This is a genomic window from Burkholderia sp. 9775_39 (assembly GCF_015712225.1).
Lineage (GTDB): Bacteria > Pseudomonadota > Gammaproteobacteria > Burkholderiales > Burkholderiaceae > Burkholderia > Burkholderia cenocepacia.
Window position 1 is genome coordinate 55,891 of sequence record NZ_JACCQC010000012.1, and the last position, 113,295, is coordinate 169,185.

Below are 113,295 nucleotides of genomic sequence, written 5' to 3' on the forward strand. Positions count from 1 at the left end.
GCGTGCCGTTCGACATCTTCGCGTTCTATCGCGGCCAGCACACGTTCGTGGGCATCGATTCGCTGCAGCTCGGCGCGGCCGCGGTCGCGCAGATCCTCGATACGCTCGCGCCCGGCTTCGGCAACGGCACGCTGCGCCCGTTCCCGATCGGTGACGACTACGTGTACCCGCTCGAGCGTGCGCACGACGCGTATCGCGCGGTGCTGGCCGGCGCGCGCGAGCGCGTCATCCTCAAGCCCTGACACCGGCCCCACGGGAGACCGCCATGATGGATTACGTGACCTCGCTCGCGGTGGGCGTCGGTGTCGGCGTGTTGTACGCGCTGCTGCACGTGCGCTCGCCGGCCCCGCCGCTCGTTGCGCTCGTCGGCCTGCTCGGGATGGTGATCGGCGAACGCGCGATCGCGCTGCTGCGTTGATGCGTCGATGCAACGCCCGATGCCGCGCTAACGATCGTCGCGGCGCCGGAACGCCCACCACGCGGCCAGCGCGGTGAAGCCGGCAACGAGCAGCACCATCAGCCAGAAGCCGTGCTTGTTCTCCGAGAACGGCACGCCGCCGACGTTCATCCCGAAGAAGCCGGCGACGATGTTGATCGGCAGCGCGATCACGGTGACGAGCGTCAGCGTGAACAGCGTCCGGTTGTTCTGCTCGTCGAGGCGCGAACCGATCTCTTCCTGCAGCAGCTTGATCCGCTCGTTGAGCCCCGCCAGATCGGCGAGCACCAGCGAGAATTCCTCGGTCGACTCGCGCAGCTCCTGAACGTCTTCCGTGTGCAGCCACGCGGGCGGCTTCGCGAGCAGCCGGAAGATCGACCCGGGCTCCGGCGCGAGCATGCGCTGCAGGCGCGTCAGCGTGCGGCGCATCGCACCGAGTTCGATGCGGCTCGACGTGAGCCGCTGCGACAGGAAGCGATCCTCGATGCGGTCGACGTCGATGCTCGTGCGCCGCATGATCTGGATCAGCAGGTCGGCCTGGTCGCGCAGCAGGTGCACGAGCAGTTCCGCGGGCGAGCGGAACTGCTCGCCGTCGCGCACGCACGCAGCGTGTCGACCGAGCGCAGCGGCTTGAGCCGCGCGGTCACCATGATGCGCCGCTCGACATGGACGAACAGCGTCGCGATCTCCGACGGCGTCAGTTCGAGGTTGAACATCACGTCGTTGACGATCGCGCGCAACGCGCCGTCTTCCTGCTCGATGCGCGTCGAGCGCGAGCCTTCGTGCAGGAATTCGAAGAAGCTGTCGGGCAACCCGAGATGCGTGCGCATCCAGCGCTCGCTCGCGCCGTGCGCGAGATTGAAATGCAGCCAGACGAAATCGCCCGATGCGGCCGCGCCGTGCTCGCGGCACGTGCGCAGCCATGCGGCGGCCGCGTCGGCATCGAGCAGCGCGCCGGCGCCGCCCGGATCGAAGCGGAATCCGCACACCATGCCGGAGGTATCGGCGCCGTAAGTCTGTACGATCAGGTCCATCGTGTCGAAGGGGGTGCGGCACGCGGCGCGCCGCACATCGCGGGTCGCGGGCCCGCGCCGGGTAAGGAAAGGAGACGTATGCCCGACGGGCGTGACGCGCGCGTGACAGTGTCACGCGACATCATACCGGCAGCTTCTCCTGCCCCAAAAACAACGCGCCGCCCGATGGGCGGCGCTGACCGGAAAGACCTAGTGACGGGCGCGGCACGCGTTACTGCCGCGTCTCCGACTGCGCGGCGCTCGGGCACGCGGGGTCCTTGCCCCAGTGGCCGTCGCACACGCGCCAGCGGCACAGCTGATCCTCGAAGAAACCGCGCTCCGAACACTCCTTCACGCGCGACGCCAGCGAGCCGCCGGTGGTTGCCGCCGTCTTGGTCGGCACGGCCTGCCCCTTCTGCGCGGCGAGTTTCTTGTCGGCCGGCTTCGTGCGCGCGACGAGCGCCGCGAGCAGATCGGCATCCGGATCGTCCTTCCCGGCCGCCTTCGCGGTTCGGGTGGGCGTCGCTTCGCGGCGCTTCTTCGCCTGCGCGAGCTCGGCCTGCTGTTCCTTGCGATGCTTGCGGGCTTCGGCCTTCGTGTCGGCCTTCGCCTCGGTTTTCGTGTCGGTCTTGCCGTGCGCGGCGACCTTCGTGCTCTTCGACGCGTCGGCCTTCGCGGTCTTGGACGTCGCCGCTGCGGCGGCCGCAGTGGCGGCGACGCCGGCCGCGGCCGCCCCGCCCGAGCCCTCTTCGGCGCCGTTGGCGAGCGCGCGCGACAGCCGGCTGTTGTCCGCCGCGGAGGCGGCGGAAGCCGATGCGGATGCAACGGCCTGGGACGCCGAATCGTCGTTGACGATCGTGGCCGGTTGCACGGCCGACGCAGCGGACGCGCCGTTCTGCGCGACCTGCGCGGCGGCGCCGCTGGCTGGCGCGGCCTTGTCCGGCGCAGCCGCCGCGGGTGCCGTCGCGGCCGCGACGACCGCGGGCTGCTCGCCCGACGACTGCTGCATGCGCCACGCGCCCCAGCCGCCGACGGCCACGACCAACGCCACGACCGCGGCGATCGGCGCCTTCAGCGAACGGCGCGGCGGCTCGGCGGGCGGCGTGACACGCCCTTCCAGATCCGCGAGAATGCGCGACTGCCGTGGCCCTCCCTCGCCCGCCGGTTTAGTATCGGACAGCAGGCTGGGCGGAGTTTTCGAATTTGAATTTTCCGGCGCACTCATTCAGCGTCTCATTGAATCCTGGTTTAATTCACCGCGATAATATAGCCCGGCCTCTCGAAGCAGCCTGATTCTAAGAGCAAGCATTGCAAAACACAATCAATTCCAATTTCCGGGGATATCGTTGATTGCCGTCGCACTCGTCGCCTATTTCGCCCTTGCCGTCGCCGTTGCGGCACTGTTGCTTTTACCGGGTATCCGCGCGACCGTTTTCGAATCCGTTGCCCAGTTTCACGGCCGTCTTACCCGCCGTGCGAACGATCGCGCCGCGCGCACGCGGAGTCAGATTGTTAAATCGGCAAGCGTTACGCGCGGCGCATTAAACGATGTGCAAAATTTACTGGTTCGGCGGCGCTTGATGATTATGGTATCGGCAGGTATTCTTGCGACGCCGCCATTGGTCGCCATTGCGTTACGCGGCCGGCAATTGTTCCAGTACGACGACACGGCGCGCGTGCCCGACGAGAAGATCGCCGCGCTGCTGCAGGGCGAGCAACTCGTGCCGCCCCCGCCGCTGCCGCCGGAAGTCTTCGCCACCAAGGAAGTCGAACAGGTCCGCCCGGCGCTGAAGGATGCGAGCCGCGACTGGAACCTGCTGGATCCGGATTTCCGTACGCGTTTGCTGCTGGTCTACAAGATCATGCACGAACAGCATGGTTATGAAATGGCGTTGCTGGAAGGTTACCGGAGCCCGGAACGGCAGAACCGGCTGGCGCAGATGGGCAGCAACGTGACCAACGCGGCAGCCTTCCAGAGTTATCACCAATTCGGGCTGGCGGCCGATAACGCATTCCTGCGCGACGGCAAGCTGGTCATTTCCGAGAAAGATCCGTGGGCGATGCGCGGCTACCAGTTGTACGGCCAGGTCGCCGAACAAGTCGGCCTGACCTGGGGCGGCCGATGGAAAATGATGGATCTCGGGCACGTGGAATACCATAAACCCGGTTTTAAACTGGGACGCGGCAGCTAGCCAGGGCTGCCGGACAGGAAATAATGAGGGCGGCATGGGGCTTTTTAATATCCCGGCAGGAAACGATATGGGCGACGCAGAAAATCGGGCATTCCGGTGCGCGATTTTTTCCGGCCGCCGCTTCCGTTTTAAATCTCACAGCGTCCTTTCGTTAATGCGCGCGCCTTCTCCGATGCCGCGGGCGCATTGATGCCAGCCCCCTTCATCCCGTTTGACAGCATGGCGACACATCGCGGCGCCACCCTTGCCGCTCGACGCGCCTGCGTCGCCTCACCGAATCGCACCGGAACCTGAACGTCCTATGCAACGCATCCTCAACGTGCTGACTCATCCGCGTACGCTCTCGATCGTCGGGATCGTCGCGCTAGCGGCCATTCTGTTCATCGTCGCCGACATGTTGCAGCTGCCGCTCCTGTGGGCGGCGACCGCGTTCGCGGCGATCCTCGCGCTGTGGCTCGTGGTCGCGCTGTGGCGCCGCTGGCGCGTGAAGCGTGCGAACCAGCAGCTCGGCCAGGTGCTGGAAGAGCAGGCGGAAACCGGCAAGATCGCCGCGCCGGCCGCTGCCGCGCTCGCACCGGACGCGAAGACCGCCGACCTCGACGTGCTGCGCACGCGCCTGTCGGATGCGGTGAAGACGATCAAGACGTCGAAGATCGGCCAGGTGTCGGGCGGCTCCGCGCTGTACGAACTGCCGTGGTACATCGTGATCGGCAACCCGGCCGCGGGCAAGAGCAGCGCCGTGCTCAATTCCGGCCTGCAGTTCCCGTTCGCGGACAAGAACAGCGCCGTGATCCACGGCATCGGCGGCACGCGCAACTGCGACTGGTTCTTCACGACCGAAGGGATCCTGCTCGACACGGCCGGCCGCTATTCGGTGCACGAGGAAGACCGCAGCGAGTGGCTCGGCTTCCTCGGGCTGCTCAAGCGCTACCGTCCGAAGGCGCCGATCAACGGCATCATCGTCACGGCCAGCATCGCCGAACTCACCGGCAACCGCCCCGAATTCGCGATCAACCTCGCGAAAAACCTCCGTCAGCGCGTTCAGGAGCTCACGGAAAAGCTGGAAGTGTTCGCGCCGGTCTACGTGATGTTCACGAAGGCCGACCTGATCACCGGCTTCACCGAATTCTTCAGCAGCAGCGACAAGCACGAGTACGACCGCGTGTGGGGCGCCACCCTGCCCTACGAGCCCGACGACAAGCGCGACGTCGTCGCGCTGTTCGACACGCACTTCGAGGAACTCTACGAAGGGCTGAAGGAAATCAGCGTCGCGCAGCTGTCGCTGTCGCGCGGCAACCAGCTGTCGCCGGGCCAGTTGAGCTTCCCGCTCGAATTCTCGACGATCAAGCCGTCGCTGCGCGCGTTCCTCGCGACGCTGTTCGAGAACAACCCGTTCCAGTACAAGCCGATCTTCCGCGGCTTCTACTTCACCAGCGCGCTGCAGGAAGGCGAAACCAACAGCGCGGCCGCGCAGCGCATCGCGCACCGCTTCGGCCTCGACGGGAATGCGCTGCCGAAACCGCACAGCGCGTTCTCGAAGAACGGCTTCTTCCTGCGCGACCTGTTCTCGAAGGTGATCTTCGCGGACCGCCAGACGGTGCGCCAGTTCGCGAGCCCGACCAAGACGCGGCTGCGCTACGCGACCTTCTTCGGCTTCGTCGCGGCGCTCGCGCTCGCGCTGGGCGGCTGGACCTGGTCGACGATCGGCAACCAGCAGCTGGTCGCGAACGTGCAGGCCGACCTCGACAACGTCACGCGCCTGCAGCAGGGCCGCAACGACCTGCAGTCGCGCCTGCAGGCGATGGACATCCTCGAGGACCGGATCGAGCAGCTCGAACAGTTCCGCCGCGACAAGCCGATGTCGGTGTCGCTCGGCCTGTACCAGGGCGACCGGCTCGAGCAGCATCTGCTGACCGAGTACTACAACGGCGTGCGCCAGATCCTGCTCGCGCCGGTCTCGCAAAACCTCGCGTCGTTCATGAAGGACGTGAACGCGCACCCCGAGCAGCTCGTGCCGATGACGCGCCCGCCCGAATCGGGCGCCGTGCAGGGCGGCACGATACCGGTCTCGACGAACGCGGCAGGCGCCGCCCCGCAGGCGGGCGCCGCGCCGGCCGCGTCCGGCACCGCGCCGGCCACCGCACCGCAACAGGCGGCCGCCCCGCAAGGCGGCCTCTACAGCGACGCGTCGCCAACCAACGTGCAGGATGCGTACAACGCGCTCAAGACGTACCTGATGCTGTCCGACAAGCGTCACGTCGAACAGGCGCACCTGACCGACCAGCTCGCCCGCTTCTGGCGCGGCTGGCTCGAGACGAATCGCGGCAACATGCCGCGCGACGAGATGATCCGGAGCGCCGAGCGGATGATCTCGTTCTACCTGTCCCGCGTGAACGACAACGACTGGCCGATGATCGACGCGAACCTCGCGCTCGTCGACCAGACGCGCGAGAACCTGCGCCGCGTGGTGCGCGGCATGCCGGCCCGCCAGCGCGTCTACGAGGAAATCAAGGCCCGCGCGTCGACCCGCTTCGCGCCGATGACCATCGCGCGCATCGTCGGCGACGGCAACCAGGGGCTCGTGGCAGGCAGCTACGCGATTCCGGGCACGTTCACGCGTGAAGCGTGGTTCGACTACGTGCAGCCGGCGATCCGCGATGCGGCGACCAAGGAGCTGCAGGCGAAGGACTGGGTGCTCAACACGTCGACGCAGGACGACCTGACGCTCGAGGGCAGCCCCGAGCAGATCCAGAAGACGCTCGTCGGCATGTACAAGACCGAGTACGCGCAGCACTGGCAGAAGTTCATGCAGGGCATCGCGGTACAGGGCTTCACCAGCTTCGGCCAGGCCGTCGACGGGATGAACCGCCTCGGCGACCCGCAGGATTCGCCGATCCGCAAGATCCTCGAGACCGCGTACGACCAGACGTCGTGGGATAACCCGTCGCTCGCGAACGTGACGATCAAGAAGGCTCAGACGGGCGTCGTGAACTGGGTCAAGCAGCTGTTCTCGCGCTCGCAGGCCGGCCAGGTGGCGGCAGCCAACATCGACATCAACGGCAATCCGGCCGAGGTGCCGATGGGTCCGATCGGCCAGGAGTTCGTCGGGCTCGCGCGGATCGTCGCGACGCACGACGGCACGTCGATGCTGAAGGGCTACATGGAGTCGCTGTCGAAGGTCCGCACGCGCTTCAACGTGATCAAGAATCAGGGCGACCCGGGGCCGGGCGCGCGCCAGCTGATGCAGCAGACGCTCGACGGCAGCGGTTCGGAACTCGCCGATTCGCTGAAGCTCGTCGACGAGCAGATGCTGACGGGCCTGACCGATTCGCAACGCAAGTCGCTGCGTCCGCTGCTGGTGCGGCCGCTGATGCAGGCGTTCGCGGTCGTGATCCAGCCGGCCAGCGCCGAAGTCAACAAGGTGTGGAACGCGCAGGTCTACCAGCCGTTCCAGAGCTCGCTCGCGACGAAGTACCCGTTCGCCGCGAACGCGAAGGTCGAGGCCGGCGCCGGCGAGATCGCGCAGGTGTTCGGTCCGGACGGCTCGATCGCGAAGTTCGTCGGGACGACGCTCGGGCCGCTCGCGGTGCGCCGCGGCGACACGCTCGCCGCCCGCACGTGGGGCGACATGGGCATCGGACTCACGCCGGACTTCACCAACGGCTTCGCCCGCTGGGTCGCGCCGCTCGCCGGCGGCGCGGCCGGCAGCGCGGCCGCGTCGGCCGAGCCGCAGACCGTGTTCCAGATCCTGCCGCAACCGAGCACGGGCACGACGGAATACACGATCGCGATCGACGGCCAGCAGCTGCGCTACCGCAACACGCCGCCGCAGTGGACCAACTTCGTGTGGCCGAACCCGCAGGGTTCGCCGGGCGCGACGCTGTCCGCGACGACCTTCGACGGCCGCACGGTGCAGCTCGTCAACGAGCCGGGCCGCTACGGTCTCGAGAAGCTGATCAACTCGGCGCAGCGCAAGCGCCGTCCGGATGGCACCTTCGACCTGACGTGGGCACAGGGCAGCGTGAACGTGTCGGTGACGATGCGCATCATCAGCACGTCGCAACCGTCGGCCGGTGGCGGCGACCAGCCGCAGCAGCAAAGCCTGCGCGGCCTGCAGCTGCCGTCGTCGGTCGCCGACGCGAGCGCGGGCGCCGCGCAGAACGCGACGCAAGCCGGCACCGGCACGCCGGGCGCCGCGCCGGCGGTCGCGGCCGCCAACGCAACGAATGCACAGAGGGCGCAATGACGCAAACCGTACAGGCGCAAATCGCCTACTTCGGCAAGATTCCGTCGCGCGGCGACTTCGTGAAGAGCGCGCACAATCCGCAACTGCTGCAGACGCTCGATCGCTGGATCGCGCAGGCGCTGGAGCTGCTCGCGGAAGATCCGCGCTGGAAGATCGTCTACGAGGATGCGAAGCCGATGCATTTCGCATTTCTCGGCTCGCGCAGCAAGCTCGCGATCGCGGGCCACATGGTCGCGAGTCACGACGTGTCGATGCGCCGCTTCCCGTTCCTCGGCGCCACCGCGCTGGAGGTCGACCGGCCGGTCGCGTTCCTCGCGCGCAGCCCGCTCGCGTTCGCGCGGCTGTGGTCGCGCGTCGCCGCGCAGATCCCGCCGCTGCTCGGCAAGGACGAGCCGCCCGGCGCGCTGCAGGCGCTCGGCGACACGCAGGTGCCGATCGACATCGGCGGCCCCGGCACGTCACATGACGGCACCTTCAACGATTTCGTCGAACACCAGACGCTGCACGGCCTGCAGGAGATGCTGCTCGAAAGCGGTCATCCGGTGCGGCTGCGCGGCGCGATGCTCGCGCTCGGCTCGCTGCTGCGGCCGGTGATGCAGAGCGGTTCGTCGCACATCGAACGCGGCCTCACGCTGCCGCTGCCGGTCGATCCGTTCTACCGCAGCCTCGTCGCCGCGTTCTGGCTCGAGCTGATCGCGCCGTTCGTCGCGCAGGCCGACTTCGAGCTCGCGATCTTCATCGGCACGATCGCCGAACGCGAACGGCTCGTCATCGGCTTCAACGGCGCGTCGGCGAAGACGCTGCTGAGCGTCGTCGACCCGCAGACCTACGCCGCCCACAACATCGACATCGACGATCCCGAGTGGATCGACGCCCATGCGCAAAACGATCACCAGATCAGCAAGCTCGTCAGCTACCTCGACCAACCGCAACTCTCGCTGCGCGTCGCCATCGACGCGTTCCGCGAAGCGTTCATCGGAGGCTGACCGCATGCATCGCACGATTCAGGTCCGGCGCGCACGCTTGTCGGCCGCCGTCTCGCCCGCCCTCGCCGCGCTGTTCGCGGCCGGCCTCGTCGCGAGCGGCGCGGCCTTCGCGCAGAACACCGGTGCGACCGTCACGCCGGTCGGCAACGGCACGGTCGCGACGACCGCGCTGCCGCAGGCCACCCCCAACGCCGGCGGCGCGTCCGGCACGGTGGTGCACGGCACCGCCGGCACGCTCACGCCGCCGCCCGCGAACGCGGCGCCCGGCCAGGTGGTGGTCGGCGGCAAGGTGCCCGACGAGGCGACCAAGGCCGCCGTGCTGCAGAAGCTGCGCGATACCTACGGCGCGACGAACGTCGTCGACCAGATCGAGGTGGGCGACGTCGCGACGCCGCCGAACTGGAGCGCGAACGTGCAGAAACTGCTCGGCGCGCAGCTCAAGCAGATCAGCAAGGGCCAGTTGAAGATCAACGGCACGCAGATCGAGATGAAGGGCGAGGTGCACAACGAGGCGCAGCGCCAGCAGCTCGCGAGCGACATGGCGAACACGCTGAACCCGACGTACACGATCAAGAACGGGCTGCGCGTGTCGGCGTCCGAGCAGGGCGTGCTCGACCAGACGCTCGCGAACCGGACGATCGAGTTCGAGACCGGCAGCGCGACGCTGACGCCGCAGGGCAAGTTGATCCTCGACCAGATGGCGGCCGCGCTCGCGAAGATGCAGAACCGCACGGTCGACATCATCGGCCACACCGACAACTCGGGGAACCGGACGTCGAACATCGCGCTGAGCCAGGCGCGCGCGGATGCGGTGAAGGGCTACCTGATCACGAAAAGCATTCCGCCGCAGCAGATGACGACGACGGGCGTCGGGCCGGATCAGCCGATCGCGCCGAACGATACGGCCGACGGGCGGGCGCGGAACCGGCGGATCGAATTCCGCGTCGGGCAGTAACGGGACCTCGACCGGCCGCCGTCTCCATGACGGAGCGCGGCGGCGGCACGGCATACGACGGGCGGCGGCAGCGATGCACCGCCCGTCTTGCGTTTACGACTGCTCGTCGGGCCGCACGCCCAGCAGTTCGCGAATATGCGACAGCGAGCCGTCGTCCTTCACGACGCTCTCGAGCCACTTGTGCAGCGGCATGTCGGCCCATTCGGCCGCCTTGTCGGCGAGATACGCGACCGGGCTGTGCGGCTCGGTCTGACGGAAATAGCGCGCCACCGCACGCAACTGGTCGACGGCCTGCGCACGGTTCTGGATGCCGGCGATCGTCTGCGTCACCGGAGGACGCGAAGCGGTCTGCTGCTGCACGTGAGTCTCCTCGGTCTGGATCGGTTGGCCGAACACCGGCTCGATGCGCTCGGGCTGGGCCTGCTGCGCCGCCTGCGTGTGCGGCGCGCTGCCGGTATAGCCCTGTTCGCGCGCGAAGCGCTCGGCGAGCCGGTACACGGTCTCGAACGCGTCGCGCGCCTGCCGGAAGCTCGGCGCCGAATCGCCCGCGCGCTCGACGAGCCGCTCCTCGAACGCATCGAGCGCGAATTCGAACGCCTTCAGGTTCGCCAGCAGCGCCGTGTAGAACGCGATCGACGTCACGCGCCGCGACGCGTCGATCTGCTCGATCGACGGCTTGCCGCGCGCGATGTCGTCCGCATGCTCGGGGTCGCGCTTGATCGACTGCGCGACGTGCTGCGCGACTTCCCAGTCGAGCGTGCTGAACGCATTCGATGCACCGTCGGTCAGCGGCACCGCGCGCAGCAGCTCGGCCGTGCGACCGGACAGCCATGCGACGTTGCCGAGCCGGTGCTCGATGTCGTCGTCCTCGGGCAGCGGGTGGAAGGTGTCCCAGAACTCGCGGCACAGGCCCTCGAGCAGCGCATAGCCTTCGGTGAGGCCGGTGATGCCGTCCTCGAGCGCGAGCGCCTCGGTCAGCCACACGGCGAGCCGCAGGTCCTTCGTGCGGGTGCGCAGCAGCTCGCCCGCATGGTCGACGACGAAGCCCCAGTCGGCCTCCTTGATCTCGGTTACCCATTCGCCCTGGTCGAGCGTCGGGTCGTCGTAGCGCCGCGCGTCCTGAATCGCGTCGAATTCGTTCGAGAACAGCAGGTCGTCGCCGCTGGGCGACGCCTCGCTGATCGGCGTCAGCAGCTCGGGGAGATTGATCGGCATGGTTCAGTGAATCCGTTGATGCATGAGATGTCGCGTGCGGGGACTCATTCGACGGTGTACGCGAATTCGCCGGCCTCGTCCGCGCGCACCGCGATGCGCGCGATGGCCGCGCCGTCGGCGATCCGGCCCAGCACGTGGCCCGCGATCTCCGGCAGCAGCGTGCCGTTCAGGATGTGGTCGACGTTGCGGGCGCCCGAGTCGACCTCGGTGCAGCGCGCGAGCACCGCGTCGACGAGCGACTCGTCCCACTCGAACGCGGCCTTGTGGTTCGCTTCGATCCGGCGGCGGATACGTTCGAGCTTCAGCTCGATGATCTCGGCCAGCACGTCGTCGGAAATCGGGTAGTACGGCACGACCTTCATCCGGCCGAGGAACGCCGGCTTGAAGGTCTTGTACAACTGCGGACGCAGCGTCTCGGCGAGCGTGTCCGGGTCGGGCAGTTCCTCGGCCGGCTTGTTCAGGCACGCCTGCATCACCGCGGCCGAGCCGACGTTCGAGGTCAGGATGATCAGCGTGTTGCGAAAGTCGATCTCGCGCCCTTCCGCATCGTCCATCGTGCCCTTGTCGAACACCTGGAAGAACATTTCGAGCACGTCGGGGTGCGCCTTCTCGACTTCGTCGAGCAGCACGACGGAATACGGGTTGCGGCGCACGGCCTCGGTCAGCACGCCGCCTTCGCCGTAACCGACGTAGCCCGGCGGCGAGCCCTTCAGGCCCGACACGCTGTGCGCTTCCTGGTACTCGCTCATGTTGATCGTGACCATCTTGCGCTCGCCGCCGTACAGGATGTCGGCCAGCGCCAGCGCCGTCTCGGTCTTGCCGACGCCCGACGGCCCGACGAACATGAACACGCCGCGCGGCTTGTTCGGATCCTCGAGGTTCGCGGTCGCGGTGCGCACGCGCTGCGCGATCGCCTCCAGCGCATGGTCCTGGCCGATCACGCGCGCGGTCAGCAGCGGCTGCAGGTTCAGCACGGTGTCGATCTCGTCCTTCACCATCCGGCCGAGCGGAATGCCGGTCCACGCGGCGACGATCTCGGCGACCACGTGGCCGTCGACCTGCAGCGGCACCATCGGCTCGCCCCCTTGCAGCGCGTGCAGCGCCGCGACGCGCTCCGCGAGCTTGTCGCGGGTGGCCTGCACGTCGACCGGCTGGCCGTCTTCCGACGGGCCGCGTGCGCGGTCGAGCGCATCGCGCAGCTCGGTGATCTCGGCGACGATCACGCGCTCGGCTTCGTAGCGTTCCTCGTCCTTTGCCAGTTGTTCGAGCGCCGTGTCGCGCGCGCCGCGCAGCTCGCCAAGCCGCTCGTCGTGCGCCGCGCCGCCCGCCGCCTCGCGCTCGAGCGACGCGATTTCCGCATCGATGCGCTCGATGCGCTTCTTGGTGTCGTCGATCGCCGCCGGTGTCGCGCTGTGCGCGAGCGCGACCTTCGCGCATGCGGTGTCGAGCACGCTGATCGCCTTGTCCGGCAGCTGACGGCCGCTGATGTAGCGGTGCGACAGGCGCACGGCCTCGGTGATCGCATCGTCGAGGATCCGCACGTTGAAGTGCTTCTCCATCAGGCCCGACATCCCGCGCAGCATCGCGGCCGCGAGCGGCTCGCTCGGCTCCTCGACCTTCACGACCTGGAAGCGCCGCGCGAGCGCCGCATCCTTCTCGAAATACTTCTTGTATTCGCTCCACGTCGTCGCGGCGATCGTGCGCAGCTCGCCGCGCGCGAGCGCCGGCTTCAGCAGGTTCGCCGCGTCGTTCTGGCCGGCCTGGCCGCCCGCGCCGATGATCGTGTGCGCCTCGTCGATGAACAGGATGATCGGATGCGCGCTCTTCTTCACCTCGTCGATCACGCTCTTCAGCCGGTTCTCGAACTCGCCCTTCACGCTCGCGCCGGCCTGCAGCAGCCCCATGTCGAGCACGTGCAGCGCGACGCCGCGCAACGGCGGCGGCACGTCGTCGGCCGCGATCCGCAGCGCGAGCCCTTCGACGACCGCCGTTTTGCCGACGCCGGCCTCGCCGGTCATGATCGGGTTGTTCTGGCGACGGCGCATCAGGATGTCGATCGCCTGGCGGATCTCCGCTTCGCGGCCGATCACCGGATCGATCTTGCCGTCGCGGGCGCGCTGCGTGAGGTTGGTCGTGTACGTGTCGAGCGCGGGCGTCTTCGACGGGCCGGCCGCGGGTGCCATGCCGTCGGCGGCGGGCGCGACGTCGCTGCCCTCGTCGTCCGTCTGGCGCGGCTCGGCTTCGCTCGAACCGGCCATGATTTCGTCGAACTTGTGCTTCAGGTCCGTCACGTTCATTTCCGCGAAGCGCGACGACATCCGTTGCGCGAACTGCGCGAGATCGGGCGCGGTCAGCAGCGCGAGCAGCAGGTGCCCCGACCGGATGCGGCCGAGCTGCGAATCGAGCGACGCGATCAGCCATGCTTGCTCGAACAGCGCGATCAGGTGCACGGAGAACACCGGCGTGCGCGTGTTGCCGGTCTTCAGGCGCGTGAGCTCGCGTTCGAGATCGGCGTGCAGCGCATGCGGATCGACGCGGCTCGCGCGCAACGCGAGCGGCAGGTCGCCCGTCGCCTCGTCGAGCAACGCGAGGAACAGGTGTTCCAGATCGACCTCGTAGTGGCCGCGCGCCAGGCACGCGCTCGCCGCCCGCTCGGTCGCGTGGCGGCACAGCGGGTTCAGTTTCGTGATCAGGGTCTTCAGAGGCGTGCTCATGGCGTCGATCTCAGGTTCGATTGCGTGTTGTTGTTAGGGTCTCAGTGAATCACGTGCAGCTCGTAGCGGGCGTCCGAACGGTCCTCGGCCGCGTCGCGCGTGCACAGGAACGCATCCCAGCCGAGCCGCGAGCCCGCGCCGAGCACGCTCGCGCCGACCTCGGTGCGCTTCAGGACGAGCTTCACCTCGTATTCGAGCGTGACGCCGGCGAGCAGCGTCAGCATCCGCTCGAGCGCGACGGCCTGCGCGCCGCCGGGCAGGAACGCCTCGTAGTCGCGCTTGGACAGCGGGCCGACGACGATTCGCGCGCGCATGTCGCGCTGCCACACGCGCTCGCCGACGAGCGCCGTCGCGCCGAGCACCGCGTTAACTTCGCCGAGCACGCTCAGCTGATCGGGCGGCACGTCGTACCACTTGCCGACGAACTGGTCGATCTTCACCGGCACGCGGAAGTAATCGGACAGCGTGCGCTGCAGGTAGGCGGCCGACATCGGCCGGTGCCGCGCGGCGAGCGCGTAGCCGGCCACGGCCTCGTCGAGCACACCGCCCGCGCCGGCCGCGAGGCTGTCGCGCACCTCGTCGCTCGGCACGCCCGCGATCGCGAGCAACAGCGGCAGGTAGCGCTCGTCGCGGTCGAGCTCGTAGTGGAACGGCAGCCGGTATTTCTTCCACGCCGCGTAGAACAGCGCGGTCGCGCGGTTCGAGAACACGTCGAAGAACGCGCGCGCCGCATGGTCGCGCCGCAGATGCTCGCGCGCGACGATCTGCTCGGTGTAGTGCAGCGGCAGCGCGCCCTGCCCGCCGAGCAGCCCGAAGAACGCGGGCGTCAGCTCGACGCGGCCGAGTTCGCCGGCGGCCAGCGCGGCGCCGCGCTGCTCGCCCGAACTCAGCGACGCGCCGTCGTCGTCGAACGAGCGCGCGCCTTCGATCTCGCTCGGCGGAAAGCCGAGCGACAGCGTGTTGCGGAATGCGATGCGCTGCGCGACCACGTCGCCCTGCCGCCACGCGCCGGGCGCATCCGACGCCTGCCGCGCGAACAGCCCTTCGAGCACGCGCACCGCCTGGAAGAACTCGAAGCGGTGCGGCTCGTCGAGCAGCGCGTCGACTACGCCAGGATCGATTCGCCGGTTCGGGGCTTGCATCGAATGATCTCCTCGCCGGTGCGCTTCGACACGACGACCAATTGAACGAAACTGTTGAGGTGGACGTACAGCCCGAAGAAGCTGTCGAGCACGCGCACGAAGGACGCGAGGCTCGCGCCGACGAAGTGTTCCTCGTCGATCGTCAGCCGGATCTCGATGCCGCGCACGAAGGTCGCGAACGGCTTGCCGGGCAGCCACTGCACGGCGCCGCGCTGCTCGACGCCGACCAGGCCGTCGATCTGGCGCATCGACACTGCCGTGCGTCGCAGGTCGTACAGCGTCAGCATTTCCTTCAGCGGTGCGAGGCCGTGCGCGACGAGCGATACGTGGTTGAGCGCGAGGTGCGACACGAGCCGCCAGTGCGCGGCGCGGCCGCGCTCGAAGCGCACGCTCTGCGTCGGGCGACGCAGCAGCGAAATGCCGCTCGTCTGCGCGCCACCTTCCTGGAACAGGTCGCCGCCTTCGAGGCCGAACGCCAGCATCGCCGGCAGGTCGCGGTTCGTGCAGGTGAGGTCGAGGCTCAGCGTGTCGGTCTGCGGCGACGTCGGCTCGAAGTCGATGTCGACGATCGAGATCTCGGTTTCGTAGCCGGGGCTCTTCTGCGCGACCCAGTCGTTGCGCCGCGCGAACCAGTAGTGGCCGATCCGCGCCGCTTCGCCGTGATGCAGCGAATAGAACGGCCGGAACTCGATCACCGATTCCTCGTGCGCCTGCTGCCGGACGAGCTTCACCGAGTCGATCGAGTACACCTCGTACGCGAACGCGCGCCGCGCCTCGGCGATCACCGGATACGACACCGCGCGGTGCGTGATGCGGATCGGCTCGCCGTGCTGGCGGAACAGGTTCACGATCGGCGTGCAGAACAGCCGGAAATGGCTCGCCGTCAGCAATTCGAGCAGGCGCGCGACGTGCGAATCGCTGCGCACGTCCTGCAGCACCAGATGCAGCGTCGCGCGCTGGCAGCGGCCCGACGCGCGCGCGATCGCCGCGAGGTCGAAGTCGACGAAATCGAACTTGTCGGGAAACGCGAAGTATTCGGTGAGCAGCCGGTATGCGGGATGCGATTTCGCCGGATAGTCGATCAGCGCGTCGTCCTCGGCGAAGCCGGCCTGCGCGATCGGCAGCTTGCGCAGCGCGGTCCAGCGGCCGTTGCGTTCGGGCTCGACGTACGCGCCGAGCACGTTGACGAACAGGCAGTCGGTGAGCGCGGCGACGAACGACTGCTCGCCGTGCAGGTGCGCGCGCAGCGTCGACAGCTTCAGCGCGCCGAGATCGAGCTGCGCGGCGAGCGATTCGAACGTGATCGAGATCACGCCCGTCGCGTTCGACGGCAGCACCGTCGCGCTCGGCGCGAGCGCGACCGGCGTATAGCGTGCTTCCGAGATGCGGATCGGCGCGAGCGTCACGTCGTAGGCGGTACGGAACCGGCATTGCACGCCGCGGATCGGACGGCTCTTCAGCTCGGTGCCGCGCTCGATCACGACCGGTTCGGTCTGCTGGCCGGGCGAAGCCGGCGTGAACTGCGCGATCGAACACGACGGGAACGGCCGCAGGTAGTGCGGATACAGCACTTCCAGCAGCGCTTCGGTGAATTCGGGGTAGTCGTCGTCGAGCTTCTTGTTGATGCGCGCGCCGAGCAGCGCGAACGACTCGATCATCCGCTCGACGTGCGGATCCTCGCAATGCTCGCCGGACAGCGCGAGGCGCGCGGCGATCTTCGGATAGCGTTCGGCGAAATCTCGCGAATAGCGCCGCAAAAACGATAATTCGCGTTCGTAATACGGCAGCAATTCTTCCATCGACGACCCCGAACCTCAATATTTCCTGCCGGACCTGATTCACCACCGGGCGGTCCGGCCCGCTCGGCGGCTTGATTTACTGCATGCGTGCCGCGCGTGCGCGCGTGACCGAATACTGCAGCGTCGACGGTTGCAGCATCGCGTCGAAACTCACCGGCTCCTCGGCCGGGTGCACGACGAGCAGCGCCTGGATCGCGAAGTACAGCGCGTTGGTGGCCTGCTCGTTCAGCTCGAACGTCACCTGCACCTGCTGCAGGCGCGGCTCGTGGCGCGCGATGGCCTGCTGGATCGACTTGCAGATGAATGCGCGGTCGTAGTGGCTCGCGAGGCTCAGCCCCGCGAAATCGTTCAGCCCGTAGGTCAGCACCGATTTCTGGCATTCCGGCAGCGCGGCCAGCTCGTTCTCGGTATGCGCGATACGGGTGTTGAGGATCGCCTCGACGTCGCGGGCGACCGTGTTCTTGAGCTCGTCCAGCGACAATTGCCGCATCGCGGCCGAGGCCGGCAGATGCGGTTCGTCGTCGAACAGCTTGTCGAGAAAACTGGGTTCGAATCGTTTCATCGGCCGGTGTTGACAGCGAAAACGGCAACGGGACGCCGAGCGCCCCGTTGCCGCAACCGACCTTAGACCGCGTAGGTCTTGTCGTTCTTCGTCAGGCTCCAGGCGCCTTGCGTGTTGCCGCCCTGGTTGCCGCCGATCTTCTGCTGGGTTTGCTTCCACTGCACGGCTGCGTACTTCAGCGAGAACGTCTCGAGGGGCAGACCTTCCTCGCGGACGCTCGGGGCGATGCTCGAGATGATCACGTACTTGAGCTTGACTTCCAGATACTGCACGCGCTTGCCTTCACCGTCCGCGCGCGAGAAATGGACCGTCACTTCGTCGAACGTGGTACCGCCCGAAGCGTGCTGGTACAGCAGCGGGCTCGACGAATCGATTTCCTTCGTGAAGATCATGTCGCCGTGCTCGCAACGCGTCATCGTGTGACCGCCAGCGGTCGATGCGGTTGCCGAACGCGGCTGAACGATCGAGTGATCCCACGATTTCAGTTCGATCCAGCCCTGATGGTCCTTGTCCGCGGATTCGCCCTTCACCGCGGGACTACCAAACTGCAAGTGCATATGTAACATGGCCCTTCGACTCCCCAAAGAGGTGGTTTTAACGTCCTACCCAGGCGGCCCGCCCGGGCGATTTACTCGCTTATGAATTTGCCGGTTTGGGCAGATCAGCGACAAGTCGCAGAGAAATCGAGAGTTCGTCGAGCTGAAAGTGCGGGCGCAGGAACGCGACCGAACGATACGAGCCCGGCTTGCCCGGAATCTCCGACACTTGTATGGATGCCTCGCGCAGCGGGAATTGCGCTTTCTGTTCCTGCGAGGCGTTGTCGTCGAGCAGGACGTACTGCGAAATCCACCGGTTGAGGAAAGTCTCCACGTTCTGCGCCGATGCGAAGCTGCCGATCTTGTCCCGCATCATCGCCTTCAGGTAGTGCGCGACGCGCGATACCGAGAAGATGTACTGAAGCTGGGCGGACAGGACGGCGTTCGCATTCGCGCTGTCGGTGCTGTACTTTTTCGGCTTCTGCACCGACTGCGCAGCGAAGAACGCGGCGTAATCTGAGTTCTTGCAATGGACGAGCGGGATGAAGCCGAGGTCGCTCAGCTCCTTCTCGCGGCGATCGGTGATCGCGATTTCGGTCGGGCACTTCAGCGCGACTTCACCGTCGTCGGTCTTGAACGTGTGGGTCGGCAGATCCTCGACGAGGCCGCCGCCTTCGACGCCGCGGATCGCCGCGCACCAGCCGAAGTCGTCGAACGCGGCCGTCAGGCGTGCCGCGAAGGCCCATGCCGCGTTGCACCACAGGTACTTGTCGTGGTCGGTGCCGTCGACGTCCTCGACGAAGTTGAAGTTCTCCGCGGTCTGGCCGTCCTTCGGATTGAACGGCAGGCGGCCGAGGAAGCGCGGCAGCGTCAGGCCGACGTAGCGGGAATCCTCGGCGTCGCGGAACGATTTCCACTTCGCGTATTCGACGGTGTCGAACACCTTGCCGAGGTCGCGCGGCTTGCCGAGGTCGGAGAACGACTCGAGGCCGAGCAGCTCCGGCGACGCCGACGCGATGAACGGCGCATGCGCGGCCGCCGCGACGTGCGACATCTGCTCGATGAAATACATGTCTTCCGGCTGGCGCGAGATCTCGTAATCGCCGATCAGCGCACCGAACGGCGAACCGCCGAACGTGCCGAATTCCTCTTCGTAGACCTTCTTGAACAGCGCGCTCTGGTCGAACTCGCTCGCGCCCTTGAAATCGCGCACGAGGTCGCGCTTCGGTGCGTGCAGCGCCTTGATCTTGATCGTCTGGCCCGTGTTGCTTTCCTTGACCAGATAGTCCAGCCCGCGCCACGTGCTTTCGAGGCGCTGGAATTCCGGCGCGTGCATCACCGCGGAAAGCTGCGTGGAAATCAGGCGGTCGAGTTCCGCGACGCGCGCATCGATCGTGGCCGACAGGTTGTCCGACACGATCACCGTGCCGTCGAGCACCTGGTGCACGAGTTCGCCGATCAGGTCCTTCGCGCGCGCATGCTCGGAATCGGATTTCGCGACCTTGCTCTTCTCGACGATGTCGTCGAGCAACGAAGTCCCGGCGGCGTATTCCGCGCCGCTCGCTTGGGCCGCAGCCGTTTGCTGGTTCATCTCAACACTCCGTCGTCATTCGCCGTCTTTGTCGCCGCCGGTGCCCTTCGCGAGCTCCTGCAGTTGCTGCGTGTTCTTCAGCACCTCGGACAGCAGATCCTCGAGCTTGTCGTTGCCGGCAAGCTTGTTGCGCAGGTCGGCGAGCTTCGAGCGCGCCTCGAGCAGGCGGCGCAGCGGCTCGACCTGTTCGACGACTTCGTCCGGGCTGAAATCCGACAGCGAGCGGAACTTCAGGTCGACCGCGAACTTGCCGCCTTCCGGGCTCAGGCGGTTTTCCACCTGGAACGCGGCGCGCGGCTCGATCGCCTTCATCACGTCGTCGAAATTGTCGCGGTCGATATTGACGAACTTGCGGTCGCGCAGCTTCGGCTGCTCGATTTCGGACTGGCCCGCCAGATCGCCGACGACCCCGACGACGAACGGCAGTTCCTTCACCTCGATCGCATCGCCCTTCTCGACCTCGTAGGTCAGCTGGACGCGCGGCGGCCGTATTTTCTGCAAGCTTTTCTGAATGCTTTCTTTCTTGGCCATCTCGACGGCTCCCAGGTTAGTTGTGGTTATCGCGTCAGTTGCGGTTTCAGTTGCGCAGTGCGCCGAACGGATCCGCGCTGCCCTTTTGCGCCGCGGGCGGCGTCGGGGCGGCGCTCGCGGCCGCTTCGGCCGCCGGTGCGGCCGCGGCCTTCGCACGATGGACGACGCGGCGCGGCGGGCGCGGTTTCGCGATCTTGGTTTCTGGCGGAAACAGCGCCGATTCGCCGAGCGTGTCGCGCAACTGCTTCGCGAGCGCCTGCGCGTCGGACTTCGCATCGCCCGCGAGCGATGCATCCTGGCGCAGCTCGCCGAGCGACTGCGTCGCGATCCGCAGGCCGGCGACGGCCAGCACGCTCTTCGCCTGACGATCGGTCGCATCGCGCTGCAGCGCTTCCTGGGCGGCGACGATCGCCTGCCCGTAATGGTTTTGTGCGAACTGGATTTGCGCGATGCGCGACCACGGTTCCTCGCGCGTCGGGTCCGACTTCGCGAGTTGCTGGTACAGGCCGAGCGCCTTGTCCTGGTCCCCCGCCTTCGCGACGGCGTCTGCATCGGCCAGCGACTTGTTGAACACTTCCGCAGTCGGCGGCGCGGGAGGCTGGCTCGCACAACCGGCGATCACGCCGCAAGCCACCACTACCCCAGACAGTTTTGCGAAGAGACGGTCTTTCATCGTTATATCCACCGGCGCGTGAGTTTTAAATCGTTGAGAATCTGGTTCTTTTGCTTTGCAAGAAGCGCGCGGGTATAGTACCGATCAATTTTTCATAATTCAATCGTCGTGTGAAGAGTAATTCCTTTTAAAACCGGGCGCTACCCCCTCGAATGGCCGCTCGCTGCGGGCTCGCAGCGGTTTTTCTTTCGACCGGAATGCGCAAGTTTTACTGGTTGCACGACGCGCCGCCCGGATGGCGGAAAAAATTTCCGGATGCTCGCCTGACGCGGGCGTGCTTAATAGTTGAACGGGGCAATGTCGGGGGATACGCAGCGAACGCGGCAATATCCCGGCAGTTTTGACAGGGATAAAGGCGGCACGCCGGAAAAAACGATGAGATCGTCCATGATTCGCTACGCGCTGCCGCTGCTTGCGTGCGCCCTTCTGGCCGGATGCGCGGCCGCTCCGCTGCTCGGCTCGGCCGCGAGCGCCGTGATGTCCGCGGCCGGCATCGGCAAGCCCGAGGTACCCGACGCGCAGAAGCCGCCGCGCAACATCGGCCTCACGCTGGCCGCCGCACCGAACCTGAATGCCGCGACCGACAACAAGCCGCTCGCGCTCGTCGTGCGCCTCTATGCGCTGAAGGACCCGACCTCGTTCCAGCAAGCGCCGTTCGACGCATTTACCGACCCGGCCAAGGAAAAAACCGCACTCGGCGCCGATCTGCTGAACGTGCGTGAAATCACGCTGATTCCGGGCCAGCGCTATACGGCAACCGAGAAGGTATCGCGCGAAGCGCAGGCATTCGGCATTGTCGCGCTGTTCCGCGATCCCGCACTGCAACGCTGGAAACTGACGTTCGATCCGGTGAAGTCGGAGAAATCCGGCATAATCATCGGCCTGCATAATTGCGCGATGACGGTCACCGACGGCACGGTCATCGCACCGCAACAGGGTGCGCCTTCGCAACCGCTGAATATGCTGTCTTCGGTCTCCTGCGGTTAAACATGACGCACGAATGTCAATTAACAAGAGTTAACACACTTGGCGATTTAATTCGGGCACGACCAAATCGATTACATCGCAAACGCCACATTAACCGGATTTGACATGAGTTATTCGGCCAAGGTGCTGTGGGGGGAAGGGCTGTTCCTCCGGCCTCAACACTTTCAGCGGCAGGACGCGTACCACGAGGCGCGCCTGTTCGAGTCCATCCAGGCGATCCAGCCATACAACTGGGGCGTGCGCTCGGTGCGCATCGACCGCGACGCGCTCGGCAGCAACGTGCTGCGGGTGGCCGAACTCGCGCTCGTGTTCCCGGACGGCGCGCTGTATGCCGCGCCGCAGGCCGACGACCTGCCGCCGCCGATCGCACTGGATACGTTGCCCGACGGCATCAACGAATTCGTGTTCTATCTCGCGCTGCACCCGCTGCGCGAGAACGGCACCAACTACAGCGACGATCCGGCCGCCGGCTTCATGACGCGGTTCGTCAGCGAGCAGACGAGCGTCGCCGACAACTTCACCGACGCCGCCGAAGCCGACATCACGTTCCTGAAGACGCAGGTCAAGCTGATCGCGCACAGCGAGCCGCGCGACCAGCTGCTGTCGGTGCCGCTCGTACGCGTGCGCCGCACCGCGACGTCCGGCTTCGAGATCGACGACAGCTTCGTGCCGCCGTGCCTCGCGATCGAAGCGTCGCCGATCCTGCACCAGCGGCTGCGCCAGCTGGTCGACGCGCTGCAGGCGAAGGTGAACGCGCTGTACGGCTTTCACCGCGAGCCGTCGAAGAACATCATCGAGTTCCGCTCGGGCGACATCGCGTCGTTCTGGCTGCTGCACACGGCGAACGCCGCATTCGCGACGCTCGCGCACCTGCACCAGCATGCGGCGCTGCATCCGGAGCGGCTGTTCCAGGAGCTGCTGCGCCTCGCCGGCCAGTTGATGACGTTCTCGAAGGGCTATACGCTCGCCGACCTGCCCGTGTACCGCCACGACGATCCGGGCCCGAGCTTCGCGCGTCTCGACCTGATGCTGCGCGAACTGCTCGACACCGTGATCTCGACGCGCTATTTCGCGATCACGCTCGACGAGGTGCGCCCGTCGTTCCACCTCGGCCGCCTCGATTCCGGCAAGATCGACGACAAGACCGAGTTCTACCTCGCAGTGTCCGCGGACATGCCGAGCGTCGAGCTCGTCGATGCGGTGCCGGCCCGCTTCAAGGTCGGCGCGCCGGACGACGTCGACAAGCTCGTGCTGTCGGCGATGCCCGGCGTGCGGCTGTCGTACACGCCGCAGGTGCCGCCCGCGATTCCGGTGCGCCCCGGCGCGTGCTACTTCGCGCTCGATTCGCGCAGCCCGCTGTACGAGCGCATGCTGCAGGCCCAGTCCGCGATGATCTACGCGCCGACTGGTATCAATGACCTGAAATTCGAACTGATCGCGGTCACATCATGAGCTACGCGCCTTCCTTGTTCGGCGACAACGCGCCGGCACCGCTGCACACCCCGGCGTCGACGGACTCCGCGTTCCAGGCCCGTTCGCTGCTCGATTTGCTGTACGACGGGTTCTTCATGCTGTTCCTGCTCAAGAACGGACGGGAGCCGGACAGCGCCAGCGAGTTCAGCACGCGGATCCAGGAATTCCTGTCGGATTTCGAGCGCGGCGCGAAGAAGCTGAATATCGCCGCCGAGGACGTGTACGGCGCGAAGTTCGCGTTCTGCGCGGCCATCGACGAGATGGTGCTGTCGTCGCAGTTCAAGATCCGCGCGGACTGGGAACGCCGGCCGCTGCAGCTCGTGTTGTTCGGCGAGCAGCTCGCCGGCGAGAAGTTCTTCCAGTATCTCGAGGAAGGTCGTGCGCAGGGTGCGGCACGGCTGCAGTCGCTCGAGGTGTTCCATATGTGCCTGCTGCTTGGGTTCCAGGGCAAGTACCTGCTCGAAGGGCCGGAAAAGCTCGCGTACCTGACCGCGCGGCTGGGCGACGAGATCGCGCACATGAAGGGCAAGCGCGCGCCGTTCGCGCCGCACTGGCCGCTGCCGGACCAGATCGCGCACCGCTTGAAGCGCGAGGTGCCGGTGTGGGCGATCGGGACCGTGTTCGCGCTGGTGGCGCTGCTCGGGTACCTCGGACTCAACACGTACCTGAAGGACAAGACGCTGCAGGCGCTCGCGCCGTATTCGCAGGTGATCAAGGTCGGGCCGGAGTCGGCCAACCTGACGATCTCGTTGCCGTAACCGGCACGCGATTTCCGATCGCCGCTTCATGAGAAAAGGACCGCCTGGCGGTCCTTTTCTGCTTTTGCGCGCTTCCTCCGGACAACTGAAAAAGATCGATGGCGTGCCAACGCGTCACGCCATCCAGATGTCTTCATAGCCGGCGTCGTCGATGATGAAGCGTGCGCCGGGCGGCAGCCGCAGATAAGGCAGAACCGACGGCAAATAGGTCGACAGGTGCGCCGCATGCAGCGGCTGATAGAAATCGTCGGCGTCCGAGTATTCGCCGCAGTGGAAGAACCAGCTGACGTTGTCGCCTTCGGACAGCGCGATACGCGTGCCATAAACGGGCATCCGTCGGAGCGTCGACATCGCGACGGCAACCATCTCTTCGGGTTCGACGGCCTGCAGGCCGTAGCGTGCGCAAAGCGTTTCCTGTTGCGTGCGCAATGCTGCCGGATCGTCGGCCATGTTCATTTCCTTTCTGCCGTGCAGCGAGTCAGCCAGGTTGCCAGCATAACCGTGGATCGGCGCCGTGCCGGCGTCGCAGCATCAGAACAGGATAAACGCGTCGTTCTCGACGTAGAAGACAAACGCGTCCAGCAATTGTGCGACGCTCGGCTCGTCGACCTGATCGTGTGCGTTGATCACGATGTCCTCGATCGTCGCGCTGTCGAGCGTGGCTTTCCAGCCGGGTTGAGCCGCGATGGCGGGCGCAACGTCGGCTTCCGCGTCATCGGCGTCTTCGAGGAACGCCCCCTCGGTGTCGAGCGTCCACGGCATCGGCGGCAGGTAAAGCCACCCGGAGAAATCGCCGGGACGTTCGAGAATATGGTGGAGCGACGCTGCGGTCGGGGAGTCGGTCGACATGAGTATTGCGGTGGGATCCGGATTGATGATTGCGTTGCATCGGCCGCGAGCCACCCGCGGCAGGCCGTGATTATGCCAATTCCTCGCCCGCCCGCCTCCCGGCGCGCGTCAGATGACGCATCGCGTCACTCGTTCGCGGTGAAATCGATTGCAATCAGGGCCAATTCGACTTCCGGCGCGGCGCGGTTGCGAGTAGTGTCTACGTGCCCGCATTCCGGCCGGCCCCGGGTCCGACCGATACCCGGCGCCCACCCCACGATACTGAACCCTGGAGATCTGCGATGAAACGTTCGAAGTTCCTGCTGTCGGGCCTCCTGCTCGCGTCGGCCCTCGGCTTCACGGCCGTCGCCGCGCACGCGGACGACCTGCTCGATTCCGTGAAGAAAGCCGGCGTGCTGCGCGTCGGCCTCGAAGGCACGTATCCGCCGTTCAACTCCCGCGGCACGTCCGGCCAGCTCGAGGGCTTCGACGTCGACGTCGCGAACGCCGTTGCCGGCAAGCTCGGCGTGAAGACGCAGTTCATCCCGACCGAATGGAGCGGCATCATCGCCGGGCTGCAGGCCGGCAAGTTCGACGTGATCGTCAACCAGGTCACGATCACGCCGCAGCGCAAGGAAGCGCTCGACTTCAGCGAGCCGTACACGTACTCGGCCGCGCAACTGATTCAGCGCAAGGACGACACGCGCAACTTCAAGTCGCTCGATGATTTCAAGGGCAAGAAGCTCGGCGTGACGCTCGGCACCAACTACGACCAGATGGCGCGCACCGTGCCCGGCATCGAGGTGCAGACGTACCCGGGCGCACCGGAGAAATTGCGCGACCTCGCCGCGGGCCGGATCGAGGCGACGCTCGACGACCGCCTGATGCTGCCGTACATGATCAAGACGTCGAACCTGCCGCTGCGCGCGGGGGCGGTGCTGAACGGCGGCAAGCAGGAAATGGCGATCCCGTTCCGCAAGGGCAATCCGAAGTTCGAGAAGGCAATCAACGACGCGCTCGATTCGCTGCGCAAGGACGGCACGCTGAAGAAAATCTCGACGCACTGGTTCGGCAGCGACGTGACGGTGCCGGTCGCGCAGTAAGCGGTTGGGCGCGCGTTCGATGCGTCACGTCTTCCGTGTCGATGAAGGCGTGACGCGTTTCCTCAAGCCGCTTCGTCGAAGCGCGCGAGCAGCATCTGGCCGATCGGCGTCAGCGCCGGGCGCACGGCCACCGCATTCAGGCGCACTTGCGTCGCGTCCACCAGCCGCTTCTCGACCAGCACGGCGAAGGCGGGATTCGATTGATCGACGCTGTCCGGCGCACGTGCAATGCGCAGCAGCATCGAGAATTCATGCGGGCTCAGCATGGTCCCTGTCTCCTGATCGTCCGCGATCCGGTTCGAACCGACGTCGATCGTGTTTTCGAATGAAATGGGGCGATATATACCGCCGCGGCGCCGGGAGCGAGATCCCGGTTGTGTCTGCGCGCGAGGCGGGCACGTCGTCGCCGGCAGGGTGCGCGCGGCCCCGATCCGGCGATGTCGCCAAGATGGGAACGTGCAACGTTAGGGGTGCACCGTGACGCGGGCGTGACAGTGAAACGGGGGCGAAACGACGCGCATTACCGGTCACATCCGCATGGCGGGCAACAACCCTGCCCGCTCTATCACCTTGTCATCTCAACGCGACTTTCCGGCGTGTTCGGATTATGAGCGTCCCGACGTCGGCAACGATGAAATCAGCACGGCGCCGCAGGAGGTCTTGTGACCGTCGAAAGCCGCATGCGCGCCCTCGATGTCGAATTGCCCGTCGCCCTCGACGACAACGCACGGCCCATGTAACGGACACGTGCAGCGATCGCCGACGCGTGCAGGCGCACGCCCCATGACATCGCTGTTCGATGCGCCCGTCTCGACGTAGCCGCCGTGACTATGGACGTCGCCCATTCGGATGATTCCTCGCATCGCCGGCTCCCCGCTCAATAGGAATAGCCCTGCATGCCGTAGTCCGTATCGTGCCGACGGCCCCACCACGGCAAATACGCATTGTTCTCGCCCCGCGCACGGAACCAGTCCTTGTCCGGATCGATCGGCGTGACTTTGGACGGCGGCACCACCACCACCGCCGTCGGGTGCTGCCCGTCCGTCGTCCCCGCGACCAGCACCTTCTCCCCAAGGTGATTCGCCCGACCGATCGCCAGCACCACGTCCGTCAACGCCGTACCGGCCCCCATCGGACCCAGCAGCGCCGGCGTATTGAACGTCTGCTTGCTGAAGTTGTAGTCAGGCAGCACTTCCGTCAGCGTCTGCGACAACGCGCCGATCCGCTCCGACGCCGCTTCGCCGCCGCGACCCGCGTCATGCACCACGAAGTTCAGCGACGGCACCGTTACGCCCGCATTGCGCGCTGCACTATCGATCGTGGCCTTCCACGCCTGTACCGCACGCGTCGTACCGGCCTTCGCCTCGTAGTCCTTGACGTTGCCCGTCGCCGCGCGTCCGATCCATGCCAGCGGTTCGCGCTCCGTCTTGAAGTTCGGTCCGACGAGAAACAGCACCACCATGTTCTCGTTGATCTGCGCGTCCTTCGGTGGAAAACTCGGCGCGTCCCAGTTCATGACCCACGCGCTCTTGTCCGGGTTCGCCTGCAGGTAATCCAGCGCGCGGTTCAGCGACGTGAAGCCCGCGTTTGCGCCGCCCTGGTTGACGTGGACGTCGGGAGGGGTGTTTTTGCTCCAGAGATCCAGGAAATATTTGTTCCCGATGTTGAACTCGCGAGTAATGCTCTCTCGAAGATAAGCCTGTGCCTCGCCGGCGTCCAGTCTCTCCGGTACGGCAAACTCCACACGGATGCCAGCCAGTTCGCGCCAGTCACCCTTGTTCTTGGATTTGACCGTGTAGAAATACTTGGCGTTCATCACATAGCGATCGCCAAAAATCCCCAGCAGCTTACTGACGTATTTGTGATAGAAGCCTTTGAACGTTTCAGTACCTTGGTTACCGTACGCCACCCCTGCGACGGACTGAATTTTCGTGAACGATTGCGGATCCGTACGGACCATGTCATCGTTTTTATTGGGTTTAGTGAGCCCCATGGTCCACAAAACCTGCCATTCAGTTGGATAGTCACGCCGATGTAGTGGATTCAGCCACTCTAATCCGACGACCTGCGCCACGAACGGTGCAGCACTTTCACCGGCATTTGGAATGGCGACATCTTTCTGCGTAGCCGCTTGCGCTGGCGTCGCTGTCACGACGGTCGATACCACAAATGTCAGAATCGCCACCAAGGATGGCACCATCAACAATCGCTTCATCCAATCTCCCGTACTCAATTCGCCCCGAAGCTTAGGCCCGGCGAAAACACTCAAGCTGTACATGATACCCATTGCGACAATCAAGACCACGATGGCAACAACCAATCTACGGGACTGGGTCGAAATAATCTTACTCATACCGCCCCTCCGATTTTCAGATAGAGCTCGTTTTCACGCTCATCGACGATTTTTTCGGGCCGCTTGGCCTCTTCTGCAATCTTGACCCACTCATGCACCGGTGCGCCGTCCTTCCCCATTACTCCGCTTTCGAAATATTGTGCATAACCCTTGCTCGGATGAATATCCGGCAACGCACTTCCAAACCGCCAATCCGCCTCGATTCGCAACTCGGCAAAATCCTGCGGCGACAGATAGCACAATCCGACTGCAACGTCATACGCCAATGCCTTCTGCGCATGTTCCGGGTTCGTCATCGTGGTCGAGTGATTGGTCGGGTTGTTCAGCTTACCGGCATCGAGGATCTCCACCACCTGCTCGTTGTGCCATTGCTGGTAGCCTTCCGGCACATCGCTCTTCCCATCCTCCCCCATCACGTTACCTTCGTCGTCCACCCACGCCTTGCGGCCGTCACGACGCGCGCGCATCCGCAGAATCGCACGGTCCTCGTAACGTTGCGACGCTTCGCTACCGACATCGCCATTGGGTAGATCGTCAGGCGATTGCGACTGATAGGTGTCGTACGGATCGTCGGATTGCTTGTCCGTCTTCGCGGCGTTCCGGGCCGATGCCGGTGTATCGTAACCGTCGTTGAAATCGCTCTCCGCTTCGCCATCCCGTATCTTGATCGGATTGAGATGTTCCGGATCATTGCTTCGGTACGTCTTCGGCGTGAACGGTTCGTCGAGCGCCGGCGCGTCTGCGTTCACCGTCCAGAACTCTGGAGGGTCGGCATTGACCGGAAACAACTTGAAACCCGACGTGACCATCGTCACCAGGTAGAGAACCGGTGCGGAGGCTGTCGTAAATAGCTTGGCGATTGGATTCTCGTTTCCGCTCCATGCGCGGACCAGTCCAAATTTTGCCGGCGGGGAAGGTGGAAACCAGAAGCCGGGTGTCGTGCCCTTCTTGCCGTACCGCCAGTCATTGGTCCAATACGAGTAGTCGCCAACCTTGCCCACTTCCCAGTGCGTCGCAAACACCCGCTGCGTCAGCACGCCGTCGGCACCGATATCGATGAGCTCTTTCGATGGCCCGTCCTCTTTCGTTGCGTCCTTGATGCGCCCCAGCCCGCGCCACCCGATACCCTGAACCGTCACGGCGGAAATCACTTGGTCATGGGGGCAGCAATACAGCGTCACCCGGCCATAGGTGTGCCCGTTCAGACCGTGCGTATTTCGATCGGCGTCGGCCGAATACGGCTTGCCCTGCTCGGCCGTCCGGCAATTGCCCATTTCCCTGTCGACCTTGTCCGCGGGCGGCTCGAATGCCGAGCGGGCGCGAATGATGTCGAGAAATGCGCGCAGTGTCTTTGTGCGGGCCTCATAGGTCTCGCGGCCGCGCCCGTTTTTGTGGTCCTTGATATCCCGCTGGGACCAGGTATCCATTCCGGTGTTGGTGTTGGCGACGCTATAGGGAGGATTCGCCAGCACATAAGCGTCGGCGACGCAGCGCCCCTTGTTGCCCCACGGGTCGGTCACTTCCGTCAACTGATCGCCGAAGAATGCCGCCGTCAGACCGACCATGTTCCCCTGACTGTGGCACACGATCGTAATCGGCACGTTCGCCTGCTTCCTGCGAATCGACTCCACCAATTTGGCCAGCCGCAACGCGGCGAGCACCCCGTAGGTACGAGGCGGCGTTCGATACAGCGGGCGCGTGGTCGGATTCATTGCCTGGACCGAGATCCATCCGAAGATCCGGTCGTCCAGCCCCTCATGCCACAGATCCGGCAAACTCGAGCAGCCGTTCGCGAACGGGCCGCCGCCCCAGTAGTTCTTCTCGTTCAGAAAAATCTTGTCCCCGTACTCCTTCAGCTCTTCCTTGTTGGCCTTGTACCCCCAACGGAAGTGAATGACGGGGGAAAACGAAGGATCAGGCTTGATGTAATTTCCCGCCCATAACTTGGGATTCAGGAACCCGTCCGGCGTCAAACTCTCCGTATATGCGACGGGGCTCATCTGACCGCATATCACGCCCTTATGGTCCAACTGATCATCGAGCCGGGCGAGTCGCCGGTTCAGGCCCTTGCACAACCCTTTCTCGGCCCCCTCGTACCATTCACCCTCCGAATTAACACCGTGCACGAAAATGATCACGCCGGGCAGCGGCGGCTGCTTCACGCAAATCAGTTCGTTTTGCATATCGAATAGCATTGGCCCCTGACTTTCACCGACCATGATGCCCTGCGGCTCACGCGCATTTGCAGCGGCATTGCCATCCGCGGCCACTGTTGCATCGGGCGACGCCGGGCCCTGCGGATTCAAAAAAGAATCTGTCATGCGTTGTTCCCCGGAATACTCAGATATTTTTCTTGAAGAACTGCACCGTCAGTTGCTCGAACTGGTTGCCGTTGATCGGCGGCAGCTTGCCTGATGCGTCGGTTTTCTGATCCAGCAGGTCGCCAGACATCTTCCTGACCTCGGCGTCGAATCCCGGTACAGGCTGCCCGTCCGTTGCCCGAACCAGCTTCGGCACACGCCCGAGCGGAGAGTGACTGAACGTCGGTAATTCGCCGCTCATGCTGGCGGGCCCCTGCCACGAGTGACCGGCCGACTTCACCGTAAACGTGCCCGGGCAACCGAGTTCGATATTCGCGCCGTCCAGCTTCAGGTAAGCTCCGCCGGACGTCATCAGCACCACCTGGTCTTTGCCCAGCACTGATGCCTTGCCACCCGCCGCCGTCACCTGGAAATTCTTCGCGGAATCGATCTGCGTATCGTCGTTCTGGCTCTGCATCAGCAACTTGCCCTGATTAGCGATCGTCGTGATGCCCGCACTCTGCGCGAACAGCCACAGCCCGTTGCCGGCCTGCATGTTCAGCTTCTGGCCGCTCGTGAATTGCAGATGGTTGGCAGCGATCTGATCGATGTTCTCGCCCGCATAGGTCACGTGCGTTTTCGGCGTGATGTTCAGCAATCCTGCCTGCGCGCCAAATGCCATCAACGCCTGCGAAGCGTCGTTGCCGCCGGCTCCCGGCTCCCACGCCTTGAACGCGGCCGACAGCGTCGACTGCCCGGCCGCATCAGTCGTTTGCCCGCCGTGCTGCCCCGCATAGTCACCCAGTGATTTGAACAAGTCGGTGCACTGCTGAAGCAACTGGATCAACTCATCGCGATCGAGCTGGCCGCCGCTCGCCTGGGTGCGTGCGTAGGTCGTCAACAACATCCCCCGCGCGGCACGCAATGCTGCGGCGGCATCGGTCCGGAGTTCCGCGCCCTGACCGCGGTCGGCACCGTGACCGTTGTCGCGCGGCTGTGTCAGGTACCCGAGATTCAGTTGGGAATGCGCATGTTCGGACGCCAGTTGCGCACTGATCTGCTTCGGCGTGTCGTCGAGTCGAAGCTGGTTGTACCGTTGCCCGCTGATTTCCTTGGTCTTGATTCCGGTCAAGTAGCGGTTGCCGGGCAAGCCGCCGGCATGGCTGAACGCCGCCGGCATGTTGGCGCCGTTCGGCAAGACCCCGAGGATGATCAGGCGATCCGGATCGCCGCTCAGACAACCCAGCAGCACTTCCGTATTGACGCGCGGCAGGATGGTCTGGCCGAAGTTCGGCCCCGCGAGGCTCGATGCAACACGAATCGGCGCGCTGTCTCCGAGATTCCCGTTCGTTCCCGCCCCTTGGGCGTGGGTGTGGTCCGCTGCGTCCTGGCCCAAAATCATCACATAGACGCAACCGGTCTCGTCGCAAGTCACCTCGTCCGACCCGCTGCCGACCACGCGCCCCGTGATCAACGGCGTGAGCGGCAGATCGATCTTCGCGTCATAGATCGGTGTCAGCGGCGTACCTCGCGGCACACAGGTAAACTGGTTCTCGTAACGCGTATCCTGATCGCCTGGTTGCTGGCTGCCCTGCGCGGGCGGCTGCTCAAGTGAGTAGCTCGTCGAGAACAATGTTTGCGCCCGCTCGCTCAGTTCCTTCGGCAAGTTGTTCCATACGTTGTGATGCAGCGACGTGATCACGAACTGCCGCTGCTCGGCGGGCCGCGCATTCCAGCCCGAATCCCCGGTGATCGTTACCCACGTGCCGATCTGGAGATCGCGGATGCCGCTCTTGCCGTCGTAGCGGACCGCGTGCGCTTCGTGCGCCAGAATCCGGTCTTCGGCGATTCGGTCGAGATCCGCCCACGAGTCCGCCACATGCGGGCTCTCGATCACGATATCGGTCAGTAGCTGCGCCAGATCGTTGCCGGCCTCGCCCTGGTCGAGGCCGGCCGGCCGGCTCGATTGGTCCACGTTCGCCTTGCGGTAATCCCAGGTCGGCCGGCTTGCTTCGCCCGAGACCAATTCCTGACGCATGCTCAGCACCGTGATCGTGTCGCGCTCTTCGGTACCGGCATCGCGCGGGTGCAGCCGCACCGTCCCAGACGGCCCTTCGGGCAGTTTGTGCGGGTCGTCGCAAAACACCATCGTGTGCACCGGCGGCTCACCGTCTTTCGGCTGGCCGCTCGCGCGACCGGGGCGAACAAACATCGTGATGCCATCGCGACGCAAGAGTCGCGACACGAAGCGCGCGTCCGACTCGTTGACCTGACGCATATACGAGCGCTTCGGATACCGGGAGGAATTCAGTCCCGACAGATCGAACTCGAAGGCACGGGCAAGCGTCTGGCTACGTTGCCGCCATTCGTTGAGCACGACGTTGATCACGTCGATCACATTGACATTGCGGAAAATACGGGAATTGGTGCGTTTGTGAAGCAGGTTCACCGCGTCGGTCACGGTGAACTGATAAATCGTGAGCTCACCGTCGGATCGTCCGACCTGAACCGCGCTGATGATCGCGTTGATTGCATGTTTGCCGCCACGGTCGGTAACCATCCCGACTGATACGGGCGTTCCGATAAAAAGCTTGGGCGAGAGATTGCCGTTTTGCGAAACGCAAGTCAGACGGCCATCGATGCCGGTCATCATGCTTTCGCGAATACTCACATGCTGCAGGGCAAGCTGCGCGCCCAGATCTTTTTGTGCCGTTCCCCAACTCAGTGTCACGGGGCGCCGATTCGTATCAATCCCCGATACGAAATTGCGAAACGCTTCTCGGATATTCAAGACGGTCTCTCAGTTTGATTCGTTATGACGCACCGACTACGGGTGCGCTTCGCGCTCTTTTGCGCGATTTTATCAAATTGCCATAAAGGCAAGTTTGCTGCCCTGCGAAATTGATAATATTCCACAGAGCACTGGCTCTAACGTACAAAACAGATCACGCTACGTCCTAAATCGATTCCGCCACCAGAGGCGGTCTATCAGCGACAACGACGAATTGCGTTTCGGCCCATTTCCAGACCTTCTCCCCAAGCAAAGAGAATTTGTATAAGACAAAGAGCTACGCGAACATCGCGCAGCCCTTTGTTTCGAAGTGTGACTTTCGGGTGCTGTTGACGCTCGTGAAGTCAGTAACGACTCGCGTCACACAGCCGCTGCTCCGATTCACATCGTGGGGCTTTGCGAGGATCGCGCGCGCTTTCGCCAGTCGGTCGAAACGAACACGGCGTGTTGCGTTGATGGTATCGACAAGGAATCGAGCAAATGGGCCCGACAGATCGACGTCGAAACGACGGATGAACACGTCGTGGCACCGAACGAACGCCCCCAACCCGAAAAAATCGCCGCAGAAAAGACGAAGGGCCGGGAGACAAAATCTCCCGGCCCTTCGTTCAATATGGTGCGGCTGCAGGATCAACAATCCATATCCAATCTATTGATTCGAAACGAAAATGGAATCGACGGTTAGAACACGAACCCCCAAACATACCCCCAACCGGCTGAGCCCGTGCGGATGAGGCCATCGAGCGAAAAATTGTGGCGTAAGTCGCCGATCCTCGGCCGCCGGAACAGAAAACTTCTGGAGATTTGGAGATATATGCTCAATTCACCCCGGAAGCCTTACTGGTCAAGGGTCCGACTATCTCCAAGTGTATCTCCAAAACACTCATTTACTTGGAGACAAAGTTGGAGATAGCCGGCAAATACGTCGCATGACGCCAGCCGTGTCGAGAAGCACCCTGCGGTCTGGAACGCTGCGCGCAAAGAAGCTCCCGTGCCGCAGCCCTCCCCGATGCAACGGCAAAAGCTGGCCTAGTGTTCGATGAAAAGTGACTTTGGACGGTCAAAAATTGCACCGCGCCATTCACCTGTGAAGCCTCCCGGCAACTTTGACAGGGTAGTTACCCTTATTCGGTGCGTGCTACAGTCCTCGCAAAATTTCAACAGAGGATTCGGCATGAGTTCTGCGTTCATTCGGGAAGGCGATACGACGTCGCACGGTGGCCGGGTGCTCGCCTGCACGTCGACCAACATCGTATTCGGGAAGCCGCTGGCGCTCGAAGGTGACATGGTGTCGTGCCCGAAGTGCGGCGGCGTCTACCCGATCATTGGCGTCCGGGTGCGCAGCATGACGTTCGGTGGGCGGGCCGTGGCGACCGATGGGGACAAGACGGCGTGCGGCGCAACGCTGATCGCATCGCAAGGCCAGGCGACGGTAGAACCGACGTCCGGCGCGGGCGGCTCGATCGGTGCGGGTAGAAGCGTTCTGGCACAGAACGTCGCGCAGGACGATGGTGCGTATCGCGGACGCTTCCAACTCGTCGACGACAGGACGCGCGAACCGATCGCGAACCACCCTTACACGGTGACGTCGGCGGACGGCAAGACGGTCCAAGGCACGACCGACGCGAGCGGCCACACGGATTGGCTCAGTAGCCACCAGGCGTCGTCACTATCGTTCCAGCAGCCCGGGAGCAGTGAATGAGCGGCGGCTACTCCCCGGGCTCGTCACCTGGGGGCATGAGCTCGGACGGTCAAACAACGCAGGTCGGGGTAAGTGCCGCCAAGCTCTCACCGAAAGACCGCAAGGTTCTGTGTCACACGTTCTGCGAGTGCCGACGCATCGGCGTCGCGACGAAAGCCGGGACCATCCAGCGGCAGCGGTGCGTTGAGATGCGACTCGGGCTGCCGAACGAAGTGTCGAAGATGCAGACGGGCGTTCCAACCGAATACCGCCCGGAACAGCCGTACGATATGACGACGGATCCGCCTGAGCCGATCATGGACTATGACGACCCTCTCGAGCCCAATACCGGGATTCGGCAGTGGATCAAGGACAAGTGGCCGAGCAAGGGCAAGAAGTACGAGAAGGGCGACGTGCGTCGCCCCGACGTCGTCATCGTGAACGACCCGGCACAGCCGCCCGTGCAGTCGAACATCAAGACCGTCGTGGAGATGAAGTTCCCGGGGGACACGTACGGCCCCGACCAGGAAGACGACTATATCGAGATCGCCGGTGGCCCGTCGAAGTTCGTGCACCTCGGCGCGGCCGACTGCGGATGCGGCGACGACGACGGGCAGAAGAAGACTTCGCGCTCGAGGCAAACCGCCTCACAATCTGACCTGGACGAACTGTACGGGACCAGCCCCAGCGCGCCCGGAGCCCCGCCGCTCCCGCCGCCGCAGGTCCAGCCGCTCCCTGCTTTGTAAGCTGACGCCATGACAAACGACGAAATCGCTGCCTGGGCCAAGGATCCGCGCCGAGCGGACACGATGCCCTTCGGCCTGTACGAGCCCGCGCACCAGAAGGGCATCACCGGTGCCGCCTTGGTTGTGCGGGGCGTGCTCTACTTTCGCGACGGCTTCACACCCGCCGTCCGCCAAGCCCTGGTGCGCTGCTTCACGCAATACAACGCGGCGATCGAGGAATATCACCACGCGCTCGAGGTAGCAGCCGGCGAGCAGCCCTCGAAATCCGGGCCGCTGCGCTGGCTGTACGCCGAGGGCGAAGAGCCGGCCCAATACGACAAAGCCCCTGGATTCGAGAGCATTGCGGCGCGCGTGCCCGCCGACGAAACGCTCGCGGTCGCGATGACGAGCGCCGAGCACAAGCTCGCCACCGGGTTCTACGAATTTACCGTGTTCGCACTGAGCGAAGGGAAAGCAGCGCGCAAGCGCGGTCTCGACGGCCTGGCCTTCACGGTGCCGCGCGCGTTTCTCGTCCAACGGCCGGGCGTATTCGAAACGCTGTTCAATGCGTTCGCCAAGGGTCTACCGACCGTCCACGGGCACGGCGGCCTGGCCGTGAACGTGCCACCGATGGGTCGGCGGCCGAACGAAGCCAGCGAGTATTTCTACGCGCGCCGTTTCGGGCCTGGCATCGACGTCGGCGATCCGATGCGATCGACTGTCCGCAAGCTCTACACGAAGATCAAGACCGTCGACTGGCTGAACGCGCTCGACGGAGATCTAGTTCGCGCGGCTGGCGGCGCATCGTCGCTCATGCTTCCGCCTGACTGGTTCTCCCGCCAATCATTCGGTGACGGCGGCCTACTGATCAAGGCCGGCGTCGCGCCGGAGTCCGGCGTGTCCAACGGACCGGGAATTCCCGTCTCGCCGCCGGCCGCGTACGTCATTCTGAATCGCGCGCTGAAGCCGATCATTGCGGATTCGGTCGATACCCTGCAGGACGGGACGCTCGATAGCACTGCGCCGCTGCTCAATACGGTCGTCGCGACCGAAGGATGGCTGCGCCGCTTTGATGTGTCGAATGACCAGCTCAATGCCTACTGGGTGGAGCTGCACAAAACGCCCAAACTCCATGAGGATGCGTAGCCGTAATTTCAGCGTACCGACTGGCGTGCAACATGCGCGGCGCTGACCGTTTGCACGCCATGTTTTCGCGGGGCGATTCTCAGTTGAACAACCGTTCCTCAAAGTCGTCAATCGAGGGGAGTGTTCCTGCTTCCGTCATGCGGCACATCAAGCGCGAGAGCAGCCCCCGTACTTCGATAATGTGTGCTGCCAGTAGAGCATCCGTCGTGGCCGCGCCATGCACTGCTTTGGATCGATAGTCATATAGCGCCTTGATGCGACGATAGAGCGCCAATCGCGCCGGCCCCCGATCCTCAAGAAAGGATGCAGACAGCGCAGCGAGGCGAAACCGCAATTCCGAGCTGATACCAAATAAGCTCTCGAACCCGGCCCACAGCGCAGCCGCCGACATTCTCAGATTGGCTTGTTGATGGTGCGTCGTCACAGAATCCACCGCCAACCGGAAAGCGGGCCGCTCCAGAATCCCAATCCATGCCGTCAGGTGCTTGTGAACCCAATCAAGCGCATCTCGCGAAACCACGACAACCTGACCGAGCCGGCGGGCAGCGGGTACGTCTTCCAACAACTGCGCTTCACAGGAATCACTGTCGACTGCTGGGATAGCGTCCCATGACACATTGGCCACTGCGGGAACGAGGAGATCAGCGAGAGAGCGGCAGCGAAGGGCCGAAATGATCCACCAGCCCATGTTGAGCCGCTCCTGAGGGTCATTCAATGCGCTCTGCAGTACCGCCAACTCGTGTGTGACCGCCGGCATGTGACGGGCAATCGCGCTCATGAGTCCCTTATTCTTCAGTGCGCCCGCAAGTTCAATTTCCCCGGGAGGCTGCTGCACCGCCCGTAGCGTTGCGACTCCGGGAAATTCATACGGACCGCCGTGCAACACAAGGCCCGACAGGGCGAAACAAAGCTCTGGTGTCCCCTCCAATGCCGCCAGCCGCTCTTGGGCCTTCTTCTTTCTCCTCTTGAAGTGCGTAAGCACGTCCTCGGGCGCCTCGAACCGGCTCTCCATCTCGTCTGGTCTCCTTCGCTCGTGGGTCATCACGCTACTCTCGTCGGAACAATTAAAAGCACATTTTGAGCGATTGCTTCTTCACACGCGAATCAGGACATCGGCACGCTCGCAAAATGTCCAGCCCTGCTCCTGCTGACTCGTATTCGAAGTCGTCCTAGCGCCCGTGTTGCTGCCGGCCGATGTTTTTTGCCTTATAGTTGGACGCGATTGAGATTCGGCCACGATCGCAATGTACCCAATTTGCTGCTTGTAAACGGATCGTAGAAAAACGGGGCCAAGAAACAATAACGAGAGGGACCACTCATGACATGTGAAGTCGCAGTGCTTAATCAATACGCTGCTGTCATCGCCGCTGATAGCGCGGTGACCTATACGAATGGCGCCACTACAGAGGTGCGCTATTCGAAGGGCGGAAACAAAATTTTCCAGCTGTCGCATCACCAACCCGTGGGAATCATGATCTACGACAGCGGTTCGCTTCTCGGCGTGCCGTGGGAGATCATCATCAAAGAGTACCGGAAGGACCTCGGTACAGCTTCGTTCGACACGATTGAAGAGTATGCCGACCACTTCGTCAGCTTTATTTCGAACAACAAGCTTTTCTTCCCTGACGCCGAGCGAGATGCCAACTACGTATCCGTGATCGGGCGTGCGATGATGATGCTGTTGTCGCACGCGGTATATCAGAATCCGATTCTGAGAGACTCGAACGCTTCGAGCACGGACCGAGCTGCTGCTTGGAATGCCTATTTCGGGGCAGTCGAAACGCGATGTAATTCATTGCCCTACCTGAACGGGTTTGACGATGCTGAACTGGATGCGCGGCGACAACTCGCCCTCAGTGGCAGCCTAGCTAACGACGCGTCGACTGCTGTTGCAGCTTTGGCAGCTGATTCGCAAGCCTATGTCAGCGACTTTGTCGACATCAATGAGTGGATCCGCATCACGGTCCTCCAATCCGCAAAGGAATTCGGCAGCTATCCGCAGGTGAGCGGACTGGTGTTTGCCGGATATGGAAAATCGCAATTTTTCCCTCAGTTGGCTGAACGAAAGGTTTCGACCTTCACAGGCCAGTCCGTCGTGTGGAGTCTGGGCAACACCCTGACAGTGACCCGCGACCAACCGTCGCACATTTCGCAATTCGCGACGACGTCGATGGTCGACGTGTTCACGAAGGGATATGGCTTTGGCATGTTCCTGGCGGTCGATGATGCCATTGACGCGACATTCAGTAAGATTCCCGCCGACATTTGCGCTGCCGCCGGTGTGGGCCTTCCGCAGAACGCCCAAACACTCTTCCAACAAGCACGAGACGCCTTCCATCAAGAGTGGACGCAACGCTTACATCAAGAAAATTTCGCCAAAATTCAGGGCACGATCGGCACACTACCTATTGACGAAATGGTCCATCTTGCCGAGACAATGATCGTGCTAGAATCCCTGAAGGAAAAGGTCACCTCGCCGAGCCAGTCGGTCGGGGGACCGGTTGATATCGCTGTTATTGCCCGCGAAGAAGGGCTTGTTTGGGTGAAGCGTAAGCAGTTCTTTGATTCCGCGAAGAATCCTCGGTTCATGCTCCGCCAACAACAAATCTATCGATGAGGGACATATGACCAACGCCACGGTTCTCTTAAAGATTGCGACCTCAATGATTGCTAAGGATCGCGCCCACGAAGCTCCTGTGGACCTGTCTCGCACGGGACGCGAGCGCGATCGCAGTGAAGCTGACAGCAAAGCCCTCCGCGAATTTGTCCGACTGACGAAGAGCACGCCGCTTCCTGCAACGAGTTCAGTACCGTCACAGCTATTTAACGTTCGGTAACAAAAGCCCCCAAGTTCGGGGGCTTTTTTATTTCCAGTGCCAGGAAACCGCTCGGCGCTCTCCCGCCGCTGTGTCGCGCCCCAGTGCCGCGGGCTCTCGCCGGCGCGATTGACGCGGCAATAACCGCGCGCTCGCTCGGCTTCAACACGTGGTCCAGCTCGAAGATCGCCGTCGGCGAAGTCTGCCACGCCGGCCCGGCCGCTGCGTTCATCGTGCGCGCACCGGGAGACGCTCGCGTCGTCGTTGTCGACATGTGCTATGTCGATCCCGCGCTCAACGGCGGCGTCAAAACGCAGACCCAGGGCGACAAAGCGGGCTACGGTTGGACCGCCGATCCTCGCCGGCTCGAGAAGGCGAAGCGCGTGTTCATCGGCGAAAGCGCGATCAACGCGCTGTCGATCGACACCTGCGCCATCCCTTGGCACCGCCGCATTGACGCTTCGCGGCCTAGCGAACGTCGACGGCATCGACTTCGCGTTCCTGCGCGGCAAACAGGTCGTGATCTGCCTAGACAACGACGAGCCGTTCGCGGACGGCCACCCGCGCGCCGGCCGCCGGCCTATGCCGGAAGCTGTCTGGGCGCTCTACGAACGGCTCACAGCGGCGCCGTGCTCTTCGACCGCCGAATTGGTTCGCTGAACGACCATGGCTGGTCGTGAACGGCGGCGTCGATCTGATGCAAATTGCGACCTCAGATTGTCGCGGTTACCGAAAAGTGACTTTCAGCGATTTGGCATTTACGCCGCGTCTCGTACCCGCATGATCGTCTGACGGCTTGTGCTGTAGCGCTTGGCGAGACTAGCCACGCTCGCCCCTTCGTTTAGTTGCTGTCGCACCTCGTTCTGCTGTTGCTTGGTCAGTGCAGACGGACGGCCCATCGCTTTCCCTTCCGCTCTTGCTCGCGCGATGCCAGCCTGCGTCCGCTCGATCAACAAGTCGCGCTCAAACTCGGCAACAGCATTCAAGACCTGCATCGTCATCCGGCCAGCTGCACTGGTCAGGTCGACACCGCCAAGCGCAAGGCAATGAATTCGGATACCGCGACGGGCCAAAGCTTCGACGGTTGCGCGCACGTCCATCGCGTTCCGACCAAGTCGGTCGAGCTTCGTAACGATCAGCACGTCACCTTCTTCCATTTTGAGAAGCAGTTCTGCAAACCCCGGTCGCTGGTCCGCGCTGACACTACCGGAAATGCTTTCCGTAATAACCCGACGCTTGTCGACGGAGAAACCGGCCGCTTCGATCTCACGAATTTGATTAGTTGCCGTCTGGTCCGTCGTGCTGACGCGGGCGTATGCGAAGGTCCGGGACATGCCGCACTCACTCAATATGTTCGAAAAGGATGTCCGAATCATACATCATGTCCAGAAGTATGAAACCCTTATTTTTGGACATACCGGTGCAGCCGTGTCCGTAAGGGATCGATTTTGGACAGGCGCATTTGATTGGAGACCGCCCACCTTCTGGTCGGTCGCTGGGACAGACAGGAAGGCGCCACTATTCAAAGGATAACAACCGACCCACTGGTGACACTCGACTCCGTGACATCTAACGACGGATCACAGGTTGACAACGGTCATTCCTATATCATGTTCCTTGAATGCTTGCCGCTCTTTTCAATCCTCCTGAAACGGGTTGTCTTGAACGTAAGACATGAGCTCGAATCCAGTTCGATTCAAATGTTCCTAATTTTTTGGAGAAGGTGTTGAACTATCGAGAATCCTTGGTTTTGCGAATTTTAGAAGAGGCGACCAAGGTTGCTTCGATGCCGGCAAATGAAAAGGACGCTTGGTTGGCGGCAGGTGAAGACGGACTTATTGTTCCGCGCTTGCCAACGCACAGACGTGGGACGCTTCACACTACCCTCGCAGGCCAAGCAGCACTCGACGCCCTTGTCGATGACTTCATGGACAAGTCCTCCTTTTCTGAGGAAATTGACCGATCAAAAGTTGGGGCGGCAGTGTGCAAGGCTTGCGGTGAGCTCATCTCACAAGGCGTTGTTGAAGGCAATACCATTGAAACAATCACGGGGATGGTGGAGCTGTACGTGTTCGGTCGAACTCAAGCCGCATCGGTCGCGTTAATACATTACGTCCCATGCCTACTTTGCGACGATGGCGAGACGGAAAGTCCATTTAAGATCGGTCCGATCTCATTTGTTCCCCGCGCGCTGTTTGAAAGCGGCCCTCTAATGGATGAGGATGCGATGCCGTGGTCCGCTCTTGCAAGGACCGACAAGCCTGACGGAGGGGCAATAGGCGAGGGTTGGGCGACTTTGCGCTCGGCCCTCGCCGGGTCGAATTGGGTCGCCTGGAGCAGAGACGTCGACACTGATTATGAGAGGTCTCGAGAGAATACGCTGGTGAATGTGGAACTTGCTATCTATTGCTTGCAGCTTGTTTTCGACCACAACTCATTGAGAGTCGTCCGTCACAAGTGGGAACGACGCCCTGCACCTATGAATCAGCGGCTGTCGCATTTTGAGGGAACTGACAGACTTCAAAAAAAGCAGGTATTTTCAGAAGTTGGTGTAGAGGGGGTGAACGGCTTTAGCCGGCTTGTGCAAACCAAATCGACTTTTTTTGCCAATGCCGGAGCGCGAATTTTTGCTGTAACTTCATCTGGTACAGATGCCCAGTGTCCGAACATTAGCGAAAGATGGCTTACCGCACTATTCTGGTTCGGCAAGTCGCTCCGCGAAGAACTGGACGCGGCGGCCATAATCGCACTTGGCGCTTCGCTGGATATTTTTGGGCGAAGTTCGGGAAAAGTATCTCAAATGCTCCGATTCTGTTCTGGCCTACTAAAAATGAAGGAAGATGAGTTCGTATATGGTTCAAAAATCACTTTGAAGAAAATGGTTGAATTGGTTTATTCAGACGGAAGATCTCAGCTGATACATGGCGGAAAAACGGTATTGAAATCTGATTACTTCGAGATGCGGCAGTTGAGCGAGGCCTTCGTCCGTCTTGTCCTTATTCGCGCCCTTGAACGTATCGATGACTATGCGAGATTACGCGAGAAAAACGGGCAAGTCCGTGATAGTTTTGACGACTTCGTAAAGTTCGTGATTAGCGGGCGCCCTATATGACTCACGCTGAACTCTCCACCGGTTAGCACACGACGAGATCTGGGAGCAATTCAAGTGTCTGTCGAATTGAAAGGATAGTCGGCTGCTGGACCGCTCGGTCCAGGGAGCCGAGCAGTTCAGCGTTCGCTAGGAAAGTCCGTTGTCAGGGCAGGAGCGACATACGGATGTCCATGCGAGCGCCTGGACGAATGCCAACCCACTGCAGACGTTCAACTAATGCTTAAGCAAAACCGCCATCACGAAGTAGCGGTCGACTCGGACGAATTTTTGATGCTATGAAGGAAAACCACGCTCGCGCGACTGATGTATGGCTGCAACATGCTCAATGAACTTAGTCACGACTCCGGTGACCTCGTTCTTAGACTCGTCCACGTTCACGGTGGTGGTGGACAATGTGATGTGGTTAACGCCCTCTGGAACTTGCGACAGCTGGACTTTCATCTCGCGCTCGACCTCTTCGGCTACGAATTGGGGAAACTTCGATTGAAGCTCTGTCTGAAGGTGTTGGATTACGCTGTAGACACTTTCGGCAAATTCGAGGGCCTCCGCCTCCCGCACAATTTTACCTCGGTGGACCACTTTGTTACGCGTCTCGGTAATGCGTGGCTCAAGCTTGAACGGGTGGCTCTGGTCAAGCATATAGAGGAACTGAAATGCGCCAAATTGGCGTTCTGACTGTGCAGCGACATTTTTCCAAGCCGCCTCAACCGTTTCTTGCGGGGTACCCTTTGCCCGGGACGAGACCCGGATGTAGAACTCGTATATGCGTTCTAGTGCCGAGGACATAACAGCTACGACTTCGTTTGTATATCCGTCGAGCGCTGCACGAGCGGCTGAACGTACAAGTACTTCGTATCTGCGGGCGTTGTATAGGACGACTCCGCTGTGTCCTCGATCGCAGGCGACGTGAATTATGCCATTGTCATCAAGTTCGCCGGCTATCGGATTGAACTTGGGTTGCCTCCCATCCTTTGACGCTTCTTGAATGCAATCTGGGCATGCGGCGATGGTCTTCATAGCATCTAACGTTTGAGTTAAGCGGTACCGTCAGGCCCCGATTGAACGAAGGGCAGATCACAACCGCTGCCCATGGTGAGCACATAAACATAGGGAGGCGAATGTAGCCTTCTGGCCGAACAGTAACACCATGTATTGCAGTCTTAGATAATCCGAGACAAATCTTTTATGGGGGCAGACCTTTCGATATAATTGCGGTACTTGTTGGCACCTAATCGAACACGGCTCTAGGAATCTGTGGGCGATGCAAGGAAAAAGGCGGGGAATGCTCAGTCGTTAAGCATATTTCGTCGCGCCGACGAGAGGGTGCCGGGGGTGTGCTACCAACACATCCCACCGGCGATTTTTTGGCTTGGCTGCCTGTTCCATAATTGGAGGAACCACAAGAGCCACCGCGCCTAGGAAACGCATAGCTCTTGTTAGGACGAATGATACCGCGCGCGGCGCGCCGTGCAAAGTAACTTTGCAAAGTTACTTTGTGCGTCTTCTGCAAACCTCATTGCGCCCGTACTTTGATAGTACGGCGCGGTTTATTGCTGCCGCTTTCCTCTTTTTTGCGGAACAGGCCATTTCTGAACAGAAAATGGCTCTTAAGATTCTTCGACTTATTGGTGTGCTGGATTGTGTCGGCGTCAAGAAAACGACGCTGTATCGCTGGATTCGTGAAGGCAAGTTTCCAGCGCCGGTCCAGTTAGGGGCCAGGAGCGTCGGCTGGCGCGCGCAAGACGTCCAGAACTGGGTCGAATCCCGCCAATCGACGCGGGAGCAAGCATGAGCGCGCCCTCCCTTATGATCGATCGCGGCGGCCCGTATGGTCGCGCGATGGGCGCGGCCGTCACGGCGCGCGACGCCGCGTTCGTGCATTGCTGCGACGCCCGCCTCCGCAAGCTCGCCGGAATCCTCGATGACATCGAGGGTTGCTTCTGGAATCGTGGCGACGACATCGGGAAGCTCGTAGCGATCGCCGTCACCCTCGCCTCGACGCTCGCGCTCGAAGCCCCGCATCTGACGACAAAGCAACTTGGCACCGCCTGCGAGAAGTTCGTCCAGGCGATCGCCGCTGCTGAACAGAATTCGGCGAACTATCGTCGTCAACAGTACCGACAGCTGCGGAAAGCCTATCGTGCGCTTTACAACGACATCGATGCGCAGTGCACGGACAGAACGCGCCGCTTGCAAGTTAGTGCCCTGCTGCAGGGGGTCGCGCTCGGCCAATCACTGGCGCAGGGCAGCTCGCGACTGGATATCGAACAGCTCAAGCTGGCGACCGCCGTGCTCAAGGGGGAGGCCGCCTGATGCTCGCCCAAAGTCGCTTTGCACTAGGCAATATACGGTGTGGGCGTCGCGATTTGCGTCGTCCAGCATCGCGCGGTATCCTGTGCGCGTCGCTGAGACAACAGCGACCGGGATTTGCAGCCCGACAGTTCCAAGGCGGACGACCGCCGCAGTGCGGTTTTTTTACGTCCGTGTGCCTTCGCGCGCCTCTACGATCAATGGGTGGGCGACGGTGGGGAGGCTTCGGCCTGCCGGTTCCCTTGGACGCCGGTCTGCAAACCCTGCCGTCTGCCCGCCCACCCCAATTTGCAGTGGGGAGCGGGTTCAACCCGTCCAAGGAGGTCGCATTCAATGCGCCAGTCCACGCACGCCCATACCGGGCAGCAATCCCACCTCATTCAATCCATCGTCCGCGCAGCACTGCGCGACGCAGCAACCGCCAGCACGTATCAAGACGCGCTCGACGCAACCGGTGCGGCATTGGCCGCGATCGCGGCGCTCGTCCGTGCGGAGGTTCGCCATGGCTGACCTGCGCTGCAAGATCGGCGATCTGGCGATCGTTACGAAGTGCGATGCACGCTCACGCATCGGCATGCTCGTCGAGGTGGCATCGGCTCGCCCGACGCCCGATCACGATTGGCGCGTGCGGATCTTGGGCGGCCCGGTCTCGGGGCGTAGCGTCTGCGGTCGCCGGTCGGGCGATTTCGCGCACGCGGCCGTCTATGACTGGAACCTCACGCCGATTCGCGGCGAAGCGGAGCTGGATTGCACGGTCGACGTCCGGCACCTCCTCGCATCGATTCTGGAGGTGCGCCATGTCTAAATACCGCCTGCCGAACGAAGTCGCGATGATCGCCATGTGTGCGGCCCATCAGTTCGCCCAGCTCGAAGCCCTGTTCGATGCTGTCCGTTCGCATCTTGCTGAGGGTACCTACGAGCGCGCGCTCGTCGACATGGGGCAAAGCGTTGCGAGCCGGTACTCCGCCGAAATGCGCCGCACCGCGCAGCCGGAGGTGTGCCATGACTGACCAGCGCATCCGAACCGCGGTTGTCGACGGATTCGACAACGCCCCGCCGCTCGATACGGGCGCACCGATCGAGCTGCAATTCGCCGTCGACTTGGGCGCGATCTGCGCCGACGCGTGGCTCGACCTGAAAGGCGATGTGCGGCTGCACGACTACGCGGCGCATCAAGCCGCTGCGTTCGCGCGCGGCATGGAAGCCTCCATGCAGGACGCGGGCGACGTCGACGCGCACCGCGTGACGATCAGCCGCCAAGCGTTCGCGGCCGGCTTGATGGGGCGCGTGCAACAGCACCTGTTCGCGGCGCTCGGCCTCGTCACGCGCGAACCGCGCACGACGCATTGAGGGGCGGTCATGGCAAAGACGAACAAGAATGCCGTGCAACCGCTCGCGTCGCACTTCGTGGCCGAGGTGAATCGCCCCGACCGCAACCGCATCGGCACGCGGATCAGTGACGCCATGGAGCTGCTGGACAGCCTGCATTGGGCGGCCGAGAAGGCAATGTCCGATGACGACTACTGGCTTGTGCTGAGCCTGTTCCGCGCGTCCCTGCCGTCGATCGGCGCGGCGCTGGAGGCGGCCAACGACGCACTCGGCGAGTCGCGGCTCGGCCGCTACGTCTACAGCAACGACGTCACGGCCGGCGGTGCGGTTCTGTCGGTGCCTCGCGCGGCCGGCTGACGCTGCGGCGCTAGGCATCATCGAATCATTCAATTCTTCGCGCGTCGGGTAGCTGCCTATCCGATATGGACTACTAATCGGAACCCTGCCGACGCGCGTCCAGTGGGAACCTATGAGTAACGCACCCATGTCCGAATTCGAGCGGGCGAGAGTCGCGCTCGGCTATGTCCCGCCCGACGACCGCGACACGTGGCGTCAGGTGGGAATGGCGCTCAAGGCCGAGTTTGGCGAGGAGGGCTTCGCCCTCTGGAACGAATGGAGCCAAGGCGCGCAGAACTACAACGGCAAGGACGCGCGGGATGTCTGGAAGTCGTTCAAGGGCGGCAAGATCACCATCAACACGCTGTTTCACCTTGCCAAACAAAGCGGCTTCGATCCGCGTGCGCATCGAGCAAAGCCAGTCGATCCAGCGGAGCGCGAGCGGCAGAAAGCCGAGCGCGCGGCCCGCGAAGCGGTCGAGCTGGCCGAACTGACCGAGAAACAGCAAGCCGCGTCGGCGCTCGCTGAGTCGATCTGGTCGGCGGCCGAGCCCGCGCCGGCCGATCACCCGTATCTCGTTCGCAAGCGCGTCCCGGTCGACGCGCTGCGCGTCTATCGCGGCGGCTTGTGCATCGGCACGGCCGCATGCGACGGCGCACTCGTCATCCCGGCCCACGACGCGGACGGCAAGCTGTGGACGCTGGAATTCATCCTGACGGACGGCCAGAAACGTTATCTGCCGAACGGCCGCAAGGCGGGCTGCTTCTCGTTGATCGGCGGCCCGCTATCTTCCGCGCCGTCCACGCTGCTGATTGGCGAGGGTTACGCTACGTGCGCGACGCTTGCGGCCGCGACCGGCTATCCGGCCGCCGTCGCGTTCGACGCCGGCAACCTGCATGCGGTCGCGACGGCGTTGCGCGGCCAGTATCCGGACGCCCGCATCGTCGTGTGCGCGGACGACGACCACACGACAAAGGGCAATCCGGGCGTGACGAAGGCCCGCGCGGCGGCCGAGGCCGTCGCCGGCATCGTCGCCGTGCCCGACTTCGGTCCGAACCGCCCGGCGAACGGGACCGACTTCAACGACCTGGCTGCGCACGTCGGCCCGGATGCGGTCGCCGCCGCCGTGCGCGCTGCGCTCGCGCCGGCCGGCTCGACTGACGCCGGCAAGGGCAAGGCCGCTCCAGCGGCCGCGAAGCCCGCCAAGCGCCCGAAAACGGCCCGCGCGCAGGACGGCAAGTCGCGGTTCGTCGTCGACGACAAGGGCGTGTGGTTTCACGGCTTCAACAATCAGGGCGATCCGCTGCCGCCGCATTGGGTCAGCACGCGTATCGACGTGATCGCGGAGACGCGCAACGAGATGAACAGCGAGTGGGGCTACCTGCTCGAATTCACCGATCGCGACGGCATCCTGAAACGGTGGGCGGTGCCGGCCGGCCTCTTTGCCGGCGATGGCACGGAGCTGCGTCGCATGCTGCTCGATATGGGCGTGAAGCTCGGCGTGACGCAGATCGCCCGCACGCAGATCGCGAACTATGTGCAGATGGCGCAGCCGGACGAGCGCGTGCGCTGCGTGCCGCGCGTCGGCTGGCATCACGGCGCGTTCGTGCTGCCCGATCGCGTCATCGGCACCGGCAAAGAGGCGCTGATCTATCAGGCCGACACGCCCATTCAGAGCCAATTCAAGGAGCGCGGTACGCTCGACGACTGGCAACGCGAGGTCGCGGCCTACTGTGTCGGCAATAGCCGGCTGCTGTTCTGCGTCGCTACCGCCTTCGCTGGTCCGCTGCTGCACTTCTCCGGGCTTCAGTCGGGCGGCTTTCACCTGCTCGGCACGACGTCGAAAGGCAAGTCGACGGGCGGCGTTATCGCCGCGTCCGTGTTCGGCTCGCCGGACTACGTGCGGAGCTGGAAGGCGACCGACAACGCCCTCGAAGCGGTCGCCACGCAGCATAGCGACGCGCTGCTGATCCTCGATGAAATCGGGCAGGTCGAGCCGCGCTTGGTCGGCGATGTGATCTACATGCTCGCGAACGAGTCGGGCAAGGCCCGCGCGTCGCGCAGCGGTTCGGCAAAGCCGGTTCTCACGTGGCGGCTGCTGTTCCTGTCGAACGGCGAAAAGAGCGTGTCCGCGCTGATGGCCGAGGGCAACAAGCCGATGAAAGGCGGTATCGAGGTGCGCTTGCCCGCGATCCCGGCCGAGGTCGGCGAAATGGGCGTCGTGGAAAAGCTGCACGGTTTCCCGACGCCGGCCGCGCTGATCGAGCATCTTGAGCGGCACGCCGGCATTCACTACGGCACGGCCGGCCCCGCTTTCATTGAGTGGGCGTCGTCGCAGGCCGGCGAGCTGGCCGAGCATCTGCGCATCCGCGTCGATGAGCTGGTCGGGCAATGGGTGCCGGACGGTTCGCATTCGCAGGTCGCGCGTGTCGCAAAGCGGTTCTGCCTCGTTGCGGTGGCGGGCGAGCTGGCGACGGCGCACGGGCTGACCGGCTGGCCGCAGGGCGAAGCGGTTGAGGCTGCGCGTCGCTGCTTCGAAGGCTGGCTCGAACTGCGCGGCGGCACCGGCAACTCGGACGAGGCGGAAGCCGTGCGGCAGGTACAGCATTTCCTCGCCGCGCACGGCGACAACCGTTTCGTGTGGATGAACCGGGCGCAGGACGACCATCGGCCGAACGTGCCGCATCGAGCGGGTTTTAAGCAGCACGTGAAGCGCGACGAGCGGCGCACGCCCATCGCGTCCGATCGCGAGTATTACGCCGAGTTCGGCGGCAAGATGAGCGCCGACGATGCGGAAAGCGTCGAGACGGAATACCTGATCGAGGCGGCCGTGTTTCGCAAGGACGTGTGCGCCGGCTTCGATCACAAGATCGTCGCCAAGGCACTGATGAAGCGGGGCGTGCTGATGCCGCGTAGCGACGGCTATCCGTACCGGCAGGAGTACATCCCCGGTCACGGGAAATTCATGGTCTACCGCGTGCTGCCGTCGATCTTCACACTCGAACTGTGAAATGCACCGCCGCCGTCCGGGAGGGCGGTGGCGGGCATTCCTTTGCGCGGCATTTTTGGCCCGCGCGTCAAAGTTACTTTGAGCGATCCGCGCCAGACGGAACCGGGCCGGCAATGGCCGTGAATCTTGCCGTAACCGTAACAATTCGGCCCGGTTTATCTCCAGTATCTCCAGCGTTCTCCAAATCGTTTGGAGACACGCGAAGCCTTACCTCATAAGGCTTTGCGGCCGATTCAGGCGTTTATCTCCAAATCTCCAACTCGTTTTGCACTGAGCGGACAGGTGTCGACCGACCGTAGCGACCGCGAAGCTAGACGGGGCGCGGTTCTCCGGGATTCGAGGTCCGTCGACAACGTGTTTTTGAGGGGGGGTGTCCACGATGCGCCCCGATCGGGCATTGTTGCGCCGACTGTAAGTGTCATGGCGGCCAGAAAGCGGGGGACCCTGCGTCTAGGGCAAAGACGCGGGGGCTCACACCCGCGTGTTTTTCCTACTCCCGGCGCGCCTAAGGGGGTCATATTCATACCGAAATGCAAGGAGCCGGCAGTGCGGTGCCAACTCTGAAAAATCGGTGGGAGGTGCGCGGCAAGGGGGTCATATAAAGGGCGATTAGCGGACAGGCGGCTTGGGCTTGAGTCGTTGACGAATTGCTTTCAACGATCGATCTACATGCCGGCTCCGCTAGCTCGGGCTAATACCCCTATCATTCAGCTGGCGAGCTCAGCCGAACGGATGACGCGGCCAATATTGGGAATGACAGAATGAACCACGATATGCATCAGCAACCGGATAATCAGACGCCCGACGAAGTTAGCACGTCCAATCTAGAGGAGATTGTCGACTTGGGCGCGCTCGGTCCCGAGCCGTCAGAATCCTATCTCGAGCGTCTGCGGATGCTCGATGAGATTGCCCGTGAGTGCATGTTTGTTTCTCGTTCCTATGGAGGCATTCCTTCACCCACGAGCCAACATTTTTATGCGTCAGTTCTATTCACCCTCATGATTACCAAGAGCGTTAGCCTTCTGATGCTGGCGCCGCACACGCCTTGGGCTGAGAAGAAAATTGAGCATTGGGACTACAGCTCGATGACTGGCATTGCTCGCACACTCATCGAGCTGCGCGTCGCGTTCTACTATCTGTGTGTGGACCAATGCTCCGAGGATGAATGGAAATTTCGCTGGAATTTGTTCAACCTTCATGATTGCACGTCTCGAATCCGCATGTTCGAGGCTCTCGAAAACGCAGATCAGGTAGAAGCCCTGCGCGCAACTGCCGAAGATCTTCGATCACGCTTACTCGAGAATCCATTCTTAACCACCATCGACAAAAAGCACCACAAGCGTCTGCTCCACGGTCAGAACGCGTATCTCTTGCCGATGGAAGTTATTGCTGAGCGTGCAGGTATCGACCTAAGAACCTTCCGTTGGATCTATGTGCTGTTTTCGAGTCATGTCCACGCGCTGCCCATGTCGTTCTATCGCATCGGGCACACTGGAGACGACCGGGGGCGCGGACTGCCGAGCCCTTCGGAGGAGAGTTATTCTGCGCTTTGCTTAAGCATGGCGGCTACGCTCCTCGTTGCGACGAGGGATAACGTTCATGAACTGTTTGCAGCTCATAAGCCGTCGCCGGCACAACCAACTTCGGAACCAGATGTTTCCGAACTAACGGCCAACCCACCTGCGCTTGCTATAGGCGAGGAACACATCCATGATGCCTCGGACACGCTCGCCATGCGCTTCAAGAGAACGGGCGAGGTAGCCTACAAGACGACTTTCATATATCGACCGACTGGCGACGTGATACTTGAGCGCGACGACTCAGAGCAGGACGGTGTCGAATTGAAATATTTCGATCCGTATTTCTGGAGCGTGAAGCTCAACGGGGGGCCAGCAACGGGTGAAGCTCTGGAACGGGCGCTCGGAGGGCCGCATGCATTTCGCATTGACTACGCGGCGCGGGAACTACTGTTCAAGACTGCCGAAGCATAAAGAATAGACAGCTTATCAGCGCTCTCTTTTCATCCATTCAACGGGTTCTTCCGTCACCTCGTGAAGTTATCGACAATTCGGTCATTGGCAGCGATCCGATGTAAAGCGGGCAATTTTCTGCCGGCACCAACTTCCGCTCAGCGTCGATCGCCGCCCCTGATGAAGTGGCGGCCAAGCGACCTCGGACGCGACGCTGACTCATACGCGCAGCGGTCTATCTTGCCGCCGCGATCGGGATGACCTTCGCCCCAATCTGTTTGTCGAGATAGTCCGCCCACCATTGCATCATGCGATGGCGCTCAGAAAGATACTCGGCATGGTTGTATGCCGCCCGCACACCATCCTGTTCCGAGTGGGCGAGCTGACGCTCGATCCAGTCGGAATTGAATCCCTTCTCGTTCAAGATCGTTGAAGCGAGACCCCGGAACCCGTGTCCGGTCATGCGACTGCGATAGCCCATGCGGTAGAGCGCGTACAGGATCGTGTTCTCGCTCATCTGCTGCAACGGTCTACGGCTGTTCGGGAAGAGCCAGCGACGATGGCCCGTCAGCGCGCGCAGCTCGGCAAGCAGCGCGATCGTCTGCTCGGAGAGCGGCACGATATGCACACGACGCATCTTCATCTTCTCGGCCGGAATGCGCCACTCTCGGCGCTCCAAGTCGATCTCAGTCCACTCCGCCTGCCGCAGCTCGATAGTGCGAACGAAGGTCAATGCCAAGAACCGCAGAGCGAGCCGAGTCTCCGGCTCTCCCTCGTAGGCAGCGATCGAGCGAAGCAGCTCCGGTAGCTCGCTTTCCCCGACTCGCGCCATATGCTTGACGGGAACCGCCTTCAATGCGCCTCGCAGGTCCGGTGACGGATCTCGCTCGGCACGGCTCGTTGCAACGGCATAGCGAAAGACTTGGCCGCACGTCTGCAACGTCTTGCGCGCCGTCTCGAACGCCTCTCGACCTTCGATTCGTCGAATGACCGCGAGCAAATCCGGTGCGCTGATCGAAGAAATCGGACGCTGGCCGATCAGGGGAAACACCTCGCGATCGAGCTGTTTCTTGACTCGGTTCGCGTGCGAAGCGCTCCATGTCGCTTGCTGCGCTTCGTACCACTCCAGCGCGACGGCCTCGAAGGTGTTCTGTGCGGCAATAGCGCGAGTCTGCTTCTCAACGTCACGCTCGAACGCAGGGTTCTTCCCTTCCGCTAACAGCCGCTTCGCTTCGTCACGCCTCGACCGAGCATCAGCGAGCGACGTCGCGGGATAGTCGCCGAACGTCAGCAGGTTTTCTTTGCCATTGAACCGATATTTGAGCCGCCATTTCTTCGAACCACTGGAGCGCAGATCGAGATACAGGCCGCCGCCGTCGAAGAGTTTGTTTCCCCCGGCCTCATCGAATCTAGCGTTGCGGCACTTGGCGTCGGTAAGAGGTTTGGTCTTCATTGTTCGCCGGGGGTACGGCATACCCCCAAATCCGAGAAGTCATACCCCGAATCTTACCCCCAAATTTCCGGGATGCCCCGGTTCTACTCGGCACTTCCAGAAACAAAAAACCCGCGTCAGCGCTAGGCTGGACGCGGGTTTTGGGACTTCCCGGTACTACTTGATACTAGTGTTTGGTGCCGGCTGCAGGACTCGAACCCGCCACCTGATGATTACAAATCAACTGCTCTACCAGATGAGCTAAGCCGGCGTAGCGCGAGATTCTACCTCATTTCACGATCTTGAGGCGAGGTCTGCTGCCGCCTTTCGAGCCGTCGCCGTCGGTTTTCGGCGGTTCGTCGGCCCCTTCGGACGGCTCCTCGTTCGCACCGCTATCGGCGACCGGCGCCAACGGCGAGACGGACTCGTCACGCTGCGCGTCATCGGCTTGCTCATCGTCGAACGCGCCCGAATCCTCACCTTCGCCCGCGACCGCATCGACCTGGAACGCCATGCCCTGCCCGTTCTCGCGCGCATAGATCGCGAGCACGTTGGCCACCGGAATCTCGATCTTGTGCGCCTTCCCGGAGAACCGGGCCGTGAACTCGATCCACTCGTTGCCCATCTGCAACTGGCTCGTCGCCTCGAAGCTGATGTTGAGCACGATCTCGCCGTCACGCACGAACTGACGCGGCACGCGCGTCGAGTTGTCGACCCTCACCGCGATATGCGGCGTGTAACCGTTATCGGTGCACCACTCGTACAACGCGCGCAGCAGATAAGGCTTCGTTGAAATCTCTTGCATCACAATCCTCGAACCCGGAGCGGGCGCGCGGCACGCCGCGCCACCCGCTCCGTCATGCCTTCATTGCAACATTAACGACGCATGACCTTTTCGGACGGCGTCAGTGCTTCGATGTAGGCCGGACGGCTGAAGATCCGTTCGGCGTACTTCATCAGCGGCGCGGCGTTCTTCGACAACTCGATGCCGTAGTGATCCAGGCGCCACAGCAGCGGTGCGATCGCGACGTCGAGCATCGAGAACTCTTCGCCGAGCATGTACTTGTTCTTCACGAAGATCGGCGCGAGTTGCGTCAGGCGATCGCGGATCGCGAGGCGGGCCTTCTCGTGATTCTTCTCCGCCGCCTTGCCCTTCTCGTTCTCGAGCGTGCTGACGTGGACGAACAGTTCCTTCTCGAAGTTGAGCAGGAACAGGCGCGCACGGGCGCGCTGCACCGGGTCGGCCGGCATCAGTTGCGGATGCGGGAAGCGCTCGTCGATGTACTCGTTGATGATGTTCGATTCGTACAGGATCAGGTCGCGCTCGACCAGGATCGGCACCTGACCGTACGGGTTCATCACCGAAATGTCTTCCGGCTTGTTGAACAGGTCGACGTCGCGGATTTCGAAGTCCATGCCCTTCTCGAACAGCACCAGCCGGCAACGCTGGGAGAACGGGCAAGTTGTGCCGGAATACAGAACCATCATATTTGCGTTTCCTCAAAAAAGCCGAGGGCCGGCACGCGGCGCAACCCCTTTCACGGGTTCCGCCTTGCGCCGGCCCCACGCCGGTCAGGCGTGTTTACTTGATATCTTTCCAGTACGCGGCATTCAGCCGCCAGGCCAGGAAAGTCAGGACACCGAGAAAGATCAGCACCCAGACGCCGAGGCGCTTGCGGGTCTGCTGGGCCGGCTCGGACATCCATGTCATATAGGCCACCAGGTCGGCGACCGCAGCATCGTAGTCGGGCGACGAGAGCGTGCCCGGCGTGACCTGCTGGAAGCCGACGAGCACGTGGGCCTTCTCGCCCGTCTCCTCGTCCGTCTTGTCTTCGAATTTGGCAACGCGCTGCCCCTGCAGCTGCCACAACACATGGGGCATGCCGACGTTCTCGAACACCGCGTTGTTCCAGCCGGTCGGCCGCGTATCGTCGCGGTAGAAGCTCCGCAGATACGTGTACAGCCAGTCGCGGCCGCGCGCGCGCTCCTCGACCGACAGGTCGGGCGGCGTGGTGCCGAGCCAGTTCTTCGCGTCGTCGGGCCGCATCGCAACGGACATCGTGTTCCCGACCTTGTCGGTCGTGAACAGGAGATTCGTTTCGATCTCCTTCTGGGATATGCCCAGATCCGTCAGACGGTTGTAGCGCATCAGGTTCGCGCTGTGGCAGTTCAGGCAATAGTTTACAAACAATTGCGCGCCGTGCTGAAGCGAAACGAGATTTTCCGTGTTATCGGGCGCCCGGTCGAGCGGAAAATTACCTTCCGCCCGCACGGCCGGCGCCGCCAGCAGCGCACAGGCGGTCGCCCCGATCAGCGCGAGTGTCGAAAGCAGTTTCTTCATGTCGTTCTCTCCTCGCTCACGTTAATGGGGCTTGAAGCGCACCCGCTCCGGCGGCTGCTTGAACGTGCCAAGCGGCGTCCAGACGGGCATGCCGAGGAAGAACGCGAAGTAGATCAACGCGCAGAACTGCGCGATCAGCGTCGCCGCCGGCGAGGGCGGCCGCGTGCCGAGGAACGCGAGGGTCAGGAACGCCGCGACGAAGATCCCGAGGAACACCTTGTGGAACAGCGGCCGGTAGCGGATCGACTTCACCGGGCTGCGGTCGAGCCACGGCAGGAAGAACAGCGAGATCACCGCCGAGCCCATCACGACGACGCCCCAGAACTTCGACTCCGTCAGGTACATGAACACGACGATCGCGGCCGCCAGCACCGGCAGCCCGACCTTCCACTTGCCGCGCGCGCGGATCAGCGCGAGCACGCCGAGCAGCGCGATCACGATCATCAGCACGATCTTGAACGGGTCGGTGGTCGCGCGCAGCATCGCGTAGAACGCGGTGAAGTACCAGACCGGCGCGATCTCGGGCGGCGTCTGCAGCGGGTTCGCCGGGACGAAGTTGTTCGCCTCGAGGAAGTAGCCGCCCATCTCCGGCGAGAAGAACACGATCAGCGCGAACACCATCAGGAACACGCACACGCCGAGGAAATCGTGGACCGAGTAGTACGGGTGGAACGGGATGCCGTCGAGCGGAATGCCGTTCTCGTCCTTTTTCGCCTTGATCTCGATGCCGTCGGGGTTATTCGACCCCACTTCGTGCAGCGCGACCAGGTGGGCGACGACGAGGCCGACCAGCACCAGCGGAATCGCGATCACGTGGAACGCGAAGAAGCGGTTCAGCGTGACGTCGGACACGACGTAGTCGCCGCGAATCCACAGCGACAGGTCCGGGCCGACGAACGGGATCGCCGAGAACAGGTTCACGATCACCTGCGCGCCCCAGAACGACATCTGGCCCCACGGCAGCAGGTAGCCGAAGAACGCTTCGGCCATCAGGCACAGGAAGATCGCGCAGCCGAAGATCCACACGAGCTCGCGCGGCTTGCGGTACGAACCGTACAGCAGCCCGCGGAACATGTGCAGGTAGACGACCACGAAGAACATCGATGCACCGGTCGAGTGCATGTAGCGGATCAGCCAGCCCCACGGCACCTCGCGCATGATGTACTCGACCGACGCGAACGCGAGCATCGAGTCGGGCTTGTAGTTCATCGTCAGGAAGATGCCCGTGACGATCTGGTTGACGAGCACCAGCAGCGCGAGGGAGCCGAAGAAGTACCAGAAGTTGAAGTTCTTCGGCGCGTAATACTCGGATACGTGCTTCTTCCAGGTGGACGTGAGCGGGAAGCGCTGGTCGATCCAGCCGGTGAAACCTGTGGTGGAGACTTCCTTGTTGTCGGCGGCCATCACGCTTCTCCTTTCTCGTCCTTGCCGATCACGAGGGTCGTCGCCGACGTGAACATGTAGGGCGGGATGTCGAGATTCTGAGGCGCCGGCTTGTTCTTGAACACACGGCCGGCGAGGTCGTAGGTCGAACCGTGGCACGGGCACAGGAAACCGCCCGGCCAGTCGTCCGGCAGGTTCGGCTGCGGACCCGGCGTGAAGCGTTGGCTAGGCGTGCAGCCGAGGTGCGTACACACGGCCATCACGACGAGAATGTTCTTGCGATCGGCCCGCGACCGATATTCGTTGGCGCAATACGCGGGCAACGGCATCGAATACGGGGATTTCGTGGCCGGATCGGCCACTTCCTTGTCGGCCTTGACCACGTCGGCCAGCATCGAATCGGTGCGATTCAGGATCCAGACCGGCTTGCCGCGCCACGGCACGGTGACCATTTCGCCGGGCTTCAGGCCGCTGATGTCGACCTCGACCGGCGCACCGGCCGCTTTCGCTTTCGCGGACGGCGCAAGCGACGCCGCGAAAGGTATGACGGTGGCTACGCCTCCTACGCCACCTGCTACGGATGTCGCAATCAGCCAGGTACGGCGGCCGCTGTCGACGCGTTTCTCTTCCTTGTCTCGCATCACACGCCCCACTTCTGAGTTGGATTTTCCGTCACGACTTTCCATTCCGCCGCTAGTTTGCTCGAATGGAGTCGCCATTTACAAGGCCCGGAGATGAAAATCCCTTCGAAGTGATTGATAGTTAAGGGTTATCCCCCACTATCGGAGCGATTAAATCATTTCACTTTTAAGCGGATGCTACATTGTGAAATTTCGATGCACTGCCGCAAATCCGGCGCTCAGACCGGATTATGAATATCGATAAAAAGGTGTTCGAGATCGAATTCTTCGGACAAGTGGCGCCCAAGCGCCTGGATCCCGTAGCGCTCGGTCGCATGGTGCCCCGCCGCAACGAACGCGACGCCGCTCTCCGCCGCCGCGTGGGTGGTCGACTCGGACACCTCGCCGGTCAGGAACACGTCCGCGCCGGCGTCGATCGCCGCGTCGAAATAGCTCTGCGCGGCGCCCGTGCACCACGCGATGCGGCGCAACTGCGTGTCCGGATCGCCGAGCACGAGCGGCGTGCGGCCCAGCGTGTTCTCGACCTTCGCGACGAAGTGCTCGAGCGTGACGGGCATCGGCAGCGTCGCCATCCAGCCGAGATCGCCTTCGCCGAACCGCTGCTCGCCGATCAGGCCGAGCTTTTCGCCAAGCTGCGCGTTGTTGCCGAATTCGGGATGCGCGTCGAGCGGCAGGTGGAACGCGAACAGGTTCAGGTCGTTCGCGAGCAGCAGCTTCAGGCGCTGATACTTGCGGCCGGTGATCTGCGGCGCCTCGTTGCGCCAGAAATAGCCGTGATGGACGAGCACGGCATCCGCACCCCATTCGAGCGCGGCTTCGAGGAAGGCGACCGACGCCGTCACGCCGGTGGCGATCTTCTCGATCTTGCGGCGCCCCTCGACCTGCAGGCCGTTCGGGCAATAGTCCTTGAAGCGCGCGGTTTCAAGGGTATTGTTCAAGTACAATTCAAGTTCGATCCGATCCATATAAACCTCTAATCCATTCAGATGCTTAGACGCTTCTGGCTGTTCTTCGCGCAGGCGGTGACCGTACTGCTCGCGCTGATGTTCATCGTCGTGACGCTCAAGCCGCAATGGCTGCAACGGCAAGGACAGCTCGGCAAGCAGCTTGCCACGCCGATCGTCGCGCTGCGGGAAGTCGCGCCGGGCATCGGCGGCGCACCGGCGACCACGTCGTATGCCGAAGCCGCGCAGAAGGCGATGCCGGCCGTCGTCAACGTGTTCTCCAGCAAGGACGGCTCGCTGCCGCCCGACCCGCGCGCGAAGGATCCGCTGTTCCGTTACTTCTTCGGCGACCGCAACGCCCGCAAGCAGCAGGACGAGCCGGCCGCCAACCTCGGCTCGGGCGTTATCGTGAGCCCGGAAGGTTACATTCTAACGAACCAGCACGTCGTGGACGGCGCCGACCAGATCGAAGTCGCGCTCGCCGACGGCCGCACGGCCACCGCGAAGGTGATCGGCAGCGATCCCGAAACCGATCTCGCCGTGCTCAAGATCAACATGACGAACCTGCCGACGATCACGCTCGGCCGCTCCGACCAGTCGCGCGTCGGCGACGTCGTGCTCGCGATCGGCAACCCGTTCGGCGTCGGCCAGACGGTCACGATGGGGATCATCAGCGCGCTCGGCCGCAACCACCTCGGCATCAACACGTTCGAGAACTTCATCCAGACCGACGCGCCGATCAACCCCGGCAACTCCGGCGGCGCGCTGGTCGACGTGAACGGCAACCTGCTCGGCATCAACACGGCGATCTACTCGCGCTCCGGCGGCTCGCTCGGCATCGGTTTCGCGATTCCGGTCTCGACCGCGCGCACGGTGCTCGAAAGCATCATCACGACGGGCTCGGTCACGCGCGGCTGGATCGGCGTCGAGCCGCAGGACGTCACGCCGGAGATCGCCGAGTCGTTCGGGCTCCAGCAGAAATCGGGCGCGATCGTCGCGGGCGTGCTGCAGGGCGGCCCGGCCGACAAGGCCGGCATCAAGCCGGGCGACATCCTGGTGAGCGTCAACGGCGAGGACATCACCGACACCACGAAGCTGCTGAACGTCGTCGCGCAGATCAAGCCGGGCACACCGACCAAGGTGCACGTCGTACGCAAGGGCAAGCAGTTCGACGTGAACGTCGTGATCGGCAAGCGCCCGCCGCCGCCGAAGCAGACGCTCGACGAGCAGGACAGCGATAGCGAATGAGGCTGGGCAGGCGGCGCGCCGCCTGCCGGTTGCGACGCGTCGTGATGCGCCGCGGAAATGGAAAAGGGCAGCCGGCTGGCTGCCCTTTTGCTTTGCTTCAAAACGATGTCGGGTGCCGCGAAGGCGGCGTGGGCACGCGCTGGCCGGAGCCAACCGCAGCAGGTACCGGCCCCTCCAGCTTGACCGGAAAGCCGCCCGGCGCCGCGCCGTCAACCCGCGGCTTCGCCGTTCCCCGCCTCGCCCTCTTCGGCCGGCTTCTTCGGCACGAAGAACCGCGCGGCCAGCAGCCCGATCTCGAACAGCACGACGAGCGGCAGCGCCAGCATCAGTTGCGAAAACACGTCCGGCGGCGTGACGACCGCCGCGACCACGAATGCGCCGACGATCACGTACGGCCGCATTTCCTTCAGCTTCTTCAGCGACAGCACGCCCATCCGGACGAGCAGCACGACGACGATCGGCACCTCGAACGTGACCCCGAACGCGATGAACATCCCGAGCACGAAGCTCAGGTAGTTGTCGATGTCGGTCGTCATCTCGGCCCCGAGCGGCGCGTTGTAGTGCGCCATCACGCGGAAGATCGTCGGGAACACGAGGAAGTACGCGAACGCCATCCCGCACAGGAACAGGAAGTAGCTGCTGCCGACGAGCGGCGCGACGAGCTTCTTCTCGTGCTGGTACAGCCCCGGCGCGACGAACGCCCAGATCTGGTACAGCACGATCGGCAGCGCGATCACGAGCGCGACGAGCATCGTGACCTTCATCGGCACGAAGAACGAGCCGGTGACGTCGGTGACGATCATCTTGCCGTCTTTCGGCAGGTTGTCCATCAGCGGCCGCGCGAGCAGCTTGAAGATGTCCGGCGCCCAGTAGACGAGCCCGAGGAACACGACGATCACGGCCAAGCCCGCGCGAATGATGCGATCGCGAAGCTCGACGAGATGGGAAATGAAGGTTTCTTCCGGGGCGTCGCCCGGGTTCTGCTGGGGGTCGCTCACACCGGCCCTCGGTAGGATTGACGAGCGAGCATGCGCTCGACTCAGAAGAAGCGCGTCGGCCGGCGCAGGCTGGCCGGCTGATGACGCGCGACACGCGCGGCGCCCGACTGCACGTGCGTGCGACGGGTCGTCGCGCGCTTGTACCAGACGGGCGTCGCCGCCTGCTTGATGCGCCAGTTGCGGCGCTTCGGCGCAAGCGCGGCCGAACTGCCGCGCCACGACGGCGCCGCGGGCGTATCGGAACCAGGGGAACCGACGGACCCGGCGTCGCCGGCAGCCCCGTCAAGACCGCCGACCGCGGAATGCCACGTGTCGTTCAGTGCCTTCTCGTGCTCGCGCAAGTTGTCGTGAATCGTCGTCTCGACATTGCGCGCGGCCGATTCGAAATCGGTCTTCATCGTCCGCAGCGCGTCGAGTTCGATTTCGCGCGAGACCTCGGCCTTCACGTCGTTGATGTACCGCTGCGCGCGGCCGAACAGCGCGCCTGCCGTGCGCGCGACGCGCGGCAGGCGCTCGGGGCCGAGCACCACGAGCGCGACGACGCCGATCAGCGCCATCTTCGAAAGACCGAGATCCAGCATCGCGAATGCCTGTCAGCGTGCCGGCGTTACGCCTTGTTCGAATCGGAACGCGTCGTTTCCTTCGCGTTGACGTCGACCGCACCCGAACGCGGCAGTTGCTGCGCATCCGCCGGCGTTTCGCCTTCCTTCATGCCGTCCTTGAAACCCTTCACGGCGCTGCCGAGGTCGTTGCCGATGTTGCGCAGCTTCTTCGTACCGAAAACCAGCGCGACGATCAGCAGCACGATCAGCCAGTGCCAAATGCTCAATCCACCCATGATGAAACCTCTCCTCAACCACGCCGCGTCGCGGCGCAAATCGCCGGCGGCACGCCGGCTTCGACTATCGATGCGGGGAAACGCCCCGCTGCGTCAACCCATTCGCTGCCACGGGCGCGGGCCGGCCAGGATATGCGCGTGCAGGTGGTAGACCTCCTGCCCGCCGCCCGGGCCCGTGTTGATCACCGTACGGAAACCGGTTTCGCCGCCCGTATACGCGACGCCGAGCTGGTCGGCCAGACGCGCGACGAGCAGCATCAGCCGGCCGAGCATCGGCGCATCGGCGTCGCTCGCCGCCGACAGCGTCGGCAGGTGCTGGCGCGGAATCACGAGCACGTGCGTGTCGGCCGCCGGGCGGATGTCGCGGAACGCGACGAATTCGTCGTCCTCGTGCACCTTCGTGCTCGGGATCTCGCCTGCCGCGATCTTGCAGAACAGGCAATTCGGATCGTGACTCATGTTGCTCCTGCAGACGCCCGCGCGCGGCCGGTCAGAACCATGCCTGCGGATCGAGCGCCTTGTTGTCGTTCAGGTACAGCCAACCCTTGATGATACGGTACAGCGTCCAAATCCATGTGACAAACATGATCACGAATCCCACCCCCACGAACAGCAGCGCGATGCCGATCACGTACGCGATCAGCGCGCGCCAGAACGTGCGGATCTGCCACTCGAAGTGATCGGCGTACGGCGTGCCGGCCACGTCGCCGCGCTTCACGTAGTTGATGATGATCGCGATGATGCCCGTGACGCCACCCGTCAGCCAGTGAATCGCATAGAGGCCGTACAGCACGTGGGTCAGCGTGCGCAGCCCGTTCAGGCGTTCGGCATCCGCGGCTCCCGGCACCGCGGGCGTCGGAAACTGGTTCGACGTATCGTTCATGATGCTACCCCCGTTAGATGACAATTCTTACAGCTTACCGCACTGTTGCCACCGCGGCGGGGCGTGCCCGTCACCCGCCGTTTTCCTCGCGCTCGCGACGCTTGCGCAGCGCCTTTTCCTCGATGCCCGACAAGCCTTCGCGACGCTCGAGTTCGGCGATCACGTCAGCCGGGCTCAGGTCGAAATGCGACAGCATCACGAGGCAGTGGAACCACAGGTCGGCCACCTCGCCGACGAGCGCGGTCGGCGCGCCGCCCTGCCGCACGTCCTTCGCGGCCAGCACGACTTCCGTCGCCTCTTCGCCGATCTTCTTCAGCACCGCGTCGTCGCCCTTGTGGAACAGGCGCGACACGTACGATTGGTCGGGGTCGCCGCCCTTGCGGCTATCGATCACGGCCGCGAGGCGCAGCAGCGTGTCTTCGGTCGATTGCGTCATTTGTAGATGTGTTCGGGGTCTTTCAGCACCGGTTCGACCGCGACCCAGTCGCCGCTGTCCACGTTGCCTTCGAATTTCTGGAAGAAGCACGAATGCCGGCCGGTGTGGCATGCGATGCCCGACACCTGCTCGACCTTCAGCAGCACGACGTCCTCGTCGCAGTCGAGCCGCACTTCGTGCACGTGCTGCACGTGGCCCGACTCCTCGCCCTTGAACCACAGGCGCTTGCGCGAACGCGAATAGTAGACCGCGCGCTGCGTCTCGACCGTCTTCGCGAGCGCCTCGCGATTCATCCACGCGAACATCAGCACGTCGTTGGTCGACGCTTCCTGCGCGATCACCGGCACGAGGCCGTTGTCGTCCCAGCGGACCTTGTCGAGCCACGCGGGCAGGGATTTCGTTTCCGTATTCATCACAGCCTCACCGCGATGCCCTGGTCGGACATGAAGCGCTTCGCCTCGCCGACCGTGTGCTCGCCGTAGTGGAAGATGCTCGCGGCCAGCACCGCGTCGGCGCGGCCGTCCTTGATGCCGTCGGCCAGGTGCTGCAGCGAACCGACGCCGCCCGACGCGATCACCGGCACCGGCACCGCGTCCGACACGCCGCGCGTGAGCGCGAGATCGAAGCCCGACTTCGTGCCGTCGCGGTCCATGCTCGTGAGCAGGATCTCGCCGGCGCCGAGTTCGGCCATCTTGCGCGCCCATTCGATCGCGTCGAGGCCCGTGTTCTTGCGGCCGCCGTGCGTGAACACTTCCCAGCGCGGCGCCTCGCCGTCGGCCGACACGCGCTTCGCATCGATCGCGACGACGATGCATTGCGAGCCGTACTTGTCGGCCGCGTCGCGCACGAGCTGCGGGTTCGCGACCGCCGACGAATTCATGCTGACCTTGTCCGCGCCCGCGTTCAGCAGGCGCCGCACGTCCTCGACGGCGCGCACGCCACCGCCGACGGTCAGCGGAATGAACACCTGCGACGCAACGGCTTCGATGATCGGCAGGATCAGGTCGCGCTGGTCGGACGTCGCGGTGATGTCGAGGAAGGTCAGTTCGTCGGCACCCTGGTCGTCGTAGCGGCGGGCGATTTCGACGGGGTCGCCGGCGTCGCGCAGCTCGACGAAATTGACGCCCTTGACGACACGCCCGGCGGTCACGTCCAGGCAGGGGATGATGCGTTTAGCTAGAGCCATGATGTTGCGCCAAATGCCGCGCTGGGACGGCCGGTTGCGGAAGCCTCGCGCGAGGCTTCCGGTCGGGGCCGCCTGCGGGCAGCCCCGGCGAACGGGACAACCGCGGTTACGCGTTGTCGAGTTCGCCGTTCAGTTCGTCCGCGCGCTTTTGCGCGGCCGCGAAATCGAGATCGCCGGAGTAGATCGCACGGCCGCAGATCACGCCTTCGACGCCGTGCTCTTCCACTTCGCACAGGCTCTCGATGTCCGTGAGGTTCGACAGGCCACCGCTGGCGATCACCGGGATGCCGACCGCCTGCGCGAGCTTCACGGTCGCGTCGATGTTGATGCCCTGCAGCATCCCGTCGCGGCCGATGTCCGTGTAGACGATCGATTCGACGCCGTAATCCTCGAACTTCTTCGCGAGATCGATCACCTCGTGACCGGTCAGCTTGCTCCAGCCGTCGGTCGCGACCTTGCCGTCCTTCGCATCCAGCCCGACGATGATGCTGCCGGAGAACGCGGTGCACGCGTCCTGCAGGAAGCCCGGGTTCTTCACGGCCGCCGTGCCGATGATCACGTAGGACAGGCCGGCGTCGAGATACTTCTCGATCGTCTCGAGGCTGCGGATGCCGCCGCCGAGCTGGACGGGAATTTCGTCGCCGACTTCGTCGAGGATCGCTTCGATCGCCTCGAGATTCTTCGGCTTGCCGGCGAATGCGCCGTTCAGGTCGACGAGATGGAGCCGCCGGGCGCCGAGATCGACCCACTTGCGGGCCATCGCCGCCGGGTCCTCGGAAAAAATCGTGGCCTGGTCCATATCGCCCTGTTTGAGGCGCACACACTGACCGTCTTTGAGGTCGATGGCCGGAATCAGCAACATAGCAATCGGGTGTCGTCGTGGAAAAAGAAAAGAATCCGGCGCGTACCGGCCAAACCGGTGCCGCGCCGTCTCGCTAGTTTAGTACAACTCTTTCGGCGCTTAGGCGGGCAAGCCCCGTGCGACAGGCCTTTCGGCCAGGGCGACTGTGGCTCGCGCACCACGTTTACGGTTTCCAGTGTACGAAGTTGCGATACAGACGCAACCCGACCTCCGCGCTTTTCTCCGGGTGGAATTGGGTCGCGAAGAGGTTGTCCCGCGCGACCGCGGACGTAAACGGCGCGCCGTAGGCCGTTTCGCCGACCGTGTGCGCCGGGTTGTCCGGCGTCACGTAATAGCTGTGCACGAAGTAGAAATACGCGTCGTCGGGCACGCCGTCCCACAGCGGGTGCGGCTGCGCCTGGCGCACGCGGTTCCAGCCCATCTGCGGCACCTTGAAGCGCGAGCCGTCGTCCTGCACGCGGCCGTCGAGCTCGAAACGCACAACCTTGCCGGGCAGGAGGCCGAGGCCCTTCGTGTCGCCTTCCGCGCTCCAGTCGAACAGCATCTGCTCGCCGACGCATACGCCGAGCAGCGGCTTCGTGCGCGACGCCTCGATCACGGCCTCCTGCAGGCCCGATTCGCCGAGGCAGCGCATGCAGTCCGGCATCGCACCCTGGCCGGGCAGCACGACGCGGTCGGCCGCGCGAATCGCGGCCGGCGTGTCGACGATCGCCACGTCGGCGGCCGGTTCGGCCTTCTTGAGCGCCTGCGCGACCGAGCGCAGGTTGCCCATCCCATAATCCACAATCGCAATCGAAGTTTTCATCTCAGTGCAGGCAGTAGCGCCCTCAGTCCATTGACGATGAATTCCACCGCCAGCGCCGACAGCATCAGACCCATCAGCCGCGTGGCGATGTTGATGCCGGTGCGGCCGATCCAGTTCGCGATCGGCTCGGCGAGCCGCATCGCGACGAAACACAGAAAAGCCAGGACCGCGCCGATCGCGACCAGCCCGGCCCGTTCATACCAGTGATGCGCGTTCGCCGCATAGATGATCACCGTGCTGATCGAGCCGGGGCCCGTGAGCAGCGGAATCGCCAGCGGCACGACCGCGATGTTGTCCTTCAGCTCGGCTTCGTGGCGTTCCTCCGGCGTCGATCGCGTGTTGCCGATCTGCGCGTTCAGCATGTTGATCGCCATCAGCAGCATGATGATCCCGCCGCCCACTTCGAGCGACCCGACCGAAATGCCGAAGAAGTTGATGATCTGCTGCCCGAGCAGCGCGGTCACCGTCATCACGCAGAACACCGACACCGATGCGATCCGGATCGTGCGACGCCGCTCGTCGTCCGTCTGCTGCGCCGTCAGGCTCAGGAAAAACGGCACCGCGCCGACCGGGTTGATCAGCGCGAGCAGCGAAATGAACGATTTGAGCAGATCCATCGCACGCCGGCGCGCCGCGCCGAAGCCGTGAGGTCGTCCTTGGCGTCGTCCGTTCGGAAGTTAGAGGCTGCCTTTGGTCGACGGAATCTGCCCCGCCGCCCGCTCGTCGAGTTCCACCGCCGCGCGCAGCGCCCGGCCGAAGGCCTTGAACACCGTCTCGAGCTGATGGTGCGCGTTGATCCCGCGCAGGTTGTCGATGTGCAGCGTGACGCCCGCGTGGTTCACGAACCCGCGGAAGAATTCGATCGACAGGTCGACGTCGAACGTGCCGATCCGCGCGCGCGTGAACGGCACGTGAAATTCGAGGCCGGGCCGGCCGGAGAAATCGATCACGACGCGCGACAGCGCCTCGTCGAGCGGCACGTACGAATGGCCGTAGCGGCGGATGCCCTTGCGGTCGCCGATCGCCTTCGCGACGGCCTGACCGAGCGTGATGCCGACATCCTCGACCGTGTGGTGGTCGTCGATATGCGTGTCGCCGTGCGCTTCGACCTCGAGATCGACCAGACCGTGTCGCGCGATCTGGTCGAGCATATGGTCGAGAAACGGCACGCCGGTGGCCAGCTTCTGCCGGCCGGTGCCGTCGAGATCGAGCTTCACACGGATCTGCGTTTCGCTGGTATTGCGAACGACTTCCGCCACACGCATGACAATTCCTTGATCGAGTCTGATGTAAATGGGGATTGATCGTCGCGCGCCGCCGCGCCCTGGGCTCAACCGGGCAGCGCGAGTTTCAAGGCGGCCAGCAGGCGGGCGTTTTCGTCGGGAGAACCGACGGTCAGCCGCACGCATTCGGCCAGTAATGGATGCATTTTACTCACGTTTTTGACCAGCACCCGCTCGGTGAGCAGCGCATCGAACACGGCGGCCGCGTCCGGCACGCGCACCAGCAGGAAATTGCCGGCGCTCGGGAACACCGTCGCGCCCGGCAGCGCGGCCACCGCCTGCGCCAGGCGGGTGCGTTCCGCGCGCAATTCGGCCGCCTGCGCGTCGAGCACGTCGAGGTGATCGAGCAGGAAATCGGCGGTCGCCTGGGTCAGCACGTTGATGTTGTACGGCGGGCGCACCTTGTCGAATTCGTTCAGCCACGCCGGCAAGCCGACGAGGTAGCCGAGGCGGATGCCCGCGAGGCCGAGCTTCGACACAGTGCGCATCACGACGACGTTGTCGAACTCGGCGGCGCGCGGCAGCCACGAACGCTCGGCGAACGGCTGGTACGCCTCGTCGATCACGATCAGGCTGTGCCGGGCGGCCGCGACGATCCGCTCGACGTCGGCATCGTCGTACAGCGTGCCGGTCGGGTTGTTCGGGTACGCGAGATAGACGATCGCCGGCCGGTGCTCGGCGATCGCCGCGAGCATCGCGTCGACGTCGAGCGTCAGGTCGGCCTGCAGCGGCACGCCGACGAATTCGAGCTGCGCGAACTTCGCCGACAGTTCGTACATCACGAAGCCCGGCACCGGTGCGAGCACCTTCGCGCCCGGCTGCGCGCACGCGACCGAGATCATGCTGATGATTTCGTCGGAACCGTTGCCGAGCAGCACGTCGCAGCCGGCCGGCACGCGCATCGCGTGGCGCAGCTTGTCGAGCAGCGCGGCCGGGCGCGGCGCCGGGTAGCGGTTCAGCGCGACCTGCGCGAGCCGCTCGCCGAGCGCCGCGGCGAGCGGCGCCGGCAGCGGATACGGGTTCTCCATCGCGTCGAGCTTCACGAACCCGCTCGCGTCCGGCACCGGATAGCTGGTCATCGCGAGCACGTCGCGGCGGATGATGTCTTGTGGCGTCGTCATGGTCTCAAGCCGGCGTGCGTCGCGCCGGCGTCAAAGGGTCGGCAGGGCGGCGGCTGCCGCCCTGCACTCGTCTCCTGCCCGCTCCAAAAATGCGCGGTCAGCCCTTCATCCGGAACTCGGCGCTCCTTGCGTGCGCCTGCAGTCCTTCGCCGTAAGCGAGCTCGGACGCGATCTCGCCGAGCGTCTGCGCGCCTTCCGCGCTGACCTCGATCAGACTCGAGCGCTTGATGAAGTCGTACACGCCGAGCGGCGACGAGAAGCGCGCGGTGCGCGACGTCGGCAGCACGTGGTTCGGGCCCGCGCAGTAGTCGCCGAGGCTCTCGCTCGTGTAGCGGCCGAGGAAGATCGCGCCCGCGTGGCGGATCTGCTGGCCCCATTGCTGCGGCTCCAGCGCCGAGATTTCGAGGTGTTCCGGCGCGATGTCGTTGGCGATCCGGCACGCCTCGGCCATGTCGCGCACCTTGATCAGTGCGCCGCGGCCCTCGAGCGACGCGCGGATCACGTCCTGGCGCGGCATCGTCGGCAGCAGCTCGTCGATCGCCTTTTCGACGCGATCGAGGAACGCACCGTCCGGGCACAGCAGGATCGACTGCGCGAGTTCGTCGTGCTCGGCCTGCGAGAACAGGTCCATCGCGACCCAGTTCGGATCGGTCGTGCCGTCGCACAGCACGAGGATTTCCGACGGCCCGGCGATCATGTCGATGCCGACCGTGCCGAACACGCGGCGCTTCGCCGACGCGACGTACGCGTTGCCGGGACCGCAGATCTTGTCGACGGCCGGCACCGTCTCGGTGCCGTATGCGAGCGCGCCGACCGCCTGCGCGCCGCCGATCGTGAACACGCGATCGACGCCGCCGAGCAGCGCTGCGGCCAGCACGAGGTCGTTCTTCACGCCGTCCGGCGTCGGCACGACCATCACGATCTCGCCGACCCCCGCGACGCGCGCGGGAATCGCGTTCATCAGCACCGACGACGGATACGCGGCCTTGCCGCCCGGCACGTACAAGCCGACGCGGTCGAGCGGCGTGACCTTCTGGCCGAGCACCGTGCCGTCGCTTTCCGTGTACTGCCAGCTATGCGTGCCGCACTCGATCTTCTGCTTCTCGTGGTACGCGCGCACCCGCGCCGCGGCCGCTTCCAGCGCCGCGCGCGCCTTCGGCGCGAGGCCGTCGAGCGCCGTCTGCAGCGCGTCCTGCGGCAATTCGAGCGCGGCGACGCTGTTCGCGCTCAGCCGGTCGAAGCGGTTCGTGTACTCGAGCACCGCGGCGTCGCCGCGCGACTTCACGTCGGCGAGGATCTTCGCGACCGATTGCTCGATCGCTTCGTCTTCGCTCGCCTCGAACGCGAGCACGGCGCGCAGCGCGGCGCCGAAGCCTTCGTTCGTCGAATCGAGCTTGCGGATGGTGATGGACATGGGAGTTCCGTTACGGTGATGCGCTCAACCGCCATTCTGCGACGCGCGTTCGAACGCGTCGAGGATCGGCTTGAGCGCCGCGCGCTTCAGCTTCAGCGCGGCCTGGTTCACGACGAGGCGCGACGAGATCGCCATGATCTCCTCGACCTCGACCAGATTGTTCGCCTTCAGCGTGCCGCCCGAGCTGACGAGGTCGACGATCGCGTCGGCCAGCCCGACCAGCGGCGCGAGCTCCATCGAGCCGTACAGCTTGATCAGGTCGACGTGCACGCCCTTCGCGGCAAAGTGTTCGCGCGCCGTTTCGACGTATTTGGTCGCGACCCGCAGGCGCGCGCCCTGGCGCACCGCGTTCGCGTAGTCGAAACCGGCCGGCACGGCCACCGACATCCGGCAGCGCGCAATGTTCAGATCGATCGGCTGGTACAGGCCCGAGCCGCCGTGCTCGACCAGCACGTCCTTGCCGGCCACGCCGAAATCGGCCGCGCCGTATTCGACGTAGGTCGGCACGTCGCTCGCGCGCACGATGATCACGCGCAGGTTCGGATCGGTCGTCGGCAGGATCAGCTTGCGCGACGTTTCCGGGTCCTCGGCCACCTGCACGCCGGCGGCGGCCAGCAGCGGCAGGGTTTCCTCGAAAATCCGGCCCTTCGACAGGGCGAGGGTCAGCGGCGCGGTCATGCTTGGCTCCCGGAGAGGCGGCGCACGTTCGCGCCGACGGCGGTCAGTTTGGCTTCCATGCGGTCGTAGCCGCGGTCCAGGTGATAGATGCGGTCGACGAGCGTTTCGCCGTCGGCGCGCAGCCCGGCGATCACGAGGCTCGCCGACGCACGCAGGTCGGTCGCCATCACGTTCGCGCCCGACAGCTTGTCGACGCCCGTCACGAGCGCCGTGTTGCCGTCGATCGTGATGTTCGCGCCGAGCCGGTTCAGCTCCTGCACATGCATGAAGCGGTTCTCGAAAATGGTCTCGACGACCTGCGCGGTGCCCGTCGCGACCGTATTGAGGGCCATGAACTGCGCCTGCATGTCGGTCGGGAACGCCGGGTATTCCGACGTGCGGATCGTCACCGCCGACGGGCGGCGATCCATCTTCACGCGCAGCCAGCTGTCGCCTTCCTCGATCGACACGCCGGCTTCGCGCAGCTTGTCGATCACCGCGTCGAGGATGTGCGGGCGCACGCCCGTCAGCATCACGTCGCCGCCGGCCGCCGCGACCGCGCACAGGAACGTGCCGGCCTCGATCCGGTCGGGGATCACCGCATGACGCGCGCCGTGCAGCCGCTCGACGCCCTGGATCACGAGGCAATCGGTGCCGATGCCGTCGATTTTCGCGCCCATCGCGACCAGCAAGTGTGCGAGATCGCTCACTTCCGGCTCGCGCGCGGCGTTTTCGATCACCGTCTCGCCGTCGGCGAGCGTCGCGGCCATCAGCAGGTTTTCCGTGCCCGTCACCGTGATCATGTCGGTCACGATGCGCGCGCCCTTCAGGCGCTTCGCGCGCGCCTCGATGAAGCCGTGCTCGATGCTGATTTCGGCGCCCATCGCCTGCAGGCCCTTGATGTGCTGGTCGACCGGTCGCGCGCCGATCGCGCAGCCGCCCGGCAGCGACACCTTCGCCTCGCCGAAACGCGCGAGCAGCGGCCCGAGCACGAGGATCGACGCGCGCATCGTCTTCACGAGCTCGTACGGCGCGACGAGGTTGTCGACGCGCGACGCGTCGAGCTGCACGCGGTAGCCGTCGGTCTCGCTCTTCACGCCCATCTGGTTCAGCACCTTCAGCGTCGTGCGCACGTCCTTCAGGTTCGGCACGTTGTCGAGATCGACCGGGTCGGCGGTGAGCAGACCCGCGCACAGGATCGGCAGCGCGGCGTTCTTCGCGCCCGACACGACGATCTCGCCGGACAGGCGGCGACCGCCTTCGATCGCGAGTTTGTCCATCCCCTGTCCCTGCGATTCCCCGTTGGCGGCCGGGTGTGCCGTGGCGACGCTCTGGACGGCGTCGCGCTCGTTGACGGTGACTTGCACTCAGTGATTTCCGTTTATGCGTTCTGCCATTCGGCGGGCGTCAGCGTCTTCATGCTGAGCGCGTGAATTTCCTGCTTCATGCGATCGCCGAGCGCCGCATAGACGAGCTGGTGCCGCTGGATCGGCCGCTTGCCTTCGAAGGCCGCCGACACGATCGTCGCGAAGAAATGCTGGCCGTCGCCTTCGACTTCCAGATGCGTGCAGGCGAGACCGCCGGCGATGTATTGCTTGACCTGTTCGGGAGTCGGCAACATGGTGTAAGGCTCCTGTGGCGCGCGCCGCCTTGGGCGGCCGCGGCCTGACGATATCAATGACGCAGTTTGTAGCCGGTCGCGAGCAGCCGCATCGCGATCAGCGCGAGCAGCACGAAGAAACCGGTGACGATCGCGAGGCTCGCGAACGGGTTGATGTCGGACGCGCCGAAGAACCCGAAACGGAAGCCGTCGATCATGTAGAAAAACGGGTTGAGACGCGACACTTCGCGCCACACGGGCGGCAGCGAGTGCGTCGAATAGAACACGCCGGACAGGAACGTCAGCGGCATGATCAGGAAGTTCTGGAACGCGGCGAGCTGGTCGAACTTCTCGGCCCAGATCCCGGCGATCAGGCCGAGCGTGCCGAGGATCGCCGAGCCGAGCAGCGCGAACGCAATGATGAACAGCGGCGCCGCGAAGTGCATCGGGATAAACCAGATCGTCACGACGAACACGCCGGTGCCGACCGCGAGCCCGCGCACCACGGACGCGAGCACGTACGCGCCGAAGATGTCGCGGTACGACAGCGGCGGCAGCAGCATGAACACGAGGTTGCCGGTGATCTTCGACTGGATCAGCGACGACGAGCTGTTCGCGAACGCGTTCTGCAGCACGCTCATCATCACGAGGCCCGGCACGAGAAAGCTCACGTACTCGACGCCCGGATAGACCTCGACGCGGCCCGACAGCGCGTGGCCGAAGATCGTCAGATACAGCAGCGCGGTGACGATCGGCGCGAGCACCGTCTGGAACGACACCTTCCAGAAACGCAGCAGTTCCTTGTAGAACAGCGTGCGAAACCCGCTTCCCGGCACGCGCCGGGCCGTCCCCTCGGACGTCAGCGAACGCAGTTCGCGTGGGGAGTGTTGATTCATGCCAGCCCCTCGATCACCTCGGCCCCGTTCATCACCTGGACGAACACATCCTCGAGGTCGGCCTTGCGGACCTCGATCTCGTCGAACGTGCAACCGGCCGCGCGGCATTGCGCGAGGATGCGTTCGACCTCGTCGTAGCTCCCGAGACGCAGCAGGTGCTCGCCCGGCGCGCGCGCGGCCGGATCGGTCTCCAGCCCGCGCAGCTCGGCCGGCAGCGCACCGGTCGCGAACCGCAGGTACAGTTGCAGGCCCGCGAACCGGCGCAGCAGCGCGTCGGTGCGGTCGAGCGCGACGACTTCGCCCCGGCGCAGCATCGCGATGCGGTCGCACAGCGACTCGGCTTCCTCGAGGTAATGGGTGGTCAGCACGATCGTGTGACCCTCGCGGTTCAGGCGCGAGATGAATTTCCACAGCGTCTGGCGCAATTCGACGTCGACGCCGGCGGTCGGCTCGTCGAGCACGATCACCGGCGGCCGGTGCACGAGCGCCTGCGCGACGAGCACGCGGCGCTTCATCCCGCCCGACAGCGCGCGCATGTTCGCGTCGGCTTTCTCGGTGAGATCGAGATTGGCCATCACTTCATCGATCCAGTCGTCGTTGCGGCGCAGCCCGAAGTAGCCGGACTGGATCCGCAGCGTCTCGCGGACGGTGAAGAACGGGTCGAAAACGAGTTCCTGCGGCACGACGCCGAGCGCGCGGCGCGCATTGCGGAAGTCCTGGACGACGTCGTGACCGCGCACCGAGATACTGCCTTCGTCGGCCCGGGCGAGCCCGGCGAGGATACTGATGAGCGTGGTCTTGCCTGCGCCGTTGGGGCCGAGCAGACCGAAAAACTCGCCTTCCTCGACCGACAGGCTGACGCCCTTGAGCGCCTGAAGCGACTTGTAGCGCTTCTTGACGTGACGGATTTCTATGGCTGACATGACTGTGCGCGACGCCAGGGCCGCGACGCCTATTCTGTGCTTGCTGCGAAAGAAAATGGGGGCCGGACGCCGATTGGCTGCCCCGCAAAACGCTTGATTATAGGGCAAACCGGCTGGGGGAGCCGGCGCCAGCCGGCGCGCGGCCTGAAGCGTGCGCGCGCCGGCTGGCGCGGCACGCTTCGGTCGGACAGGGTCAATGTCGCCCGGTGCCTTCGATGAGCGCGTCGACGCCGTAGGCGTGCGCGAGGCTGGCGAGCTTCGGAGGGAGATTGAGGATGTCGAGGGTCGCGCCGCGCGCTTTGGCGGCACGTTGCCATGCGAGCAGCACGGCGAGCGCGGACGAGTCGAACTGCGTCAGCGCCGCGCAATCGACGGCGGTTGCGCCCGCACCGATGCGCGCAAGACCGGCCGCGAGCGCGGACTTCGCGCTCGCGACGGTCAGCGAGGAGCCGGCTTCGAAGCCGCTCACGACGCTTGCTTGCCGGCGGCAAGTTGCTGGTTGCGCTGCGTCAGGAACTGGATCAGCCCTTCCACGCCGCTTTGCTGGATCTTCTCGTTGAACTGCTGCTGGTAGGTCTGGATCAGCCATGCGCCGAGCACGTTCAGGTCATACACCTTCCAGCCGTTCGCCGTCTTGTACAGGCGGTAGTCGATCTGGACCGGCTGGCCGTTGTTCATCGCGACCGTCTTGACCACGACGTCGGTATCGGCCGGATCCGCGCGGAACGGCGGGTACTGGATCTGCTGGTCCGGCTTCAGCTGCGCGAGCGCGCCCGAATACGTGCGGATCAGCAGCAGCTTGAACTGCTCCTGAACCTGCTGTTGCTGCTCGGCCGTCGCCGTGCGCCAGTTGCGGCCCATCGCGAGCTGCGTGGTGCGGCGAAAATCGGTGTACGGCAGGATGTCCTTGTTGACGATCGAGATGATGCGGTTGGTGTCGCCCTGCTTGATCGTCTGCTGCTTGACTTCGTCGAGCACCTGCTGGGTCGCCGTCTTGATCAGCGCCTGCGGGTTCGACTGGTCGACTTGCGCGTGAGCTGCGCTGCCGAACGAGAACAGCGCCGCGAAAACGGGGATCAGGAACAGTTTTTTCATCATAGTGGCCTGCATGAATGAGTCGATGCGAAGGTTGGAGCAGGTAGCTTACGCGCAAGTTCGCGTACGCTACCGACTGAATCGTTTCCGGCTGTAACGAATGTAAGTCCGTCAGTGCAGCCGGATGCTCGGGAACCGGAACCCGCCCGGCGACGGCGGCGCCACCTGCATCGCCGGCACGTTCGTCTCGCTGGCCGGGTTCGGCGATTCGGCCGTGCCCGACGCCGGCGCAGCAACCGCCGCGCCCGATGCGCCCGCCGGCGCCGCACCGCCCACCGCCGCCGCACCCGCGGTACCGGCCGCGCCGGCTGCCGCCGGTGCCGCGCCGTCTTCCGGCAGGTCGTACTTCGGCAGCGCGTCGTTGTTCGACGTTACGGCGGCCTCGCCGCGGGCGTTGCTGATCAGCGCCTGACGGCGCTGCAGGTACGCGTTGCGCACGAACGAATACTTGTCGAGCGCCGCGGCGTCCAGCACGTCGCCCGCGCCGAGCAGGTTCGCACGCGTGTTGACGAGGTTCACGCCGAACAGGCCCCAGCTCAGGCCATCCGGCTTCACGTAGGTAAGCGGGTTGCCGACGTAGTCGACGCCGAGGCCGGCCGTGTCGCGCAGCGTGCTCGGGCCGAGCAGCGGCAGCACGAGATACGGGCCCGACGGCATGCCGTAGCGGCCCATCGTGATCCCGAAGTCGGCCGTGTGCTTCGGCAGCTTCGCGATCGTCGCGACGTCGAACAGACCGCCGACGCCGAACACCGTGTTGATCACGACGCGCATGATGTCGCCGACGCCGTCCGCGATGCGCAGCTGCACGATGTTGTTCGCCGCGATGTAGACGTCGCCGATGTTCGAGAAGAAGTTCGTCACGCTGTCGCGCACCGGCTGCGGCACCACGTACTGGTAGCCCTTCGCGACCGGTTTCAGCGCGTACGTGTCGACCGTGTCGTTGAACTTGTACATCGTCCGGTTGAAGCCTTCGAGCGGATCGCCCTTGGTCGGCGTCTGCACGGTCGCGCAGCCGCTCAACGCGGCGACTGCCGCTACCGCCAGCGCGGCGTGCCTGATGCGGATCGTGTGCATGGTCATTACCCTCTTGTTTTCTCTCGTGTGGTTATTGGCCGGCTGAACCGGACACCGCCGACGCCGGCACCGCCACCGGCGCAGGCGCAGGCGCGGCCGATGCGCCGGCCGCCGGCTTCGCACCGCCCGCATCGGCGGCCTTGCTGTACAGGAACTGGCCGATCAGGTTCTCGAGCACGATCGCCGATTGCGTCATCGTGATCGTATCGCCCGCCTTCAGCATTTCGGTGTCGCCGCCCGGATCGAGGCCGATATATTGCTCGCCGAGCAGGCCCGACGTCAGGATCTTCGCCGACGAATCCTTCGGGAATTGGTACTGGCCGTCGACGTCGATCGTGACGAGCGCCTGGTACGTGTTCGTGTCGAAGCCGATCGACTTCACGCGGCCGACCACGACGCCGGCGCTCTTCACGGCCGCGCGCGGCTTCAGTCCGCCGATATTGTCGAATTTCATTCTCACCGAGTAGGTCGGCTGAAACGACAGCGAGCTCATGTTGCCGACCTTCAGCGCCAGGAACAGCACCGCAAGGAAGCCCACCACCACGAACAGGCCGACCCAGAAGTCGAGAGCAGTCTTTTTCATCGTCATCCCAAAATTTGGCTTGGCTGAGGCTTAGCTGAACATCAGCGCGGTCAGCAGGAAATCGAGGCCGAGTACGGCGAGCGACGCGAACACGACCGTCTTGGTGGTCGCGCGCGACACGCCCTCGGGCGTGGGCTTCGCTTCATACCCCTGGTACAGCGCAATGAAGGTCACGGCGAAGCCGAACACGATGCTCTTGATCACGCCGTTGCCGACGTCGGCCCAGACCTGGACCCCGCCCTGCATCTGCGACCAGAACGCGCCCGGATCGACGCCGATCAGCACGACGCCGACGAAATAACCGCCGAGCACGCCGACCGCGTTGAAGATCGCGGCCAGCAGCGGCATCGCGATGATGCCCGCCCACATGCGCGGCGCGATCACGTTCTTGATCGGGTCGACCGCCATCATCTCGAGCGCGGTGAGCTGCTCGCCGGCCTTCATCAGGCCGATCTCGGCCGTGAGCGACGTGCCCGCGCGGCCCGCGAACAGCAGCGCGGTGACGACCGGCCCGAGCTCGCGCACGAGCGACAGCGCGACCAGCAGGCCGAGCGCCTGCTCGGAACCGTAGCGGTTCAGCGTGTAATAGCCCTGCAGCCCGAGCACGAAGCCGACGAACAGCCCCGACACGGCGATGATCACGAACGAATAGTTGCCGAGGAAGTGGATCTGCTTCGTGACCAGCCGCGGCCGGCGCAGCAGCGGGAAGAATTCCAGCACGAGGCGCACGAACAGGCGCGTGCCGTAGCCCGCGCGCTCGAGGCCGCCGATGACGTAACGTCCGATCGCGCTGATCATGCGCGCCCTCCGCCGAGCCCGAAATCCGCCGCGAGCGGCGGGCTCGTGTAATGAAATTTGAACGGGCCGTCCGGCGCGCCGTCGATGAATTGCCGCACGCTCGGATCGGTCGACGCGCGCAGCTCGTCGGGCGTACCCTGCGCGAGCACGCCGCCATTGGCCAGAAAATACACGTAATCGGCGATCGCGAACGATTCCGGCACGTCGTGCGTGACGAGGATCGACGTCGCGCCGAGCGCCTGGTTCAGCGTGCGGATCAGGTTCGCGGTGATGCCGAGCGAGATCGGATCGAGGCCCGCGAACGGCTCGTCGTACATGATGAGCTGCGGATCGAGCGCGATCGCGCGTGCCAGCGCGATGCGGCGCGCCATCCCGCCCGACACCTCGGACGGCATCAGGTCGCGCGCGCCGCGCAGCCCGACCGCGTTGAGCTTCATCAGCACGAGGTCGCGGATCAGGTCTTCGGGCAGATCGGTATGTTCGCGCAGCGCGAACGCGACGTTCTCGAACACCGACATGTCGGTAAACAACGCGCCGAACTGGAACAGCATGCCCATCTTGCGGCGCAACGCATACAGCCCGTCGCGCGTTTGCGCGCCGACATCGGCGCCGTCGAACAGCACCTGGCCGCGGCGTGCGCGCACGAGGCCGCCGATCAGGCGCAGCACGGTGGTCTTGCCGCAACCCGAGCCGCCCATGACCGCGACGACCTGCCCGCGCCCGAAGCGCAGGTTCAGGTTGGACAGGACGAGGCGGTCGCCGTAGCCAAAGTCGACGTCGCGAAGTTCCAGCAGGGTCTCGGTAGGAGTGGGGCTCACGGAGCTGACAGTCCTTTTACGCAGAACGCCGAATTATAGGGCCTGCATTGGAATGATGTCGTGACGCCGTTCCGGGCCCTCCGGTCAACGATTGTCAAATTGTCCGGCAAAGCACTGCTGCAGTGCAATAAGCGCCGTCCGATAGTCGGCCGCGCCCGTGACCGCGCTGACCACCGCGACGCTGCCGACGCCCGTCGCCAGCACGGCCGGCAGCGCGTCGAGCCCCACCCCACCGATCGCGACCAGCGGCGCCCGCGCGCCGGCGAAGCGCGCGTAGCGGGCAATCCGCGCCAAACCCTGCGGCGGCGCGGCGACGGCCTTGGTCGCGGTCGCGTACACGGGGCCGAGCGCGAGGTAGCTCGGCCGTTCGTGCAGCGCCCGCAACATCTCGTAATAACCGTGGCTCGACAGTCCGAGCCGCAGGCCCGCGCGCGCGATCGCGGCCAGATCGGCCGTTTCGAGGTCCTCCTGACCGAGATGTACCCCGTACGCCCCCTCTTCTGCGGCGATCTGCCAGTGATCGTTGATGAACACGCGCGCATCGGGATAGCGGCGCCCGGCCGCGACCGCGCGGGCGATTTCTTGACGGAGTGCGTCCGGCGTCGCATCTTTCACGCGCAATTGCACGGTTCGCGCGCCGCCATCGAGCACGCGTTCGACCCATTCGGCGCTCGGCACGACCGGATAGAGGCCGAGTTGCGCGGGGCACGGCGGGAACGCCGGCTCCGGCGCGGGCGGCAGCCCGGCGACGCACGGGAATCGCTCGGCATCGACCGGCCATGCGTCGGCGGCGTGCGTCTCGTCGCCGTCGCGCCACGCCAGCGCGAGAACCAGCGCGTCGACCGGTGCGAAGCCGCAATCGAGGAATGCGGCGAGCGCCGCGATCCAGTCGTCCGCGAGCGGATGCGCGGCGTCCAGCGCGTAGCGCACGCCCGCCGCATGCAGCACGGCGCTGCGCTCGTCGAATTCGATCGCCACCGCATCGGGCGACGCTGGCCGCGACACGGCCGACGCACGCGCCTGCGCGGCGCGATCGCCGGCCGACACGATCAGCACGTCGCCGTCGGCCGGCACGTCGGGCGCCGCCACGCAGAGCCGCCACGGCGCCGCGCCGTCCGGCCAGTCGCCGAGCCGCGCGCGAATCCGCTCGGCCGCTTCGGCCAGCTCGTCGGCCGGCGGCCAGAACGCATCGGCGAAGCGCGCGCTCATGCGCCGCCTCCGTCCTGGTGCCAGAACGGCATCCCGACGACCGGCGTGCTCGCGTGCGCGGTTTCGCGCGCATCCATCGGGCCGGCGAGATACGCGGCACGGCCGGCCTCGACGCCCTGCGCAAACGCGCGCGCCATGATCTCCGGGTGCGTCGCCTGCGACACGGCCGTATTCAGCAGCACGCCGTCGAAACCCCACTCCATCACCTGGCACGCGTGCGACGGCACGCCGAGCCCCGCGTCGACGATCAGCGGCACGTCCGGCAGCCGTTCGCGCAGCACGCGCAGGCCGTACGGATTCACGACGCCCTTGCCGGTGCCGATCGGCGCGCCCCACGGCATCAGCGCCTCACAGCCGACGTCGAGCAGGCGCCGGCCGATCACGAGATCCTCGGTGCAGTACGGCAGCACCTTGAACCCGTCCTTGACCAGTTGCGCGGCGGCATCGATCAGCCCGACCGGGTCGGGCTGCAGCGTGTAGTCGTCGCCGATCAGCTCGAGCTTGATCCAGTCGGTGCCGAAGACCTCGCGCGCCATGTGCGCGGTGGTCACGGCTTCGGCGACGGTCTGGCAGCCGGCCGTGTTCGGCAGCAGCGGCACCGCGTGGCGCTTGAGCAGGTCGAAGAAGCCGGCTTCGGCCGTGCCGCCCGTCATCTGGCGGCGCAGCGCGACCGTCACCATCCCGGGGCGCGACGCGGCGATCGAATCGGACAGCGACTGCAGCGACGGATAGCGCGACGTGCCGAGCAGCACGCGGCTTGCGAAGGTTTCGCCGTACAGCGTCAGCGTGTCGGCGGAGGTGGGGGACGTCATGTCGTTTTCCTGGAAGAGCGGGGACGAACCGGCGGCGCTCAGCCGCCCGCGACGGGGTGCACGACGTCGAGCCGGTCGCCCGCCGCGAGCGCGCGCGCCGCATGCTGCGTACGCGCGACGAAATTGCCGTTCAGCGCCACCGCGTACGGCGGACGCGCGCCGTACGCGGCGAGCGCGTCGGCCACCGTCGCGCCGTCGGGCAACGTCAGGGTCTGTTGATTGATCTGGATATCCATGAGGCTGGGTCGAATTCGGTCGGCGGCGCGCGTCAGGCCGGCTGGTGCGCGTCGTTGCGGTGATGGAGAAGCGTCGGCCAGCGCGCGGTGGCGCGCCATGCGGCAAATGCGTCGGGATCGCCGAGCGTGCCGCCGAGCGCGGCCTGCGCGCACGCGACGGCCGCCTGCGCGACTTCCGGCGCGATCATGAAGCCGTGCCGGTACAGGCCGTTGACGGCGAGCGTCGATGCGCCGTCCCAGATCACCGCCGGACGATGATCGGGCAGCGTCGGCCGGCACTGCGCGTTGAGTTCGAGGATGCGCGCTTCGCCGAACGCCGGATGCACGGAGAACGCCGCGCTCAGCAGTTCGAGCGCGGAACGCACGCTCACGGGCGACATGTCCTCGCCCTCCACCTCGGTCGCGCCGATCACATAGAGATCGTCCTGCTTCGGTGCGATGTACAGCGGGTAGCGCGGATGCAGCAGCCGCACGGGCCGCGTGAGCCCGATGCCGGGCGCGTGCACGCGCGCGACTTCGCCGCGGATGCCGCGCAACGCGGGCAGCGCGGGTTTCGCGCCGAGCCCGCGACAATCGATCGTGACATGCGCGGCGGGCAGGTTCGCGTCGTCGACCGCCGCGTGCCAGTGCAGCGCGACGCCGCGTTCGGCGAGGCCCGCGGCGAGCGCGCGCAGCGCCTGGCGGTTGTCGAGCTGGCCTTCGCGCGGCAGCATCAGCCCGCGCGCGAAGCGGCCCGCGAGCGCGGGTTCGGCCGCGTCGACCTGCGCACCGGCCAGCGTCACGAAACCGCCGTCGAACAACTCGGCCGGCGCGTTCGCGCGCACGCGCCGCTCGAACAGCGGCGCCTCCGCGCGGTCCGCGTGATGCCAGACGACGAGCGTGCCGCGATGCTGGAAGAAGACGGGTTCGGGCAGTTCCGCGAGCCACTGCGGCCAGCGCGCGAGCGACGCGGCGCCGAGCTCGGTGATCAGCAGCTCCGCGCTCGCCGCTTCCGCGAGCGGCGCGAGCATCGCGGCCGCGATCCACGCGGCCGACTGCTCGCCGTCCGGCCCGCCGCGCTCGTAGAGCGCGACGCGATGCCCGTCACCCGCGAGCCGCCACGCGATCAGGCGGCCGGCGAGGCCGCCGCCGAGTACCGCGAAATCGGGTCGTGCATCCCGGACGTTCATCGCGCGCCCTCCGCGCGGTCACGCGCGACGAGCGTCGACGTGCACGCGCCACCGCATGCGAACGCACGCGACATCGGGCCGGGAACCATGCAAAAGACTGAAGATTGTGCGGTCATCATTCCTTCCGTAACGCGCAATGCGCGTACCCAAAAGGACGAAACCGGCAGCAAAGGCCGGCCGGGCGGGACTCGGGCGCTGACCATGTGGGATGGCGGCCAGCGCGGCCCGGCGGGATCAGAAACTTCCCTCGCCGGTATTACCCGGATCGGGTGCGAAGGGTCTTTCTCAGCCTCGCCGCGCTGCCCGGAACATCTGCCGGCCGCGCCACGAAGCACCCCTGTTTCGTCGTCGGCCATTAGACCATAAAAGCGGAAAGCGCCGCAAACTGTCCCCCTTGCGGCAAATTCGCCGGCGCGCCGCGCCGCTCTGGCACAATGCCCGCAGGCCGGCCGCGCGAGCGGCCGGTTGCCGCGTCACCGCCGGTTTTTAAGTGCCGTTTAAGACGCACGGGCGACCATCCGGACGCCCGCCGTCAGTCGGCGCCGCGCCCCGGCATGCCGTATCGCGGCGCGCGCCCGGTTTCGCCCGGCCCGCGCGCCGGCTCATCATCAGGAAGCACATGACCCAATCGATCGATCCCGTCCGCTCCGCCTCCGACGCGCCGCAGGACGAGCGCCCGGTATCCGCATGGAGCCTCATCAAGCCCTACTGGGTATCGTCCGAATGGAAAATCGCGTGGGGCCTGCTGGTCACGATCATCGCGATCAACCTCTGCGTGGTCTGGATCAACGTCCGGCTGAACAAGTGGAACGCGCAGTTCTACAACGCGCTGCAGTCGAAGGACGTCCACGACTTCCCGAACCTGCTGATGCAGTTCTCCGCGCTCGCCTTCGCGTTCATCATCCTCGCCGTGTACGGCCGCTACCTGCGGCAGATGCTCGGCTTCCGCTGGCGCCAGTGGCTCACCGACCGCTTCCTCGGCCAGTGGCTCGGCGATCGCGCGTTCTACCGGATCGAACGTGACCGCCTCGCCGACAACCCCGACCAGCGGATCACCGACGACCTCCAGTCGTTCGCGACCACGACGCTCGCGCTGTCGCTCGACCTGCTGTCGACGGTCGTCACGCTCGTGTCGTTCATCACGATCCTGTGGTCGCTCGCCGGCGCGCTGACGTTCACGCTCGGCGCGACGCCGATCGCGATTCCCGGCTACATGGTGTGGGCGGCCGCGCTGTACGCGGTGGTCGGCTCGCTGATCATCCAGAAGGTCGGCCATCCGCTCGTGTCGATCAACTACCAGCAGCAGCGCGTCGAGGCCGATTTCCGCTTCGGGCTGATCCGCGTGCGCGAGAACGCCGAGCAGATCGCGTTCTACGACGGCGAGAAGACCGAGGCCGGCAACGCGCAGACCCTCTTCACGCGCATCCGCGACAACTGGTGGCGCGTGATGAAGTACACGAAGCGGCTCACGTTCGTGCTGAGCTTCTACGGGCAGATCGCGATCATCTTCCCGCTCGTCGTCGCGGCGCCGCGCTACTTTGCCGGTGCGTTCTCGTTCGGCGTGCTGATGCAGATCTCGTCCGCGTTCGGCACCGTCAGCGACTCGTTCTCGTGGTTCATCAACAGCTACTCGACCCTCGTCGAATGGCGCGCCACCGTCAACCGTCTGCGCGAATTCAAGCGTGTGATGGGCACGTCGCACCTGAAGGAAAGCCTGTCGCCCGCGACCGAGCACGGCGGCATCAACCTGCACTACATCGACGCCGCGAAACTGTCGACGTCGTCACTCAAGCTCGCGCTGCCGAACGGCAACGCGCTCGCGAACATCGGCGACGTCACGATCGAGCCCGGCTCGCGCTGGCTCGTGATCGGCAAATCGGGTTCCGGCAAGAGCACGTTCATGCGCGCGCTCGCGGGCCTGTGGCCGTTCGGCGACGGCGCGATCGACGCGCCGGTCGGCGCGCGGATGATGTTCGTGCCGCAAACCAGCTACTTGCCGATCGGCACGCTCAAGGCCGCGCTCACCTACCCGGCGACGCCCGACACCTTCAGCGACGAAGCGTGCCGCGATGCGCTGCGCGCGTGCCGCCTCGAGGATTACGTCGAGCGCCTCGACGAAACCGCGCACTGGACCCGCGTGCTGTCGCCGGGCGAGCAGCAGCGTCTGGCCGGCGCCCGCGTGCTCCTGCACAAGCCCGACTTCCTGTTCCTCGACGAAGCGACCAGCGCGCTCGACGCGGACAATGAAGCCCGCCTCTATCACCTGTTCGCCGAGCGGCTGCCGAAGGCTGCGATCGTCAGCATCGCGCACCGCGAGTCGCTGGCCGCGTTCCACGTCGGCACGATCAACGTCGAGCGCGTGGGCAGCGACGACAAGGTCGCCGCGTGAACGCACGCGCCGCGCACCTCGAACGCATCGCGCTGATCACCGGCGCAGGCTCGGGGATCGGCGCGGCGCTCGCGCGGCGGCTCGCGGCGCCCGGCATCGCGCTGGCGCTGCATGCGCGCGGCGCGGACGAGGCGGCACGATCGCGGCTCGCCGACGTCGCCCATGCGTGCACGACGGCCGGCGCCGAGTGCATCACGCTGACCGGCGATCTCGGCGAACCGGGTATCGCCGCCGCACTGGTCGATAGCACAGCGACGCGCTTCGGCGGGCTCGACCAGCTCGTCGCGAACGCCGGCTTCGCCGCGCGGCAATCCTTTTCCGAGCTCTCCGCGGACACGCTCGCGTCCGCCTTCGCGGCGATGCCCGGTGCGTTCTCCGCACTCGCGGAACGCGCACGGCCGCTGCTCGAAACGTCCGCCGCGCCGCGGATCGTCGCGGTCAGTTCGTTCGTCGCGCACCGCTACCGCGCCGATGCGCCGTTCACGGCGACCGCCGCCGCGAAGGCCGCGCTCGAATCGCTGGTGCGTAGCGCGGCCGCCGAATTCGCCGCGCACGGCATCACCGTCAATGCGGTCGCGCCGGGCTTCACGCGCAAGGACCACGGGCCGAGCGCCGGCAACGCCGCCGCGTGGGCGCAGGCCGAACAGGCGACGCCGCTCGGCCGCATCGCGGAACCCGACGACGTCGCCGCGCTGATCGCGTTCCTGCTGTCGGACGCGGCACGGCAAATCACCGGCCAGGTCATCCACGTCGACGGCGGCCTGACGCTCTGACGCGTCTTCCCTCCTGCCTGTTTTTCAGCACGAACCTGCATCCGCCTTTTTGGCATGCCGGATCGCGCCCGTAAAATAACCGCGACGCGGCAGCGCGGGACGAGACAAGACGAGAGGGGGCGGCAAGCATGCAGGCATTCCAGTGGTTCAACGAATTGTCGACGCGCGAGCGCCGGACGCTGTACGCCGGATTCGGCGGCTATGCGGTCGATGCGTTCGACTTCATGATCTATTCGTTCCTGATTCCGACGCTGATCGCCACCTGGGGCATGACGAAGAGCGAGGCCGGGATGATCGCGACCAGTTCGCTGATCTCGTCGGCGATCGGCGGCTGGGTCGCCGGCATCCTCGCCGACCGCTATGGCCGCGTGCGCGTGCTGCAGTGGACGATCGCGACGTTCGCGCTGTTCACGTGCCTGTCCGGTTTCACGCATTCGTTCTGGCAGCTCCTTGCGACGCGCACGCTGCAGGGTTTCGGCTTCGGCGGCGAATGGTCGGTCGTGACGATCATGATGGCCGAGACGATCCGCTCGCCCGAGCATCGCGCGAAGGCCGTGGGCACCGTGCAGAGCAGCTGGTCGTTCGGCTGGGGCGCGGCCGCGATCCTCTACTGGGCGTTCTTCGCGCTGCTGCCGGAGCAGGTCGCGTGGCGCGCGTGCTTCTGGATCGGCATCGTGCCCGCCCTGTGGATTCTCTATATCCGCCGCAACGTCAGCGATCCGGACATCTATACGGCCACGCGCCGTGCCCGCGACGAAGGCCGCGTGTCGGGCCACTTCCTCGAGATCTTCTCGCCGCCGCACCTGTGCGCGACGCTGTTCGGCAGCGCGCTGTGCACCGGCATGCTCGGCGGCTACTACGCGATCACGACGTGGCTGCCCACCTATCTCAAAACCGTGCGCCACCTGTCGGTGTTCAATACGAGCGGCTATCTCGTCGTGCTGATCGTCGGCTCGTTCGTCGGCTACGTGGTCGGTGCGATCCTGTCCGACCGGCTCGGCCGCCGCACGTCGTTCATCCTGTTCGCGGTCGGCTCGTTCTCGCTCGGCATGGCATACACGATGCTGCCGATCACCGATACCGCGATGCTGCTGCTCGGCTTTCCGCTCGGCATCGTCGTGCAGGGCATCTTCGCGGGCGTCGGCGCGTATCTGTCGGAGCTGTATCCGGGCGCGATCCGCGGCTCGGGCCAGGGCTTCTGCTACAACCTCGGCCGCGGGCTCGGCTCGTTCTTCCCGATCCTCGTCGGCGCGCTGTCGCAATCGATGTCGCTCGTGAAGGCGATCGGCCTCGTCGCGGGCGGCGGCTACCTGCTCGTGATCGTCGCGGCGCTCGTGCTGCCGGAAACGCGCGGCAAGTCGCTCGCCAACGATCCGGCCATCGCGTCGTGAGCCACCGCCCCGTTCCGGACACCGCATGCACGTGATCGTTCTCGGCGCCGGCGTGATCGGCGTCACCACCGCCTGGCACCTGCGCGAAGCAGGCTGCGACGTCACCGTGATCGAACGCGAGGCCGACGTCGCGCAAGCGACGAGCCTCGGCAACGCGGGCGTGATCGCGCCCGGCTACGTGACGCCGTGGGCCGCGCCCGGGATGCCCGGCAAGATTCTCAAGTACCTGTTCAAGCCTGCGTCGCCGCTGATCTTCCGGCCGACGCTCGACGCCGCGCAGTGGCGCTGGATCGCGCGCTGGCTGCGCGAATGCGAATTCGAGCGGTTCCGCGTGAACAAGCAGCGGATGCAGCGCATCGCGTATTACAGCCGCGCGTGCCTGCATGCGTTTCGCGACCGTTATCCGTTCGACTACGGCGCGAGCCGCGGCTACCTGCAACTGCTGCGCAGCGCGTTCGACGTCGAGATGGTGCAGCCCGCGCTGAAGGTGCTGCGCGATGCCGGCATCGCGTTTCGCGAACTCGACGCGGCCGGCTGCACCGCGATCGAGCCAGGCCTGCGCTGGGCGCGGCAGGCGCCCGTCGGCGGCATCTACCTGCCCGACGACGAAGCGGGCGACTGCGCACGCTTCACGCGAGAACTGCGGGCGCGGTGCGAAGCGAACGGCGTGACGTTCCGGTTTCGCACCGCGATTCGAGCGCTCGATGTCGCGGGCGGTGAGGTGCGCGGCGTGCGGATCGACTCGCTCGACGCGGGCGCCGCCGCCCGACGCGATGCGCTGCTCGCCGCCGATGCGATCGTCGTCGCACTCGGCGTCGACAGCGCGGGCCTGCTGCGACCGCTCGGCATCGACGTGCCGCTGTATCCGGTGAAGGGCTACTCGGCCACGCTCGCGGTCGTCGACGATGAAAAGGCCCCATGCGCCGCGCTGATGGACGAATCGCTGAAGACGGCGATCACGCGCTTCGGCCCGACGCTGCGCGTCGCCGGCACCGCGGAGCTCGGCAACCGCCACGCGGCGCTGCGGCAGCAGGCGCTCGACACGCTGATGAAGGTGCTCGACGACTGGTTCCCGCATGCGGCCGATCGCGCGTCGGCGCGTTTCTGGGTCGGCCGCCGGCCGATGACGCCCGACGGACCGCCACTGCTCGGCGCGAGCGGCATCGACGGCCTCTGGCTCAACGTCGGCCACGGCTCGACGGGCTGGGCCATGTCGATGGGTTCGGGAAAGGTGGTCGCGGATCTCGTCACCGGGCGCGCGCCGGAGATCGATCTGGCGGGCCTGACGCTCGCGCGCTACGACCGCTAGGGCCGCGCCAGGGACAGGCTTGCGGACGCGCCTTACGCGCCGACGCTGTCGTCCGCACGCGCGATCGGCACCGACACGATCGGCCGGTGCGACACGCCTTCATGCGACAGCCGGCTTTCGAACAGCGTCAGCGCTCCGACACGCACGTCGACGGGCCGCCCCGGCGCGCCGCCGTGCGCGGGCTGGCCGACCGCATCGTGCGGCAGCCGCGCGAGCGTCACGTGCGGCCGGAACGGCCGGCGGTCGGCCGGCACGCCCAGTTCGCGCAGCAGCGCGGCCAGTCCCGCATTCAACGCGACGCACGCAGCATCGACCGCGAGTTCCGCGACGATCAGCCTCGCGCGCGGCAGGCTCGGCCACCACGCGATCCGCTCGACCGGCATCGGCGGCAACGCATGCGCGGCCGCGAGCGCCGGCAGGTGCGCGGCCAGCGCGTCGCACCGTTCCCGCTCGATTGCGCCGATGAACGCGAGCGTCATGTGCAGTTGCGCGGGCGGCGGGCGCCGCGCGCCACGGGTGACCGGCAACGCGTGCAGCGCGTCGCGCGATGCCGCATCGGGCATCAGCGCGACGAACGCACGGAGCCGGTCGCCGTTCATGACTCGCGCACCGTCACGCGCACTTCGGCCACCGCGTCGGCCGACGGCGGACGCTGCGGCAGCGGGCCGTGCTCGCCCCACACGTCGGCCGGCAGCACGCGCGCGAGTTCGGGGATCGTGTTGCGCGTGAACACCGGATCGGCGACGCCGGCCGCGCGCTGGCGGCGATAGTCGGCCCATGCGGCGTGCGCGTACCTGCCGAGCGCGAGGATCGCGATCAGGTTGATGATCGCCATCAAGCCCATGCTCGTATCGGCCATCGCCCACACGAGCGGCAGTTGCCCGACGCTGCCGAACATCACCATGCCGAGCACGGCGATGCGGAACAGCGGCAGCACGCCGCGCCGCTTCGTGATGAATTCGACGTTGCCTTCCGCATACGCGTAGTTGCCGATCACCGACGAGAACGCGAGGAAGAAGATCGCGACGGCCATGTAGATGCCGCCCCAGTCACCGACGTGGCTCGAGATCGCGCGCTGCGTGAGCGCCGCGCCCTCCATCCCGGTGCCGAGTTCGTACTGGCCCGACAGCAGGATCACGAATGCGGTCGCGCTGCAGATCACGATCGTGTCGACGAACACGCCGAGCATCTGGATCAACCCCTGCGTGACGGGGTGGCGCGTGCTCGCGGTCGCGGCCGCGTTCGGCGCGCTGCCCATCCCCGCCTCGTTCGAGAACAGCCCGCGCTTCACGCCGATCGCGATCGCCTGGCTGACCGCGTAGCCGGTCAGGCCGCCGGCCGCCTGCTCGAGGCCGAACGCGCTCTTCACGATCAACGCGATCACGCCGGGCACCAGCGTGATGTGCGTCGCGACCGCGTAGACCGCGAGCGCGAGGTAGCCGATCGCCATCAGCGGCACGATCACCTGCGCGACCGTCGCGATGCGGCGGATGCCGCCGAAGATGATCGGCGCGGACAGCAGCACGAGACCGAGGCCGACCGTCTCGCGACGCCAGCCGAACGACGTATGGAATGCATCGGCAATCGCATTGGCCTGTACCGCGTTGAACACGAAGCCGAACGCGAGGATCAGCGACAGCGAGAACAGCACACCGAAGCCGCGCGAGCGCAGGCCCGTCTGGATGTAGTACGCGGGGCCGCCGCGATAGCTGCCGTCCGGGTGCGATACCTTGAAGATCTGCGCGAGCGTCGCCTCGACGAACGCGGACGACATCCCGACCAGCGCGGTCATCCACATCCAGAAGATCGCGCCCGGCCCGCCGACCGTCAGCGCGACCGCGACGCCGGCGATGTTGCCGGTGCCGACGCGGCTCGCGAGCCCGGTCGCGAACGCCTGGAACGACGAGATGCTGCCCGGTTCGCCCTTGCTGCCGACCAGCTTCATGCTGAGGAACAGCGCCTTCAGCTGGATCATCCGGAACCGCAACGTGAACCACGCACCGGCGCCGAGCAGCAGCGCGATCAGCACGTAGTTCCACAACACGCCATTGACGGCGTCGATCAGCCCATGCACGAATGCTTCCATCCAGAGTCCTTGTAAATAGGGTCAGTCATGTGCGGCGACCGCGAACGCGGCCCGAGGGGCGACATGATATGACAGTTTTCAAGGATTATTACAAAACGAAAGAAATTGAGATGACGAAAAATCGAGGCCGAATGTCATCAGGTTAGACGACGCTTCGCGAAAATGCGGGGCGACGATGCGGGCCCGGCCGACCGGTTCACGCTCGCCCGGCACCCCGCCGGTGAGCGTCAGGGCGCTTCGAATGCTTGCGCCCGACCATCCGTGGCCGACGCCGCGGCAACGACATCAACCGCGCGCAGCCATAAAAAAACCGGGCGCCCTCTCGGACGCCCGGCTTTGGTCGAAACCCGCTCGCGCGATTCAGCTCAGCGCGGCAGTTCCGAATGGCCCATCAGGTACGCATCGACCGAGCGCGCGCACTGGCGGCCTTCGCGGATCGCCCACACCACGAGCGACTGGCCGCGACGCATGTCGCCTGCCGCGAACACCTTGTCGACCGACGTGTAGTACGAACGGTCGCCTTCGGTCGTCGCGCGTGCATTGCCGCGCGCATCCTTCGCGACGCCGAACGCGTCGAGCACCGGCGCGGCCGGCTGCGTGAAGCCCATCGCGAGCAGCACGAGATCGGCCTTCATCTCGAACTCGGAACCCGGCACTTCCTGCATCTTGCCGTCCTTCCACTCGACACGCACCGCGATCAGCTTCTCGACCTTGCCGTTCTTGCCTTCGAGACGCTTCGTCGCGACCGCCCAGTCACGCTCGCAGCCCTCCTCGTGCGACGACGACGTACGCAGCTTGATCGGCCAGTACGGCCACACGAGCTGCTTGTTTTCCTCTTCCGGCGGCTGCGGCAGCAGCTCGAACTGCGTGACCTGCTTCGCGCCGTGACGGTTCGACGTGCCGACGCAGTCCGAACCCGTATCGCCGCCGCCGATCACGATCACGTGCTTGCCCTTCGCGAGCAACTGGTCGGCGAGCTTGTCGCCCGCGTTCACGCGGTTCTGCTGCGGCAGGAAATCCATCGCGAAATGGACGCCCGCGAGCTCGCGGCCCGGCACCGGCAAGTCGCGCGGCGTTTCCGAACCGCCGGCGATCACGACCGCGTCGAATTCTTCCTTCAGCGTGTCCGGCGAGATGGTTTCCTTCGCGAGGCTGCCGATCGATTCGGGCAGCGGCTCCTTGCCGATGAACACGCTGGTACGGAACGTCACGCCTTCCGCTTCCATCTGGCGCATGCGGCGATCGATCAGCCACTTCTCGAGCTTGAAGTCGGGAATCCCGTAACGCAGCAGGCCGCCGATGCGGTCGTTCTTCTCGAACACCGTCACGTCGTGGCCCGCACGCGCGAGCTGCTGCGCGGCGGCGAGGCCCGCGGGGCCCGAACCGACGACCGCGACCTTCTTGCCCGTCTTGTGTTCGGCCGGCAGCGGCTTCACCCAGCCTTCCGCCCAGGCCTTGTCGATGATCGCGTGCTCGATCGACTTGATGCCGACCGGATCGTTGTTGATCCCGAGCGTGCAGGCCGCTTCGCACGGCGCCGGGCAGATACGGCCCGTGAATTCCGGGAAGTTGTTGGTCGAGTGCAGGACTTCGATCGCCTGCTGCCAGTCCTGGCGGTAAACGAGATCGTTGAAGTCCGGGATGATGTTGTTGACCGGGCAGCCGTTGTTGCAGAACGGGATGCCGCAATCCATGCAGCGCGCGCCCTGGACCTTCGCGTCCGCGTCGGTCAGCGCCGCGACGAATTCCTTGTAGTGCTTCACGCGCGTGAGCGGTGCTTCGTACGCCTCGTGGCGGCGTTCGAACTCCAGAAAACCGGTTGCCTTGCCCATAAGGTGCTCTTCTGTTCGGTGTATCGGGTGGGGGAGCCGCGCGCGGCCATCAGGCGCGCGCGGCATTCGCTATGTCGTTCGTCGCTCAGGCGGCCAGCACTTCCTTCGCCGCCTTCTTCGCACCGATCTCGCCCAGCGCGCGCTTGTATTCGTGCGGGAACACCTTCACGAACTGGCGGCGCGCCGCGTCCCAGTTTTCCAGCAGCGACTTCGCGCGCGGCGAACCCGTGAACTGGAAATGACGCTCGACGAGCCCCTTGAGCAGCGCTTCGTCCGTCGTGCCGGCGTGCCAGAGCGCGCGGTCGACCGTGCGCTCCTGCTCGGCCTGCTGCAGCACCGGCTCGAGCGCGACCATCGACTTGTTGCACTTGGCCGCGAACGTGCCTTCCGGATCGTAGATGTACGCGAGGCCGCCCGACATGCCGGCCGCGAAGTTGCGCCCCGTCTCGCCGAGCACGACGACCGTGCCGCCCGTCATGTATTCGCAGCCGTGGTCGCCCGTGCCTTCGACGACCGCCGTCGCGCCCGAGTTGCGCACGCAGAAGCGCTCGCCGGCCACGCCGCGGAAGAACGCTTCGCCTTCGATCGCGCCGTACATCACCGTGTTGCCGCAGATGATGTTTTCCTCGGACTTGCCGCGGAAGTCGTTGGTCGGGCGGATGATGATCCGGCCGCCCGACAGGCCCTTGCCGACGTAGTCGTTGCCGTCGCCGACGAGGTCGAGCGTCACGCCCTTCGCGAGGAACGCGCCGAAGCTCTGGCCGGCCGTGCCCTTCAGCTGGATGTGCACCGCGTCGTCGGCCAGGCCGTCGTGGCCGTGCTTCTTCGCGATCACGCCCGACAACATCGCGCCGACCGTGCGGTTCACGTTGCGCACCGGCTGGATGAACGACACATGCTCGCCGTTCTCGATCGCGGCCTTCGCCTTCTCGATCAGCACGTGGTCGAGCGCGCGCTCGAGGCCGTGATCCTGCACGTCGACGTGACGCGGCGCGACGTCCTCGCACTCTTCCGGCTGGTAGAACACACGCGAGAAGTCGAGGCCCTTCGCCTTCCAGTGCTCGATGCCCTTGCGCGTATCGAGCAGATCGGCGCGGCCGATCAGGTCGTCGAACTTCGCGACGCCGAGCTGCGCCATGATCTCGCGCACTTCCTCGGCGACGAAGAAGAAGTAGTTCACGACGTGCTCGGGCTGGCCCTTGAACTTCGCACGCAGCACCGGATCCTGCGTCGCGACGCCGACCGGGCACGTGTTCAGGTGGCACTTGCGCATCATGATGCAGCCCTCGACGACGAGCGGCGCCGTCGCGAAGCCGAATTCGTCCGCGCCGAGCAGCGCGCCGATCACGACGTCGCGGCCCGTCTTCATCTGGCCGTCGGCCTGCACGCGGATACGGCCGCGCAGGCGGTTCAGCACCAGCGTCTGCTGCGTTTCGGCGAGGCCGAGTTCCCACGGCGTGCCGGCGTGCTTGACCGACGACAGCGGCGACGCGCCCGTGCCGCCGTCGTGGCCGGCGATCACGACGTGATCGGCCTTCGCCTTCGCGACACCGGCCGCGACCGTGCCCACGCCCACTTCCGACACGAGCTTCACGGAGATGCTCGCGCTCGGGTTCACGTTCTTCAGGTCGTGGATCAGCTGCGCCAGATCCTCGATCGAGTAGATGTCGTGGTGCGGCGGCGGCGAGATCAGGCCGACGCCCGGCACCGAGTAACGCAGCTTGCCGATGTATTCCGACACCTTGTGGCCCGGCAGCTGGCCGCCTTCGCCCGGCTTCGCGCCCTGCGCCATCTTGATCTGGATCTGGTCGGCCGATGCCAGGTACTCGGCGGTGACGCCGAAGCGCCCCGACGCGACCTGCTTGATCTTCGAGCGCAGCGAATCGCCGTCCTTCAGCGCGATGTCGCTGACGATCTCGTCGCCGATCACCGACTTCAGCGTCTCGCCCGACTTGATCGGAATGCCGCGCAGTTCGTTGCGATAGCGCTTCTCGTCCTCGCCGCCTTCGCCGGTGTTCGACTTGCCGCCGATCCGGTTCATCGCGATCGCGAGCGTCGCATGCGCCTCGGTGCTGATCGACCCGAGCGACATCGCGCCGGTCGCGAAGCGCTTGACGATCTCCTTCGCCGGCTCGACGTCGTCGATCGGGATCGCCTTGGTCGGCTCGACCTTGAACTCGAACAGGCCGCGGAACGTCATGTGACGCTTGGTCTGGTCGTTGATCAGGTGCGCGTATTCCTTGTACGTCTGGTACGAGTTGCTGCGCGTCGCGTGCTGCAGCTTCGCGATCGAATCCGGCGTCCACATGTGGTCTTCGCCGCGCACGCGGTACGCGTACTCGCCGCCCGCGTCGAGCATGTCGCGCAGGACCGGGTTGTCGCCGAACGCGTCGCGGTGCAGGCGGATCGCTTCTTCCGCGACCTCGAACAGGCCGATGCCGCCGACCTTCGATGCGGTGCCCTTGAAGTACTTCTCGACGAGGTCGCTCGACAGGCCGAGCGCTTCGAAGATCTGCGCGCCCGTGTACGACATGTACGTCGAGATGCCCATCTTCGACATCACCTTCTGCAGGCCCTTGCCGACCGCCTTCGTGAAGTTGTAGACGGCCTTCTCCGGCGACAGGTCGCCCGGCAGCCCTTCGGCCATCTTCGCGAGCGTTTCCATCGCGAGGTACGGGTGCACGGCTTCCGCGCCGTAGCCCGCGAGCAGCGCGAAGTGGTGCGTCTCACGCGCGGAACCCGTCTCGACGACGAGGCCCGTGCTCGTGCGCAGCCCTTGCTGCACGAGGTGCGTGTGGATCGCCGACGTGGCGAGCAGCGCCGGAATCGCGACGTGCTCGGCGTCCGTCTTGCGGTCCGACACGATCAGGATGTTGTAGCCCGACTTCACCGCGTCGACGGCTTCCGCGCACAGCGACGCGAGGCGCGCCTCGATGCCTTCCTTGCCCCACGCGACCGGATAGCAGATGTTCAGTTCGTACGCGCTGAACTTGCCGCCCGTGTACTGGTCGATCGCGCGGATCTTCGCGATGTCCTTGAAGTCGAGCACCGGCTGCGACACTTCGAGACGCATCGGCGGGTTGATGTTGTTGGTGTCGAGCAGGTTCGGCTTCGGGCCGATGAACGACACGAGCGACATGACCATGTTCTCGCGGATCGGGTCGATCGGCGGGTTCGTGACCTGCGCGAACAGCTGCTTGAAGTAGTGATAGAGCGTCTTGTTCTTGTTCGACATCACCGCGAGCGGCGAATCGTTGCCCATCGAACCGACGGCTTCCTCACCCTGAGCCGCCATCGGCGCCATCAGGAACTTCAGGTCTTCCTGCGTATAGCCGAACGCCTGCTGGCGGTCGAGCAGCGCGGCGCCCTGCGTGCGGCCGGCCGCGACTTCCTCGGCCTTCGGCTCGATCTCGTCGAGCTTGATGCGCACCGCGTCGATCCAGCTCTTGTACGGCTTCGCGTTCGCGAGGTTGTCCTTCAGTTCCTTGTCGTCGATGATGCGGCCGTGTTCCATGTCGATCAGGAACATCTTGCCCGGCTGCAGGCGCCACTTCTTGACGATCTTCGATTCGGGGATCGGCAGCGTGCCGGCTTCCGACGCCATGATGACGAGGTCGTCGTCGGTGACGATGTAGCGCGCCGGGCGCAGGCCGTTACGGTCGAGCGTCGCGCCGATCTGGCGGCCGTCGGTGAACGCGATCGCGGCCGGGCCGTCCCACGGCTCCATCATCGCGGCGTGGTATTCGTAGAACGCGCGGCGGTTCTCGTCCATCAGCGTGTGCTGTTCCCACGCTTCCGGGATCATCATCATCACCGCGTGCACGAGCGGGTAGCCTGCCATCACCAGCAGTTCGAGACAGTTGTCGAACGATGCGGTATCCGACTGGCCCGGGTAGATCAGCGGCCACAGCTTCGGCAGATCGTCGGCGAGCACGTGCGACGCGATCGCGCCGGTACGCGCGTTCAGCCAGTTCACGTTGCCCTTCACGGTGTTGATCTCGCCGTTGTGCGCGATCATCCGGTACGGGTGAGCCAGTTCCCACGCCGGGAACGTGTTGGTCGAGAAGCGCTGGTGCACGAGCGCGAGCGCCGACACGACACGCTCGTCCTGCAGGTCGCGGTAGTACACGCCGACCTGGCCGGCCAGCAGCAGCCCCTTGTAGACGACGGTGCGCGCCGACATCGACGGCACGAAGTATTCCTTGCCGTGCTTGAGCTTCAGCGCCTGGATGCGGTGGCTCGCGGTCTTGCGGATCACGTACAGCTTCCGCTCGAGCGCGTCCGTCACCATGATGTCCTTGCCGCGACCGATGAAGATCTGGCGGATCAGCGGCTCGCTCGCCTTGACCGTCGGCGAGATCGGCATCGCATGGTCGACCGGCACGTCGCGCCAGCCGAGCACGACCTGGCCTTCGGCCTTCACCGTACGCTCGAGCTCCTGCTCGCACGCGAGACGCGACGCGTTCTCCTTCGGCAGGAAGATCATCCCGACCCCATATTCGCCGGCCGGCGGCAGGTTCACGCCCTGCTTCGCCATTTCCTCGCGATAGAACGCGTCCGGAATCTGGATCAGGATGCCCGCGCCGTCGCCCATCAGCGGATCGGCGCCGACCGCGCCGCGGTGATCGAGGTTCTCCAGGATCTTCAGACCCTGCTGGATGATCTCGTGGCTCTTCTTGCCCTTGATGTGAGCGACGAAGCCGACGCCGCAGGCGTCGTGTTCGTTTTGCGGGTCGTACAGACCTTGTGCGGCGGGCACCGCGGCGAGCGGCTGCTGGTGGTCGTTCATGGGGACACCGTCGTAAAGGGGGCCTGGAGGCCGTTGAACCGTTTTCTTGTTGCCGTCGAGCCCGCTCCCGACAGGAGACGGCACGGCCGACAGTGGTTGGGCAGGCTTCGCCCGGGCCACCGGAATTCGGAATATACGCGACGAATCAAGGGAATAGCAACAAAAACCGCTTGATCGAACCCCAATTAAACGAATGCCTCGATCTGGTGCTGTTTTATTGGGGCCGTATCGTTTTGGTGCAAAAAGAAGCGGCGCCCGCCGCGCCGCTTCTGGCCCGCCTTTCCGGCGTTACTGCTGGATCGGCGGCGTGTTTTCACGCACCTTTCTGGGGCGCCCGCGCGGCAACGGCGAGACGCGCCGGTTCGCGGTGCGCGCCGCCCACTCGCGGTAATTCTCGCCGCCGAGCACCCACCCCTTCAGCGTGGCCTGCTGCAGCTGATCGGCCTGCCGCTCGTCGAGCGGCTGTTCGCACAGCTCCTTGTACGCCCGCTGGCGGTCGAACGGCGTGTTGCCGAGCGCCCAGTAGAGCGGATGGTCGGTGATCAGGCTGTCGACGGTGAGCCCGACGTGATGCCGGTAGCTCGACCAGCGATAGGCCTCGGGCGTCGCGACGAGCTGCGAGCGCACCGGGCTCATCTCGACCACGCGGCTCGCGAGCAGGAAATAGCGCTCGCCTTCGATCACGGTCGCGCGATAGCGGCCTTCCCACAACGTGCCGCGCCGCGAATAGCGCCGGTTGAAATGCGCGACGTAGCGACGGCCGACGGCCTGCATCGCCTTCGGCAGGCTCGCCTCGTCGCTCGGTGTCACGAGGAGTTGCACCTGGCGCGGCAGCAGCACGTAGGCGTGTACCGCCAGGTGATGATCGCGTGCGGCGGCCTTCAGGCAATCGATGAAGAGTTCGTAGTCCTGGTCGTCGACGAACGCGGGTTGCTGATCCAGGCCGCGCAGTATCACGTGCTGCGGCTGGTCGGGAACGTAGAGTCGTGCTAACCGTGCCATGCTGAATGTCCGTTTGAACGCGTTAGGAAATACCCGGAGGTCCGAAAATGCGCACCTGCGTAGAATGCCTGCCCCAGCGGCGCGCGTAAGCGTACGGTCGTGCGAATCCTAGGGAGAAAACTCTAACTTACGAGCTTGTTTGGTTTTAAACGCAGTCGTCATAATGAGCACGCCTTTGATCGGAGGAGACACAATGAAACGAAAACTGGCCATTACGGGGGCCGCAGCGCTCGCATTCACGTTCGCGGGCGGTACGGCACATGCACAATCCGCAGGTGATTTCTACGTCAGCACCGGCTGGCTGCACCTTGCGCCGCAGGACAGCAGCGACCCGCTGTTCGTCTACGGCGTAGGCGGCACGCCCGTCAATCAGTCGATTCCCAACACCGGCGCCGGCATCAGCGATGCCGACACGCTCGCGCTGGCGACCGGTTACTTCGTGACCGACCATATCGCCACCGAGTTCATCGCCGGCATCCCGCCGAAGTTCGACATCACCGGCAAGGGCCAGTTCTCGAAGTTCGGTACGCTTGGCCGCGCGTACCAGTGGAGCCCTGCGCTCCTCCTCAAGTACTACTTCAACGACGCCAACGCGAAGTTCCGTCCGTATGTCGGCGTCGGCGCGACGTATATCTGGTTCACCGGCGCGAAGATCACGAACAGCACGTTCGAGAACGGCGTGCTCGGCGGCCCGACCAGCGCCACGACCAGCAACCAGTGGGCGCCCGTGTTCAACGCCGGCTTCACGTACAACTTCACGAAGCACTGGTTCGCCGGCTTCTCGATGTCGTACATCCCGGTCAGCGTCACCGCGACCTTCACGACGGCGCGCCGGACCCCGGTCGGTACGCTGACGGAAACGTCGAAGGCCCACATCTCGCTGAACCCGATCGTGACGTACCTGAACGTCGGCTACCGCTTCTAAGCGTAGTCGAATATTTGGGGAATGGTTAATCCTGCTGCAATTTGTAGCGGATTTTTCCTGGCGTAACGTCTCCACGATGCAAAACGCCCCGACGGAAATCCCGTCGGGGCGTCGTTTTTTCGCGTCAGGCACGTTCGGCGCAAGGGTTTTACCGGACGCCGCCGCGGCCGTGGCCGTCAGACGACGTCGATATCGTCCAGCGCGTCGGGCGCGATCAGGTCGATGCGGTCCGTGCAGACCGCGTCGACGCCCCAACGCGCCAGTTCGCGCGCCCGTTCGAGGTCATTCACCGTGTAAACCAGGATGCGCAATCCGGCGGCCTTGATCGCACGCACCAGGGATTCGTCGAGCCGAGTGTGGTCTGCATGCAACGATACGCAGTCGAGCGCATCGATGACCTGCGCATGCCAGTCGTCCGGCACGACTTCGTAGAGCATCCCGCGCGGGAGTGCCGGCGCCGTCGCGCGCGCCTGCCGCAGCGCGTCGAACGAGAACGACGACAGCAGCGGCGCCACGGCGGCATCGCGCCAGTACGCGGCCGCATCGGCCGCCACGCGCTGCCCGGTTTCGCGCTCGCGCCCCGGGCACGGCTTGATCTCGACGTTCGCGGCCAGCCCGTGCGCGATGCAGCGCGCCGCCGCCGCCTCGAGCGTCGGCATCCGTTCGCCCGCGAAACGCGCGTCGCGCCACGCGCCCGCATCGAGCGCGGCCAGCGCCGCATAACGCATGCCCGCCGCCGCTCCGTGACCGTTCGAGGTCCGGTCGACCGTGTCGTCGTGCAGCAGGAAGGTCACGTCGTCGGCCGACAGCTTCGCGTCGAACTCGACCATCCGGTGACCGCGCCGCGCGCCCTCGTCGAGCGCGGCCAGCGTGTTCTCCGGCGCGAGCGTGCCGCCGCCGCGATGGGCGACGACGCGCGGATAGGGCCAGTCGGTACGGATCGTCATCGTCGGTCTCCCGCAGTCAAACGGTTTCAGCCGGCCCGCTTGCCGGTTTCGGGATCGAAGAAATGCAGCCGGTGCGCTGGCAGCGCCGCCGCCAGCGCCGTGCCGCGCGCCGGGCGGTCCGCGTGCGGCAGGCGCACCGCGACGTCGTGATTGCCCCAGCGGCCGTGCGCGAGATTGTCCGCGCCGAGCAGCTCGCACGAATCGACCGGCAGCGTCGCCTGCGCGACGCCCGGCTGCGGCGTCATGTGTTCGGGACGCACGCCGAGTACCCAGTCGCGCCCGGTAGCGATCTCGCTGCCGATGCCCGGTGCGCCGGCGACCGGCAGCGCGGGGCCGCCGCCCGCGACCGTGAAGGTCGCGCCGTCTTCCGACAGCCGGCCGTGCATCAGGTTCATCGCGGGCGAGCCGATGAAGCCCGCGACGAACACGGTCGCCGGCTTCTCGTACACGTCGACCGGCGCGCCGATCTGCTCCGCGTAGCCGCGGTTCATCACGATCACCCGCTGCGCGAGCGTCATCGCCTCGATCTGGTCGTGCGTCACGTACACACTCGTCGTCGCGAGCCGCGCGTGCAGCCGCTGGATCTCGAGCCGCATCTGCACGCGCAGCTTCGCGTCGAGGTTCGACAACGGCTCGTCGAACAGGAACACCGACGGTTCGCGCACGATCGCGCGCCCCATCGCGACGCGCTGCCGCTGGCCGCCCGACAGCTCGCGCGGCCGCCGCGCGAGCAGCGGCTCGAGCTCGAGGATCTTCGCGGCCGCCGCCACCCGCGCATCGATCGTCGCGCGCTCGATCCCGCGGATCTTCAGCCCGTAGCCCATGTTCTGCGCGACCGTCATGTGCGGATACAGCGCATAGTTCTGGAACACCATCGCGATGTCGCGGTCCTTCGGCTCCAGCGTGTTGACGACCCGGTCGCCGATCGCGATCTCACCGTCCGTCACGGTTTCGAGACCCGCGATCATCCGCAGCAACGTCGACTTGCCGCAGCCCGACGGGCCGACCAGCACGATGAATTCGCCGTCGGCGATCTCCACGTCGATGCCATGCAGCACGTGCTGCTTGCCGTCGTAGGATTTCCTGACGCCCTTCAAGCTCAGCGCAGCCATACCTGGTCCTTCTCCCGGTTACGTCGGTCGTTCATTTCTCGGAATCGACGAGGCCGCGCACGAACCAGCGCTGCATCGCCAGCACGACGACAAGCGGCGGAAGCATCGCCAGCAGCGTCGCCGCCATCACGTATTGCCATTCGGTCGCGGCGTCGCCGCTCGCGATCATCGTCTTGATGCCCACCACCGCCGTCGACAGCGACGCCTCCGTCGTGATCAGGATCGGCCACAGATACTGGTTCCAGCCGTAGATGAACGTGATCACGAACAGCGCGGCGATGCTCGTCTTCGACAGCGGCAGCACCACGTCCCAGAAAAAGCGCAGCGGCCCCGCGCCGTCGATGCGCGCCGCGTCCATCAACTCGTCGGGCAGCGTCATGAAGAACTGGCGGAACAGGAACGTCGCGGTCGCCGATGCGATCAGCGGCATCGTGAGCCCCGCGTAGGTGTTCGTCAGGTGCAGCGTCGACACGACCTGCACGGTCGGGAAGATCCGCACTTCCACCGGCAGCATCAGCGTGACGAAGATCAGCCAGAACGCCGTGTTGCGAAACGGGAAGCGGAAGTAGACGATCGCATACGCGGACAGGATCGACACCGCGATCTTGCCGACCGCGATGCCGAGCGCCATCGCGAAGCTGTTCACGAGCAGGCGGCCGAACGGCGCCGTCGTGCCGCCGCTGCCGTGCCCCCAGATGTACGCGATGTTCTCGAACAGGTGCGTGCTCGGCACCAGCGACAGCGGCACCGTGAACACTTCCTGCGCGTTCATCGTCGCCGCGCAGAACGCGACGTAGACGGGGAACACGATCAGCACGACGCCCGCGATCAGCACCGCGTGGCAGAACAGGTCGAAGCCCTTGCGATTCTCGATCATGCGTATTGCACCCTGCGTTCGACGAAGCGGAACTGGATCACCGTAAGCCCCACGACGATGATCATCAGCACGACCGACTGCGCGCCCGAACTGCCGATGTCGAGCCCCTGGAAGCCCTCCGCGAAGATCTTGTAGATCAGCGTCTTGGTGCTCTGCGCCGGGCCGCCGCCGGTGGCCGCGTCGATCACCGGGAACGTGTCGAAGAACGCGTAGACGAGGTTCACGACCAGCAGGAAGAAGCTCGTCGGCGACAGCAGCGGCAGCACGATGTTGAAGAAGCGCCGCACCGGCCCCGCGCCGTCGATCGCCGCCGCCTCGATCAGCGAGCGCGGAATCGCCTGCAGCCCCGCGTAGAAGAACAGGAAGTTGTAGCTCACCTGCTTCCACACCGACGCCAGCACGACGAGGAACATCGCCTGCCCGCCGTTCAGCGCGTGGTTCCACACGATGCCGCCCTTCGCGAGCGCATACGTGATCAGGCCGATGCTCGGATTGAACAGGAACGCCCACAGCACGGCGGCGATCGTCGGCGCGACCGCGTACGGCCAGATCAGCAGCGTGCGGTACGCGCGCGCGCCGCGGATCACGCGGTCGGCGCACGCGGCGAGCAGCAGCGACACGACGAGCCCGCTCACCGTGACGAGCGAACTGAACACGAGGGTCGTGCGGAACGAATCGAGATACAGCGGATCGGCGAACAGGTGCGTGAAGTTCGCGAAGCCGACGAATTCGCTCGACGTGCCGAACGCGTCCTGCATCTGCGTGGACTGCCACAGCGCGACGCCGGCCGGCCACAGGAAGAACACGGCGGTGATCGCGAGCTGCGGCGCGATCAGCAGGTACGGCACCGGGCTCGTACCGAAACGGGAACGGGATTGCATCGCGGATATCCGGTCAGGCGAAACGGAAAGGAAACCGCACCGCCGGACGGCACGCGCTCACGCGCGACACCGCCGGCGGCACGCAGCGATGCGCGCTCAGCCGCCCGACTTCTCGAAGCGGCGCAGCAGTTCGTCGCCGCGCGACGCGGCCGAATCGAGCGCGTCCTTCGGCGCCTTCTTCTGCGCCCAGACCTGTTCGAACTCCTCGTCGACGACCGTGCGGATCTGCGGCATGTTGCCCAGGCGCAGCCCCTTCGTGTACGGCAGCGGCGGCTTGTTCAGCATCTGCTTGATCGCGGTTTCGGCGCTCGGGTTCTTCGCATAGAAGCCCTGCTGGCGCGTCAGGTCGTACGCGGCGGTCGTGACCGGCAGGTAGCCGGTGTCCTGATGCCACTTCGCGGCGACGGCGGGCGAAGCCAGGTACGCGAGGAATTTCGCGACGCCCTTGTAGGTCGCGGGATCCTTGCCGGCCAGCACCCACAGGCTCGCGCCGCCGATGATCGCGTTCTGCGGCGCGCCCTTCACGTTCGCGTCGTACGGCATCATCCCCGTGCCGTAGCTGAACTTCGCGAACTTCTGCACGTTCGCGAGCGCGCCGGACGACGTCGTCAGGATCCCGCAGTCGCCGCTGTAGAACTTCGCCGACGCTTCGTCCTTGCGGCCCGCGTACGTGAACGTGCCGTCCTTCGCCATCTGCTGGAGGAACGAGAGGTGCGCGATCTGCTGCGGCTTGTTGAACTCGAGCACGGCGTCGGTGCCGTCGAAGCCGTTGTTGCTGCTCGCGAACGGCAGCCCGTGCCACGCGCTGTAGTTTTCGAGCTGGATCCAGCCCTGCCAGCCGGTCGTGAAGCCGCACGCCATCCCCGCCTTGCGCAGCTTCTCGGCATCGGCCTTCACGTCGGCCCACGTCTTCGGCGGCTGGTTCGGATCGAGGCCCGCCTTCTTGAACGCATCCTTGTTGTAGTACAGCACCGGCGTCGAGCTGTTGAACGGCATCGACACGAGGTGGCCCGTCTTCGCGTCGCTGTAGTAGCTCGCGATGGTCGGCACGAACGCCTTCTCGTCGAGCGTCACGCCCGCCTGCTTGAACACGTCGTAGACCGGCACGACCGCCTTCTTCGCCTGCATCATCGTCGCCGTGCCGACTTCGTAGACCTGGAGGATCGCCGGCGCGTTGCCGCTGCGATAGGCCGCGATGCCCGCCGCGAGCGCCTGGTCGTAAGTGCCCTTGAAGACCGGCACGATCTTGTAGTCGCTTTGCGACGCGTTGAACTGGTCGGCGATCGCGTTGACCCGCTCGCCGAGCGCAGCCTCCATCGCATGCCAGAACTGAATTTCCGTCGCGGCGAGCGCGACGTGCTGCGCCCCGAACATCAGCGCGCCGCCGAGCGCGATCGAACGAACCAGTGTCCCCGCAGGCTTCTTCTTCATCGACCTCTCCTATGAAAACGTTACCAACAGCGTGTGCAACATTCCCGTCGCCATTGAACCGGCGAAGTCTAGTGATCGTTTATGACAGTCAGTTGTCGCTGATGACGAACAGGCGCTGATATTCCTTCAGCGCGAAGCGGTCGGTCATGCCGGCGATGTAGTGCGCGACGAGACGCGGCTGCTGCGCCGCGTCGTCGGACTGGTACGGCGGCGGCAGCAGGCGCGGATCGTCGATGAACGCGTCGAACAGCCCCGTGACGACGCGTTGCGCCTTGCTCGCCATGCGCATCACCTTGTAATGGCGATACAGGTTCTTGAAGAGGAAGCGCTTGAGCGCGGCGGCCTGCGCGGCGACTGCCGGGCTGTGCGACACGAGCGGCGGCGCGGCGCGCACGTCGTCGAGCGATGCGGGCGCGACGCGGGCGAGATTGCGCGTCGTCTCGTCGATCAGGTCGACGATCAGCGTGTTGATGATGCGGCGCACCGTCTCGTGCACGAGACGGCGGCCTTCGAGGTGTGGGAATTCGGCGAGCGCCGCTTCGTAGTGACGCTGCCACAGCTCGACTTCCGCGAGCTGCTCGATCGTGATCAGGCCGGAGCGCAGGCCGTCGTCGACGTCGTGGTTGTTGTACGCGATTTCATCGGCGATGTTCGCGAGCTGCGCTTCGAGCGACGGCTGGCGGCCCTGCAGGAAGCGCTCGCCGAGCGCGCCGAGCTTGCGCGCATTCTCGCGCGAGCAGTGCTTCAGGATGCCTTCGCGCGTCTCGAAGCACAGGTTCAACCCGTTGAACGCGCCGTAGTGCTCCTCGAGCTCGTCGACCACGGCGAGGCTCTGCAGGTTGTGCTCGAAGCCGCCGTGCTCGCGCATGCACGCATTCAGCGCGTCCTGCCCGGCATGGCCGAACGGCGTATGGCCGAGGTCGTGCGCGAGCGAGATCGCTTCGACGAGATCCTCGTTCAGGCGCAGGTTGCGCGCGACCGAGCGCGCGATCTGCGCGACTTCGAGGCTGTGCGTGAGGCGGGTGCGGAACAGGTCGCCTTCGTGATTGACGAAGACCTGCGTCTTGTATTCGAGCCGGCGAAACGCGGTCGAGTGGACGATCCGATCGCGATCACGCTGGAATTCGGTGCGCGCCGCCGGCGGCGTTTCAGGATGGCGGCGGCCGCGCGACTGCGACGCGTGCGCGGCATACGGAGCAAGATGGGCTTCCAGCGCCGCCAGCGTCGGCGGCTCGGCCACCGGCGCAGCGGATGCGCGGCTGGCTTCGGGCAATGTGCTGCTGGATGTCTCGCTCACGTCTCCTCCATGTCAGGGGCGCCGGCGCATCCGGGCCGCCGTTAGCGGGTCGTCTGCGCCAGTGTAGCGAATACCGCTTCGTCCGGCGCCTGCGTGATCAGCGTATCGCCGAATCGCTTCAGCAGGATGAACTTGATCGCGCCGGCCTCGGCCTTCTTGTCGACGCGCATCAGGTCCATGTAGCGCGCATCGCCGAGCGCGGGCGCGCGGGTCGGCAGATGTGCGGCCGCGATCACCGCATCGAGGCGCTGCCGCGATGCTTCGTCGAGGAGGCCGAGCCGCACCGACAGGTCGCCCGCCATCACCATCCCGCAGCCGACCGCTTCGCCGTGCAGCCATTCGCCGTAGCCGAGCCCGGCCTCGATCGCATGGCCGAACGTGTGGCCGAAGTTCAGGATCGCGCGCAGGCCGCCTTCGCGTTCGTCGGCCGCGACGACGCTCGCCTTGATCTCGCACGAACGCTTCACTGCATGCGCGAGCGCGGCGGGCTCGCGACGGTTCAGCGCCTCGACGTTCGCCTCGATCCAGTCGAAGAACTCGGCATCGGCGATCGCGCCCGTCTTGATGACTTCGGCGACGCCGGCCGCCAGCTCGCGATCGGGCAGCGTCGTCAGCGCGCCGATGTCCGCGATCACCGCCTGCGGCTGGTAGAACGCGCCGATCATGTTCTTGCCGAGCGGGTGGTTGATGCCCGTCTTGCCGCCGACGGACGAATCGACCTGCGACAGCAGCGTCGTCGGCACCTGGATGAACGGCACGCCGCGCATGTAGCACGCGGCGGCAAAACCGGTCATGTCGCCGACCACGCCGCCGCCGAGCGCGACGAGCGTCGTCTTGCGATCGGCGTGGTCCGTGAGCAGGCCGTCGAAGATCAGGTTCAGCGTTTCCCAGTTCTTGTACGCCTCGCCGTCCGGCAGCACGACCGTCGACACGCGCTTGCCGAGCGGCGCGAGCGCCGCGCGCAGCGCGTCGCCATAGAGCGGATCGACCGTCGTGTTCGTGACGATCGTGACGGACGAACCCTTGATGTGGGGCGCGAACAGCTCGGTGCGGCCGATCAGGCCGGCGCCAATATGAATCGGATAGGCGCGGTCGCCCAGATCGACGTTGACAGTAATCATGCTTGTAGCGGCTTGGCGATGACGCCGGCCAGTTCGAGTTGCATCAGCACCATGTTGACGAGACCGTTGACCGACGGACGGCCGGTCTCGATGACGAAATCCGCGCATTCGCGGTACAGCGGGTCGCGCACTTCGTACAGCGCTTCGAGACGCCCCTTCGGATCGTCCGTCTGCAACAGCGGGCGATTCTTGTCCTTGCGCGTGCGCAGCCACAGATCGTGCGGATTGGCGCGCAGGTAGACGACGATGCCGTTGGTTTTCAGGCTGTCGCGATTTTCCGGGCGCAGCACCGCGCCGCCGCCCGTCGCGAGCACGATGTTCTCGCGCTGCGTGAGATCGGCGATCACCTGCGTTTCGCGGTCGCGAAACCCGGCCTCGCCCTCCAGCTCGAAGATCACCGGGATGCGCGCGCCCGTACGGGCCTCGATTTCGTGGTCGGAGTCGAAGAACGTCCTGTCGAGACGACGCGCGACCGCACGGCCCACGGTGGTCTTACCCGCTCCCATAAGGCCGACGAAAAATACGTTTGCATGTGGGTCCCGCGCTTGCAACGGCTTCCTCTGCTTCAATCTTGCTGGTGTGTGGCGCAGCTTACTGGCAAAGCGGCTGCCTTGTCGAGCCTGCGCCGGCGGCTTCCGGCCCCGTTTTCTCGGCATCCTCGTCGCCCGCGCCGGGTGCGCCGCACCGCGGATCGACGACGGTCGGCGTGATGAAGACGACCAGTTCGTTGCGCTGGTCGCGCTGCGCGCGGTGCCGGAAAAGCGCGCCCAGAACGGGTATTTTGCCCAAGAGCGGCACGCGCGTCACATCGTTCCGGTTCAGTTGTTCATAGATACCGCCGATCGCGACCGTCCCGCCATTCTCGACCTCGACGCGCGTCTGCACATGCTTCGTATGGATGGCGGGGCCGGCCGCGGTCGGCTCGCCGACGCTGTCCTTGGTCACGTCGAGATCGAGCACCACACGCCCGTCCGGCGTGATCTGCGGCTCGACCTCCAGCTTGAGCGTCGCGCGGCGGAACTGCACGCCGCTCATGCCATTGCCGACCTTCGCCTGGTACGGCAGCTCGGAACCCTGTTCGACGATGGCCTTGACGCGATCGGCCGTCACCACCCGCGGACGCGAAACGATCTGGCCCCGGCCCTGCGCCTCCAGCGCGCTGAGCTCGATGTCGAGTACGCGGCTGAGCGGCGCGGCGAACAGCGTGAAGCCGGCGGTGGCCGCGTCGAAACCGCCGAGCGGCCGCGCGGCAAGGTCGAGCGCGTTGCGCGCGTCCGCCGTGAACGACGTGCCCTCGGCTGACGGCGGCCGCCCCTGCGCACGCAGCGCGACACGTGCGCCGAGGTTGCGCGAGAAACCCTGCTCGCCTTCGACGATGCGGGCCTCGATCCGGACCTGCCGCGACGGCCGGTCGATCGCGTCGATCAGGCCGGCGATCTGCACGATACGCGGTGCGAGATCGGTGACGAACAGCAGGTTGGTCCGCGGATCGGCCGCCGCGGCGCCGCGCTTCGACAGCAGGCGCTGGCCGGTCGCGCCGGCCAGCAGCCGTTGTACGTCCTGCGCGCGCGGATAGTGCAGCATGAAGGTACGGCTCGCCAGCGGCTCGAGATCGGCGGCCCGCGCGTGCATGTCGAAGCGCTCGCGTTCGCGCGCAGCCAGCTCGGCTGCCGGCGTGACCCAGATCACGTTGCCGCGCCGGGACATCGCAAGCCCGTGCATGTCGAGCAGCGTGTCGAACGCCTCGCGCCAGCGAACATTGTTCAGACGCAACGTGACCGTGCCGCGCACCTGCTCGCCGACGACGATATTGAGCCCGGTGAACCGCGCGATCGCGTCGAATGCCGCCGCGAGCCCGACGCCCTGCAGATTCAGCGAGATCCGCCGTGCGTCGTCCGCATCGCCCGGTTGGCGGGCCGCGGCGTCGCTCATCCGGGCCGGCGGCGCCAGCGGGATCGGCGGTCCCTCCAGCGCGGGGCCCGGTGCGGCGGTTTCCGTCTGCCGTGCCGCGCGCGCCGCATGATTGAACGGTGGCGGGCCGGCGTCTTCCGTTGCCGCACTATCCACGCCGTCGGCCACACGCAGCGGCAGACCCGGCACCGACACATCCGTCGACCCGGCGGGCCAGACCGCCGGCAGCGGCGGCAACGACGCGCTTGCGCCGGCCGCCGTCACGCCGGCCCAGAGGGCAAGCACCCAACAACGGTGTTTCGTCATGGCCGACCTCCGTCGTCCAGGACGAGCCGCTGCGAGCCGTCCGCCGTCGCAAGCGTCACGGCCGCGCGATCGATGCGCACCACGCGCGCGGCACCCAGTACGTCGCCAGGCGCGACGGCCGTGAACGCGCCGTCGCCGTCGTCGAACAACGCGAGGCCGGCCCGCGCGTCGCGAATCGTGCCGGCGAAGCGGGCTGCGTGACCCGCCGCTTCGGCCGCGCCGGCGTCGCCGAACGGATCGGCGTCGGGCGCAGCGACGCGAACCGTCGTGTTGCCGTCCGCGGTCGTGGTCGCCGGCAGCGCCGGAAACACGTCGACGGACATGTCGACCCGCGCCGCCGACGTGCCACGCTCGATACGCAGCGCCGACGGTACGGCCAGCACCGGGAACCGCGCCAGGCCGCCAACCATGTGCAGCAGCGCGCGAAAACCACCATCGGCGGCGATGTGCACGGTGCGCCGGCCGTCCGGTGCCGCGCCATCGGCGCGCTGCGGTTCGACCGATACGCCGCTCAGCCCGCTCGACGCGGCGAGATCGGCCAGTTCCAGCATCAGCGCGGCCCATTCCGGCGCATGCGGCGAACGATCGTCGCGCGTCGACGCACGATGCCCGTCGCGTCGTTGTCCAGTGGAAGCGAGCACGCGTTGCGCGTCGGCCGCGCGCGCCTGCGCTGCGGCGAGCAACGCGCGACTATGGGCAAGCCCGCTCCAGTCGGCCGCATTCGCCAGATGAATGCCGCCGCCCAGCACGGCCGCGAATGCCAGCACGCAACCCGCGGCATGCGCGGCCGCCGGCGACACGCGCGGCATGCCGCCTGGCCCGACGCCGCCACCCAGCGCCGGCCGATGCACGAGCGTCGTCATGCGCCGCCTCCCGACATCGTCCGCGACGCCGTCGGGTCGTGCCAGCGCAACTGCACCGAGAAGCGGAACGGCATCCCGGCCGTGGGAGCCGGCGCATCCGAGGCCGGCTTCAACGTCTCTATATCGATCCGCCAGTCGCGCTGCTCGCGCGCCATCGCGGCGAGCCATCGCGCAGCGGCCCGGTAACTCTCGGCGCGCGCTTCGAGCACCGCGCCGGTCGACGTCATGCGCAGCGCGTCGAGCCGGATACGATCGGCACGCACCTGCTTCAAGGTCGCCAACAGCCCTGCCATGCGCCGGTAAGGCGCGGCCAGCGCAGCCGCCTGTGCGTCGCGTCGCGCGATGGCGGCGGCGGCATCGACCGCACGCGTCGCAGCCGCCACCTGGGGCTGCAACTGCCGCAGCCGCGTCTCCACGCTGGCGCGCTCGGCATCCACCCGCCACCGCGACAACACGGCGGCGCCCGTCCACAGCCCCGCACCGAGCACGCCGAGCAGCATCGCCACACCGCACTGCGCGACCCGGCGACGCCGCAACGCCTGCGCCAATCGCTCGCGGTACGGCAGCAGGTTGAAGTCGCCGAGTATCGCCTGCTCGGCCGCCGCCGCGCCTTCGCTTGCCGACACGTGAGCGGCCGTCATTCCCACACCCCGCGCAACGCCAGCCCGAATGCGACGGCAAACGCCGGGCCGCCCGGCATGCCGGCGCGCGCGCACGGCTGTCCGTCCCAGCCCGTGCAGTCGAACGGGACCACCGCCGTGCCGAGCACGTCGCCGATCTCGGCGACGGACGTGTCGAAGCGGGCGATACATCGCTCGTCCCCGGCGACGAATACGCAATGCACGGCCCCGAGCGCGCGCCGCCGCAACGCATCGGGCAGTGCTTCCGGCAACGTGCCGGACAGCGTCAGCACCGGGATAGCCGACGAACCCTCGATTCGCCAGCCGCGCACGCCCGCGTCGCAGAACCACAGCGCGGCGTAGGCACCCTGCGCGTCGAGTTCGAACTGCGCGGCATAGCGCAGCGCACGCAGCACGGCGGCCGACTCGCCGTCGATCACGGTCAGGTCGATACCGGCCTGCGCGGCCACGTCGATGCGCCGCTCGAGCAACGCCAGCGGCGCCACCGCCACCGCGATCTCGCCGGATCGCACGCCGCCGTAGTGCCGCCAGTCGAACGCGAGACTGTCCGGCGCCAGCCCCGAGATGCGTTCGGCCGCCTGCCGCGCGGCGTCCGGAATGTCGCCGCGCCCGGCCAGATCGAGCGTCGCGGTGCGCATCTCGTCATCGTGCAGCGCCATCACGCCGCACGCGTCGCACCGCACCTCGGCCGCCGACAGCCGCGACACGGCCGCCGCCAGCGATCGCGCGACCGCCGCCCAGCGTGCGTCTTCCGGCCCGCCCGCCAACCCGACCGGCTCCCGCTCGAGCCCCTCGACGCGCACGTCCGCGTCCCTGCCGCGCCGGCTCAGCACGGCCACCCTCACCTCGTGCGCACCGACGTCGATTCCCGTCGACCGGTGCCTGCCCTGTGCAAACCGCGCCACCCATCGTCCTGCCATCCCAGCCTCCCGAGATCGTCGCGGCCCACGCCGCGTTTCCGAGACCTGATTCTGCAAAGCGACGCATGCGGCCGACAGTCGGCCAAACGGCCAGCATTCGCTCTCGGTGGCCATGCGCGGACTATGCTGACGGCACGCCGACCCGCGGTTCTCCGACGGGCGGCCCCCGCGTCAGGACCGGTCTTACCGGGCAGCTATAATCGCGGGACTGTTTTCCGGTATGCCTATGCAATCCACGACTCCTACGTCCCCGCCTCCCGCCCCGGAGCCGAAGAAGCGGCCCTGGTGGCAAAAAGTCCTGCTCGGCTTCGCCGCGATGTGCGTGGCCCTCGTCGTGGCCGGCGGCCTCGTGCTCGGCTATGCGCTCGTCGTGGCCTGGCCGAACATGCCGTCGCTCGACGCGCTGACCGACTATCGGCCGAAGGTACCGCTGCGCATCTATACGTCCGATCACGTGCTGATCGGCGAATTCGGCGAGGAGCGCCGCGACGTCGTTCATTTCAAGGACGTGCCCGACTCGCTGAAGAAGGCGATCCTCGCGATCGAGGACGCGCGCTTCTACGATCACGGCGGCGTCGACCTCACCGGCATCATCCGCGCCGGCTTCGTCGCGCTGACGAACGGCCACGCGTCGCAGGGCGCGAGCACGATCACGATGCAGGTCGCGCGCAACTTCTTCCTGTCGAGCGAGAAGACCTACACGCGCAAGATCTACGAAATGCTGCTCGCGTACCGGATCGAGCGCGCGCTGACGAAGGATCAGATTCTCGAGGTCTACATGAATCAGATCTATCTCGGCCAGCGTGCGTACGGCTTCGCGAGCGCGGCGCGCGTCTATTTCGGCAAGGATCTGAAGGACATCACGCTCGCGGAAGCCGCGATGCTCGCGGGGCTGCCGAAGGCGCCGTCCGCGTATAACCCGGTCGTGAATCCGAAGCGCGCGAAGGTGCGCCAGGAATACATCCTGCAGCGGATGCTCGAGCTGAACTTCATCACGCGCGAACAGTACGACGAAGCCGCCGCGCAGCCGCTCGTCGTCAAGGGTCCGGGCCGCGATTTCAGCGTGCACGCCGAGTACGTCGCGGAAATGGTCAGACAGATGATGTATGCGCAGTATCGCGAGGAAACCTACACGCGCGGCTTCAACGTCGTCACGACGATCGACTCCGCGGACCAGCAGGTCGCGTACACCGCGCTGCGCAAGGGCATCATGGATTACGAGCGCCGCCACGGCTATCGCGGGCCGGAAGGCTTCATCGAACTGCCGGCCGGCGCCGACGATCGCGAACAGGCGATCGACGACGCGCTGCTCGAGCATCCCGACAACGGCGAGCTGATCGCCGCGGTCGTGACGGCCGCGAGCCCGCGCCAGATCACGGTGGCGTTCATCGACGGCAGCACGGCGACGATCGAGGGCGACAACCTGCGCTTCGCGTCGGGCGCGCTGTCGGCCAACGCGCAGCCGAACCGGCGCATCCGCCCCGGCGCGATCGTCCGGGTCGTGAAGAACGACGCCGGCAAATGGTCGATCACGCAGTTGCCGCAGGTCGAAGGCGCGTTCCTGTCGATCGTCCCGCAGGACGGGGCGATCCGCTCGCTCGTCGGCGGCTTCGACTACAACAAGAACAAGTTCAACCACGTCACGCAGGCGTGGCGGCAGCCCGGTTCGTCGTTCAAGCCGTTCATCTACTCGGCGTCGCTCGACAAGGGCCTCGGGCCCGCCACCGTGATCAACGACGGCCCGCTGTATTTCAGCGCCGCGGAAACCGGCGGCCAGCCGTGGGAGCCGAAGAACTACGGCGGCGGCTTCGAAGGCCCGATGTCGATGCGCACCGCGCTGCAGCGCTCGCGCAACCTCGTGTCGATCCGGATCCTGAATCACATCGGCACGAAATACGCGCAGCAATACATCACGCGCTTCGGCTTCGACGCCGAGCGCCATCCGGCCTACCTGCCGATGGCACTCGGCGCCGGCCAGGTCACGCCGCTGCAGATGGCCGGCGCGTATTCGGTCTTCGCGAACGGCGGCTATCGCGTCAATCCGTACCTGATCGCCGAAGTCACCGATCCGAACGGCGCGGTCGTCGCGCGCGCGCAGCCGCTCGTCGCCGAGCAGAACGCGCCGCGCGCGATCGACGCGCGCAACGCCTACGTGATGAACAGCCTGCTGCAGAGCGTCGCGCAGCGCGGCACGGGCGCGCGGACCAACGTGCTGAAGCGCACCGATCTCGCGGGCAAGACCGGCACGACGAACGACTCGCACGACGCGTGGTTCGCCGGCTACCAGCACACGCTCGCCGCGATCGCATGGATCGGCTATGACAATCCGCGCAGCCTCGGCGATCGCGAAACCGGCGGCGGCCTGTCGCTGCCGGTCTGGATCGACTACATGGGCGCTGCGCTGAAGGGCGTGCCGGAATTCAAGCCGACGGTGCCGGAAGGCGTCGAATCGCTCGGCGGCGAGTTGTACTTCACCGAGTTCACGCCGGGCCACGGCTTCGTGTCGACGGTCGGCGTGCCGCAGGCGCCCGCTGCGCAGAACGTCGACGAGGCCGTGCCGCACGTCGACGAGCAGGAGAAGCAGGACATCATGAACCTGTTCCGCGGCCACTGACCCGCGGCCCGGCCATGAAAAAAGCGCCCCGCGGGGCGCTTTTTCTTTGGGCACGACGCGCGGAGCGCTGCGCTCCCGCCGTTACGCGCTGAACGTGATCGGCAAGCCGGCCTGCTGGGTCGCGTAGTCGGTGAGCGCCGAGAAGAACTCGGTGCCCGTGCGCGTATCGCGCCATTCGCCGTCGATGAAACGGTAGTGGAATCCGCCGGCCTTCGCGGCGATCCACACCTCCTTCATCGGCGGCTGCAGGTTGACGATGATCTTCGAGCCGTTCTCGAACGTCAGCGTCAGCACGCTGCCATTGCGTTCCAGATCGATGTCGTGATCGCCGTCGTTCGCGACGTCCACGGTACGCTCGACGGCCGCCAGCACGGCCTCTGCACGGGCCAGGTATTCAGTATCGGACATGCTAAACTCTATCGGTTAAATTGTTCAGGGACGATCATGCGAGTCGTTTTCCGGATGAGCGCGATTGTAGCGGCTTTGGCGATTCTTGCCGGCTGCGGTCAAAGCGGCGCGCTCTATCTGCCCACCGTGCCTCCGATGCCCAAGCCGATCCAGCCGCAGAATACGC

107 protein-coding genes, 1 tRNA gene, 2 pseudogenes and 1 riboswitch (2 of these 111 cut by a window edge) are annotated in these 113,295 nt (G+C 65.3%); of the genes and pseudogenes, 34 read left to right on the forward strand and 76 right to left on the reverse strand.

Features of this window, described 5'->3' with window-relative positions; all coding sequences use genetic code 11:
* Positions 1-242, forward strand: partial view of a zinc-binding alcohol dehydrogenase family protein gene (locus tag H0X90_RS17755; protein ID WP_034201070.1) — the final stretch only. It extends 736 nt beyond the left edge of the window; only the last 242 of its 978 coding nucleotides appear in the window; the start codon falls outside the window, past its left edge; it ends in the stop codon at positions 240-242.
* A gap of 23 nt (positions 243-265) precedes the next feature.
* Entirely contained in the window at positions 266-418 is a 153-nt protein-coding gene (locus H0X90_RS17760; RefSeq protein WP_011694128.1) for a DUF1427 family protein, read from the forward strand.
* Positions 419-445: 27 nt separating this feature from the next.
* Here H0X90_RS17760 and H0X90_RS17765 read toward each other — a convergent pair.
* Both H0X90_RS17765 and H0X90_RS17770 read right to left on the reverse strand, forming a co-directional pair.
* Positions 446-1,470: pseudogene (locus H0X90_RS17765) on the reverse strand (transporter).
* Positions 1,471-1,681: 211 nt separating this feature from the next.
* On the reverse strand, positions 1,682-2,674 hold the full coding sequence (locus H0X90_RS17770) for a phage tail protein (RefSeq protein ID WP_077188948.1): 993 nt from the start codon (positions 2,672-2,674) through the stop codon (positions 1,682-1,684).
* A gap of 121 nt (positions 2,675-2,795) precedes the next feature.
* Between H0X90_RS17770 and H0X90_RS17775 the strand changes: the two genes are divergently transcribed.
* The 4 genes from H0X90_RS17775 (at position 2,796) to H0X90_RS17790 (ending at position 9,828) form a co-directional block, all read left to right on the forward strand.
* Positions 2,796-3,641, forward strand: coding sequence for a M15 family metallopeptidase (locus H0X90_RS17775; RefSeq protein WP_006488977.1), 846 nt, complete (start codon positions 2,796-2,798; stop codon positions 3,639-3,641).
* 301 nt (positions 3,642-3,942) lie between these two features.
* Complete coding sequence (gene tssM, locus H0X90_RS17780) at positions 3,943-7,887, forward strand: type VI secretion system membrane subunit TssM (RefSeq protein ID WP_077188947.1); 3,945 nt, start codon at positions 3,943-3,945, stop codon at positions 7,885-7,887.
* On the forward strand, positions 7,884-8,873 hold the full coding sequence (gene tagF / locus H0X90_RS17785; RefSeq protein WP_006483243.1) for a type VI secretion system-associated protein TagF: 990 nt from the start codon (positions 7,884-7,886) through the stop codon (positions 8,871-8,873). The genes tssM and tagF overlap by 4 nt, the downstream gene beginning before the upstream one ends.
* Before the next feature lie 4 nt (positions 8,874-8,877).
* On the forward strand, positions 8,878-9,828 hold the full coding sequence (locus tag H0X90_RS17790; RefSeq protein ID WP_077188946.1) for an OmpA family protein: 951 nt from the start codon (positions 8,878-8,880) through the stop codon (positions 9,826-9,828).
* Positions 9,829-9,921: 93 nt separating this feature from the next.
* Here the strand turns inward: H0X90_RS17790 and tssA are convergent, their stop codons facing one another.
* The 9 genes from tssA to H0X90_RS17835 form a co-directional block, all read right to left on the reverse strand.
* On the reverse strand, positions 9,922-11,043 hold the full coding sequence (tssA, locus tag H0X90_RS17795; protein WP_006494418.1) for a type VI secretion system protein TssA: 1,122 nt from the start codon (positions 11,041-11,043) through the stop codon (positions 9,922-9,924).
* A gap of 44 nt (positions 11,044-11,087) precedes the next feature.
* Positions 11,088-13,757, reverse strand: a complete 2,670-nt coding sequence (gene tssH / locus H0X90_RS17800; RefSeq protein WP_006494419.1) for a type VI secretion system ATPase TssH — start codon at positions 13,755-13,757, stop codon at positions 11,088-11,090.
* A gap of 41 nt (positions 13,758-13,798) precedes the next feature.
* Positions 13,799-14,899 (reverse strand): type VI secretion system baseplate subunit TssG, encoded by a 1,101-nt coding sequence (gene tssG, locus H0X90_RS17805; protein WP_058901209.1) that lies wholly within the window; start codon positions 14,897-14,899, stop codon positions 13,799-13,801.
* Positions 14,863-16,698, reverse strand: a complete 1,836-nt coding sequence (tssF, locus tag H0X90_RS17810; RefSeq protein ID WP_006494422.1) for a type VI secretion system baseplate subunit TssF — start codon at positions 16,696-16,698, stop codon at positions 14,863-14,865. Before tssF ends, tssG begins: the two co-directional genes overlap by 37 nt.
* Before the next feature lie 76 nt (positions 16,699-16,774).
* Complete coding sequence (gene tssE, locus H0X90_RS17815; RefSeq protein WP_006477092.1) at positions 16,775-17,260, reverse strand: type VI secretion system baseplate subunit TssE; 486 nt, start codon at positions 17,258-17,260, stop codon at positions 16,775-16,777.
* Positions 17,261-17,322: 62 nt separating this feature from the next.
* Positions 17,323-17,826 carry a type VI secretion system tube protein Hcp gene (locus H0X90_RS17820; RefSeq protein WP_006477093.1) on the reverse strand — a complete coding sequence of 168 codons (504 nt, stop codon included), beginning with the start codon at positions 17,824-17,826 and terminating at the stop codon, positions 17,323-17,325.
* Between the two features lie 70 nt (positions 17,827-17,896).
* Entirely contained in the window at positions 17,897-19,387 is a 1,491-nt protein-coding gene (tssC, locus tag H0X90_RS17825; protein WP_006484397.1) for a type VI secretion system contractile sheath large subunit, read from the reverse strand.
* 15 nt (positions 19,388-19,402) lie between these two features.
* Positions 19,403-19,918 carry a type VI secretion system contractile sheath small subunit gene (gene tssB, locus H0X90_RS17830; protein ID WP_006484395.1) on the reverse strand — a complete coding sequence of 172 codons (516 nt, stop codon included), beginning with the start codon at positions 19,916-19,918 and terminating at the stop codon, positions 19,403-19,405.
* Between the two features lie 46 nt (positions 19,919-19,964).
* Positions 19,965-20,591, reverse strand: a complete 627-nt coding sequence (locus tag H0X90_RS17835) for a M48 family metallopeptidase (protein WP_043204524.1) — start codon at positions 20,589-20,591, stop codon at positions 19,965-19,967.
* Positions 20,592-20,978: 387 nt separating this feature from the next.
* Between H0X90_RS17835 and tssJ the strand changes: the two genes are divergently transcribed.
* The 3 genes from tssJ (at position 20,979) to icmH (ending at position 23,809) form a co-directional block, all read left to right on the forward strand.
* Entirely contained in the window at positions 20,979-21,578 is a 600-nt protein-coding gene (gene tssJ / locus H0X90_RS17840; protein WP_006485335.1) for a type VI secretion system lipoprotein TssJ, read from the forward strand.
* 105 nt (positions 21,579-21,683) lie between these two features.
* Positions 21,684-23,030, forward strand: a complete 1,347-nt coding sequence (gene tssK, locus H0X90_RS17845; protein WP_006477098.1) for a type VI secretion system baseplate subunit TssK — start codon at positions 21,684-21,686, stop codon at positions 23,028-23,030.
* Complete coding sequence (gene icmH, locus H0X90_RS17850; RefSeq protein WP_006491869.1) at positions 23,027-23,809, forward strand: type IVB secretion system protein IcmH/DotU; 783 nt, start codon at positions 23,027-23,029, stop codon at positions 23,807-23,809. Before tssK ends, icmH begins: the two co-directional genes overlap by 4 nt.
* A gap of 114 nt (positions 23,810-23,923) precedes the next feature.
* On the opposite strand, the gene H0X90_RS17855 is transcribed toward icmH, so the two are convergent.
* Together H0X90_RS17855 and H0X90_RS17860 are read right to left on the reverse strand one after the other, a co-directional pair.
* Positions 23,924-24,259, reverse strand: a complete 336-nt coding sequence (locus tag H0X90_RS17855) for a hypothetical protein (protein ID WP_062884146.1) — start codon at positions 24,257-24,259, stop codon at positions 23,924-23,926.
* 81 nt (positions 24,260-24,340) lie between these two features.
* Positions 24,341-24,658 (reverse strand): hypothetical protein, encoded by a 318-nt coding sequence (locus H0X90_RS17860; protein ID WP_006485338.1) that lies wholly within the window; start codon positions 24,656-24,658, stop codon positions 24,341-24,343.
* Positions 24,659-24,939: 281 nt separating this feature from the next.
* Between H0X90_RS17860 and H0X90_RS17865 the strand changes: the two genes are divergently transcribed.
* A complete protein-coding gene (locus tag H0X90_RS17865) occupies positions 24,940-25,740 on the forward strand; it encodes a transporter substrate-binding domain-containing protein (protein WP_060373216.1) in 801 nt (266 codons plus the stop codon).
* A 62-nt stretch (positions 25,741-25,802) separates the two neighbouring features.
* On the opposite strand, the gene H0X90_RS17870 is transcribed toward H0X90_RS17865, so the two are convergent.
* The 5 genes from H0X90_RS17870 to H0X90_RS17890 all read right to left on the reverse strand — a co-directional run bounded on the left by H0X90_RS17870 (position 25,803) and on the right by H0X90_RS17890 (position 33,184).
* Complete coding sequence (locus H0X90_RS17870) at positions 25,803-26,006, reverse strand: hypothetical protein (RefSeq protein WP_059723931.1); 204 nt, start codon at positions 26,004-26,006, stop codon at positions 25,803-25,805.
* A gap of 339 nt (positions 26,007-26,345) precedes the next feature.
* Positions 26,346-26,603, reverse strand: a complete 258-nt coding sequence (locus H0X90_RS17875) for a PAAR domain-containing protein (RefSeq protein WP_059723932.1) — start codon at positions 26,601-26,603, stop codon at positions 26,346-26,348.
* A 14-nt stretch (positions 26,604-26,617) separates the two neighbouring features.
* Positions 26,618-28,093 carry a virulence factor gene (locus H0X90_RS17880; protein WP_171984125.1) on the reverse strand — a complete coding sequence of 492 codons (1,476 nt, stop codon included), beginning with the start codon at positions 28,091-28,093 and terminating at the stop codon, positions 26,618-26,620.
* Positions 28,090-30,312, reverse strand: a complete 2,223-nt coding sequence (locus H0X90_RS17885) for a hypothetical protein (protein ID WP_077188960.1) — start codon at positions 30,310-30,312, stop codon at positions 28,090-28,092. The genes H0X90_RS17880 and H0X90_RS17885 overlap by 4 nt, the downstream gene beginning before the upstream one ends.
* A gap of 121 nt (positions 30,313-30,433) precedes the next feature.
* Positions 30,434-33,184 carry a type VI secretion system Vgr family protein gene (locus H0X90_RS17890; protein WP_077188945.1) on the reverse strand — a complete coding sequence of 917 codons (2,751 nt, stop codon included), beginning with the start codon at positions 33,182-33,184 and terminating at the stop codon, positions 30,434-30,436.
* A 388-nt stretch (positions 33,185-33,572) separates the two neighbouring features.
* On the opposite strand from H0X90_RS17890, the gene H0X90_RS17895 reads away from it, so the two are divergent.
* The 4 genes from H0X90_RS17895 (at position 33,573) to H0X90_RS17910 (ending at position 36,736) form a co-directional block, all read left to right on the forward strand.
* The gene (locus H0X90_RS17895; protein WP_125345941.1) at positions 33,573-33,869 is read left to right on the forward strand and encodes a hypothetical protein; all 297 of its coding nucleotides are present in this window, start codon (positions 33,573-33,575) and stop codon (positions 33,867-33,869) included.
* A 489-nt stretch (positions 33,870-34,358) separates the two neighbouring features.
* Positions 34,359-34,886 (forward strand): PAAR domain-containing protein, encoded by a 528-nt coding sequence (locus H0X90_RS17900; RefSeq protein WP_077188944.1) that lies wholly within the window; start codon positions 34,359-34,361, stop codon positions 34,884-34,886.
* Entirely contained in the window at positions 34,883-35,611 is a 729-nt protein-coding gene (locus H0X90_RS17905) for a VRR-NUC domain-containing protein (RefSeq protein ID WP_077188943.1), read from the forward strand. Before H0X90_RS17900 ends, H0X90_RS17905 begins: the two co-directional genes overlap by 4 nt.
* Positions 35,612-35,620: 9 nt before the next feature.
* Complete coding sequence (locus tag H0X90_RS17910; RefSeq protein WP_077188942.1) at positions 35,621-36,736, forward strand: DUF3396 domain-containing protein; 1,116 nt, start codon at positions 35,621-35,623, stop codon at positions 36,734-36,736.
* A 79-nt stretch (positions 36,737-36,815) separates the two neighbouring features.
* On the opposite strand, the gene H0X90_RS17915 is transcribed toward H0X90_RS17910, so the two are convergent.
* A complete protein-coding gene (locus H0X90_RS17915) occupies positions 36,816-37,781 on the reverse strand; it encodes a HEPN domain-containing protein (RefSeq protein WP_196438158.1) in 966 nt (321 codons plus the stop codon).
* Between the two features lie 273 nt (positions 37,782-38,054).
* On the opposite strand from H0X90_RS17915, the gene H0X90_RS17920 reads away from it, so the two are divergent.
* Both H0X90_RS17920 and H0X90_RS17925 read left to right on the forward strand, forming a co-directional pair.
* Entirely contained in the window at positions 38,055-39,353 is a 1,299-nt protein-coding gene (locus H0X90_RS17920) for a hypothetical protein (RefSeq protein WP_077188940.1), read from the forward strand.
* A 324-nt stretch (positions 39,354-39,677) separates the two neighbouring features.
* A pseudogene (locus H0X90_RS17925) lies at positions 39,678-40,176 on the forward strand (toprim domain-containing protein); the annotation flags it as partial.
* Between the two features lie 134 nt (positions 40,177-40,310).
* On the opposite strand, the gene H0X90_RS17930 reads toward H0X90_RS17925, so the two are convergent.
* Positions 40,311-40,886 carry a recombinase family protein gene (locus tag H0X90_RS17930; RefSeq protein ID WP_077188939.1) on the reverse strand — a complete coding sequence of 192 codons (576 nt, stop codon included), beginning with the start codon at positions 40,884-40,886 and terminating at the stop codon, positions 40,311-40,313.
* Between the two features lie 392 nt (positions 40,887-41,278).
* On the opposite strand from H0X90_RS17930, the gene H0X90_RS17935 reads away from it, so the two are divergent.
* Positions 41,279-42,664 carry a hypothetical protein gene (locus H0X90_RS17935; RefSeq protein WP_125345937.1) on the forward strand — a complete coding sequence of 462 codons (1,386 nt, stop codon included), beginning with the start codon at positions 41,279-41,281 and terminating at the stop codon, positions 42,662-42,664.
* A 273-nt stretch (positions 42,665-42,937) separates the two neighbouring features.
* Here H0X90_RS17935 and H0X90_RS17940 read toward each other — a convergent pair whose 3' ends face one another.
* Positions 42,938-43,681, reverse strand: coding sequence for a hypothetical protein (locus H0X90_RS17940; RefSeq protein WP_125345935.1), 744 nt, complete (start codon positions 43,679-43,681; stop codon positions 42,938-42,940).
* Between the two features lie 478 nt (positions 43,682-44,159).
* Here H0X90_RS17940 and H0X90_RS17945 point away from each other — a divergent pair, with 478 nt between their 5' ends.
* From H0X90_RS17945 to H0X90_RS17985, 9 genes are all read left to right on the forward strand, one after another.
* Positions 44,160-44,456: an AlpA family transcriptional regulator gene (locus tag H0X90_RS17945; RefSeq protein WP_227739783.1), complete on the forward strand. Its 297-nt coding sequence runs from the start codon at positions 44,160-44,162 to the stop codon at positions 44,454-44,456.
* Positions 44,453-44,977 carry a hypothetical protein gene (locus H0X90_RS17950; protein ID WP_077188937.1) on the forward strand — a complete coding sequence of 175 codons (525 nt, stop codon included), beginning with the start codon at positions 44,453-44,455 and terminating at the stop codon, positions 44,975-44,977. Before H0X90_RS17945 ends, H0X90_RS17950 begins: the two co-directional genes overlap by 4 nt.
* Positions 44,978-45,307: 330 nt before the next feature.
* Positions 45,308-45,484 (forward strand): hypothetical protein, encoded by a 177-nt coding sequence (locus tag H0X90_RS17955; protein WP_012329039.1) that lies wholly within the window; start codon positions 45,308-45,310, stop codon positions 45,482-45,484.
* Positions 45,477-45,779 carry a hypothetical protein gene (locus H0X90_RS17960; protein ID WP_077188936.1) on the forward strand — a complete coding sequence of 101 codons (303 nt, stop codon included), beginning with the start codon at positions 45,477-45,479 and terminating at the stop codon, positions 45,777-45,779. The genes H0X90_RS17955 and H0X90_RS17960 overlap by 8 nt, the downstream gene beginning before the upstream one ends.
* Positions 45,772-45,984 carry a hypothetical protein gene (locus H0X90_RS17965; RefSeq protein ID WP_077188935.1) on the forward strand — a complete coding sequence of 71 codons (213 nt, stop codon included), beginning with the start codon at positions 45,772-45,774 and terminating at the stop codon, positions 45,982-45,984. The genes H0X90_RS17960 and H0X90_RS17965 overlap by 8 nt, the downstream gene beginning before the upstream one ends.
* On the forward strand, positions 45,977-46,324 hold the full coding sequence (locus H0X90_RS17970) for a hypothetical protein (protein WP_004522579.1): 348 nt from the start codon (positions 45,977-45,979) through the stop codon (positions 46,322-46,324). The genes H0X90_RS17965 and H0X90_RS17970 overlap by 8 nt, the downstream gene beginning before the upstream one ends.
* Positions 46,325-46,333: 9 nt before the next feature.
* Entirely contained in the window at positions 46,334-46,660 is a 327-nt protein-coding gene (locus tag H0X90_RS17975) for a hypothetical protein (protein ID WP_077188934.1), read from the forward strand.
* A gap of 127 nt (positions 46,661-46,787) precedes the next feature.
* Positions 46,788-49,649, forward strand: coding sequence for a DUF927 domain-containing protein (locus H0X90_RS17980; RefSeq protein WP_077188933.1), 2,862 nt, complete (start codon positions 46,788-46,790; stop codon positions 49,647-49,649).
* 761 nt (positions 49,650-50,410) lie between these two features.
* Entirely contained in the window at positions 50,411-51,640 is a 1,230-nt protein-coding gene (locus tag H0X90_RS17985; RefSeq protein ID WP_196438159.1) for a DUF5677 domain-containing protein, read from the forward strand.
* Between the two features lie 214 nt (positions 51,641-51,854).
* On the opposite strand, the gene H0X90_RS17990 is transcribed toward H0X90_RS17985, so the two are convergent.
* From H0X90_RS17990 to H0X90_RS18025, 8 genes are all read right to left on the reverse strand, one after another.
* On the reverse strand, positions 51,855-53,072 hold the full coding sequence (locus H0X90_RS17990) for an integrase arm-type DNA-binding domain-containing protein (RefSeq protein ID WP_077188931.1): 1,218 nt from the start codon (positions 53,070-53,072) through the stop codon (positions 51,855-51,857).
* A gap of 174 nt (positions 53,073-53,246) precedes the next feature.
* A tRNA-Thr gene (locus H0X90_RS17995) sits at positions 53,247-53,322 on the reverse strand.
* 18 nt (positions 53,323-53,340) lie between these two features.
* Positions 53,341-53,856 carry a ClpXP protease specificity-enhancing factor gene (locus H0X90_RS18000; RefSeq protein ID WP_059723936.1) on the reverse strand — a complete coding sequence of 172 codons (516 nt, stop codon included), beginning with the start codon at positions 53,854-53,856 and terminating at the stop codon, positions 53,341-53,343.
* Between the two features lie 71 nt (positions 53,857-53,927).
* Complete coding sequence (locus tag H0X90_RS18005) at positions 53,928-54,539, reverse strand: glutathione S-transferase N-terminal domain-containing protein (protein WP_006400565.1); 612 nt, start codon at positions 54,537-54,539, stop codon at positions 53,928-53,930.
* A 94-nt stretch (positions 54,540-54,633) separates the two neighbouring features.
* A complete protein-coding gene (locus H0X90_RS18010; protein ID WP_006477108.1) occupies positions 54,634-55,392 on the reverse strand; it encodes a cytochrome c1 in 759 nt (252 codons plus the stop codon).
* Positions 55,393-55,413: 21 nt separating this feature from the next.
* On the reverse strand, positions 55,414-56,796 hold the full coding sequence (locus H0X90_RS18015) for a cytochrome bc complex cytochrome b subunit (RefSeq protein WP_006485333.1): 1,383 nt from the start codon (positions 56,794-56,796) through the stop codon (positions 55,414-55,416).
* A complete protein-coding gene (petA, locus tag H0X90_RS18020; RefSeq protein WP_006491868.1) occupies positions 56,796-57,416 on the reverse strand; it encodes a ubiquinol-cytochrome c reductase iron-sulfur subunit in 621 nt (206 codons plus the stop codon). The genes H0X90_RS18015 and petA overlap by 1 nt, the downstream gene beginning before the upstream one ends.
* Positions 57,417-57,634: 218 nt before the next feature.
* A complete protein-coding gene (locus H0X90_RS18025; protein ID WP_006485336.1) occupies positions 57,635-58,381 on the reverse strand; it encodes a Nif3-like dinuclear metal center hexameric protein in 747 nt (248 codons plus the stop codon).
* A gap of 21 nt (positions 58,382-58,402) precedes the next feature.
* On the opposite strand from H0X90_RS18025, the gene H0X90_RS18030 reads away from it, so the two are divergent.
* Positions 58,403-59,608 carry a Do family serine endopeptidase gene (locus tag H0X90_RS18030; protein ID WP_006494427.1) on the forward strand — a complete coding sequence of 402 codons (1,206 nt, stop codon included), beginning with the start codon at positions 58,403-58,405 and terminating at the stop codon, positions 59,606-59,608.
* A 209-nt stretch (positions 59,609-59,817) separates the two neighbouring features.
* Here H0X90_RS18030 and tatC read toward each other — a convergent pair whose 3' ends face one another.
* The 29 genes from tatC to H0X90_RS18175 form a co-directional block, all read right to left on the reverse strand.
* Positions 59,818-60,606 (reverse strand): twin-arginine translocase subunit TatC, encoded by a 789-nt coding sequence (gene tatC / locus H0X90_RS18035; RefSeq protein ID WP_006485341.1) that lies wholly within the window; start codon positions 60,604-60,606, stop codon positions 59,818-59,820.
* 41 nt (positions 60,607-60,647) lie between these two features.
* Positions 60,648-61,187 (reverse strand): Sec-independent protein translocase protein TatB, encoded by a 540-nt coding sequence (gene tatB / locus H0X90_RS18040; protein WP_006485331.1) that lies wholly within the window; start codon positions 61,185-61,187, stop codon positions 60,648-60,650.
* A 26-nt stretch (positions 61,188-61,213) separates the two neighbouring features.
* Positions 61,214-61,444, reverse strand: a complete 231-nt coding sequence (gene tatA / locus H0X90_RS18045; RefSeq protein WP_006477115.1) for a Sec-independent protein translocase subunit TatA — start codon at positions 61,442-61,444, stop codon at positions 61,214-61,216.
* A gap of 93 nt (positions 61,445-61,537) precedes the next feature.
* Positions 61,538-61,903, reverse strand: coding sequence for a histidine triad nucleotide-binding protein (locus H0X90_RS18050; RefSeq protein WP_006485352.1), 366 nt, complete (start codon positions 61,901-61,903; stop codon positions 61,538-61,540).
* A 31-nt stretch (positions 61,904-61,934) separates the two neighbouring features.
* On the reverse strand, positions 61,935-62,327 hold the full coding sequence (locus H0X90_RS18055; RefSeq protein WP_006485332.1) for a membrane protein: 393 nt from the start codon (positions 62,325-62,327) through the stop codon (positions 61,935-61,937).
* Between the two features lie 70 nt (positions 62,328-62,397).
* A complete protein-coding gene (locus H0X90_RS18060) occupies positions 62,398-62,763 on the reverse strand; it encodes a phosphoribosyl-ATP diphosphatase (protein WP_006485344.1) in 366 nt (121 codons plus the stop codon).
* Entirely contained in the window at positions 62,760-63,176 is a 417-nt protein-coding gene (hisI, locus tag H0X90_RS18065; RefSeq protein ID WP_006494429.1) for a phosphoribosyl-AMP cyclohydrolase, read from the reverse strand. The genes H0X90_RS18060 and hisI overlap by 4 nt, the downstream gene beginning before the upstream one ends.
* A complete protein-coding gene (gene hisF / locus H0X90_RS18070; RefSeq protein WP_006485327.1) occupies positions 63,176-63,949 on the reverse strand; it encodes an imidazole glycerol phosphate synthase subunit HisF in 774 nt (257 codons plus the stop codon). Before hisF ends, hisI begins: the two co-directional genes overlap by 1 nt.
* 106 nt (positions 63,950-64,055) lie before the next feature.
* Positions 64,056-64,811: a 1-(5-phosphoribosyl)-5-[(5-phosphoribosylamino)methylideneamino]imidazole-4-carboxamide isomerase gene (hisA, locus tag H0X90_RS18075; protein ID WP_006477123.1), complete on the reverse strand. Its 756-nt coding sequence runs from the start codon at positions 64,809-64,811 to the stop codon at positions 64,056-64,058.
* 163 nt (positions 64,812-64,974) lie between these two features.
* Positions 64,975-65,616 carry an imidazole glycerol phosphate synthase subunit HisH gene (gene hisH, locus H0X90_RS18080; RefSeq protein WP_012492306.1) on the reverse strand — a complete coding sequence of 214 codons (642 nt, stop codon included), beginning with the start codon at positions 65,614-65,616 and terminating at the stop codon, positions 64,975-64,977.
* Positions 65,613-66,233 (reverse strand): YchE family NAAT transporter, encoded by a 621-nt coding sequence (locus H0X90_RS18085; protein ID WP_006485349.1) that lies wholly within the window; start codon positions 66,231-66,233, stop codon positions 65,613-65,615. The genes hisH and H0X90_RS18085 overlap by 4 nt, the downstream gene beginning before the upstream one ends.
* A 60-nt stretch (positions 66,234-66,293) precedes the next feature.
* On the reverse strand, positions 66,294-66,881 hold the full coding sequence (hisB, locus tag H0X90_RS18090; RefSeq protein ID WP_011546606.1) for an imidazoleglycerol-phosphate dehydratase HisB: 588 nt from the start codon (positions 66,879-66,881) through the stop codon (positions 66,294-66,296).
* Between the two features lie 65 nt (positions 66,882-66,946).
* A complete protein-coding gene (hisC, locus tag H0X90_RS18095; protein WP_077188930.1) occupies positions 66,947-68,020 on the reverse strand; it encodes a histidinol-phosphate transaminase in 1,074 nt (357 codons plus the stop codon).
* Positions 68,021-68,117: 97 nt separating this feature from the next.
* On the reverse strand, positions 68,118-69,434 hold the full coding sequence (hisD, locus tag H0X90_RS18100) for a histidinol dehydrogenase (RefSeq protein WP_006494431.1): 1,317 nt from the start codon (positions 69,432-69,434) through the stop codon (positions 68,118-68,120).
* Positions 69,435-69,458: 24 nt separating this feature from the next.
* Positions 69,459-70,112: an ATP phosphoribosyltransferase gene (gene hisG / locus H0X90_RS18105; protein WP_006477129.1), complete on the reverse strand. Its 654-nt coding sequence runs from the start codon at positions 70,110-70,112 to the stop codon at positions 69,459-69,461.
* Positions 70,109-71,458, reverse strand: coding sequence for a UDP-N-acetylglucosamine 1-carboxyvinyltransferase (gene murA, locus H0X90_RS18110; RefSeq protein WP_077188929.1), 1,350 nt, complete (start codon positions 71,456-71,458; stop codon positions 70,109-70,111). Before murA ends, hisG begins: the two co-directional genes overlap by 4 nt.
* Positions 71,459-71,472: 14 nt before the next feature.
* Positions 71,473-71,712 (reverse strand): BolA family protein, encoded by a 240-nt coding sequence (locus H0X90_RS18115; RefSeq protein WP_006477131.1) that lies wholly within the window; start codon positions 71,710-71,712, stop codon positions 71,473-71,475.
* A 53-nt stretch (positions 71,713-71,765) separates the two neighbouring features.
* Complete coding sequence (locus H0X90_RS18120) at positions 71,766-72,587, reverse strand: ABC transporter permease (protein WP_006485346.1); 822 nt, start codon at positions 72,585-72,587, stop codon at positions 71,766-71,768.
* Complete coding sequence (locus H0X90_RS18125) at positions 72,584-73,510, reverse strand: ABC transporter ATP-binding protein (protein WP_006485348.1); 927 nt, start codon at positions 73,508-73,510, stop codon at positions 72,584-72,586. Before H0X90_RS18125 ends, H0X90_RS18120 begins: the two co-directional genes overlap by 4 nt.
* Before the next feature lie 193 nt (positions 73,511-73,703).
* Positions 73,704-73,979, reverse strand: coding sequence for a lipid asymmetry maintenance protein MlaB (locus H0X90_RS18130; protein WP_006485329.1), 276 nt, complete (start codon positions 73,977-73,979; stop codon positions 73,704-73,706).
* The gene (locus tag H0X90_RS18135; protein ID WP_012492305.1) at positions 73,976-74,605 is read right to left on the reverse strand and encodes a phospholipid-binding protein MlaC; all 630 of its coding nucleotides are present in this window, start codon (positions 74,603-74,605) and stop codon (positions 73,976-73,978) included. The genes H0X90_RS18130 and H0X90_RS18135 overlap by 4 nt, the downstream gene beginning before the upstream one ends.
* 111 nt (positions 74,606-74,716) lie before the next feature.
* Positions 74,717-75,679, reverse strand: a complete 963-nt coding sequence (locus tag H0X90_RS18140; protein WP_020979879.1) for a VacJ family lipoprotein — start codon at positions 75,677-75,679, stop codon at positions 74,717-74,719.
* A gap of 31 nt (positions 75,680-75,710) precedes the next feature.
* Positions 75,711-76,268: an outer membrane lipid asymmetry maintenance protein MlaD gene (mlaD, locus tag H0X90_RS18145; protein WP_059723943.1), complete on the reverse strand. Its 558-nt coding sequence runs from the start codon at positions 76,266-76,268 to the stop codon at positions 75,711-75,713.
* Between the two features lie 24 nt (positions 76,269-76,292).
* The gene (mlaE, locus tag H0X90_RS18150) at positions 76,293-77,060 is read right to left on the reverse strand and encodes a lipid asymmetry maintenance ABC transporter permease subunit MlaE (RefSeq protein ID WP_006486220.1); all 768 of its coding nucleotides are present in this window, start codon (positions 77,058-77,060) and stop codon (positions 76,293-76,295) included.
* Complete coding sequence (locus tag H0X90_RS18155; RefSeq protein WP_006477138.1) at positions 77,057-77,878, reverse strand: ABC transporter ATP-binding protein; 822 nt, start codon at positions 77,876-77,878, stop codon at positions 77,057-77,059. The genes mlaE and H0X90_RS18155 overlap by 4 nt, the downstream gene beginning before the upstream one ends.
* Before the next feature lie 84 nt (positions 77,879-77,962).
* Positions 77,963-79,087 (reverse strand): thiamine phosphate synthase, encoded by a 1,125-nt coding sequence (gene thiE / locus H0X90_RS18160; RefSeq protein ID WP_077019890.1) that lies wholly within the window; start codon positions 79,085-79,087, stop codon positions 77,963-77,965.
* On the reverse strand, positions 79,084-79,899 hold the full coding sequence (locus H0X90_RS18165; RefSeq protein ID WP_006488530.1) for a thiazole synthase: 816 nt from the start codon (positions 79,897-79,899) through the stop codon (positions 79,084-79,086). The genes thiE and H0X90_RS18165 overlap by 4 nt, the downstream gene beginning before the upstream one ends.
* Before the next feature lie 38 nt (positions 79,900-79,937).
* Positions 79,938-80,135, reverse strand: a complete 198-nt coding sequence (gene thiS, locus H0X90_RS18170; protein WP_006488534.1) for a sulfur carrier protein ThiS — start codon at positions 80,133-80,135, stop codon at positions 79,938-79,940.
* Between the two features lie 32 nt (positions 80,136-80,167).
* Complete coding sequence (locus tag H0X90_RS18175; protein WP_058902241.1) at positions 80,168-81,304, reverse strand: FAD-dependent oxidoreductase; 1,137 nt, start codon at positions 81,302-81,304, stop codon at positions 80,168-80,170.
* Between the two features lie 225 nt (positions 81,305-81,529).
* Positions 81,530-81,653: riboswitch (TPP riboswitch) on the reverse strand.
* Positions 81,654-81,923: 270 nt separating this feature from the next.
* On the opposite strand from H0X90_RS18175, the gene H0X90_RS18180 reads away from it, so the two are divergent.
* The 4 genes from H0X90_RS18180 to H0X90_RS18195 all read left to right on the forward strand — a co-directional run bounded on the left by H0X90_RS18180 (position 81,924) and on the right by H0X90_RS18195 (position 87,166).
* Complete coding sequence (locus tag H0X90_RS18180; RefSeq protein ID WP_012327774.1) at positions 81,924-83,693, forward strand: ABC transporter ATP-binding protein/permease; 1,770 nt, start codon at positions 81,924-81,926, stop codon at positions 83,691-83,693.
* Positions 83,690-84,466 carry an SDR family NAD(P)-dependent oxidoreductase gene (locus H0X90_RS18185; RefSeq protein ID WP_077188928.1) on the forward strand — a complete coding sequence of 259 codons (777 nt, stop codon included), beginning with the start codon at positions 83,690-83,692 and terminating at the stop codon, positions 84,464-84,466. Before H0X90_RS18180 ends, H0X90_RS18185 begins: the two co-directional genes overlap by 4 nt.
* Positions 84,467-84,594: 128 nt before the next feature.
* The gene (locus tag H0X90_RS18190) at positions 84,595-85,857 is read left to right on the forward strand and encodes an MFS transporter (RefSeq protein ID WP_077188927.1); all 1,263 of its coding nucleotides are present in this window, start codon (positions 84,595-84,597) and stop codon (positions 85,855-85,857) included.
* A 25-nt stretch (positions 85,858-85,882) separates the two neighbouring features.
* Positions 85,883-87,166, forward strand: a complete 1,284-nt coding sequence (locus H0X90_RS18195; protein ID WP_006482643.1) for a D-amino acid dehydrogenase — start codon at positions 85,883-85,885, stop codon at positions 87,164-87,166.
* A gap of 32 nt (positions 87,167-87,198) precedes the next feature.
* Here H0X90_RS18195 and thpR read toward each other — a convergent pair whose 3' ends face one another.
* From thpR to H0X90_RS18220, 5 genes are all read right to left on the reverse strand, one after another.
* Positions 87,199-87,765 carry an RNA 2',3'-cyclic phosphodiesterase gene (thpR, locus tag H0X90_RS18200; protein ID WP_060267962.1) on the reverse strand — a complete coding sequence of 189 codons (567 nt, stop codon included), beginning with the start codon at positions 87,763-87,765 and terminating at the stop codon, positions 87,199-87,201.
* The gene (locus H0X90_RS18205) at positions 87,762-89,252 is read right to left on the reverse strand and encodes a sodium:alanine symporter family protein (protein ID WP_006490627.1); all 1,491 of its coding nucleotides are present in this window, start codon (positions 89,250-89,252) and stop codon (positions 87,762-87,764) included. The genes thpR and H0X90_RS18205 overlap by 4 nt, the downstream gene beginning before the upstream one ends.
* A 365-nt stretch (positions 89,253-89,617) precedes the next feature.
* The gene (locus tag H0X90_RS18210; RefSeq protein WP_077188926.1) at positions 89,618-91,084 is read right to left on the reverse strand and encodes a glutamate synthase subunit beta; all 1,467 of its coding nucleotides are present in this window, start codon (positions 91,082-91,084) and stop codon (positions 89,618-89,620) included.
* A gap of 85 nt (positions 91,085-91,169) precedes the next feature.
* Positions 91,170-95,873 (reverse strand): glutamate synthase-related protein, encoded by a 4,704-nt coding sequence (locus tag H0X90_RS18215; RefSeq protein WP_006490631.1) that lies wholly within the window; start codon positions 95,871-95,873, stop codon positions 91,170-91,172.
* A 288-nt stretch (positions 95,874-96,161) separates the two neighbouring features.
* Positions 96,162-96,875 carry a transposase gene (locus tag H0X90_RS18220; RefSeq protein ID WP_006494443.1) on the reverse strand — a complete coding sequence of 238 codons (714 nt, stop codon included), beginning with the start codon at positions 96,873-96,875 and terminating at the stop codon, positions 96,162-96,164.
* 193 nt (positions 96,876-97,068) lie between these two features.
* Between H0X90_RS18220 and H0X90_RS18225 the strand changes: the two genes are divergently transcribed.
* Positions 97,069-97,800, forward strand: a complete 732-nt coding sequence (locus H0X90_RS18225; protein WP_006490624.1) for an OmpW family protein — start codon at positions 97,069-97,071, stop codon at positions 97,798-97,800.
* Positions 97,801-97,976: 176 nt separating this feature from the next.
* Here H0X90_RS18225 and ugpQ read toward each other — a convergent pair whose 3' ends face one another.
* The 12 genes from ugpQ to H0X90_RS18285 all read right to left on the reverse strand — a co-directional run bounded on the left by ugpQ (position 97,977) and on the right by H0X90_RS18285 (position 110,107).
* Positions 97,977-98,747 (reverse strand): glycerophosphodiester phosphodiesterase, encoded by a 771-nt coding sequence (gene ugpQ / locus H0X90_RS18230; RefSeq protein WP_006491785.1) that lies wholly within the window; start codon positions 98,745-98,747, stop codon positions 97,977-97,979.
* Between the two features lie 26 nt (positions 98,748-98,773).
* Positions 98,774-99,859 carry a sn-glycerol-3-phosphate import ATP-binding protein UgpC gene (locus tag H0X90_RS18235; protein ID WP_006481861.1) on the reverse strand — a complete coding sequence of 362 codons (1,086 nt, stop codon included), beginning with the start codon at positions 99,857-99,859 and terminating at the stop codon, positions 98,774-98,776.
* A gap of 31 nt (positions 99,860-99,890) precedes the next feature.
* Positions 99,891-100,736: a sn-glycerol-3-phosphate ABC transporter permease UgpE gene (gene ugpE / locus H0X90_RS18240; protein ID WP_034201080.1), complete on the reverse strand. Its 846-nt coding sequence runs from the start codon at positions 100,734-100,736 to the stop codon at positions 99,891-99,893.
* Entirely contained in the window at positions 100,733-101,617 is an 885-nt protein-coding gene (ugpA, locus tag H0X90_RS18245; protein ID WP_006481867.1) for a sn-glycerol-3-phosphate ABC transporter permease UgpA, read from the reverse strand. The genes ugpE and ugpA overlap by 4 nt, the downstream gene beginning before the upstream one ends.
* Positions 101,618-101,713: 96 nt before the next feature.
* Positions 101,714-103,048, reverse strand: a complete 1,335-nt coding sequence (ugpB, locus tag H0X90_RS18250) for a sn-glycerol-3-phosphate ABC transporter substrate-binding protein UgpB (RefSeq protein WP_077188925.1) — start codon at positions 103,046-103,048, stop codon at positions 101,714-101,716.
* A gap of 88 nt (positions 103,049-103,136) precedes the next feature.
* Positions 103,137-104,321 carry a deoxyguanosinetriphosphate triphosphohydrolase gene (locus tag H0X90_RS18255; RefSeq protein ID WP_206532787.1) on the reverse strand — a complete coding sequence of 395 codons (1,185 nt, stop codon included), beginning with the start codon at positions 104,319-104,321 and terminating at the stop codon, positions 103,137-103,139.
* 65 nt (positions 104,322-104,386) lie between these two features.
* Positions 104,387-105,466: a 3-dehydroquinate synthase gene (gene aroB / locus H0X90_RS18260; protein WP_006481864.1), complete on the reverse strand. Its 1,080-nt coding sequence runs from the start codon at positions 105,464-105,466 to the stop codon at positions 104,387-104,389.
* Positions 105,463-106,017, reverse strand: coding sequence for a shikimate kinase AroK (aroK, locus tag H0X90_RS18265; protein ID WP_034201082.1), 555 nt, complete (start codon positions 106,015-106,017; stop codon positions 105,463-105,465). Before aroK ends, aroB begins: the two co-directional genes overlap by 4 nt.
* Positions 106,018-106,057: 40 nt before the next feature.
* On the reverse strand, positions 106,058-107,683 hold the full coding sequence (gene pilQ / locus H0X90_RS18270) for a type IV pilus secretin PilQ (protein ID WP_077188924.1): 1,626 nt from the start codon (positions 107,681-107,683) through the stop codon (positions 106,058-106,060).
* Positions 107,680-108,546, reverse strand: a complete 867-nt coding sequence (locus H0X90_RS18275; RefSeq protein ID WP_077188923.1) for a pilus assembly protein — start codon at positions 108,544-108,546, stop codon at positions 107,680-107,682. Before H0X90_RS18275 ends, pilQ begins: the two co-directional genes overlap by 4 nt.
* The gene (locus tag H0X90_RS18280) at positions 108,543-109,187 is read right to left on the reverse strand and encodes a fimbrial protein (RefSeq protein WP_077188922.1); all 645 of its coding nucleotides are present in this window, start codon (positions 109,185-109,187) and stop codon (positions 108,543-108,545) included. Before H0X90_RS18280 ends, H0X90_RS18275 begins: the two co-directional genes overlap by 4 nt.
* On the reverse strand, positions 109,184-110,107 hold the full coding sequence (locus tag H0X90_RS18285) for a competence protein ComA (protein WP_077176558.1): 924 nt from the start codon (positions 110,105-110,107) through the stop codon (positions 109,184-109,186). The genes H0X90_RS18280 and H0X90_RS18285 overlap by 4 nt, the downstream gene beginning before the upstream one ends.
* 220 nt (positions 110,108-110,327) lie before the next feature.
* Between H0X90_RS18285 and H0X90_RS18290 the strand changes: the two genes are divergently transcribed.
* Positions 110,328-112,721, forward strand: coding sequence for a penicillin-binding protein 1A (locus tag H0X90_RS18290; protein ID WP_034201087.1), 2,394 nt, complete (start codon positions 110,328-110,330; stop codon positions 112,719-112,721).
* Positions 112,722-112,802: 81 nt separating this feature from the next.
* On the opposite strand, the gene cyaY is transcribed toward H0X90_RS18290, so the two are convergent.
* A complete protein-coding gene (gene cyaY / locus H0X90_RS18295; RefSeq protein ID WP_006482891.1) occupies positions 112,803-113,129 on the reverse strand; it encodes an iron donor protein CyaY in 327 nt (108 codons plus the stop codon).
* 36 nt (positions 113,130-113,165) lie between these two features.
* Here cyaY and H0X90_RS18300 point away from each other — a divergent pair, with 36 nt between their 5' ends.
* Positions 113,166-113,295 carry the 5' portion of a lipoprotein gene (locus H0X90_RS18300; RefSeq protein WP_006491729.1) on the forward strand. It continues 146 nt past the right edge of the window, so only the first 130 of its 276 coding nucleotides appear in the window; its start codon is at positions 113,166-113,168; its stop codon lies beyond the right edge, outside the window.

What these genes read in the sequence shown, in the direction of transcription:
- H0X90_RS17835 (WP_043204524.1), bottom strand. Translation starts at nt 20,591, where the DNA reads ATGAAAGACCGTCTCTTCGCAAAACTGTCTGGGGTAGTGGTGGCTTGC.
- tssF (WP_006494422.1), bottom strand. Translation starts at nt 16,698, where the DNA reads ATGGAAGAATTGCTGCCGTATTACGAACGCGAATTATCGTTTTTGCGG.
- H0X90_RS18235 (WP_006481861.1), bottom strand. Translation starts at nt 99,859, where the DNA reads ATGGCTGCGCTGAGCTTGAAGGGCGTCAGGAAATCCTACGACGGCAAG.
- H0X90_RS17950 (WP_077188937.1), top strand. Translation starts at nt 44,453, where the DNA reads ATGAGCGCGCCCTCCCTTATGATCGATCGCGGCGGCCCGTATGGTCGC.
- H0X90_RS17875 (WP_059723932.1), bottom strand. Translation starts at nt 26,603, where the DNA reads ATGCGAGGAATCATCCGAATGGGCGACGTCCATAGTCACGGCGGCTAC.
- H0X90_RS18125 (WP_006485348.1), bottom strand. Translation starts at nt 73,510, where the DNA reads ATGTCAGCCATAGAAATCCGTCACGTCAAGAAGCGCTACAAGTCGCTT.
- tssA (WP_006494418.1), bottom strand. Translation starts at nt 11,043, where the DNA reads ATGCCGATCAATCTCCCCGAGCTGCTGACGCCGATCAGCGAGGCGTCG.
- H0X90_RS17985 (WP_196438159.1), top strand. Translation starts at nt 50,411, where the DNA reads ATGAACCACGATATGCATCAGCAACCGGATAATCAGACGCCCGACGAA.
- thiE (WP_077019890.1), bottom strand. Translation starts at nt 79,087, where the DNA reads ATGAGCGCGCGCTTCGCCGATGCGTTCTGGCCGCCGGCCGACGAGCTG.
- tagF (WP_006483243.1), top strand. Translation starts at nt 7,884, where the DNA reads ATGACGCAAACCGTACAGGCGCAAATCGCCTACTTCGGCAAGATTCCG.
- hisC (WP_077188930.1), bottom strand. Translation starts at nt 68,020, where the DNA reads ATGACGACGCCACAAGACATCATCCGCCGCGACGTGCTCGCGATGACC.
- H0X90_RS18115 (WP_006477131.1), bottom strand. Translation starts at nt 71,712, where the DNA reads ATGTTGCCGACTCCCGAACAGGTCAAGCAATACATCGCCGGCGGTCTC.
- H0X90_RS17955 (WP_012329039.1), top strand. Translation starts at nt 45,308, where the DNA reads ATGCGCCAGTCCACGCACGCCCATACCGGGCAGCAATCCCACCTCATT.
- petA (WP_006491868.1), bottom strand. Translation starts at nt 57,416, where the DNA reads ATGCGAGACAAGGAAGAGAAACGCGTCGACAGCGGCCGCCGTACCTGG.
- tssJ (WP_006485335.1), top strand. Translation starts at nt 20,979, where the DNA reads ATGATTCGCTACGCGCTGCCGCTGCTTGCGTGCGCCCTTCTGGCCGGA.
- tssM (WP_077188947.1), top strand. Translation starts at nt 3,943, where the DNA reads ATGCAACGCATCCTCAACGTGCTGACTCATCCGCGTACGCTCTCGATC.
- H0X90_RS18055 (WP_006485332.1), bottom strand. Translation starts at nt 62,327, where the DNA reads ATGAACGATACGTCGAACCAGTTTCCGACGCCCGCGGTGCCGGGAGCC.
- H0X90_RS17910 (WP_077188942.1), top strand. Translation starts at nt 35,621, where the DNA reads ATGACAAACGACGAAATCGCTGCCTGGGCCAAGGATCCGCGCCGAGCG.
- H0X90_RS18120 (WP_006485346.1), bottom strand. Translation starts at nt 72,587, where the DNA reads ATGAATCAACACTCCCCACGCGAACTGCGTTCGCTGACGTCCGAGGGG.
- H0X90_RS18025 (WP_006485336.1), bottom strand. Translation starts at nt 58,381, where the DNA reads ATGGATCGGATCGAACTTGAATTGTACTTGAACAATACCCTTGAAACC.
- H0X90_RS18195 (WP_006482643.1), top strand. Translation starts at nt 85,883, where the DNA reads ATGCACGTGATCGTTCTCGGCGCCGGCGTGATCGGCGTCACCACCGCC.
- H0X90_RS17930 (WP_077188939.1), bottom strand. Translation starts at nt 40,886, where the DNA reads ATGTCCCGGACCTTCGCATACGCCCGCGTCAGCACGACGGACCAGACG.
- H0X90_RS18010 (WP_006477108.1), bottom strand. Translation starts at nt 55,392, where the DNA reads ATGAAGAAACTGCTTTCGACACTCGCGCTGATCGGGGCGACCGCCTGT.
- tatA (WP_006477115.1), bottom strand. Translation starts at nt 61,444, where the DNA reads ATGGGTGGATTGAGCATTTGGCACTGGCTGATCGTGCTGCTGATCGTC.
- ugpE (WP_034201080.1), bottom strand. Translation starts at nt 100,736, where the DNA reads ATGATCGAGAATCGCAAGGGCTTCGACCTGTTCTGCCACGCGGTGCTG.
- H0X90_RS18290 (WP_034201087.1), top strand. Translation starts at nt 110,328, where the DNA reads ATGCCTATGCAATCCACGACTCCTACGTCCCCGCCTCCCGCCCCGGAG.
- H0X90_RS18030 (WP_006494427.1), top strand. Translation starts at nt 58,403, where the DNA reads ATGCTTAGACGCTTCTGGCTGTTCTTCGCGCAGGCGGTGACCGTACTG.
- ugpA (WP_006481867.1), bottom strand. Translation starts at nt 101,617, where the DNA reads ATGCAATCCCGTTCCCGTTTCGGTACGAGCCCGGTGCCGTACCTGCTG.
- H0X90_RS17975 (WP_077188934.1), top strand. Translation starts at nt 46,334, where the DNA reads ATGGCAAAGACGAACAAGAATGCCGTGCAACCGCTCGCGTCGCACTTC.
- hisA (WP_006477123.1), bottom strand. Translation starts at nt 64,811, where the DNA reads ATGTTGCTGATTCCGGCCATCGACCTCAAAGACGGTCAGTGTGTGCGC.
- ugpQ (WP_006491785.1), bottom strand. Translation starts at nt 98,747, where the DNA reads ATGACGATCCGTACCGACTGGCCCTATCCGCGCGTCGTCGCCCATCGC.
- H0X90_RS18085 (WP_006485349.1), bottom strand. Translation starts at nt 66,233, where the DNA reads ATGGATCTGCTCAAATCGTTCATTTCGCTGCTCGCGCTGATCAACCCG.
- H0X90_RS17880 (WP_171984125.1), bottom strand. Translation starts at nt 28,093, where the DNA reads ATGAGTAAGATTATTTCGACCCAGTCCCGTAGATTGGTTGTTGCCATC.
- H0X90_RS18050 (WP_006485352.1), bottom strand. Translation starts at nt 61,903, where the DNA reads ATGAGTCACGATCCGAATTGCCTGTTCTGCAAGATCGCGGCAGGCGAG.
- H0X90_RS18215 (WP_006490631.1), bottom strand. Translation starts at nt 95,873, where the DNA reads ATGAACGACCACCAGCAGCCGCTCGCCGCGGTGCCCGCCGCACAAGGT.
- hisD (WP_006494431.1), bottom strand. Translation starts at nt 69,434, where the DNA reads ATGTCCATCACCATCCGCAAGCTCGATTCGACGAACGAAGGCTTCGGC.
- hisF (WP_006485327.1), bottom strand. Translation starts at nt 63,949, where the DNA reads ATGGCTCTAGCTAAACGCATCATCCCCTGCCTGGACGTGACCGCCGGG.
- pilQ (WP_077188924.1), bottom strand. Translation starts at nt 107,683, where the DNA reads ATGACGAAACACCGTTGTTGGGTGCTTGCCCTCTGGGCCGGCGTGACG.
- H0X90_RS18060 (WP_006485344.1), bottom strand. Translation starts at nt 62,763, where the DNA reads ATGACGCAATCGACCGAAGACACGCTGCTGCGCCTCGCGGCCGTGATC.
- H0X90_RS17980 (WP_077188933.1), top strand. Translation starts at nt 46,788, where the DNA reads ATGTCCGAATTCGAGCGGGCGAGAGTCGCGCTCGGCTATGTCCCGCCC.
- H0X90_RS17940 (WP_125345935.1), bottom strand. Translation starts at nt 43,681, where the DNA reads ATGAAGACCATCGCCGCATGCCCAGATTGCATTCAAGAAGCGTCAAAG.
- tssB (WP_006484395.1), bottom strand. Translation starts at nt 19,918, where the DNA reads ATGGCCAAGAAAGAAAGCATTCAGAAAAGCTTGCAGAAAATACGGCCG.
- H0X90_RS18190 (WP_077188927.1), top strand. Translation starts at nt 84,595, where the DNA reads ATGCAGGCATTCCAGTGGTTCAACGAATTGTCGACGCGCGAGCGCCGG.
- H0X90_RS17885 (WP_077188960.1), bottom strand. Translation starts at nt 30,312, where the DNA reads ATGGTCGGTGAAAGTCAGGGGCCAATGCTATTCGATATGCAAAACGAA.
- H0X90_RS18140 (WP_020979879.1), bottom strand. Translation starts at nt 75,679, where the DNA reads ATGCACACGATCCGCATCAGGCACGCCGCGCTGGCGGTAGCGGCAGTC.
- thiS (WP_006488534.1), bottom strand. Translation starts at nt 80,135, where the DNA reads ATGGATATCCAGATCAATCAACAGACCCTGACGTTGCCCGACGGCGCG.
- mlaD (WP_059723943.1), bottom strand. Translation starts at nt 76,268, where the DNA reads ATGACGATGAAAAAGACTGCTCTCGACTTCTGGGTCGGCCTGTTCGTG.
- H0X90_RS17990 (WP_077188931.1), bottom strand. Translation starts at nt 53,072, where the DNA reads ATGAAGACCAAACCTCTTACCGACGCCAAGTGCCGCAACGCTAGATTC.
- H0X90_RS17900 (WP_077188944.1), top strand. Translation starts at nt 34,359, where the DNA reads ATGAGTTCTGCGTTCATTCGGGAAGGCGATACGACGTCGCACGGTGGC.
- H0X90_RS18015 (WP_006485333.1), bottom strand. Translation starts at nt 56,796, where the DNA reads ATGGCCGCCGACAACAAGGAAGTCTCCACCACAGGTTTCACCGGCTGG.
- H0X90_RS17820 (WP_006477093.1), bottom strand. Translation starts at nt 17,826, where the DNA reads ATGTTACATATGCACTTGCAGTTTGGTAGTCCCGCGGTGAAGGGCGAA.
- cyaY (WP_006482891.1), bottom strand. Translation starts at nt 113,129, where the DNA reads ATGTCCGATACTGAATACCTGGCCCGTGCAGAGGCCGTGCTGGCGGCC.
- H0X90_RS17905 (WP_077188943.1), top strand. Translation starts at nt 34,883, where the DNA reads ATGAGCGGCGGCTACTCCCCGGGCTCGTCACCTGGGGGCATGAGCTCG.
- tssG (WP_058901209.1), bottom strand. Translation starts at nt 14,899, where the DNA reads ATGCAAGCCCCGAACCGGCGAATCGATCCTGGCGTAGTCGACGCGCTG.
- H0X90_RS17860 (WP_006485338.1), bottom strand. Translation starts at nt 24,658, where the DNA reads ATGTCGACCGACTCCCCGACCGCAGCGTCGCTCCACCATATTCTCGAA.
- tssC (WP_006484397.1), bottom strand. Translation starts at nt 19,387, where the DNA reads ATGAACCAGCAAACGGCTGCGGCCCAAGCGAGCGGCGCGGAATACGCC.
- H0X90_RS17960 (WP_077188936.1), top strand. Translation starts at nt 45,477, where the DNA reads ATGGCTGACCTGCGCTGCAAGATCGGCGATCTGGCGATCGTTACGAAG.
- H0X90_RS18280 (WP_077188922.1), bottom strand. Translation starts at nt 109,187, where the DNA reads ATGACGGCCGCTCACGTGTCGGCAAGCGAAGGCGCGGCGGCGGCCGAG.
- H0X90_RS18220 (WP_006494443.1), bottom strand. Translation starts at nt 96,875, where the DNA reads ATGGCACGGTTAGCACGACTCTACGTTCCCGACCAGCCGCAGCACGTG.
- H0X90_RS18205 (WP_006490627.1), bottom strand. Translation starts at nt 89,252, where the DNA reads ATGGAAGCATTCGTGCATGGGCTGATCGACGCCGTCAATGGCGTGTTG.
- H0X90_RS17965 (WP_077188935.1), top strand. Translation starts at nt 45,772, where the DNA reads ATGTCTAAATACCGCCTGCCGAACGAAGTCGCGATGATCGCCATGTGT.
- hisI (WP_006494429.1), bottom strand. Translation starts at nt 63,176, where the DNA reads ATGAATACGGAAACGAAATCCCTGCCCGCGTGGCTCGACAAGGTCCGC.
- H0X90_RS18135 (WP_012492305.1), bottom strand. Translation starts at nt 74,605, where the DNA reads ATGAAAAAACTGTTCCTGATCCCCGTTTTCGCGGCGCTGTTCTCGTTC.
- aroB (WP_006481864.1), bottom strand. Translation starts at nt 105,466, where the DNA reads ATGATTACTGTCAACGTCGATCTGGGCGACCGCGCCTATCCGATTCAT.
- tssE (WP_006477092.1), bottom strand. Translation starts at nt 17,260, where the DNA reads ATGAAACGATTCGAACCCAGTTTTCTCGACAAGCTGTTCGACGACGAA.
- H0X90_RS18165 (WP_006488530.1), bottom strand. Translation starts at nt 79,899, where the DNA reads ATGACGTCCCCCACCTCCGCCGACACGCTGACGCTGTACGGCGAAACC.
- hisG (WP_006477129.1), bottom strand. Translation starts at nt 70,112, where the DNA reads ATGACCGCGCCGCTGACCCTCGCCCTGTCGAAGGGCCGGATTTTCGAG.
- thpR (WP_060267962.1), bottom strand. Translation starts at nt 87,765, where the DNA reads ATGAACGGCGACCGGCTCCGTGCGTTCGTCGCGCTGATGCCCGATGCG.
- icmH (WP_006491869.1), top strand. Translation starts at nt 23,027, where the DNA reads ATGAGCTACGCGCCTTCCTTGTTCGGCGACAACGCGCCGGCACCGCTG.
- H0X90_RS18000 (WP_059723936.1), bottom strand. Translation starts at nt 53,856, where the DNA reads ATGCAAGAGATTTCAACGAAGCCTTATCTGCTGCGCGCGTTGTACGAG.
- H0X90_RS18285 (WP_077176558.1), bottom strand. Translation starts at nt 110,107, where the DNA reads ATGGCAGGACGATGGGTGGCGCGGTTTGCACAGGGCAGGCACCGGTCG.
- tssH (WP_006494419.1), bottom strand. Translation starts at nt 13,757, where the DNA reads ATGAGCACGCCTCTGAAGACCCTGATCACGAAACTGAACCCGCTGTGC.
- H0X90_RS18005 (WP_006400565.1), bottom strand. Translation starts at nt 54,539, where the DNA reads ATGATGGTTCTGTATTCCGGCACAACTTGCCCGTTCTCCCAGCGTTGC.
- H0X90_RS18175 (WP_058902241.1), bottom strand. Translation starts at nt 81,304, where the DNA reads ATGAACGTCCGGGATGCACGACCCGATTTCGCGGTACTCGGCGGCGGC.
- H0X90_RS17920 (WP_077188940.1), top strand. Translation starts at nt 38,055, where the DNA reads ATGACATGTGAAGTCGCAGTGCTTAATCAATACGCTGCTGTCATCGCC.
- H0X90_RS18180 (WP_012327774.1), top strand. Translation starts at nt 81,924, where the DNA reads ATGACCCAATCGATCGATCCCGTCCGCTCCGCCTCCGACGCGCCGCAG.
- H0X90_RS18225 (WP_006490624.1), top strand. Translation starts at nt 97,069, where the DNA reads ATGAAACGAAAACTGGCCATTACGGGGGCCGCAGCGCTCGCATTCACG.
- H0X90_RS18210 (WP_077188926.1), bottom strand. Translation starts at nt 91,084, where the DNA reads ATGGGCAAGGCAACCGGTTTTCTGGAGTTCGAACGCCGCCACGAGGCG.
- ugpB (WP_077188925.1), bottom strand. Translation starts at nt 103,048, where the DNA reads ATGAAGAAGAAGCCTGCGGGGACACTGGTTCGTTCGATCGCGCTCGGC.
- H0X90_RS17870 (WP_059723931.1), bottom strand. Translation starts at nt 26,006, where the DNA reads ATGCTGAGCCCGCATGAATTCTCGATGCTGCTGCGCATTGCACGTGCG.
- H0X90_RS17865 (WP_060373216.1), top strand. Translation starts at nt 24,940, where the DNA reads ATGAAACGTTCGAAGTTCCTGCTGTCGGGCCTCCTGCTCGCGTCGGCC.
- H0X90_RS17760 (WP_011694128.1), top strand. Translation starts at nt 266, where the DNA reads ATGATGGATTACGTGACCTCGCTCGCGGTGGGCGTCGGTGTCGGCGTG.
- H0X90_RS17770 (WP_077188948.1), bottom strand. Translation starts at nt 2,674, where the DNA reads ATGAGTGCGCCGGAAAATTCAAATTCGAAAACTCCGCCCAGCCTGCTG.
- hisB (WP_011546606.1), bottom strand. Translation starts at nt 66,881, where the DNA reads ATGCGTGTGGCGGAAGTCGTTCGCAATACCAGCGAAACGCAGATCCGT.
- H0X90_RS17855 (WP_062884146.1), bottom strand. Translation starts at nt 24,259, where the DNA reads ATGGCCGACGATCCGGCAGCATTGCGCACGCAACAGGAAACGCTTTGC.
- H0X90_RS17970 (WP_004522579.1), top strand. Translation starts at nt 45,977, where the DNA reads ATGACTGACCAGCGCATCCGAACCGCGGTTGTCGACGGATTCGACAAC.
- tatB (WP_006485331.1), bottom strand. Translation starts at nt 61,187, where the DNA reads ATGCTGGATCTCGGTCTTTCGAAGATGGCGCTGATCGGCGTCGTCGCG.
- hisH (WP_012492306.1), bottom strand. Translation starts at nt 65,616, where the DNA reads ATGAAAACTTCGATTGCGATTGTGGATTATGGGATGGGCAACCTGCGC.
- H0X90_RS17790 (WP_077188946.1), top strand. Translation starts at nt 8,878, where the DNA reads ATGCATCGCACGATTCAGGTCCGGCGCGCACGCTTGTCGGCCGCCGTC.
- tssK (WP_006477098.1), top strand. Translation starts at nt 21,684, where the DNA reads ATGAGTTATTCGGCCAAGGTGCTGTGGGGGGAAGGGCTGTTCCTCCGG.
- mlaE (WP_006486220.1), bottom strand. Translation starts at nt 77,060, where the DNA reads ATGATCAGCGCGATCGGACGTTACGTCATCGGCGGCCTCGAGCGCGCG.
- H0X90_RS18275 (WP_077188923.1), bottom strand. Translation starts at nt 108,546, where the DNA reads ATGACGACGCTCGTGCATCGGCCGGCGCTGGGTGGCGGCGTCGGGCCA.